Below are 114,255 nucleotides of genomic sequence, written 5' to 3'. Positions count from 1 at the left end.
CCCTGAAATGATCTCGAACGTCAGCCTCGCGTTGTCAAGTGGACTTAGAACTTGAGCCTCTTCGCGGAAACGTGCCATTTGCTTGCGAATTGCCTTAAGTCGAGCCTCCGATCGAGCGACTGACTCCTCCGCATTTTTCAAACTCTGTCGCCTGTTTGCGGCAGACAGCTGATTGACCAGCAATTCCGAACGTTCAAGGATCGCTTCAGCGACCTTCACGGAATCATCAGGACGAAACGTCCGAACCTCGACATTGATTACCCCTGACGTAGCGTCAAAAGCTACGCTGACCATATTGTTCCAATAGTCGAGCTTATCCTCAATCGGAAGGTCACTGCCCAATCGGAAAAACCAGTCTGCACCTTCCCTGTTGAATATCTCATCAAGACCCAGATCTTCCGGCAACTCCTCAAGGACTGCCTGGCTGGTCAGATAGTCACTAACAATGTAGCTATTCGAAGTCACAGAATCAGAACCGCTGTTCAGTACCATTCCCAGCACTTCGGTTGCAGGCGTCGTTGTGGAACTTCGAACAGCAAATGCCGTTACGCTGTGGTACTGGTCGCTTGCAATGAAGAACATGTAGCCGCCAATAATGGAACTAGGCACCACCACCATCAGGAAGAAGCCGACCGCGATCAAGACATGCCTGAGTTTGGAAACGGCTTTGCCAGCGGTCGCAGGCAAAGCCAGATCAAGAAGTTTTTGCGGATCCAGACCTGACTTCTTGAGTTTGTCCACCAAGTTCTGGTTCTTTCTTGGTGTCGGTCTCAACTCCTTTACACTATCCGCCGAAAGGGCGACAATTTCGCCCTTTTCAGTCCTCGTGCGAAGCTTCTTCGAGCTGTTTTTTTCAGCTGCTGACATGTCAGATGTGACCTTAGTTTCTTGCCGCTTACCGCCGCGCCATATTCTCGTCATGCATCACAATCGCATCATTGATATTCGGAAAATACGTCAAATTTCCATCCTCAAGTACAATCCCCGTCGTACAGAAATCCTTAAGTGACTTTGTGGAATGAGAAACCATGATGATGTCTGACTTTTCCAGCTTTTCGGCAAAAACCTTCTGACACTTCTTTTTGAAATTAGTGTCGCCAACTGCCGTGAGTTCGTCGACAAGATAGTAGTCGAAATCAATGCCCATGCTTACACCGAATGCGAGTCTCGCACGCATGCCTGACGAATAGGTTTTGACTGGCATACTAAAAGCGTTTCCCAACTCCGCAAAGTCCTTGACGTATTCCACCAAATGGTCGGTGTCATGTCCGTAAATTCTCGCGACGAAACGAACATTTTGCTCGCCAGTCAAGGAGCCGTTGAAGCTTCCCTGGAAACCCAACGGAAAAGACACATTCGCGAATCTGAGGATCCTACCGGACGTAGGCTTGATTGTACCCGCAATCATTTTCAGCAATGTCGACTTGCCTGCACCGTTTCGCCCCAGCAGTCCGATGCTTTCTCCCCGCGGAATCGTAAACGACACATCTTTCGCCACGTACCGGTACTCCCCCTTGTGCTTGAAGGACTTTGTAAGGCGGTCCAGACGGATCATTTTGGCTCTCTCAGTTTTCCATCAAAAAGCCACACGAGGCACAAGCCGAACACCACGGAAAAAATTGCCAAGCCTCCCACATAGGATAAGTCAACGTAGCTGGCTTTGTAGTTAGGATAGATGCCTCTTCTAAAAAGACCAACTATGTGAACGAGCGGGTTCCACATAATGAGGTCCCTAAACGGTGGTGGCAGGGTCTCCGGCAGGTAGAAAACACCTGATACGATAAACGCGGGTCTATTAACGACCCCCCAAATTGATTTGTACACGCTGCTGAAGTGGAACCAGACAATGTTCGAAATACCAACGCCGGCGCCCAGCGGCAGAGCGACCGCAGCAGCGAGAAAGATGGGTCCAAGGTCAATGCGCTGGATTGGAACAGTGATATACAAGAACCCGAAGATCACGATGTTAATAACAAACAACGTGGCTGTCTGCAAAATCACGCGTGCGATGATCGTATCGTATGGTCGCACGATCGGGTAATTCAGAAGAGCACGATTTGCTTCCACTGACGAACAAATCTGGTCCGACATTGAGCGGTACAGATAGAACGCCGCGTAACCGGATGCAAAAAAGAGAGTGAAACTGCGTCCAAGTGCAGGGACTCGAGCCAAGGCCGAAAACACTAGCGTCAAGATCGTAATCGTAAGAACCGGGTCCAGAATAGCCCACATGTAGCCGCCGAACTTACTTCCGTACCGCGTGGTCATTTCCCGGATCACGAGCGCGAACGTGATGGAGACCTGCCGTTTCAAGCTTTGTGCTAATGTTCCAGACTGCATTGCTGCTTCATTCCTTCGAGACCATCCACTTTTGGCCCAAGCGTGTATGTCACCGCATATTTAGCGCACGGATCCTAAGCAACCCAAGTTCGGTATTAAGGACAATATGTCCCATAATACGAACATGCTTCTATTGCACATTTCGGTCAGAAATTTGTTTGACAATTTAGAAATAGAAATTCAGTTTTCCGGAATTTTTTCCTTCGTAGACACCTAATAAAATCTTTTTCCCAGACCTGATGTCGGCCTCACCCAAAAATATCTTCTCTGACTTCTGATAAATTGTTTTTCCGATCTTCTTACCAAGAAGCGATATTTTTCTTCTTCGTATATCGTCCTCGAAGAGGGGATACGACAAACCTAGCTTAGAACTTAACAAAAATTCTGAACTATTACTTGGTGCTTCCGCTAGTTGACCCTCCTGGCTTGAGACAACAGGACTACCAAGGCCTGGTTTTCCTAGATTGAAACACCTGATGGAAGCCATATCCAGGAACGGGAAGCTGACCTGATTTCCTCTGAAGGACTTCAAGAAACCGACGTGAACGCACACGAGTTCGGGTGTCTCTTTTGATCCAACAAGCATGAAAGCAGTCTTGTCCGATGGAATCGCGACTTGCCCACTGAATTCACCCTCAAGTCCGCTCGCAGTGACAACCCTCTGGTCACCAGGTTTATACGCGGCAATCGAAAATCCGGCTGAGGGATTTCCATCGTGTGCTGAAGTAAAGGTGGTGGATTTGTGTAGCGTAATCAATTGAAGAGAGCAGTCCACATTCTTGTTGCATTGGAAAAAGACCGTTACAACAGATTCCCGAGTGGCATTCACATCGATCTCAAGAGCCAATTGACCGAACTCGTTCAACGATTTTACGTTACTCTCAACGTCGAATGCTGCAGTTACCTCAACAAAATCGGAACTATTCTTCTTGTTTACTAAACGGAATTTAAACCCGTATCTCTCCTCGGCTCTAATCCTGAACATGTGACAGTGAAGGCCCTTGGCCTTTCGCGAGGAGACGTCACCGATGACAATTCGATGAATTTTCGGCAATTTTGTCTCTGCAATCCTCAGCCACTCACCTTCTTCGCCGACGACCTCAGCGCCACGCAACGTCTTGAATGGCATACGTGGTTCCATTTCCCCCATCGGAACTCGGGCCAGATGCGATGACAAGGTCGGGACTTTGGAATTCAGCCACGTGTGAACACCGTTACAAAATGCAGGAATGGCCTGAACGCATTCATTTTTTCGAATATTGTCAACAATTATGTTTCTGACATGCTGCGACCTGACAGACTTCGTAAAATAGTTATCGCTTGGCACAGCAACAATTACAGTATTCAAAGGTGAAAAAATTCGACTAAGCGTATCAGCCACCGTCGATCCGAATACGAAAACCTTGAACGGTCGGCGTTTATGTTCTTGCACATATTCTTCTAGGCCGTACTTGTAGCTTGAAATCTCGGCTCCCATAATTTTCCTGACAAGTTCTACCTTCTCCTTGTCTTCTCGCCTATGCGGAAAGTAGATAATCTTCTTGCCTTTCGCCCACCCTGCGACGCGAGAACATAGTTCCAAAAATTCATTTTGCTTGGCGATCTGGGCCTCACAATGATTGACGCCGCAGACCCAGACCTCGCCTTCGCGGTATTCAAAATCTTCCGGCGAGAAAGAGGTAAACTGTTCGTTCAGAAGCAGATTGTCCGCCTGAGGGATGGTTTCATTGTAAATCGTGAAATAGGTCAGAGACGCTGGCTCCATAACCCTGAAAGGGTCATGTTCACCAAGCGGTACCAAAAGCCCCCTGGTCACCTCTTCACTCTTTCGGCCTGTATCTCTGTATTCCATTACGTAGCGCGAAACAGAACCATCATCGAGAAGGACGATTTCGGGTTTACGTACTTCGGTAAATTGGAAAAACTGCCTGAAAGACATGGGCCTGTAGTCGCCCAATAACACTACATCGAAATCAGTGCCAACTTTTCCAAAATACTCCCCAATCAATTCAATGTAGGATTTTCGATTGTTCAGTTCTTCCGCTCGCCAAGTTTCTACATCTTCAAAATTTTTTGCAAGTAAACTGCGAAAAGGTGGAAAGCTGTCAAAACTTGCCCAGTCGCATCTTTCGGAAATTGATTTCGTGCGGTTGTTGTCTTCATTTTTGCCCGATTCAACATGCGCAATGAAGACATTATTGTAGGCAGTTTCAGTTTGCTTGACATATTGGATTGTATTCTGCATTTGCAGAGGTGAAGTCAAAATTGAAAGCACTTTCATGACGATATTCCTAAGCACTTCTCATAGATACTTGAGTACTTTTCAGCAATTGCCTTCACGCTGTATTGCTCTGCTTGCGCAAGACAGCCTTGCCTCATTTGTTGGTAACCATCGTCACCTAAGCCAAATGCTGAAATCATCGCGTCTCTCAATTGCTCTGGATGAATTGGATCGAAAAGCCATCCAGTGGAATCGTCTAGTATTTCCGCTCCTCCGCCTCGCTTGGAGCCGATGACGGGAACTCCGTGATGCAGGGATTCGGCAAAGACTCTGCCAAATGGCTCATACCAAATCGAAGGAACTACACAAATCCTGACCAGTGCAAAAAACTGCGTCGGACTCAAATACCCTGCAAATTCGACGCCGTCAGAAGGTGCTAGTTGGCGCAAGCGATTCACATAGTCCGGATTTCCGTCGCCCGCGATCAATAGCTTGAGGTCTTTGTCTATCTCTTTTCGAAGGCGGGAAAATTGTTCAATTAACAATTCCAAACCTTTGGTCTCATGGAGCCTCCCTATGTAACCAAAGTCATACTTCTTTTCACCACCGCTTTCTTCGAATAACACATCAGATACTTCGTAACTATTTCCTATGACATGCCTATGTTCAACATCGGCAAACCAGCCAGATTTGCGGAACACGTCCATTACGTGTTGGCTGATGGCCACGACACTGGTCACTTTATTCGATTCTATCCGGCTTTTTTCTCGAGATGGATTTAAACACGCAGAGCAAACACGTTTGCAGGGGACATGTCCTCGCAGCATTCGTCGGTGACAAAGCAGAGAATAAGATCGGAGTGTGTGAACGACCGGGATTCCCATTTCCCTGGCGAGATTCCAAAAACCGACAGTTCCACCAATCACGTTTGTATGTATTATGTTGGGGCGAAACTCAGAGATATGCTTCTCGAATCTTGCGAGAATAGATGAACTTTCCTCGCTTTCATTGCGCCAATACTCGCGCTCTAACCTGGGTGTGGCAAAAATATTAGGTCCATAGCCCAATGGGGCGCCTATTCTTAGAACGTCGATGTCTCTGTATTTCTCCCAAACAGTCGATTCGCTGTCATTCTCACTGAAGACATGGACGGTATGGCCCAGTTGCTTAAGACCTTTGGCCAAGTAAAATGTTGACATCTCGGAGCCGCCAATGCCTAGCTCCGGAAACAAAGAATTTAGCAAAGCTATGCGCATTTGAAATAGCCCAGAAAATGAAGATATCGCCTGATAGCCAATACGCCAATCCATTTCAATAGACCGACGCGACAAATCCCGGCAGAATTCTCCTTAGCGATCAAGACAGATTTCGATCAGATAATTATTGAAATTTCGCTTTATTCTGTTCGCATATCAAGAAAACAGAATACCATTGAATGTATATTCAGGATTTTTTCACCAAATTTTCAAAACCGCTATTTTCTTTTCCAGTTTTTTACATGAACAAGCGCTTCGTATCATCGTAACTACAATACAATTTATGCGGCCCGCTTCGTGATTGCTCGAAGCACACCAAGAGCCCGTAGTTTTCGACTTCAATGCAGGTACCCCATACTCAGCTGCAGATTATTTGTCTCCACCGGTAACCAGCACTTGGGAAATCCTACCCTCCCGCACGACGATCACAATGCAGCTTCTGCATTCCTCACACCGGCACAAAAGCTGCCTCGCCACAGTTCTAAGCATGCGCGCAGAATAGTTGACGATCGGCGTAGAGCTACGTTCGCATCTAATAGAAATGTCAAATCGCTCTATCTGATCAATTAGCCTACTAAATAGTACGCCCCTTCATCAGGATTTAAGACGAGACCAGAACTTTTGTATTTCTTTTTTCTTCAAAGAGACCGACTTTCGCCTGACCTTCTTCCACTTGGGCTTGATACTCTTAGTATGTTTCAACCATTCTGCCGCCGCTATTAAGTCGCCCGCAGCTTCGTAGCACTCAACTGCCAGGAAAGACGCGGCCGCATCTTTCTTGAAAATATTTTCATTTTTTTCGATAATCTTTTTGCATGCTTCATACTCTTTGCGCCCGAGCAATGTCTCTGCTTTGCAAACGAGCATAATCTCGTTTGGCGCTTGACGAGCCGCAATACGGCCTCTTCGCGTCGTGTTGAGGATCTCCTCTGGAAAGGCCGGAGGCAACGGCCGTGGAGTCCAAGTTTCAATATCTGTCTGCAGCAGTGAATATCCGTTGAGGTTGAACCCTGTTCGTGAAAGCCATTGCGTACAAACGTTCTTCTCGAGAAGAGCTTCAATCGATTCACAGTGCCGCAGCGCAAATTCTGTACCGCAACCAACAAAATAATGCGTGCCATGTGAGGCATCCACACCGAAGTCCATAATACAAAGCGGCGTGATTCCAGTGGCGATGGCATCAAAGTAGGCTGTACTCGACACCGACAACAACGCTTGTGCTTCCCTCATCAAGTCAGGCAATGGTTCGTGGGAAAAACGAACGTTCTTCGGCCAGCCCCTGAATTTTTCGGGATGCAGAATGTGGTCGTGAAATGTCTTGCTGCCGGCGGGCACGCGCGGCCTGATGACGATTTCCCAGGATTCGTTCGCACGCGCAAAGTTGCCAAGCGCTTCGAATAACCTTTTCCGCTCTCCAATGGTCCCCGGAACGATCACTTGCTCGGCAAAAACGACGTTCTTCCGCTTGACGTCATCGTTACCATCCCGCACTGGTTTGTTCAGTCCCAGTGGGATCATTCTCTGGTCGCGCGCCACCGACCCAGCCAAGATTGCGGTGAACAAATCCACGTCTCGTTGGCCGTTTACGCAAATGCTGTCAAAGCCGCAGCGCCAGTAAATGCCCTCTTCATACTTTTCGTAAACAACACCGTTGTAGCCAGAAAATATGTAGGGGCGGCCACCCGTTTGCTCTTGAACAAAGGAAATATTGCGCTGGAACCGCCTGATCTGGCTACCACTGGAATAGCAGCCCACCGCTGAATACGAGTCCAGCCCTTCCGAAAAACAGAACTGGTCCAAATTGGCACGAACCACAGAATAATTGGCTTTAAGATCCGAAATCAAAGCCATTGGAAAGGCCGCTAGGTCTGGAACAATGTAGTCAACCTGCCATCCGGCTCCCAGAAAATAGTCGGCGATGCTTTTGGTGCCAAAGTACTGGCTATCGCTATCGATCAAGAGTCCCAGTTTGCGCATATCAGCCCCGTATCTTTTTTAGGAGCGACTCGAAAAAACCTTTCCTGGCCTGAAACTTCCTCGCAGCTATTGAGCGAAGACTCTCTGACTTCTTCAGATGGTCCAGAAATGCTCTAGAGTGCAAAGCATGCAAGTTGTTTGGTCCCGCTGACGTTGCTCCGCTTTTTGCAGCCGCAAGAGCCTCAACCACTAGAGCATCAATCGTATCCGTGGGATCGTGGGTAAATTCCTCGAGCCAACTTCGTTCGACAACCGGCAAGTTGTTCAGGTCGATTTGATCAAAGCTCTTCAGAAGACCTGAGCCATAGAAATACTGCAGTCCGTAATCGTCATGAGCGCCGAAGTCATTGATGATTACAGTCGGTATGCCTGCGTGCAAGGCTTCAACCGCGACGGTCGATGAGACTGTCAGGCAAAGTGAAGCTCTTGCCAGCAAGTGAGATGTGCTCTCCTCGGTCAGATTAAGATTAGGAGGAGCAGACTGTCCAGAATCCGACGCAACCTCCCGGAAAAGACTATCGATTGCGTACCACGTGCGATGCAAAGTCGCTCTGCCGCCGTTTACACGAGCTTTGATCAATATCTCTGTTGAAGGATGCCGTCTCGCCATCGTGAATAACTGTTCGACGAGAAATCGCCGTTCATGATAGTGGCGAGGTATCACCGCCTGTTCAAAAAAGACAATCGGGCCATTGTCGGAAGCTTGCGATTCCCGTTGGATTTTGTCCAGGACTGAGCCGTTTCCGAACAAACGAGCATTAGATGCATCGATGCCGTAGCCATCACACATCCGCTCATACTCACGCATGTCACGTTTGCAATTCAACCACAGGAAGTCGGCGGGAGCCCGTGTGGAAAGACCGTCAAACAGATACCGCAAAACAAGGCCGGGATAGACGCTGATAATGACCGGGCGGCGAGCGCCGTACTCTGGCAAAAATTGAAACAGCCGTCGCGAGGACAATCCTTCCAAACAAGCCAGAACGATATCGTATTGAGCGATCGCGCCACTTTCACAGAAGTCAATAAGGTCAATCTCGCCAATCGTCCTGCCAATCCCGAGTTCGGCAACCTGCTCAGGAGTGATCTGCTTTGTCTTTCTTGCCCTCACCAAGGCATACTCGACTTCTGCGCCCTGCCTTTGAAAGGTCGGCGCAATGAGCCTGGCCGTATTCAGAAACGAGTCATAACCAGCAAGTGCAAGCACCTTCATCGTGTTTACCCGACAAGCCCCTCTGAAATAAGGTAGTCGCACATTTCCCGGATGGCCCCTTTTCCACCATCAGCCTTCAGGACCTGGTCGGCCACGTCCAGCGCGGAAGGGTGCGCGTCGGCCGGCGCGAAGGACAAGCCGCACGTCCGCATGCAGTCGATATCGTTCACGTCATTGCCGATATAGACGATGTCCTGCCACTCGAGCCCCTGCTCCTGACGCCAGCTGTCCAGAACGGAAAGCTTGTCCTCGATCTGGTTCATCACCGGCATCTGCAACTTGGCAGCCCTCGCCCGGACGACCGGATTGGCCTCCTTGGACAGGATCATCATCTTCACGTTCCGCTTGCGCAGGAGTTCCAGGCCGAGGCCATCCCTCCGGCTGCAAGTGACCGACTCCCGGCCGTCCTGGTCCACGATCACCCGGTCATCGGTATGTACACCGTCGAAATCCGTGATGACGGCCTTGACCTTGTGTTGCCCCGCCGCCGGTTTGGGGGACCGTTCGCGCGCGTTCAGGAAGGCCTCGACCACGTCCCAGTCTTCCTGGCTGTCGATCTCCACGGTCGGCCCCTCGAAGGGCACCATGACCGCCGGTCCGCAGAACCGTTCCTTTTTTTCAAGAAAGGACGGCACATGCATCGCGTAAACCGCGCCGTTTTCACGGTATCGCGGCTTCATGTCCTGACGGCGCTGACGCGGCTTGCTGTGGTCGTGTGTGATGCCTTCAGCAAAACCGTCGTCGCCTTCCTGCCAGATGAAACCGTGGTCCTCGACGACGGAGAGAGCTGCCCGCGCGCCCTTGCCGACCATGGTCTCCAGGACGAGGTCGATGTCTTCGGGACGGGTGAAGGCTGACGTGCATTGCAGGAACACCAGATAGTCCGGCAGGGCACGCCCCTGTTCCTGGATCCACTCGAGCGCATGCAGAAGTGCGGCTTCCGAACTCGCCGTGCTGTTGCTCAGCGCCTCCGGACGCCGAATGACGGTCGCACCTGCCGCCGCGGAGATCCGCAGGATGTCTTCGTCATTGCTGGTGACGAAGACCTCTTTCAGCGACTTGGCCTGCAATGCCGTCTGGACAGTGCGGGCCACGAGGGGAACGCCAAGAAGAGGGCGAATATTTTTGCCGGGGAGGCCGACAGAGCCTCCCCGCGCCGGAATTACCGCAATGACGTCCATGGGACTTAAGACACCTGGCGGATATTCGCCCCGTGCTTTTCCTCGCGCCATTTCAGCTTGTCGCGTTGAACCTTCTCGACATCCAGAAGATCGGACTTCTTGAATTCGAGTGCCTTGGCCACGTTGCGCAGGTCGCGGCACATGCGGCGGAGCCCGTCCGGCTCGAGGCTGGCTGCGTGGTCGGTGCCTTTCCAGGTGCGGTCAAGCGTGAAGTGGCGCTCGATATATTCGAACTTGCCCTTGCCGTAGCGCTCATAGCCGGCAGCGCCGAGAGCCATGGCCGCGACGTCGGCCGCGATCCCCAGGTGGTGACCGGAGAAACCGATCGACTTGACGCGGTCGCCGTATTTTTCCTGAAGGGTGTTGATTTCCATCAGGCAGAGGTCTTCGAAGGCAACCGGGTAACCGGACGTGCAGGCATAGACCACGAGGTCCTTGGCGCGGCCGTGCTTCTCGTAGAAGGCAATGACCTTCTCGATCTCGTCGCGCGTGGTCATCCCGGTCGAGACGTGGATTTCACCGTCATAGTTCTTGCAGAGAAACTCCTGCAGGACGAAATGCTGGTTGGTTGCCGACGGCAACTTGATCAGGTTCGGCTTCAGCGAGGCGATTTCCTGGGCGGAGGTCAGGTCCCAGACCGAGGTCGAATAGTCGATGCCGGCAAGACGGCACTCTTCCTGGAGTTCCTTGTGCTGACCGACAGAAAACTCGAGATACTCGCGGTGCGCACCATAGGTGGGGCCGTATGAGTTTTCCGGCACGGGGTGCGGAGTGTCATATTCTTCGGCCGTCAGAAGCTCGCGATTGTGCCGTTTCTGAAATTTGGCAACATCTGCGCCGCAGACCTTGCTCGCAACCTGTATAAGTTCCTTGGCGATATCCATGTCGCCTTTGTGGTTGCAGCCGATCTCGGCAATAACCTTTACATCAACCATCTTCCTACCTTCTCGGCAAAACCTGACGTTCTGTCAGCATCCAAAATCAAGGAGTGTTCCCTGTTTCAGGCCCTAAACCTGTTGCCGCTCTATTCCCATATCCCTCAGTTGAGGACAAGGGCAGAGCCATATTTTTCTTCTCACGATTAACCCGACGCGGTCCACCCGATCACTCGCCGCCGCCCCGCGCGGTATCCATATTCAGGCTTCTGCGTCTTTGCGACAGAAATTCGATGGCCTCATGTATGTTCAAAAGCGACCTACTGGCGTGATCAACGTAATAACTATAATCGATATAGGCACCTGCAAATACCGCTTCAGGCGATGCCGCTCCTCGCCGTGACGGCGGAGGAACTAATCTATCCCGGGTGATGCCCCAACCGCCATAAAAGGGCATGCCGAAGCAGTGAACCTCGCACCCGGCCAGCACGGCTTCGAAACCCAATTGGCTCGAAACGCAATAAACCTTGGCACATCCGTCGAGAAGCGCCCAGGGGTTGACCGGTTCAGGCGTCAGCCTCAACCGACCTTCGGATTGGCAGCGCCCGAGTATTCCATCTCTCTGCGCGAGACTTTCCAGGCGGCCGGCACTGAAATTCCCCGCCTTGCGGCCGAGCATGGTTTCCGGATGAACCCGCAACAGGAATTCCGCATGGGGATTTTCTGCTACGGCAGTTCGCAGCATCGTATCGAACGTGTCGCTTCCCGCGCCGGCGCCCACAATGGACGCATCGCCGGCGGTCTGGTCGATAACCAACACACGGTCCTGCCTGTCTGCAGACTGGAGTCCGAGCCCGGTCAAATCGTCGATCACAGCATGATTATACTTCGACAGCCGGCTCGCGCGCAGATCATCCATCGCCCGCAGTGCTTCGGCGTCTCCGCCGACTGTGCGACGACGGTTGATACAGGCCTCCATATCGCTCGGCTGGGAAGCATCATAATAAATGCCGGTGCGATCCATGACCATGCCAACTGGCAATTCGCTATCACCAGGTTGAACGGAGCGCAGGAACCCGTCTTCAAAGGCGATATATGGAATGCCAATCTGACGAGCAGCATCCCTAGCCTTGGCAGCAGTCGGCTTGTGTCCCCACCCAGCGATTGCGTCGACGCGCCAGCCCAGGGGCGCGCGGCGCAACGCCGTTGCATCGCTCATCAGTGCCACGGCATGACGCAAACGCCAAAGGCCGGATGTCGCAAGACCGATCTTCATAGCTCTGTTGCTTATACTAGTCGGATGGTATTGTCTCCAGTGCAGCCTAGCCAAATGGGACTCCTCCGATAAAGGCTAGGCGTCTGCACCACCGCCCCTTGCGTTTCCCTCCATTCCCGCGTATTCACCCCGACCATTCCAATTCCAGAGCTTGTTCCCCTGTTCCGACGGTGCCTTGCGGCTATTTGTCCCGTGGCCTGCGGCATTTTGAGAGGTATTGCCATGAAACAGACCATCGGCCTCGATTTCGGCACCTCCAACACCGTCGCGGTGCTCGCGGACGGACCGGCGACGACGCCGGTTACCTTCGCGGACGGCAATGACAGCTTCACATCCCTGCCGACCGTGCTGAGTTTCCTGGATCGGGGCGCCGCGCGGGCGCTCAACGCGGAGGTTGGCCCCTGGGCGATCCGGCAGTTCCTGGAAAGTCTGGGAGATGTCCGCTTCATCCAGTCGCTGAAGACCTTTGCCGCGAGCCGGGCCTTCAAGGGCACGGGCGTGTTCGGTGTCCGGTTCGAGTTCGAGGACCTGATGGCCACGTTCCTGTCGCTCGCCTTCGAACGGTCAGGCGGTCACTTCGACCCGGCCTCCACGCGTCTCGTGGTCGGCCGTCCGGTGGAATTCGCCGGCCACAATCCTGACGAGGCGCTGGCGATGGAACGGTATCGCAAGGCCTTTTACAAGGTCGGGTTTGAAGACATTCTTTTCGTGATGGAGCCGGTCGGCGCCGCCTTCTCCTTCGCCCAGTCGCTGGACAGGGATACCACCATCCTGGTCGCCGATCTCGGCGGCGGCACCACCGACTATTCGCTGATGCGCTTCGAGACCAGTGCCGGACACCTGACGGCAACACCCCTGGGGCGCGGCGGCATCGGCGTTGCCGGCGACACGCTCGACTACCGCATCATCGACAATGTCATCCTGCCGAAACTCGGCAAGGGTTCAAGCTACAAGAGCATGGGCAAGGTGCTCGACATGCCGCCCAATCTGTTTTCCAACTTCGCCCGCTGGCACATGTTGTCGATCTTCAAGACCTCGGACGACTTCAAGGAAATGAAGAAGCTTCTGCGCTACTGCCTGGAACCGGACAAGATCGAGCTGTTCATTGACCTGGTGGAAGAAGACCAGGGTTATCCGCTCTACAAATCCGTCTCCGAAACCAAGGCGCTCTTGTCATCCGAAGACGAAGCGGAGCTGACTTTTACCCCACTCGGCAAGGACTTCAGGGCCGATGTCAGGCGCGCCGATTTCGAACGCTGGATCGCGCCAGATCTGCAGAAAATGAACAAGGCGCTCGACGCAACCCTTGAGAAGGCCGGCCTTCCGGAAACGGACATCGACCGGGTGTTCATGACCGGCGGCACCTCGTTCGTGCCGGCCGTCCGGCATATGTTCGGTGAGCGGTTCGGCACGGAGAAGGTCTCCGGGGGCAACGAGCTGACCTCGGTCGCCAACGGCCTGGCGCTCATCGGCGCCCGAGAGGATGCCAGCGACTGGGCGCTGGCAGCCTAGAGCCGCGTCATTGAGACCAGCTCTGACCGATAAAACGCGGCCCGGCCTGTCACGACACTTGCCGAGACACATGGATGAGGGACACGTCACCGTCAGCATCAAAGTCGAAGGCAATCTGCCGATCTGCCCCGTGAAAATACACATACCCGGCTTCAACCGAACCAATCAGCGGCGACTCGGTTGCCTGCCTGCAGACATCGGGGGAACCAAACAGTCTTTCAATGTCCTTCCGGTCGGCATGCCGGCTGATGCCGAAAGGAAGCCGCCCTCGAAACACCGCTGAAAAAGCCCCGTTCCCCCTGCCTGTGTCCGGCTTGCTTTTCATCGTGATCTGTATGCCCGATACCCTGTGCGGTTCGACGCGCGACAGGATCAAGGCCAGTCCGAGCGCCGGGTTTGTAAGAAAAATCTCGTCAGAACCATAGTCTTCCGGCTCACATCCCTGAAAGAAATCGGTCAGTCCAGTTTCCGCAATGCGCTGCCCGATCATGAGCAGTGCGTCGGTGAGGTCCAGGTGCTGCACATTCCCCCCATTTGGTCGTGTCTCGCGACAGTCGGCACATTCGTCACCCAAGGCCATACACCCTCTGGGATCTCGGCAGGAAGGTGCAGCCAGGATTGCAACGCCCCGTTTGCCCTCATCCGCAAAGGCCTTCCATCAGATCAATTCTGTCATTTCCCGTCTATCACGAGCCTGGGCGCACGCAGCCAGCGAGCGGTGTCACAGTTCTTCAAATGCGCGGCCTCGCAGATCAGCCCGTGATCATTGTCGATCACGGCTGCCGCATGTTGAGAAAGCGCGCCCGTTGGAGGCAAGGCATTGTAACCGTCTGCTATGCGAGCACACCGTCTTCGCGCAGCCGAGCTTCATAGGCCACAAGTTTCCCCGATTCGAATTCTCTTCTGACAAACTCCCGAAGGCTGGAAACCTCCGCACTGTGAAATGCAAGAATGTCGATCGCGAGCCTTGCGGTCTCATCCTGGTTCTGGTCGGCAATCGCAACGAGGTGCGATTTGATCGACAGGATCTCTTCAAGGCAGAGCGCCGCGATGTCGCCCGTTTCCTCGTGCCCTGCAGCCAATTCAAATAGAAGATCCAGTGCCTCCGCGGTCGCCTGCATCGGACTGGGTCTGATCGCCGCACACAGAACAGACATGATCTCTCTCGACGCCGGGTAGAGGTAGCCCTGAACCACGATATTGTTTTCCAGCTTGCCATGCCCGGCTTTCCGCAAAGCCGGGTCCGGAGAAAAGAGGTTCAGGAATGCGGCTCGAAGATCATGAGGTTCTTCTCGCGGAGCGTATTTCGTCTGACACGTCTCAAGTGACCACCAGTTGACAGAGTCCAAATGCGTTTCGATGAATGACCTCTCGAACATCTACTTCAAAACCCCGGCGGCACGAGCAGCCGCAAAGACACCGACGCCGTGTCTCCGGCGGCTATTTTTTCCCTCTTGCGCACGGCCGCCTTGACCGGCAGCAGAAAGGAACCGGAGGTCTTGTCGGGCCAGATTGTGGTCTGCCAGGTGGAGGCACCGATGCGCGCGCTGACCTTGATCATGCCCCAGGCGCGACCTTTCTGACTGCCGGTGTAGAACCGGATCTGATCGGCGCAGTCCTGCGGCAGGGTGACGAAGGTCCAGCCTCCGGGCCCTGCATGCAGCCACAGCTTTCCGTCAAACTCCATCTGGTCCAGCAACAGGCAACTCCGGTCATATAACGGCTCTGGCCGAAAGATCGGCGAGAGCTGCTATGACCGTGAGAGACCGGTCAGTCAACCAGATTGACGTCCGCCATCAGGTCTCCTGCCGTTTCCTGCAGCGCTTCGGACAGGTCAGACGGATCGAGGTCAACCGGCAGACGCAGATCGGCCCTTGCCTTGAACATGGCTTCGCCCTGCATGGAGCCCGCCGCGACCTCGGTTTCGAGATGTTCGATGCTGACGCCCTTTTCGCTGAGCACATGCGTGATATCACGCAGGATGCCCGGATGGTCCTGCGACACGAGATCGAGACGGGCCGATGCCCCGACAGGAGTCTCGTCGCCGTCCTTGTCGGAGCGCAGGGTGATGTCGATGCCGTCGGCAGAAAGCGCCTCCAGCTGGCCGACCAGTTCCTTCGATTTATCCGCGGCAATGGCAACCCGGACAATGCCGGCGAACTCGCCGCCGAGCCGCGCCATGGAGCTTTCAATCCAGTTGCCGCCCAGGCCGGCGATCACTTCCGCCATGCGTTCCACAAGACCGGGCCGGTCCTTGGCAATCACCGTGAATACAAGATGCGTTTGCATGCCGCCTCACTCTCTGGTCAAACCGAATGGGATCACTAGACAATTTCCACGTGTTCAACACAAGACAGGATTTTGTCGCTTCCGTCTGTGGCCGAAGCGTCGTACATCCGACATAATAGCGACACTCATCCGGTCTCAAATAAGTTCCGGTGACGGCTCAAGGGCTTGGTCGGTCAGGTTTTGACTTTCAGGATATCGAATGCAGCAGATTGAACGGCGCCGTGTGGACAGGTTCTGGCTCAAACTCATCGAACGCCCAGCGGTTTTTCTACTCCTGGTCGTAATCGGCCTCGGCATGCTGCCCGTTGCCGTGTGGATGGACCTGCGGACCATTTCCGACGCCTCCTTGAAATCGCAGGCCATCGATCTCGACGTCGCCATCAGCCGGATCCGGACATATTATTCGCAAAATGTCGTCGGCCGCGTTCTGGACTCGGACGGCGACATCACGCCGACCCACGAATACCACCAGATGCCGGGCGGCATTCCCATCCCCGCGACCCTGTCGATCGAGCTTGGTGAAGTGATTGGTGGCGATACGCGCAACTTGAGCTATCGCTTTGTCTCGGACCTGCCCTTCGAGGAACGCGCTGATCACCAACTGACCGATTTCGAAAAGACCGCGCTTGCCGATTTCCGTGTGACGCGTGATCCGAAGGACATTGTCATCGGTTATGAGGGCTCGATCTTCGACCGCCGGATCCAGATTGCCTCGCCGGTCATGCTGGGCGCATCTTGCGTTTCCTGTCACAACTCCCATCCGGAAAGTCCCAAAAAGGACTGGAGTGAGGGCGATGTGCGCGGCATCCAGGCCATCACCATCAGCCAGCCGATTGCGGCAAACCTCTGGTCCTTCAAGTATCTGCTGCTCTATTTCGCCGGTGCCGGGGCCATCGGCGCGGCCGTGACCGCGCTGCAGTGGCACCAGGCGACCCGCTATCACAAGATGAACATCGACCTTGGACAGGCCAATACCGAGATCGCACATCTGAATGAGCAGCTGAAGTCGGAGAACCTGCGCCTGGGAGCCGAGATCGAGGTTGCCCGGCAGATCCAGATGATGGTGTTGCCGACCAAGGATGAACTGGGTGGCATTCACCAGCTGGAAATCGCCGCCTTCATGGAGCCCGCCGACGAGGTCGGCGGCGACTATTACGACGTCCTGCAGCTGGATGACAGGGTCAAGGTCGGCATCGGTGACGTGACCGGTCACGGGCTGGAAAGCGGTGTCCTGATGCTGATGGTACAATCCGTCGCCGTCGCGCTGCAGGAACGCGGACCGACCGATCCGCGCCAGTTCCTGGCAGCGCTCAACAGCGCAATCTGCCGCAATATCAAGCGCACCAAGACCGACAAGCACCTGACCCTCTCGTTCCTCGATTTCGAACCGGACAAGGTGACCCTCTCGGGCCAGCACGAGGAACTGATTGTCCTGAAAGCGGACGGCACCTGCGAGGTTATCGACACGGTCGATCTGGGCTTCCCGATCGGTCTCGACGACGATATCGCGCCATTTATCGAAACCAGGGAACTGGCCTTCGCCCAGGGCGACATCATCGTGCTCTATACGGATGGGGTGACGGAAGCCGAAAGCCCGGACGGGGACCTTTTCGGACTGGACCGCCTGATCAAGAGCGCCTGCAGCCACAACACGCCCAGCGCCACCCGCGTGCTCGAAGGCATCCTTGCCGACCTGAAATCCCATATCGGTACGCAGGTTGTCCATGACGACATCACGCTGCTGGTCATCCGGCATACGTGAGGCCTTAGTAGCAGATGCTTGTGGCCACCGGTTCATGTGGCCTCTTTAGCAAAATGCGTGTCACCCGGGACAAGCCGAGCGCAGACCCGCGGCCTACTCGCAAGGCCACTTGCTGACGCTGCCGGCACCCAATTCAAAGACTGCTGCAATACACAGCCACTATGGACGTGCGTGGTGCCCGGCTCTCCGCTGCGCTGCGGCCACGGTAACACCGGAGGCCTGTCCAGGCCTTCAAGAGACGCTGCCGTGTTGGCCCTTGCTGTGAATTCCAGCCAGCTTCCAGCCAAATCGAGAGAGTCTCCACGGGTGTCACCCCGGGCAAGCGGAGCGAGACCCGGGGCCTACTCGTTTCCAGAGAGCTTGGTCACATCGCAGGGAGCGTCCTCAGCGTTTTGGACGTCTTGTGCTTCAGCAAGCGGGCCTGCGAGTAGGCCCCGGCTCTCCGCTGCGCTGCGGCCGGGGTGACACAGAGGAAGAACGCCCGCCATTTATGACAGAACCAAACCGCTGTCCCTACGCTGCCGGTCCCGCCTCGCCACGCCGCTTCATTCTGTCAGTGTCATCAACGCAATGAGTTGATGACACTGGTGTTTGCTGCACACCTGGCGACCAGGACGGGCGTTCGAAGGATCCGGGCGCCGTATCAGCGCCCGGAAAGTGCCTCCTACCCCAGAGCCCGGCGCAGCACGGGGACGCGCTTGACGATCAGATAGTCCAGCGCCAGCACGGTAAGAAGCGTGATCCCGACCAGCGGAAAGGCCAGCGACAGGAACAGCATCAGGATCATGGCCCCGCGCCAGTGCGGAAGGTCGTCCGGTGACTTCGGAGCAAAGATGCGCAAGGCCGCGCCCTTCGGACGGCGCAGCCACCACATCACCAGTCCGCTGACACACAGGAAGATCACCGACAGGCAAAACACGGTGTTCAGCACGATGTTCCAGAGACCCATGTCGCCTTCGTGAAAGGCGATGCCCACAGCCATGCCCTTGGCGGCAAGGGAATAGTCGGCAAAACCGACATCCGCCAGGATCTTGCCGGTATACTGGTCGAGATGCACGGTGCGGTCGACCATCGGGTTTTCAGAATCGTTGCTCATGGAATCCTGGTTGATGGTCCAGACCCCCGCGTCACCGTTCGGAAAACTCACCCGGAAACGGCCTTGATAGCCGATGGCCCGGCCGAAGGCGGCAACGCTGTCGAGATTGACCGCGATGCCCTCCGGGATCGCATCCAGACCGGCATCGGACCCGGAGGCCGGCATCAGGGTCTGTTCAAGTCCCCAGGGCACATCCTTGATGGCACCGTGGTTCATGGACGCATGGGTTTCATCGGACAGCGGAACGTTGAACCATTTTTCTGCCGGGAACGTGCTCCAGGCCTGGACGAATTTTTCCCCCCAGATACCTGCCCAGGCCAGCCCGCTGACCAGAAACACCAGCAGGATCAGAGCCACATAGGCACCGACCACCTTGTGCAGGCTCTTCCAGAGATCACGGCCCCGCGCCTTGAGTTCCGGCACGAAGGAGGATCGGTTGCCGGCGCGCGGCCACCACAGATAGAGCCCGGTGACGATCAGAACGATGCTCAACCCGGCCGCAACCTCGATGAGCCGGTCGCCTGTTGTCCCGATCAGCAAGGTCCCGTGAATGTCGTTGAAAAGATCGTACCAGCCGTCGCGGCGGTTCCAGGTTTCAATGACAGCCCCGGCGTAAGGGTCGACGGCCACCATGGTGTTGGTGCCGGCCTCGTTGACGCGAAAGACGTTTGCGCCTTCGGCGCTTTTCGCTCCGATCCACTCGACCAACCTGGCCTCGTCACCAAAGCCGGCAAGGGCCGCCTCCGACTGCGCCGACAGGCTGACCGGATCACCGCTGGCGGTCACGGTGATCTTTTCACCGTCACGGCCATCAAAGACGGCGATATACATCATGCCAAGGCCGGTGACGGCCAGCATGATAAGGAAGGGAACGACATAGATGCCGGCGTAGAAGTGCCAGCGCCAGGCCGCAAGATAAAAGCGGCTTTTGCCGGACGCAGCTTCGACGTCTGAGGGAAGTGTGCTCATGGGATCTCCAGACCGGCGCAGCACCGTGCCAGTCAGGCTGGTGTGCTTTCCGGTTCAAACTGAATTCGAAATAGGGATGACGGAATTCAGATGACGGCCGGTGGCGCTCTTGCGCCGAGCCGGCTGGAGAAGGCCTGAAGACGCAGGCCGGGTGCCTGAATGGTCGAAAGCCGTGTCGCCGCGGTGGCAATCGGGCAGATCCGGACCGGACTGCAGCAGCGCAAGGACCGAGGAACTGGCGAAGAGACAATGCCCGGCACGCGGATCATCCTCGTCTGCCGGGGCGTCCGGAACTTCATTGCCGTTGGCGTCCAGCGTGACGGTGCGCAGGCCATCGGTTGTACAGAGCGTGACGGTGAAAGTGCCGTCTTCTGCGACGGAGGGCATATAGCCCTGGGGCAAGAGGGCGGCCAGAAGCAACGGCAACAGCAGCAGTGTTGCCACCACCTGTCTCATGTCCGTCTTTGCCTTTTGAATACGCCGCACGCCCCTGCCCTCGTTGTGCTAATCGCTCTCTAGTCCAGTTCTTCGGGAAACACAATTTGGTTTGCCCGGAAAATCGGGAAAATTGACGATGCATTGCCGAATGTGAATAGCGGTCATGTGGGCAAATGGACTAATGCATGTCGCTTTCCTGCTTGATCCGGCAAAGGGCCTCTCATAAGGTTGCCGCCACCTGACGGCGTCCCCTTTCATGGGACTGAAAGCGATTCCGGATGCGGTTGACCCAAACAGGGGACCTAGGCCGGAGCTGTCCACGGCATAAACGGACGTGCGGTTGTCGAACCGCATGCCGCATGTGTTTGCTTTCACCCCTGGTCGCCGACGCCACCGTTTGCCGTTTCCGGCACCTGCCACCTGGGGGAGAGACATGACCCGATATCTGACATTTGCCGGCCTGGGCGCCGTTCTGCTGCCGACTTCCGCCTATGCCCATGCCGGGCACCTGGGCGAACTTGCCGGTCATGCCCATTGGGTCGGCGCTGCCGCGCTCGCCGGCGCGGCCCTGGTTGCGGGTGTTATCGCCCTGAAGGACCGGAAGAAAAAACAGGACGAAGCTGACACCGAAGCGAAGGCCGACGATGCGGAACCCGCCGGAGAAGCAGCACAATGAGTGAAAAACTCGGACTGATGATCTGCGGCCATGGCAGCCGCAACAAGGGTGCTGTCAAACAGTTTGCACAGCTGGCGGAAGGCCTGAAGGCCCGGTTCCCGGACTGGCCGGTGGAATACGGCTACCTGGAATTCGCCAATCCGGTGATCCATGACGGCCTGAACAAGCTGCGGGAGGCCGGCTGTACGCGCGTGCTTGCCGTGCCCGGCATGCTGTTTGCCGCCGGCCATGCCAAGAATGACATCCCCTCGGTGCTCAACACCTATCAGGCGATGCATCCTGAAATGACCATTTCCTACGGCCGGGAACTGGCCGTCGACACGCGCATGGTCAAGGCCGCCGCAGCGCGCATCCAGGAAGCGATCGACGCCGCCGACAGCGACGTGCCGCTGCACGAAACCCTGCTGATGGTGGTCGGGCGCGGCGCTTCCGATCCGGATGCCAATTCCAACGTCACCAAGATCACCCGCCTTTTGTGGGAAGGCTTCGGCTTCGGCTGGGCCGAGACCTGCTACTCCGGCGTGACTTTCCCGCTGGTCGGACCCGGCCTCGAACACGCGGCCAAGCTTGGCTACAAGCGCGTCATCGTGTTCCCGTATTTCCTTTTCACTGGCGTGCTGGTGCAGCGAATCTACGGCACGACGGATGAGGTCGCCGCCAATCATCCGGATATCGAGTTCCTGAAGGCCGGTTACCTGAACGATCATCCGCAGGTGATCGACACCATGGCCGACCGGGTGCAGGAGATCCTGCAGGGCGCCAACCTGATGAACTGCCAGATGTGCAAGTACCGGGAACAGGTGCTCGGCTTCGAGGCGGAAGTCGGACTCGCCCAGGAAAGCCACCACCACCATGTGGAAGGTCTCGGAGCGGAAGCCGAGTGCCAGCTTTGCGAGGAGTTCTGCACCGGCGCCTGCGAGAAGCAGGTCCGCGCAGGTGGTCATCATCACCATGACCATTCCCATGATCACAGTCACGGACATGGGCATCACCATCATGACCACGGGCATGAACATGATCACGGGCATGCCCATGATCATCACCATCACCCCTATCCGCATGCGGACCATCCGCACGGACCGAAATCGCTGAACCGGGAAGGTTAGGCGCGCCGTGAGCACCGACCCGATGCCGTCCTACGACTATGAAAAGGACCCGGCGGCGATCTACCGCCAGTCCTTTTCGATCGTGCGGTCGGAAGCACAGCTGTCGCATCTGCCGGACGGGCTCAAACCCGTTGCAGTGCGGTTGATCCATGCCTGCGGCATGACAGATCTGCCGCACGATCTCATGTGGTCGGACGATGTTGTCGAGGCGGCTCAAGCCGCGTTTGCCGGTGGTGCCGCAGTGTTGTGCGACGTTGAGATGGTGGCCCATGGCATCATCCGCTCCCGACTGCCCGAAGACAGCGACGTGATCTGCACGCTGAACGACCCGCAGGTGCCGGTGCTTGCCGAAAAACTCGGCACAACACGCTCGGCAGCGGCCATCGAACTCTGGCGGGATCGGCTGGACGGTGCGGTTGTTGCTGTCGGAAATGCCCCGACTGCGCTCTATCATCTCCTGGAAATGGTCGCGGCAGGCGGCCCGAGACCGGCTGTCGTACTCGGTTTTCCGGTCGGCTTTGTCGGCGCTGCGGAATCCAAGGACGCACTGGCCGACAACCCGTTCAGCCTCCCCTATCTTGCCGTAAGCGGTCGCCGGGGCGGCTCCGCCATGGCAGCCGCTGCGGTCAACGCCCTTGCCGCCGGCCTTCCGGAGGAGCGCTGAGGTGGCAGACAGGAGCCCGAAAAAGCCGCTCAAGTCGGTTGCCGGCAGCAGACCCATGCGCTCGCGCGGATTTCTCTCCGCGCCCGGTGGGCAAGTTTCGGTCTCGAACGCGGAGGCCGGCGACATGGATGAGCCCCAGAAGCACCACCGCTCCAGAGGCGCACGCCAGGTGTCGGTCTCAACCGACGGCAAGCCCAGGGACCTTTCGGTGAAGCCAGTGATCCGGCCCTACACGCTGGAGGACACATGAGCGCGCCCTGGCTGACCCTTGTCGGCATCGGCGAGGATGGCGTTCTTGCACCCGGCGGTGCAGACGCGCTGGCCCATGCCGAGATCGTTTATGGTGGCACGCGTCACCTGGAACTGGCCGATGAATTCACCGCTGAAAAACGCACATGGCCGAGCCCGTTTGCCACGGTCTTTGCCGATCTCGCGGCTCTCAAGGGCAGACGGGTTGCGGTTCTGGCAACGGGCGATCCGATGTGGTTCGGGATCGGTGCTTCCCTGCTGAAACACTTCCCAGCCGCGGACTTGCGTGTTCTGCCCTCGCCATCTGCCTTCCAGCTGGCGGCCGGTCGCATGGGCTGGGCCTTGCAGGACACGGAGTGCCTGTCCGTTCACGGCCGTCCGGTCGACCTGCTGCGCGCAGCGCTTTACCCCGGTGCGCGCCTGCTGGTGCTGACCAGCAATGGCGAAACGCCGCGTCAGGTGGCTGACCTGCTGGCTGACGAAGGTTATGGGCGAACGCGCATGACGGCCCTTGAGCATCTCGGCGGTTCGCGCGAGCGATGCATTGACGGCACGGCCGAAGACTGGTCGCAGGACGTTGCCGACTTTCATACGCTGGCGCTGGATGTCCTTGGCGATCCGGGTACACGCTTCCGGGGACGCACCCCGGGCCTTGCCGACGAGGCCTTTCGCCATGACGGCAAGATGACCAAGCAGGATATCCGCGCCGTGACGCTTGCCGAGCTGAACCCCTATCCGGGCGCGCTTCTGTGGGACGTCGGTGCAGGCTGTGGATCGGTTGCCATTGAATGGCTGCGCGCTGCCCCGCGCACGCGAGCTGTTGGCCTTGAGCCTCACGCGGAGCGCCGCCAGATGGCCGCGGAAAACGCCGTCGCGCTCGGCGTGCCGCATCTGGAGCTGAAGGACACAACGGCCCCGGCCGGCCTTGAGGGCTTGCCGACCCCGGACGCGATTTTCATCGGCGGCGGCCTGACCGCTGACGGTCTTGTTGATGGCTGCCTGAAGGCGCTCAAATCCGGTGGCCGCCTCGTCGCCAATGCCGTAACGCTGGAAAGCGAAGCCGTCCTGCTCGCTGCCTATCAGCACCTTGGCGGTGATTTGAAAAAACTATCCGTCCACCGGGCCAGTGCTGTCGGTGGACTGACCGGCTGGCGGCCGCTGATGCCTGTCACCCAATGGAGCTATACCAAGCCATGAGCGGCACCCTTTTTGGCATCGGTCTCGGCCCCGGCGACCCGGAGCTGATGACCCTGAAGGCCCATCGCCTGATTTCCTCTGCCAGGGTCATCGCCTATCCGGCGCCCGACAGCGGCGAGAGTTTCGCCCGTTCGATCGCCGCAGATGTGATCCCGGCCGGCGCCAGGGAAATCCCGATTGTCGTGCCGATGCGCGTCGACCGGTTTCCGGCACAGGAGATCTACGACAAGGCGGCAAGCGAGATTGCTGCCGTTCTGGAGACCGGTCAGGACGTCATCACGCTGTGTGAAGGCGACCCGTTTTTCTTCGGCTCCTTCATGTATCTGTTCGAGCGCCTGTCCGACCGTTTTTCCATCGAGATCGTGCCGGGCGTGACGTCGCTCACCGCCTGTGCCGCCCAGTTGCGGCGGCCGCTGACGGCGCGCAACGATGTTCTGACCGTCATTCCCGGCCCGCTGCCGGATGTCGACATCTCGCAAAAGATCGAAGAAGCCCAGGCAGTTGCCATCATGAAGGTCGGCCGTCACCTGACGCGTCTGAAGGCCCTTCTGGACCGGATGGGCCTCCTGGAACGGGCTGGTTATGTCGAACGGGCCAGCCTGCCCGAACAAAAGGTTCATCGCCTCATTGACGTTGAGGCAGACACCGCTCCTTACTTTTCCATGATCCTCATCTACAAGGGAGACGAAGCGTGGACGCTTCCCCCATCCTACTCGTCCTGAACGAGGCCGGCCTCGGCGCCGCAGAAGAAATCGCCAAACGCTTTTCCACCGCCCGCATCCACGGGCTGGCGGGGCGCGTGCCGACGGCGGACACGCAGTTCAACGAGACCATCGACCATATCCAGCTCCTGTTCCAGGCGGGGCACCCGATCGTCGGCTTCTGCGCCAGCGGCATCCTGATCCGTGCGCTTGCCCCGCTGCTGTCCGACAAGACCACCGAACCGCCGGTGATCGCGGTCTCAGAAGACGGCTCCAGCATTGTGCCGCTGCTCGGCGGCCATCGCGGTGCCAACGAACTGGCAAGGCTTCTGGCCAAGGCGCTTGGCGGCCACGCTGCGGTGACTACCGCCGGCGACACCAAGCTTGGCATCGCGCTGGACGAACCGCCCAAGGGCTGGCGTCTTGCCAATAACGAGGATGCCAAGCCGGTCATGGCCGAACTGCTGTCCGGCGCTTCCGTGCGCATCGAAGGCCGGGCCGACTGGCTGCGCGAGGCGAAGCTGAAGGAAGAAGACGAGGCCGCGATTTCCCTTGTCGCGACCGAAGAACCGGACGAGGGCGGCCCGACCCGGCTTGTCTACCATCCACAGCGCTATGCTGTCGGTGTCGGCAGTGCCCGTGGCTGCGAGCCACAGGAACTGATCGATCTGGTCGAAGCTCAACTGGCCGAAGCGGACATCGCGCCTGGGGCCGTTGCCGTGGTCGCCACCATCGATCTGAAGGCCGACGAAGCAGCCGTCAATGCGCTGGCGGACCATCTGGATGTGCCCTTGCGGGTCTTCACCGCCGAGGAATTGCAGCGCGAAACGCCGCGCCTGAAAAATCCCTCTCCCGTCGTCTTCAAGGAAGTCGGCTGCTACGGTGTCTCGGAAGGGGCCGCGCTTGCCGCGGCCGGGCCTTTCGCGACGCTGAAGGTGGAAAAGCAGAAGACCGAAAACGCCACCTGCGCCATCACCCGCTCACCGAAGACCATCGATGTCTCGATGGCAGGCCGACCGCGCGGCCATCTTTCCGTCATCGGCATCGGGCCGGGCAAGGACGACTGGCGCACACCGGAGGCAACGAAGCTTCTTGCCGAGGCGACCGATGTGGTCGGCTATTCGCTTTATCTGGACCTGGTCGAAAACCACATCACCGGCAAGAAGCACCACAATTTTCCGCTCGGTGCAGAAGAGGACCGGGTGCGTTTTGCCCTGGAAGAGGCCGGAAAGGGCAAGAATGTCGCTCTGATTTCTTCCGGCGATGCCGGCATCTACGCCATGGGTGCGCTGGTCTATGAACTTCTGCACCGGAACGAGGAATATGGCGGTGTGTCCGATGCCGCCAAAAGGGTCAGCGTCACCAATGCACCGGGCATTTCCGCGCTGCAGGCCTGTTCGGCCCGCATCGGTGCACCGCTCGGCCATGACTTCTGCGCCATTTCGCTCTCCGACCTTTTGACCCCCTGGGAAGTCATCGAGAAACGTCTGAAGGCTGCGGCTGAAGGCGACTTCGTGATTGCCTTCTACAATCCGGTCTCCAAACGGCGCCGGACCCAATTGGCAGCTGCCAAGGAAATCCTGCTGGAACACAGGTCCGCAGCGACGCCCGTCATTCTCGGGGTCAATCTGGGCCGGCCGGAAGAAACCATCCGGGTGACCAACCTGCATGCTCTCAGCGTCGATGATGTCGACATGCTGACCACAGTGCTGATCGGTTCGACCAACACCCGCACCGTGATGCGCGGCGACGGACAGCCCTTCGTCTACACCCCGCGCGGGTATGCCAAGCGGATCGATGCGCCGCGGCCGGAAAGCCCGGAGCCTGAAACAGCCCCGGCTGAGACCACGGAAGACACTGCCCCGGAAGACGCCCCCAAAACGGAAGAAACAACATGACCGTCCATTTCATCGGCGCCGGACCGGGTGATCCGGATCTCATCACCGTGCGCGGCCTGAAGCTGATCCAGTCCTGTCCGGTCTGCCTCTATGCCGGATCGCTGGTGCCTGAACAGATTGTTGCCGCGGCGCCGGACGACGCCCGTGTCATCGACACGGCGCCCATGACGCTCGATGAGATCATCGAGGAGATCAAGGCGGCCCATGCCAAGGGCCAGGATGTGGCCCGCGTGCACTCCGGCGACCCGTCCATCTATGGCGCGACAGCAGAACAGATGCGCCGGCTCAACGAACTCGGCATCGATTATGATGTCACCCCCGGCGTGCCGGCTTTTGCCGCGGCGGCGGCCGCGCTTAAGAAAGAGCTGACGATCCCGGAAGTCGCGCAGAGCATCATTGTCACCCGCACGGCGATGAAATCCTCCGCAATGCCGAACAACGAGGACCTTGACACGTTCGGCAAGAGCGGCGCCACGCTTGCCATTCACCTTTCGATCCGCAATCTGCGCGAAGTTGAACGCCAGCTGACGCCGCATTACGGCGCGGACTGTCCTGTGATTGTCGCCTATCGGGTCGGCTGGCCGGACGAGGCGTTCATTCACGGCACCCTGTCAACGATTGCCGACAAGGTGCGCGCCTCGAAGATCACCCGCACCGCGCTGATCTTTGTCGGCCATGCCCTGGAACCTGACGCCGATTTCCGCGACAGCGCGCTATACGACGCGGACCATGTGCACGTGCTCAGACCGAAGAAGAAGGCGAAGGCGTAAGCAGGCGGTGTCCCGTTGACAGGCTGCCGGTTCATTCGGCAGCACCATTTCATCTGCGGGCATATCCGTCCCGGTCGCGTGACGGTTGCTGCGATCAGTGATGACCGCCGTGGTCATGACCGTTTCCCGTGTCGTAGCCGCGCAGCCTCGCATAAAGCATCTTCTGGTGCCGTGTCAGCAGTGGCGCGGTTTCCAGATGCGCTTCAAGATGTGTCTGCCGCAGCTGGGCACGCAAGGCTTCGGCATCGGCCAGCAACCGCTTCAGGACCTCAGGCTCGGCGGACTTGTCCGAGAACGCATTTTCAAGCTGCAGTTCTGCCTCGATGTAGAGCGCGCCCAATCGGCGGGCTTCGGCGTTCATGTCAGCGTAGATGGCCTCCACCCGGGCCCTTGTTTCCGGCGACAGCTGAAGGTCTTCGGCCGCTTCCAGCACATGGGCGGGCCCCGGATATCCATTCAGTTCGGCTGGTTTGGCCAGCCCCCAGCCGCGACCGGCCTGCAGATCCTCGACATCCTTTTCGGACAGGGACTTGATCTGGCGGGTTTCTTCCCCGGCATAGGGTTGAAGGAGGGCGGCGCCCTGAGCGTAAGAAAAGTGCGGGAAACAGAGGCACATGCCAATTATGGCGAAAGCCTTTTGTGGGATTATCGGCGCCATGCATGCTTCCCGCAGGTCGATAGGGCTTTGTAGGACAAGTGTGGCAAAGTTCGATGCTATCTCATATGATCCGGATCATATGTTTGAGGTTCGATCCACAGCTGGTGCCCATGGAGACCTTCACGGACATTCTGAAACAGGCCGGGCTGGAGGCGCAGCCCCTGTCCCTCTCTTCGGGCGAGCATCTCTTCTGGACCGGTGACCGCATCACCCGCCTGTATTTTGTCCTGGGCGGTTCGATTACGATGGTGCGCACCCTCGAAACCGGCCAGGAAGTTGTCGTTCAGCGTGCCAGTTCCGGAGAGTTGCTGGCCGAAGCCTCCCTCTTCGCCGAGCGCTATCATTGCGACGCCATCTGTGAGACAGATGTCGACTGTGCCGTTTATGACAAGCAGGCCCTGCTCGCGACGCTGGCCCGTCCAGACGTGTCTCTGGCCATCCTGAAGATCTATTCCCGATCAATCCGGGACCTCAGATCCCAGATCGAGCTGCGCAACATCAAGCGTGCCGACGACCGGGTCCTTGCCTATTTGTCGCTGTTGCCGGCCAGCGAGGATGGGTGGCGAGACCCGGAACTGGCCTGGAAGGATATCGGCCGAACGCTCGGCCTCACCCATGAGGCCATCTACCGTGCTCTTGCGTCACTGGCGAAGTCTGGCCGGATCGAGCGGGTGGACAACCGGTTCCGATTGCGGCGAGAAGTTTGATTGCTGCAAGCCGCTCGCCTAATCTGCCATCCGGACCACCGCAATCGGAGACCTTCATGCCTGACGAAAACCCTCTCTTGAAACAGGCAACCCTGCTGGGTGGTGACCCGGATGCGATCCGGGAATTCTACGAGAACTGGTCGGAGCATTACGACACGGATCTGCTTCTGAGCATGGGCTATGTCGGGCCGGAAATCGCCGCTGAGGCCCTGGTCCAGCACGTCTCCGACACGGCCCTGATCCTGGATGCCGGCTGCGGCACCGGTCTGGTCGGCATTGAGCTCATCAAGCGCAAATGGGACCTGACGATCGACGGCATCGATCTGACCCCTGCGATGCTGGCGCAGTCCCGGTCCAAGGGCGCCTACCGCAAGCTGAACCTCGCCGACATGGCCGGGCCGCTGTTCGAGATCGACGACGATATCTATGACGGCGTCGTCTGTGCAGGTGTCTTCACCGCCGGACATGTCGGCCCCGCCGGCATTGACGAACTCATCCGCGTTGCCAAGCCGGGCGCGCCCATCGTGCTGACCGTGCGTGACATTGCCTGGGAAGCGGACGGCTTCAAGGACAAGATCGAAACGCTGGAACAAGAGGGCAAGACCCGCGTGGTTTCAGTGACCGAGAGCCCCTACCACACCAAGGAAAACATCTTCTGCCAGCTGGTGGTGCTGGAGGTGGTTTAGGTCGCGTAGTTTGTTCCGGGTCACTCCAATCGGCTCCGTTGAGCAGGACGGACAGGATTTCGAAACCAAAAATCAGTTTCCGAGCTGCCAGGGCTCAAGTACCGGTTTCCAACTCATCAGCGAGTTTCCTCAAGAACCCGGACAAGTTTGGGTTTTGAGTGTCCAGACGATCTGCAAATTTCAGGGCAATCCCCGCTTCACCTGAAGTTGCTCCAGATTGCGCGACGATGTCCGGGAGCGCCAAACCGTCCGCCCACATTTCCGCAGCCCAGGCTACATTCTCACCGCCGTCCAGGGCGATTGCCCCTCCCGCCAGTGCGACGCTATCACAGTCGTCAGCCGGTCCGATGGCCGACAGACAGATCTCTGCAATGCAAGGTGCTGCTTCATCGAACCAGGTCTCGAGTTTCTTCAAGATGATCATGTCGTTTTCAGTCAGTCTCCGACCCGCGGGCACCCAGGAGTGAGCGTGGTCGGAGACCTCTAGCGCCAGACCTCTGTATTTTCCTCTTGGCCCCTTGCCGTCGCACCCTGTGCCATGCGGCGCCACCGCACATCTCAGGACCAGAGAAAAAAAGCACAAGGCTTCCCTGGGCATGCTCGGCAAACGCTGAACGATGTCCAACAACCAGGGCAAGGCCGCATATGTGACGGGATAGACATCATCCTGATGGTGGAGTTCTTCCCAGAACAACTCTCTTGCCAGATCGTCGTCCCAGCGGGTCTTCAGGCTTTCCAGAATGCCAGGAACATTCCGGACACCATAGGGGCCATACAGTCTGCTCCAGACAGGATCATTCAAAGATAGTTTCACTGGCTTCCGGGCTCACCTGCCGTTTCGAGACTGATGTTTACTAAACATCCTCTGGAGACTATCCAACAAGGCATTCGTATTTTTGACAGTTCGGATGACGACTTGCCCCTGTTCCGTCGACAATATCGGGGGCGTCAACAAGGTCTTCAGTTGCAGACGGCTAACCGGACCTGGCAATCACATGGGCATAGGAGCCCATGACGGACCCGGCGCGCAATCCCATATCGGCCAGCCGATTGCCTTCAGCGTCTTCCGCCTCGAACAGGCGCTCCGCCGCGCCTTCCGAGACGATCGAGGCATAGTGGAACTCATGCGCCGAAAGTGCGCCTGACCAGGGCAGTTCGGTGAGCGGCCGAAGCTTCCGATAGCCGAGATGACGCTTGCGGGCCTGGAACGAGGTCTCCAGCGGCAGCAGGCCGAGCATCTCGTGCCGGTGTCCGTCCGCATCGATAAGACCGGTGCCAAGCGTCATGTAACCTCCGCACTCGCCATAGATCAGCGTCCCCGCCCCTGCCGCACGTTTCAGACCGGCCTTGAAGCGCTCCGCCCGGGCGAGGCGCCCTGCATGAAGTTCCGGATAGCCGCCCGGCAGATAAATCGCGTCTGCATTCGCTGCTGGCGCCTCGTCGGCAAGCGGAGAAAAGAAAGAGATCTCGGCCCCGTCTTGCCGCCAGGTTTCCAGAAGATGCGGATAGGAGAAGGCAAAGGCAGTGTCCCTGGCAACGGCGACCTTCTGCCCGAGCGTGGCAGGCAGTTGCTTCTTGCCGGTTCCTTGCGGACCAAGGCTTGCAGCCATCTTGTGCAGGCGCGCCAGGTCGACATGATCGCGGCAAAGGCGGGCCGCTCCGTCCAGAAACCTCTCCAGATCCGGATGTTCGCCGGCCTGAACAAGCCCCAGATGGCGCTCTGGCAAGACCAGGTCCTTTGAACGCGGCAGGGCGCCCAGCACCTCGATGTCCTGCGGCGCCAGGGCCTGCCGCAACATGGCCTCATGCCGGGCGCTGCCGACCCGGTTCAAAAGGACACCGGCCACAGAAACATCGTCCCGGAAGGTCCGAAAGCCCTGAACCAGTGCGGCAACGGACTGGGCCTGCTTGCCACAATCCACCACAAGGACGACCGGCAGGCCCAATATTGAAGCCAGATCGGCCGCCGAGCCCTTGCCATTCGCTGCCCCGTCAAAAAGCCCCATGGCGCCCTCGACCAGAAGCAGGTCCTGCCCTGCCGCGTGATCGCGCGCCAAGGACCTGAGTGTTTCCGGTGTCATCGCCCAGGCATCCAGATTGACGCTGGCGGTGCCACTTGCGGCTTCATGAAAGCGGGGATCGATGTAATCGGGGCCGGATTTTCCCGAGGCGACCCTGAGGCCCATGTGCTTCAAGGCTCGAAGCAGTGCCAGGGTCAGTGTTGTCTTGCCCGCACCGGACGACGGCGCGGCAATCAGGAAACCGCCGGGAGTAAACGCGGTTGGATCAGCCGGCATCGACCGAGCGGCGGTCCTGCCGCAGTCCCAGCGGATCGCTTTCCAGAACCCTGCCCGACAGCGCCCCAAGCCAGTCCAGCCCGCTGCGCAGGCGCACCACCTCGCCGACACAGACGATGGCCGGCGGCTCGATATTCGCAGCTCTGGCATCGGCGAAACACCGGCCGAGCGTTGTTTCCAGAACCTCTTGCCCGGCTAAGGAAGCGTTGCACACGATGCCCACAGGCTCGTCCACAGACCGTCCACCGGCTATCAGTTTGCCGGCTATCGTCTCAAGATGCTTCATCGCCATGTACATGACGATCACGGGAGAGCCCTTGGCGATCCCGTCCCAATTGACCGCGTCCGGCGTCAGGCCGGTCTGGTCATGGCCGGTCAGGAAGGTGACCGCCTGGTTGCAGTCGCGGTGCGTTGCGGGAATGCCGGCATAGGCCAGACCGCCGATCCCGGCAGTGATGCCCGGAATGATCCGGAAGGGCACGCCGGCTTCCACCAGACCGAGTGCCTCTTCCCCACCGCGGCCAAAGACAAACGGATCTCCGCCTTTCAACCGCAGAACCCTTTTGCCCGCGCGGGCATAATCGATCAGTTTCAGCGTGATGTCGCGCTGCTTCGGGCTCGGCTTGCCGCCACGTTTTCCGGCATAGTCCGTTATGGCACCCGGTTTCACCCAGTCCAGAATGCTCTGGTCGACCAGGGCGTCGTAAACAACCGCGTCCGCCTGGCGCAGGCCGTTCAGCGCATGCAACGTCAACAGGCCCGGATCGCCCGGTCCCGCACCTGCAAGCCATACCCAGCCCGGTTCAAACACCGGCAACCCCTTCGGCAGACTGTTGTTCTCTGTAGTGCCCGTCATATGTCCTGTTTACCTGCGCAAACAAAGGCAGCCAAGCAAAACCGCGATCAAAAACAAAAGGATTACGACATTTTATCGCGCAGGTGCTGCCAGGGGCAGAAAAGCGGAAATGCATCGGATATAGAAACCTGATGTCGAAGAATGAGCCAAAAGAACTGCGACGCGGCTGGACGACCGGCGCCTGTGCGACGGCGGCGGCCAAGGCCGCCTATTCGGCTCTTCTGAGCGGGACGTTTCCCGACCCGGTCGACATCACCCTGCCGCGCGGCGGAACCGCCGCCTTTGCCCTGACCCGGCACGATCTGTCAGACGGCAGGGCGCAGGCAACCATCACCAAGGATGCCGGCGACGACCCGGATGTCACACACGGGGCGCTGGTCACGTCCACCGTGCGGCTGTTGCCGGAAGGGTCCGGTGTGCGTTTCAAGGCCGGAGACGGCGTCGGCACGGTCACGAGACCCGGCCTGCCGATCCCGCCGGGAGAACCGGCGATCAACCCGGTGCCGCGCCAGATGATGGAAACGGCCATTTCCGAAATCGCGTCCCGGCATGGCGCACCGGGCGATGTGGAAATCGAGGTTTCGATCGGCGGTGGCGCAGAGCTTGCCCTGAAGACCATGAACCCCAGGCTCGGCATTGTCGGCGGCTTGTCCGTTCTGGGCACCACGGGCATCGTACGCCCGTTTTCCTGCGCGGCCTGGATCGCCTCCATCCACCGGGGCATCGATGTCGCGCGCGCCGTCGGTCTCACCCACGTGGTCGGCGCTACCGGCAGCGCCTCGGAAGACGCGGTCAGGCACCGTTATGAACTCGACGAGACCGCCTTTCTCGACATGGGAGACTTTGCGGGCGGGCTCCTGAAATATCTGCGCAGTCATCCGGTGGAGAAACTCACACTGTCCGGCGGATTTGCCAAGTTCACCAAGCTGGCCCAGGGGGCGCTTGATCTGCATTCTGCCCGAAGCTCCGTCGACTTCGGATATTTGCAGGATCTGCTGGTGGAAACCGGCGCGCCTGACGATCAGGTCGCGGATGCCCTTGAGGCCAACACGGCCAAGGAAGTGCTCGACCGCGCGCTCACCGCCGGTGTCGACCTGAGCACGCCGCTGGCACGGCGCGCGAAGGCCGCTGTGCGCGACATCCTGAGAGATGCGCCAATCGCTGTTGAAGTCCTGATCACCGACAGATCCGGCAAGGTGATCGGCGAATGCGGATTTGACGATGACGCATGACCATATCCTGCTTCTGGCCGGCACCCATGAAGCACGCCAGCTGGCGCGCGCGCTTTCCAAGACCTTTCCCGAGACCCGGCTGACAGCCTCGTTTGCCGGCGCAGTCTCGGATCTGCCGGACCTGGGCGTACCGACCCGGGTCGGTGGCTTTGGCGGGGTCGACGGCTTGCGCGCCTATCTGGCAGCCGAGGCTGTCACGATCATCGTGGATGCGACACATCCTTTTGCGGCACAGATGAGCCGCAATGCAGCCGCAGCCGCCGACCTCCCCCTGGCGACCTTGTTGCGCCTCGACCGGCCCGGCTGGACAGCGGAATCCGGCGACACCTGGCAGTCGTTTGGTACTCTCAAGGAGGCTGCGGCTGCCTTGCCAACAGGGGCGAGGGTATTCCTGTCGGTCGGGCGGACGGACATCGGACTTTTCACACATCGCACGGACCTTTTCGGCCTGGCGCGCATGATCGAGCCGCCCTCCGAGCCATTGCCGCCTCATTGGCAGCTGATCCTGGCTCGCCCGCCACAGGCGGTTGAAGAAGAGCTCTCGTTGATGGAAACACACCGGATCACGCATCTGGTGACCAAGAACAGCGGCGGCACCCGTGCCTTTGCCAAGATCGCAGCCGCCCGCAGACTGTCGCTGCCCGTCTTCATGATCAGCAGGCCGGATTTGCCCGAGGCCGAAACGGCGGGCTCCGTTGACGAAATGATCGCGCTGGTAAAGGGCCATTTAGGCCCGGTTGCAGATTAGGCGCTTTTTTCGGACCGGCCGTATTTGAACCTGGCCACCGCGAAGAGGAAACGCGGAATTCCGATCACATAACGATGAAACAGCCGGCGCGGTTCCTGCAGCAAGCGGAACAGCCATTCCAGCCCGGCCTTGCGGACAAAGCCGGGTGCCCGGACGACCGCCCCAGACATGAAATCAAACAGAGCACCGACGCCGATCGCAACCGGTACCGTCAACTGATCCCTGTTTTGCGTGATGAAGAATTCCTGACGCGGATTTCCCATGGCCACCAGCAGCAGATCCGGCCTGGCCGCATTGATCTCCGCGCAAATGTCCGAGATCTCCTGCTCCTGGAAAAACCCGTTTCGGCAGCCGACCACCAGATGGTCCGGGAAACACGATTCGATATGCTGCTTGGCGCCGCGCACCTGATCTTCCCTGGCTCCAAGAAGATATATCCGCAACGGAATACCGATATGCGCCAGGACAAAGGGAAGAAGATCAGTACCGTTCAGGTTTGCCGGAAACGGGCGTCCATTGAGAAACCGGCTTGCCAGATTCAGACCGATCCCGTCATTCAGGAGCGTCATCTTCTTCAAGGTGTCTGCATAGTCGGGATTGTCCAAAGCCGTCAGAACGGTGTGAGCATTGCAGATGGCAATGTCGAGCGGTCCCCGGTGCTGGACCGCTTCGCAAATCAGTGCGACAGCTTCCTCTGAGGTGAGACCCTCCATTGCAAAAGGTCCCAACATCAGTTGGCTGTTGGCCGGTCTTCCCGAGTTGACGTTCTTGTCTGTCTGCAGCATTCCGATCCCGAAAATCTCTTGTGCCCGATCCTCTTCCAGAAACTGGTGATTTCGGAACCTACCTTGTAGACCATGACAATTGCTAAATGTGAGCTAACGTCTGTTCCCTGTTCAAGGAAAGGTGAGCTGGCAGCAATTTCACACAGAGGCGGCCAAAGAAACCCCTCTCCAGAACTGCCGAATGCGACAGGGAGGCCAGGGTATCAGCTCCCAGCATCCTTGCCGCAAATGCATTGGGCAGACGTTTTTGTTTCCAGGTTCCAATACCTAGGCAATGTCGCCGCGCGAGAGGCAACTCTCGTAGAGCGCGGAATAGGTTTTCGCCGTTTGCGCCCAGGAATAGGTTTGCACCGCGTCCATCAACGCTATTTGACTATCGGCAAGATTTTCGTCCATGCGCGCATGCAGGGACTGAAGCTTCCGGGCTACTGCATCTGCGTCCGAAAAATCGCATAGTTCCACATCGCCATGTTCCTCTGCAAAGGCCCTGTAGGCTTCATTCGGTTGAACCAGCGGTATCAGCCCTGCGCTCATAGCCTCTATGAGTGCCAGTCCGAAGCCTTCATACTCAGATGCACTCAGAAAGAAGCTGGCCCGTTCCAGGGCCTGACGAATTTCGTCGACCGGCAGACCGACACTGATCTTGACTGCCTGCGTCAGATTGCGCGCGGCGACCATGCTCTCCAGCTCCTCGCCGGTGATGTCGAACGGCACCCCGAAGATCTCCAGTCGCCACTCCGGATCTTGCGCAGCCAGTTTGGCGAACATGTCGAGGAGCAGGTCAAGGCGCTTGTTGTTCGAAAAGCGTCCAATTGTGACAGCCCGCCTGCTCAGGGTTTTCGACGCCGCGCCAGAGAACTTTTCGATGTCTACGCCGTTGAAAATCAGGCGCACACGTTTGCCGGCAATTTTCGAGAAGGTCTCCCGATCGCTTTCACTGCAGCAAACGACAGCCCGATATCCGGTCGCGGACGCACGCGTCAGTGTCTGAAACCAGATCTTCTTGAGCGTCGCATAGGCTTGCGTGTGAAAGAAACCGCCATGTGTTGTGACAAACAAAGGCTTCTTGTGCAGGATCCTTGTCGCGGCGAGCGCATCAAACGCAAAGTCTATTCCGTGCACATGTACAATGTCTGCAGAGCGGATAGCGCGCCACAGTCCGGGCATGACCGGATATCTGGTCGATCCAAGGAACGGTATGCGTTCGACTTCAACGCCGTCGATAACCTCATGGGCCGCGAGCTTTGTCTCGAGATCGGAAAAAACCCGGTCGCATGTCACAACACGGACCTTCGCGAACATGCCGCGTTGCTGAGCAGCGAGACTGGCGACGAATTCCTCCAGGCCGCCAATGCCGGGTGCATATTGGCGGACGACATGGACGATCTCCTGCCGGGCAAGGAACGGCGACGTGTGCATAGAACCTCGTTATAGTCGGATGGACGAACCCTGGTGCGCGACGACAGGCTCGTCCGGAGCACGGAAAAGCACCACAAAACCAGTAACAAATCCTTCACGGCGTCAAGCTATCAAGAGGACCAGAGCCAGGGACGCTGGAACAATAACACCGAGGCGCAAGAGGTGTATAAACAGGTTCAGGCGTCGCGCCTGCTTGCCCAACCGAGCTTCAAGAGCTGGAACCCGAATTGAAAACCGGACTTCATTCTCAGATCGCAGCGTCCCCCAAAACGTTGAGCGGCCACTTATCCTGCACCTGAGCGCGGACTACCCGAGCCCGCATAGAGGCCCGACGACAACCGCCGTCAAACGCCTTGTTGAAGGCATCCCCGAAGCCGACCATCTTGTTGTCTCGCTCTTCAGAACCTCAGACCCGCGCAAAGTCAGATTCATTGACTGCGGGACGCAAAACGGCGTCCGGCTGATTGCTTACCGGTATTTCGCCCCGCCCATGGGCATGCTGCTGGCGCACTGCATGCGTGCTGTCGCACGAAGGGTTCTGCGCTTTCTGGAAACGGAGAAACTTCGCCCATCCACGGTCCATGCCCACAAGTTCGCCTTTGAAGGCATTGCGGCGCTCTGGCTCGTCGACAATTGCGGCTATGAGCTGCGGATGCTGGTATCGGTGCGCGGCGAAGCCGACCAGAAGGTCCTTCTTTACAAGCGAACCTACAGACGGTTGTTGCAGCGCATCGCAGATCGCGCCGATCTCATCTATCACGTTTCGGCCTGGTTCAGGCCGACAATGAACCGATATCTCGATATTTCGCCGTCGAAACAAACGCTTTTGCCGAACATCGTCGCAAACACGACGACCCCACCGGCTTCTCACCCAGCAGAGCCGCGGTTTGTTTGTGTTCTCAATTTGGACATTCGCAAGCGGAAAGGTCTGCGTGATGTGCTGGTCGCATATGCCGAGTTTCAGAAGACGCATCCGAATATCGGCCTTGATATAATCGGCCATGGACGCCCGGAAAGCGTCGACGACGTCACGAGACAGGTCCGGGATCTCGACCTGGAGCAAAATGTCAGGCTGATCGGGCGCCTGTCCGGTGAAGAGCTCTTCGTCCGGTTGCCCTCCTACCTGGCCCTCGTTCTTCCAAGTTTCAACGAGACTTTCGGAATGGTGTATGTCGAAGCGCTGTTTGCCGGTATTCCGATCCTTTACGGACGCGGCACGGGCATTGACGGATATCTTGAGGACTTGCTGGTTGGCGTCGCCGTAACGCCGGGCAAGACTTCCGAAATCCTGCAAGCGCTAGGCGAGCTATCCGGGAACAACACGGCCTATCGCGAGGCCATCAGCAACGCACGGGGCATCTTGTTCGAGCGGTTTGCTCAAGTCAACATACTGAACAGATATCGGGCGGACCTGTTGGATAGCCACGCACATTCGACCCAAGCGGCGCAAACGCCATGAGTTGGAAACCCGCTTACAGGCTGACAACATTTGCCACAGGCATTCTTGCACTTGTTCTCTGCGTCATTCTGCTCGCGCAGCTTTTGACGCGGCCACACTCCGCTCTTCCCACGCAAATACCAAAGGCGCAGAACCAACCGACCGCCCAGAGCGACCAGAGCGCCCAGAGCGCCACGGTCGAGATGCCACACTTCAGGCGGGGCGTGAATCTCTCGCGCTTGCAAAGTTTCTCAGCGCGCGACCTTGACAGGCCCGGACATTACCTCTGGCCACCATTCCAGGGACCTTTGTCTCAGATGTCCGACCTCGAACTTGAGCGCCTGACGGCACTGGGCTTTGACTTTGTTCGGCTGCCGGTTGACGCTGGCCCTTTCCTTGCGGCCACGCCCGTCGAACAAAGGCTTCTGATCGACGCGTTGAGAAACGTGGTTGTCAGGCTGCTGGACCACGAGCTCGCCGTTCTGGTCGATATGCATCCTGCAAACTATCAGTCGAACTGGCGTCCGCGAGACATCCTCGGCAAAAACAACGAAACCGCCTTTGCAGCTTACGAGGCTTTGCTGGTCACAATAGCCCAACGACTTGGGGACCTGCCGCCAGCAGACATCGCCCTGGAGCTTATGAATGAGCCGCAACCGGAGTGCTGGAAAGGCGCCGAAGACGACTGGACGACGCAACAGGTTGAGCTCTACACCGCGGTGCGCAACAGCTCTCCGACTTTGCCTATCGTGCTGACGGGTGGCTGCTGGTCATCGGTAAGCGGTCTGGACACGCTGGATCCGCGCGTTTTCGATGACGCGACGCTCTATGATATCCACTTTTATGATCCCCACGGCTTCACACACCAGTCGATACCGTGGTCGCGCGTGCCGACCCGATACATAGCCGGCTTGAGTTATCCGGCCGCAAACGGCAGCATCGAGAGAACGGAACAACTGACGCGCAAGCGAATAGAAATCCTGAAAAGCGAGGGAGTTGACGTTCCTGCAAGTGCTTTCGACGATGCGCGTCAGGAGATCAGATCATACTACCATCGAAAGAAACCCGACCTGCGGTATATTGAAGAGCGGTTTTCCAGGATAACAGCGTGGTCTGAAAAGTATGGGATTGCCCCGCGGCGTATCGTGATCGGAGAATTCAGTGCGATACGCCCGCCCGAAGGCATCCCGGAAGACGAAAGCCGGCTGGCTTGGTTAAAGGATGTGCGCGTGACCGCTGAAGCCAACGGGTTCGCATGGGCGCTCTGGGACTATTTCGCAGGTTTCGGATTGTTGTTGGACAATGAGACCCGCGCCATTGACGAGCAAATGGCAGCCGCGCTTGGTTTGAACACGCGTGCCCTGAAACCCCGGACGGATCAGCGCTGACCGAAGACCAAAAAGGCCAGGACCTTCGAGGAACAAGTTTGAACAACAGCCATATAGAACAGCCTGTATTGCCTGCCCGGACACGAAACACTTCCGTGTTTTTCGGCCTGTTCAACTGGATTCCTGTTTTTCTGCTTGCCTATCCGATGCTGTTCTCGCCTTTTATCGCGCAATTTTCGTCTGGAGACGGATCCGACAACAACATCGTTGCCTCACAATCGAATACATTCAATCAGCTTTTCTGGATCGGAATCTTCGCACTAACCATGATCTCTGCAGGTCGACGTCTCCTGCACATAGGGGTCATTTTCAGAAATCCTGTCGTCTGGGTCCTTCTCGGCTACCTCACGCTCGCCTTGCTCAGTGTGACCTGGTCTCCCGTTCCGGCAATCGGCTTCCGTCGGTTTGTTCTTCAAAGCATTATCGTTCTTTGCCTTGTTATCTCGGTTTCTCTGACAGACGACCCCCGACTGCTGGTGTCCAGGTTTTTGAAGTTGATTGTTGTTATTGTGCTCAGCAACACGCTGGCCGTTGCCGTTTTGCCTCCGACGCCTTTGGGCCATGCCGGTCTCTATGCCCAGAAGAACGGGCTGGGCGCCGTTATGGCGCTTGCGTTCCTGTTCACCGTTTACGGCGTCGTTGCCCATCGCGGCTGGCGCCGCGCCTTCATGGCCGCCATATCCTTTCTGGCCTTCGCGCTGCTGCTCCTGAGCCAGTCCAAAACGTCCATCGGCCTTTCTTTTCTGATGCCCTTTGTCGCCTTCACGGTTGTCGGCCTGGCATATTATTTTCGGGCAAATGCTGCACTGCTACTCATATTCAGCGCGATTACCGTGGTCGTGGCCTGGCTCTTTTTCTCCGCCGTGACGCGTTTCGACTTCACAGACCTCTCGATCCTGCTTTTCAACGACGAGACCTACACCGGCCGAACCGTGATCTGGGCGTTTATCCTGGACGTTATTTCCAGGGCCCCCTTTTTCGGGCAGGGCTATTCGTCTTTCTGGGCAATCGGAACGGATTCCATCGTTTATCGGGAGGCGCCCGGTTTTGTGGTGTCTCTTCTTCAGGCGCATAACGGATATCTCGACGTCATGGTCGAAACAGGCCTTGCCGGATTCGCACTTCTGGTCGCCCTGATTTTGGCGGCACTGATTTCAACCGCTCGGGCCGTGCCCCTCAACCCTCAACTTGCTTTCTTGTGCTACTCGCTGATGCTGTTTGTGATCTGTCACAACATGCTGGAGAGCAGCTGGTTTCGAGGCTATTCGCTCAATTGGCTTGTCTTTCTCATTATCGCCTGCGTCCCCGGGGCCCTATCACGATCGCTTTCCAGAACAGCCGCATAAAATTGCCAATTTTGTAGCGAATTAGCAGTTCAATAACCATAATTGAATAATGCTGCTGGCAAGTGTGTAGGCTGGCCAAGCCTGATATTCCTCGAGCGCAAGTAACCGTCGTGAAGACCAATTCCGAAATGCCATCCCAAGATGCAAATAACCTTGCGCTCGATGTGCTTGGGATCGTAGGCGTCCTACGTCAGCGAATTCTCTTCGTTTTTCTGATTGCATTTGTGTTTGTGATTGGCACCGTTTCGTGGTCATTGACCCTGACGCCGATCTATCAAGCGACCTCTCAGGTTCTTTACGACCCAACCGTTCGCCAGCCCTTCGACGAACCGAACCGGCCGAGCCGCTTCGCCCAGGGGGCGGAAGTTATCGACAGCCAGATCTCTGTCATAAACTCCGACACGGTGCTGCGTCCCGTCGTGCGCAGGAACAACCTGACCACCGATCCGGTGTTCAATACTGAAGCATCCCCCGGTCTGATCAGCCAGATCCTCGGTATGGTCCGGGGCAGAACGGCGCCCAGTGACGAAACCATGGAAGCGGCCGAGACTGCGGCGCTCGAAAAACTCTCTGACGCCCTCGTCGTGAAACGCGTCGGCCAAACCTATGTCATCAATGTCTCCGTCGAATCTCCCAGTCCGACCCAGGCCGCTGTCCTTTCCAATGCGATTGCCGAAAGTTATCTCAGCGACCAAAGCCGGCAGGTGGGAAAGGCCTCAAAGGAGGCCACCTATCAGATCGACGACCGGCTGGTGAGCCTGCGGGAGCGGCTGCGCCAGGCGGAATCCGATATCCAGAGATTTCGCGCCGAGAACAAACTTCAAAGCGCCGATCAGGGCCTACTGCTCAACGAGCAGGAGCTTTCCGGCCTGAACTCCCAGCTTGTGGAAGCGCGGGCCGCTCTCGCTGAAGCGACAGCGAAGAACGACGAAATCCAGCGCGTGCTTCAAAACGGGGTCGACGCAGAAGCCATCGGCGACGTCGTCAATTCCGGTACGATTACGCGGCTCCGCGAACAATTTGCCCAGGCGGCCAGAAACGAAGCGGAACTGTTGGCGGACCTGCTGCCCTCCCACCCGTCCGTCATCCGGGCCAGGTCACAGTTGCAACGCATACGCGGCCTCATTCGCGAGGAAGTCAACCGGATCGCTGAATCCACCCAGATCGACCTGAAGGTCAACCAGGAGCGCGTCGGCAAGCTGGAAGAACAGATCGATGCATCCCGCAATCTGAACAATGCGGACAGTGCTGCCTCGATCAAACTGCGTGAACTGGAAACCGAGGCCCAGGCGACCCGCTCGCTCTACGAGATCGCACTCGCTCGCGCGAAACAGATCAGCGAACTCGATCAGGTCGTCCTGCCGTTTGCACGGATCATCACACCTGCGGTGGTCCCTGACAGTCCTGTCTGGCCCAAAAAGAAGATCATGGTGGTCCTTGCAGGCATTCTCGGCGTCCTGGTCGGCACGGCCCTCGCGGTCGGAGCAGAAGCTTTCCGGATCATAAAAAAACACCTTATGGCTGCAATCGAGCCGGCGCCCGCCCAGGCTGCGATGCAAGCACCCGCTGTTGCGACCCCCGCAGCTCCTGTGACCCGGGATCCGGATTGGCAAGCGGACAATGCTCGCGCGCCGTCCGTCGGATCTCTGCAGTCAGCCGTCAAGGCGATCCGCCGTGTACCGCAGCAACGCGCCCGAGGCCTGAAAGTCGTCAGCGATCTTCCCTGGCTGACCGGATCGGATGAACGCGGCACACTGCGTCTACTGGATGCAGATATCGTCACCGCAGTTCAGGATGCTGTGGATCAGTTTTACGCCAACCATAATGGCCCGGGCCGTGAATTCGGCCGGAGCGCCGACAGGATCGTGACCGAGATCGAACGTACGCCGCGTGTCGGTCAGAGTCAGATCGTCTTTCTGACCTCGCCGGCACTCGGCCACGGCCAGACGGTCAGCGCCCTGGCGCTGGCACTGGCGGCCGCCCAACGCGGCATGGATGTTCTTCTTGCAGACGGAGAACCGAAGCAACGCATGCTGAGCCACGACCTCAGTCTGGATGAAGACGCTCTCGGCGCCACCATGCGCGACCGTGTTGTCGGCTACGATGAGCTCGACATCTCCTTCCTGTCGCTTGTTTCAGGCCTGCCAAAATACAAACATCACCGGATGAATATCCGCGAGGCCTTCGAATTTGCCGATGTTGCGCGTGACTACGACCTGGTGATTATTGACGGTGTGGCATTGCCCCAGCTGGTAGAAGACGACCCGCTGGCCGGCCTCGCGACGAGTTTTCTGGTCACGGTTGCCGAGCGGGAAGAACCCCAGATTTCCATGCCGATTCTCTCACGGGATCTGTTGACGGTCGCCGATGGGAGGCCTGCCGGACTCGTGCGAACCATGACTGGCAGCAACGTTGCCCCCAGCCGGAAATACGCGCGATAACGCTCCGGGACGTGCCGGTTGTTCAGCCTGCCTGATCAGAAACGAATTCCAGCAAAAGGGCCTGTGTTTCCTGTCTTGCCGGCAGCGGTGTCACATTGTGGTCTGCGTCAGACAGAAAACGGACTGACAGGTTCGGATAGTCAGCCAACCTCTTTCGGTTGGTACCGAACCAGGTATCAAGTTCGCTCAGGCCACGGTCGTTTTCGCTGTAGAGAAGGCAAACCGGGACGCCCCGGTTTTTAAGATTCGCAAGGCGCCTGTGTAAGACCGAGGAAAGACGATGATGAGTGGAGAAGCGTCGCAGAACAGGTGCGAAGGCTTCATCGGACTTTCGGTGGAACGCGGTCGCGACCTTTCGAAGGGCGGAGGAGAGTTTGATGTCGCCGCTTAAAACGCGCCGCACGGTTTGTCTGTCAAAGGCCTTGCGGCCATAGGATTCCAGGGTCTGGATCGGTTCCTGGATCGCCAGGTCGACGTCTTCGTCCGGGTTCCAGACAAGCCGGCGCGGGTTGATCAGAAACGCCGCCGACACACGCTCATCTTCCGCTGTCGCCAGCAGTGCAAGGTAGGCGCCGCTGCAACGACCGCTCAGAACGATGGTTTCAACATCCAGATTGTCTTTCACGAAATCGATGGCGGCACGCACGTCATCGACCTGCTTGTCGGAATAAAGCACCTGCCGGTTCTGGCCGGGCCAATATCGGCTTTCTCCGATGCCGGCGAGATCCATGCGCAGCACCGCCACCCCCTGGCTCGCAAGCGCGCGCGCAAATCCAACATTCATGCGCGCCCAGCCGATGGAGTGATCATAGCCCGAGTTCAGGATCACAACCGCCGTCTTGGGGGCGCCGTCTTGTGGTTTCGTCACCGCGCCGAAAAACATGTCCTGCGGACCGAAACGCACGAGTCCTTCCTGCAAGCCGGGCTCAGGTGCAAGGCTTGTGTCCGATTGCAGCTCCAAGGGCGCCGCGGCCGCTACCTCGATCGGAAAGGTGCTTTTGACCCAATCGACGACGGCTTCCAGCGTCTTTACGGGTGCAATGGAAAGCGTCGGGTCTGAGACGTAATCGACATAACCGTCAAACTCCAACCGGTCCGCCTGTACACCGCACGCCGCATAGTGTTCTGCCAGCTTGTCGTCGCCGGGATGCTCCTTGCGGGTGACCAGAAGTGTCGGGATGGACACTGGTGCTTCCATCTTGAAAAGGTTGAGAGTTTTGACTTCCTCGGCGCTTTCCGGCGACAGGACAAAGCCGCCAGCCATCAGACCACCTGCGGGCCCATCGGACGCGCTGACCAGAAAGGTTGGCCGGGTCATGGCGGTCCAGGCGGCCAGTTCACGCAAGTAGGCGCGCCCCTGCGCCACGGGAGCCATCAGCAGCAGGCCCGATACGGCTTCATTTTGCACCAGGTCGGCAGCAAGACTTGCGCCGATGCCCTGCCCCGCGACCAGAATCCGCTCCGCGCCGGAATGGTGTCTTAACGCGGCCAGAGCTTTCCGCGCTGCGGTGCGCCAGGCGTGATTATCGTGGAGAGCCGATGCCTCACCGTTTGAGTGACCGGTCGCCGGGTAGTCAAAGCGAAGGCACGGGTAACCGGCTTCGGCCAGTTTTTCGCCCAGCATCCGGTAGCTTTTGCGAGAACAGAGTTCCTCGTATCCCCACGGACTGAGCAGCAAAACGGCAGTGGAACCGCCTGCTGCGTGAAAATAGCCCGCCAGTCCATCAAAGAAAAAAGGCTGTGCAGGTGCCTGGCTTTCGCCCTGCGCGGCGTCGGTCTGACTGGTGGTCACGTGCTGGTCCATGGAGGGATGACGTCCCGGTTGCCCTAGTGTTCTTGTTTGCCTAGATCGAAACACATGTAAAGTGCCCGAAGTGTCTGGGCCATTTTTAATAATGCCGCAGGGATCTTTGGTGCATACCAAAACACAAAGCGTCTCAAGACACTCTTAATCCAAACCGGAGTTCTCTCAACATGTTCAAAGCGTCCGTGGCCATTGCCAGCATCGGTCGTGCGACCCTGATCGATACACTGACATCGATCGCACAGGTCAAGCGGCCGGACGGGGTGGTCCTGGATGTTCTGATCGCCGACGATTCGCGCGACGGCGCCGCCACGAAGCTGGTTGCAAGCCATCCGGTGAAAGGTCTCGACGTTACCTGTCTCTCGGTCGCCAGCGGCAATATATCCACGGCACGCAACGCATTGCTGGATGCAGCAACGGGTGACTGGCTTGTTTTTGTCGACGACGACGAATGGGTGGAAGCCGATTGGCTGGAAAGGTTGTTTGCCTGCCAGAGGGACTTCCAGGCCGATGTCGTGGTCGGTCCGGTGCATCCGGTTTACCCGGAAAAGACGCCGGCCTGGTTCAAGACGGCCAACCCGCTTTACATGGACTGGGGAATTCGCGGGAAACGGATCTACACGGGTCGCGGGGGCAACACGCTTGTCAATATGGAGCTCATCCGCGCACTGGAACTCAGGTTCGACGAAACTTACGGACGGACAGGCGGCGAAGACACGATCTTCTTCGGACAGGCCGCCGAACGAGGAGCACGCATCTTCGTCACGGATGACGCGATTGCCCGCGAGCATGTGCCGGCCGAGCGTCTGTCGGAAAGCTACGTACTGAGCCGGGCAGTGCGCGCCGGACAGTCCTATGGCCAGATGCGGCTGACGCGCCATCCGGACCCGCTCTGGCATATCATCTTTGCATTGGCAGCCTTTGCCAAATGGCTTGCCGCAGGACTTCTGGCAGCAGCATTGCGGCTCTTTGACAGGCCGAAGTCGTTCCGCCTGCGGCAGAAGTCGTGCCTGAACAAAGGCAAGCTTCGCGCTGTCTTCAATTTGCCGCTTGCAGAACTCTACAGCGCTCCGAAGTAGGGAGGTAGTGTCCCCCAGGGCGATCATTCCGGAACGCGGGCAGCTTCTTCCGCCCTGTCAGAACCGGTAACGCATCCGCCGCGCCACGGCGTAGGCAGAGCTTATGAATTTCTGCTTGAGGCTTAGTCTTGGCGCAATATCTCGATCTGGATCAAAGGTGTCGACCACCGACCAGCGCGGACAGAACCAGGCGGCGTCATGTGCAAGACCGTGGTTGCTGGTGTAGATGCGACGGTATCCGGCTTCCTTCAGCTTCCCCAGAACCTGACGATTGAACGCCCCGAACGGGATCGCCGCTTCCGTCACCGGGGCGCCCAGCGCATCCTCGATTTTGCGACGGGCATCGAACAGTTCTTTTTGAAATCCAGCCTTGTCCAGTTTGCGCCAGTCGACATGGTCATGACCGTGGCAGCCGATCCTGGATCCGGCAGCCTGAATTTCCCGGATCTGCCCAACAGTCAGATAGCCAGTCTCGCCAATGCGTCCGGCAAGCACGAAGAACCGGCCTGACCGGCCAGCCTCGACCAAGGCAGGCAGTCCAACTGTGAAGTCAGACAGATTGCCGTCATCAAAAGTGACCTCCATGCGGACATCGTGACTTTGCTCCAGATCGGTCAAAGCGGCAATGGTCCTGCGGTAGACGTCCTTCGAAACAAAGTAGCGCTGAGCGTCGGCGGAGATTGGCACCGCAGGCTCGCCAATGCCATGAAATGTAAGAACCTGTGTTCTGGCCAACATATGCGCGTTGCCTTTTTCCCGGTGCTGGACCCACATTCAATCCAACGGCCAGCCGGAGAATGCGATACTGGATCAATAAAACCAACTTCTTGAAAAAACTGTCACCGGGTCAGAATGTTAACCGGTGCAGTGATATGCCTCGCCGAACCCGGACACCGCGCCTGACCTTCGTCAACATCACAGAGCCTTGTTGAGCCAATGCCGAATCCGCCCTTCCTATTATCCGACCTCAACCACGGGGACCGACGGTGAGCGAACATGAGCAGCAACGGCCCGCAGGTACGATCGGGAGACTTCGCGAGATCGGCAGCCGCCCGGTCGTGCGCAATACGATCTATTACGGCATTAATTTCAGTCTCCAGATTGTCACCCAGTTCGGCTATTTCGCTCTGATCAGCCGCGCTCTCGGTCCGGGTGGCTACGGCATCTTCGCGAGCGTTTCGGCGATTGCCTTGATGGTCAGCGTGTTTGTCGGGCTTGGCAGCGACCACCTGCTGATCCAGCGCCTGGCAGTCAACCGTGACGTTTTCGCACAATATTTCGGCCGGGCGCTGGCCATGATGCTGATGACTTTCGCTCCGGCCATCGCCTTCGCCTTCGCCATATTCTATTTTCTCGACACAGGCACGTTCAGTGTCTTCGGCCTGTTCTACATCCTGGCCGCGGAATGCATTTTCCGGAAAGTCTCGTTCCTGTGTTCAGCGACCTATATGGCTCATGACAGGGCCGGCAAACAATTTGCTGTCGACAATGCCATCATGATCTTGCGCTTTCTGGCCGTCGCACTGCTGACCCTGACCGCCGAGACCGTGGATCTGGACACCTGGGCCCTGTGGTATGTCGGCGCCAGTCTTGCCGCATCCGGCGTGTCCCTGATGATGGTGCTCAAGGACTACGGTCTGCCGTGCCCGGTTTTTTCAGGTTTCGAATTTCGGCAGGGGTTCCTGCTGAGCCTGGAATTCACCTCCGTCTCCGGCATGCGCGACCTCGACAAACCGGTGGTGGTGCAGCTGCTGGGCCCGGCTCAGGCCGGTATCTACACGGCCGCTTTCCGCATCATCGATGCCGCTACAACTCCGGTCAAGGCGGCGCTCTATGCCACCTACACCCGCTATTTCCGTCATGCCGACAAGGGCGCTGAACATGGCATCGCGTTCGGCATGCGTGTGCTGCCGGTGATTTCCGGACTAGGCCTTCTCGTCGCGATCTTTGTCTTCCTGATTGCCGATTATGTTCCGCTCCTGCTGGGCACGGAATACGTGGAGGCCGTCGGGCTGATCAAGCTGCTGGCAGTCTATCCGCTTCTTTTGGGGGCGGCCGGTATCGGTGCCGACATCATGCGTTCCATCGGCATGCAGGGCACACGCGTGGTACTGGTGTTTCTGTCGAATTTCGTGATTGTCGGCGTTGTCTGGGTCGGCTGCGATCTGGGCGGTCTGGAAGGTGCCGTTCTTTCCCGCATGGCGCTGCAGGCCGGGATTGTTGCCCTGACCTGGGGGCTGGTCGCTCGCAAGAACACAAAGGTCAGGAACGCCGATGCGTCGGATGCTCGCTAATAGGGCTGGGAACCGTTTCAGGAAGCCTTCAGGCGGGCACTCCAATAGGTCACGAAGTCCATCAGGCGGCGTGTGACGCGCTTGTGGCGTGCGTGATTCTGGCGCATCTCCGAAAAGTCAAACAAGCTGTCATTGATGTCGTAGTCGCCGCGTTGGCCATCGGGGATATCGCCGCGTTCCACCCGGTCGATCAGCCCGGGAAGGGCCGCATGAAACGCGGGATAGTGGAACGGCGGGTGCAGCGAATAGAGCCCATCGCCTGCCCCGGCGAAACACATGTTGCCGAGCCCGTGTTTCTGCAGGGTCAGGCTGAGCACCTGTTCCGCACTCAGCGCCTTGATCGGATTTCCAAGAAGCAGGCCGCGCAGACGGTAGCTCAACCGTGGCGTATCGAGATCCAGCGTGCCGACGCGTTCCTTGAAGCGTTTCATGTCCATCAGGAAGATGCGCGTCGAGACAAAGTGGAAGCGGTAGGCGACACGGCCATCGACCTCGTCCTCGTCAAAGGCATGGTCGGCGCCGTCGTGCTTGCCCTTGAGCCCGCCCGGATGGGGCGGCCCGGGCAGTGGGCTGGCAAAGAGCAGGTCGTCCCGCTCCTGCAGGAGCGCGATGGCCTCGTCGACCCAGGTCTGGCTCATGCCGCCATAGAGCATGTCTGCATCCATGTGCAGAACATAGTCGCTGTCGGCTTCAAGAATGCCCTGGAAGTAGCAGTAGAACGGGCCACCGTCCCAGGCCTTGTCCGGCATTTCTTCGGAACCGAGGAAGTAGTCCGAGACGACTCGCTTTTCCGCGGCGCTGTAATCGACCTCGTGAAAGGAGAGATTGTCGTACTGGCTTTCCAGAACGGGATAGAGCGCGCGGAACGTTTCCAGGCTCTGCATGTAGCGATTGGCCTTCGGATCGCCCTTGTAGCGGCCCGACTGCGGCGGCCGGACGTCAACGGTCACGATGGTGCGGTCCACCTGCGAGCCGAAAGCCCGCATCTTGTGGGCCAGTGTGGCTTCGAAATGCGGCAGATCGAGCGGATAGGTGTTGATCTGCATGGTGACCCGATGGGGCGCCTTGGACGAAGAGGTCATTCTGTCGTGGTTCCCGGTCACTCGGTGTCTGTGGGTTTGAGAGCCAACTGCCGGCCCAGGTTGATCGCCCGGAGCGTACCCGTCGGGCTTAGCGCTTCCTCGGACGGAACACAACATTTCAGCCTGATACGCTTTATGGCGCCGGGGGCCAGGTGAAACCAGTTGTCCTCCGGCAGGTATCCCGGCACCGACAGCGACACCGATTGCAGGAAGCGCCGGGCGGTCAGATCGAGCTGCCAGCTGCCATCCGGCTCGCGCCGCAATTCGCAGTCCGGCAGATCAAAATGGGGTGGTGCAAGCTCACCCCCGGTCCGATGAAAGGCGTCGGCCAACAGCTCCCCGCTCGCGGTGTCTGTCAGCTGCACCACCGTCACGTCGTGCGACAGCGGTCCGAAGCGATAGGCGTAGGTCACGTCGAAAAACGCTCCGATCAGGTCAACTGCGTTCAGGGTCTGCGCGCTCTGCGGGGCCAGCGTCAGATCGGTCCTGCCGGAGACCACCGGCAGCTGACCGTCGCGCAGGCAGCTGAGCGACAGGGTCACGCCCACCTTTTCCGGTCCGTCATTGATCGCGTGGACCGCAAGGCCGTTGGTGCCTTCATCGGTCACGCTCACCTGGAGCGGACGGAAGGCGCGCTTCAAGGCAAAATAGGCCGGTTTTGGCTGTCCGGCAGCGTCGACCACACCCCAACCGGCGCCGAGCGCCAGATCCTGAAAGGTCCAGACCAGCGCACCCTGACAGGGAGACCCGGGGCGGCGCCATTCGGCAAAGGTCCGTTCCATGACCTCGCCTGTCACCAGACGGCCGAAATCCAGATACCGGTCAGGATCGCCATACCGCAGCTCGGCCGGGTCAACCCCGTAAAGGGTCTTCAGATAGTTGTCGCGCACATCCTCAAAATCCCAGCCGGCGCCGCGGTCGCGTGGCACGCGCGCTTTCCAGCGCGGATCGTGGCCGGGTTTGACGGGCAAGCCGTCAGCAAGGCTTTCCGGGGAAGGAATGTTGGAAAAGGCCAGGCATTCACCGGCAAAGCGGACCTCTGCCCGCCGGGCATCCTCCAGCGGCCGCAGATAGGCGCCGACGCCGTAATAATGCGCAACGCCTTCATTCGGCGAAAAGGGCAAGGTGCCGCCACAAGGCGAATTCGGAACATAAGGCACATCAGGCCGCAAGCCGATGGTGAATGACGGCAGGATGTCCTCGCAGAGCGGTCCTTTCCAGCGGCTTTCCGGCAGCCCCATCATGGCGCCCTGCTGGTAGATCTCGCTGCCACCGCACAAAACGGCGAGCGACGGACACCCCATGCTGACAGCAAGCTGGTCCCGGACCTCCGCCTGGACTTCCTCGACAAAGGCGTCGTCCTTTACCGGGTAATCGTAATTGGCAAACTGGAAGTCCTGCCAGACCAGAAGACCGAGCTCATCACACAGCTCAAAGAATGCCCTGGTCTCGTAAAGCATGGTGCCGCCAATGCGCAGCATGTTCATGCCGGCATCCCGGGCCTGCTCCAGAAGCGGACGATAGGTTTCCTCATCCCCGGCAAGGCTCAGGAGATCGGCACTGGTCCAGACTGCACCGCGGCAGAAAACCGGAACACCGTTGATCTTGAGTCCAAAGCCCTTGCCGTCGGCACCATGATCTGCCTCCACGCGCCGGAAGCCGGTTTTTCCGAGCGTAAATGTCTGATCGGCCGCGTGAACCGTAATATCGTAAAGCGCCGGTGTGCCATGGGTGTGCGGCATCCAAGGCGTTATGGTTTCAGGGCGCAGCGTTGCCACGTAGGAGCCGTCCTCCTGAAGATCCATTTCCGCCGTGCTGCCCGCACAGCTCAGAACCGGGACCGCGTCGGAGTTTTCCAACCGCAGGGCAACCGTGAGGGCCGCGCTGCCGTCTGGCGCCAGGTCCGCCAGGACATGCTGATTGCTGATCCTGGGCCTATCGGCCGGTTCGATCCTGATCGGCCGGTAGGGGCCAACGGCATGGATTTCGGGACACCAGCCGGGCATGTGTCCCAGGAGAGTTGTGCGGATCAGGCGCAATCCCTGGGACGTGGCCAGCTGCGGCTTCCAGCGCGCCCGCGGCCCCTTGGCCTCCAGATGTGGTGTCAGCGCGCGAAAACACAGCTTCAGAACATTGCGCGTGTCCAGCGTGACCGGAACCTCGTGACGGCGGAACATGTTCCGGCTGTCCAGCACCAGCGTGTCGTTGAGATAGACTTCGGCGATGGTCGCCAGACCGTCGAAGCAGAGGCGATAGTCACCGGGCTCGGCATCAAACCAGCCCTCGTACCAGACGTCCTTGTCGTGCAGCGGCGCCGGGTTGTCCGGGTCATAGCGCCCCACCTCGGCAAGAGCCGCTGCGACGGTTCCCGGGACTTTCGCAGGGACGATATCCCACTGATGGCCCGTCACGAGCGGCGAGGTAAAGGCCCCGGCTTCGGTCACCGACAGAGTCCAGCTTATTCCGGACAGATCGATCATCCGGGTCCTTTCAGTCTGCTCAGGCACGTCTCGGTCCAGTCTCCGGCCATTCAGCCGTTCATGTCACTTTTTGGATCTCGCCCCGACCCGAAACGTCTCCTCAGGATAACGCTGCGGTTGAAGCGCGTCCGTTTTGATCCCGACAAACGCGGCTCACGCTCCGGCGGCGCTGCTGACGGGTTCGAAACGAGAGCTCTCTGCAGCGCCATATTGCGCGTCGAGCAGCGTCATCAGGCTGTCCCAGGCGTCGATTGCGGGCGCCAGTCCCTCTTCCAGACCCTGGAATTTCTTGCGCATTACGGCGCGGGCCAGTTTGAACTGCACCATCTTGGCCGTCGAGGAGATGGACTTCGCCAGCGCAATACCATCGGCCACTTGCGGGCGATCCTGCGCAACCAGCCACTCCAGATAGGAGGAAAGCAGCTCGAAATTCGCCCCGACCTGGCGAAGGGTGTTGAAGGCGTAGAGATGGAAGAAGTCGAATTCGCGTTCGCTGACCTTTTCCACCTGCGCCGGGAACACCTTTGCAAAGGCTGCAATCGGGTTTGTCGCCGGACGCCGCTTGAGGTGGTGCCGCAGGAGCGCCTCCGACACTGCCAGAATGTGCTCCGGGGTCGGCGCCACTTTTGGAAATTTCACGAACTCGGTATAAGGCAGAAACGGTGTTGGCTTGGCATGATCACCGCGCTGGAAGATGCCGTCGAAATCATCGCCCTCGAGCCGGTGCAGGCCGAGACCGTGGAAATACTCCATGGTCCGCGTGTCGAAATCCATCCAGTTGGCGACAATCGTGGTCTTGCCGTGCGCCTGGTGATAGCCGATGCCGTGGGTGTCGGGCAGGAAATAGCTGTCGACTTCAACCAGCGATGCCCGGCCGCGCTCGATCTGCTGCTGAATGTGGTACTCGACCCGGTCATAGATGGCCAGTTCGGTGACTTTCAGCCCGTAGAGCGCTTCCAGATCTTCCAGCGGAACCTTGAAGAACGTGAACTGGTCACCTTCAAAATCCTGGGTCACCGAGTAGGCAAGGCAGGCCTCGGGCGGCAGTCCGAGCGAGGGCAGCAGCTCGATCCAGATGTCCAGATAACAGTTGGTCTCTGGCCAGTCCCGGTCCTGGGCATGGAGCGGGCTACGCTGATAGGTGGCCGCGCTGAGACGGTCAAAGACAGCTTCGGTCATTGATGCCGTTTCCCTTCAGATCGACAAGGCAGTGCCAGAGCCGACTTGACCGCCGGCCCTGATAGGGCAGCTTCCACGTCCAGTATCATCCAAGCAGGCTGGTGTCTTGCTTGTTGACCAGAAGCATGGTCGACGTGTTGCCGAGAATGCGGTCGTTGGAAATCATCAGCTGTGCCGAATGGGCATCGCGCAGATGGCGGCCCAGGCTGAACGGCGTGCCGTTCTTGTAGCCGGCAATTCCGCAGATCAGCATGCAGTGATTGATGATCTCCAGGATCGTCTGGGACGTGCCGATCTTGATGTTGTTCATAGCCACGGAAAAGCTCATGGCATTGAGCGCATCGCTGTCGCCCTTGCAGCCTTCGAACTGCTTCAGGCCGGCGACCACGTTGGCCTTGACCAGCTGCAACAGGCTGGACGCCTCGGCAAGACGCAGGGCACCCGGAGGCACCTGTCCGGGCGACTTGCGCGCAGCCGCCTTGACGAAGCTCTGCCCGCGGGCAACGGCGTCGGCGGCAATGCCGTACCAGAGCGATCCCCACAGAAGATGCGACACGGCCAGCATGGACTGCGCCGCGATCTCGGCGAAGGGCCGCGGCAGGATCTGCTCGGCAGGCGCTTCGGCCTTGAAGATGTAGCCGTCGGAGCAGGTGCCGCGCATACCGAGCGTGTCCCATTTACTGGTCTGCTCGAGCGTGTACTGGTCCTTGGAAAAGATCGTCGCGACCTGATCGGAATGCGCGGCGTCCGGATGACGGCGCGAGGTGACCATGATGGCATCCGCGTCGGCGCCATAGGAAATCACGGTCGCGTCTTTCGTCAGGCGCGCCGTGTCGCCGTCGACCTCGATCGCACACAGGGAATTGCGCAGATTGCCGCCGATGCCGGCTTCACTGGTCGCAGAGGCGATCAGCAGCTGTTCGGCACAGATGCGGCGCTGGAACGCCTCATGCCAGGCACTGCCGACGGCATAATCGGCCAGGCTGGCAATCTGGATCTGGTGCATGGCATAGGTCATGGCTGTCGCCGAGCAGGCCTGGCCAAGAATGGCGCAGATGTCGGCAACCTCTGTAAGGGTGGCCCCTTCGCCGCCGAGCTCCGGCCGGATCATGATCCCCATCAGCCGCTCGGCTTTCAGGGCATTCATGCCTTCGGCGGGAAACCGGCCTTCAATATCCACCTGATCGGCAAATTCGGCGGCCACCTTGGCGGCACGCTTCGCACGGTCGGCCAGTGCCATGGCCGTGATCTTGGCTGCTGCGGTCATGGGTCAGGCTGCCTGGTCTTCGAGAATTTCGGTCAGGGCCGCATTGATTTCGTCCACGGAGGAGAAGGACTTGCGGTTCAACAGGTGTTCCGGGAACTCGATATCGAATTCTTCTTCCAACGCCAGCATCACCTGAACGGACGCAAAGGAGGACAGGCCCGCGTCGTAAAGATCTGCTGCGTCGGCGATCTCTTCGACGGCGACCGGCAGGTTGCCGTGCTTTGCCAGGAGGGTCCGGATGGTCTGTTTCATGATTGTCCTTGCCGTGTCTGTCGGTTCATCGCGAACCTGTGCCTGTGTACCGATGCGTCATTTAGGGCAAAAAAGAATAAACTGCACTTAAAGCGCATGGTAAAAAATTACAAAACAGCACTGATAAAATTTTCTTAAGTTAATCCTTCTTTAATACTCTCAATCGCGATCAAAGAGCAATAAACTTAAGGTATGCGCGACCTCATCGGCTTACACCATACGGCTCAACACACCATCCCGGCGGATGAAACCATGATATAACGCTGCGGCAATGTGCATCAGGACAGCCAGAGTGAACAGCAAACCGAGGATCAGGTGGATCTGGAACAGCTGTTCGGACAATGCCCTGTCCTTGGCGACAATCGCCGGCATCGTGAACAGGCCGAACACCGAGATTTTCGCACCGTAGGCCGACGTCGCCACCCAGCCGAGGAACGGGTTGATCAGCAGGAAGCCGTAGAGGAAAACGTGGGTCGCGGAGGCCGCCAGCTTCTGCCAACCCGGCATGCTGTCGGGCAACGGTGCCGGTTTGTGCGTCAGCCTGTAGGCCAACCGGAACACCGTCAGGATCATCAGAACGATGCCGACCGAGCGATGGAAGTCGAACAACTGGTTCTGCAGGGCACCGCCGTCGATCCGGATCATGACGAGACCTGCCGGCACCATGGTCAGCACCATCAGGGCTGTCAGCCAGTGGATCGCCCGCGCAACCAGGCTGTAACGTTCCTCTGACCTTGCCATCGCGAAAGCTCCTCTCCCGTTTCGATCATCGTAGGCACGCTCGGCAATTTGGACAAGAACTGCTGTGCCTTCACGAGAACCTCAGGGGAGCGCGACAAAATCGATATGGCCCACGGTCATGAAGAGTTTTGACGCCTCGATCCTTGTTCTTCGGTCCTGCCACCAGGCCTCCAGCAGGTCTTCCGGCAAGTTCAGCTCCTTGCCGACGCGGAGCCAGCCTCCGAGGAACTCCAGGAGAAACGCCGACGCCTTTGGCGTGATCTGCCAATCGGAGAAGCCCGAAACAACCTGAAAACCCCGGTCCTCAAACAGCGAAATGGCCGTCTTGGCCGAATCTGGCCCAAGAGCCGGACCAAAGCCCTTGTCCGACTTCTGGTGCCGGTTGAGCGCCTCCAGCAGCTCCGCGTCCTTAGGGTAACCCGGATCAAAATCCGAGCGGCCATCATAGGTCAGGCTGGCAAGAAAGGGTTTGCCGGCCGCAGCGACCTTATCGGCAAGACGCTCCAGAAAGTCTTGTGACGCCAGATCCAGAAAGGCGGATGTCGTCACTGCATCCACTTCGTCAAACGGCAATTGTTCCAGATCGGCCTGAAGATCGATCTGGCGGATACGGGTGTTTTCCGGCCAGCGCTCCCGGGCCACCTGCAGCAGTCGCGGGTCATAGTCGGTCAGCTGCCAGGTCACCGGTCGATCCAGCCACGGCGAGAGGGCCTCGACGGTGGAACCGGTTCCGCTGGCAAGATCCAGAAGGTGCAACGCACCTTTCGGCAACGCTTCGATAAACGCCGCTTCAACGGCCCGGTTTCGCGCCGCCAGGTCGAGTGGTGCGCGCAAGGCCAGCCATTCAGATGAAAACCCGCTCATGATCCGATCTCGCTCAAGGTTCTGGCAAACAGGCCTGCCATGTCCGACCAGTCCGGCAGGTCCCGCGCGGCAATGCGCGCTGCCTGTTCCAGTCTGCCCCGCTCGGAGGCATCAAAAATCAACCGCTCAAGGGCCTCGCCGAGAGCCGCAACATCCTCTGTGCCACAATAGATCGATGCCCCGTCGGGCAGCGTGTCGCGCACAGCGCCGCCGCCACTGCCGATCACGGGCAGGCCATGGGAAAGCGCTTCGGTATACGCCATGCCGTATCCTTCGTAGCGGCTGGCCAGAACGAAGACATTGGCCGCACGGTAAAAGGCTTCAAGATCATCGCCCGGAACGGCTCCGTGGAAGGTAATGCGGTCGGCCAGCCCCAGGTCGGTTGCCTGCCTTTTCAGATCCGCATGGCACGCCGGGTCCGAGGTCAGTCCGCCGACGATATCTAGATGCCACCGCGCTTCCTTGCGGTCTTTCAGCGGTGCGAGAGCTGAAAACAACAGGTCATAGCCCTTGCGCGGCACGACGGTGCCGACCGACAGCAGCTTGACCACGTCACCTTCCGGGCGCGGATAAGGCAGCGGCTTTTCGGTTCCGGGCAGCACCGTCGTCACGCGGCTGCCGTCAACTCCGAAAAGCTTCTGCACCTGAACCGACGTTGCCGGGCTGGTGACGATCACATGCCGCGCATGCTGCAAGGCCACCCTTTCCCCCTCAAGCAAGACGTGTTTCTGCGCAGTGTCGAGCCCGTTTTCCTGGCACAACGGGTGGTGCACCAGTGCGACCAGGGTCAAATGATCGGCAATCCTTGCGGCCACCTCGCCCAGGGCGCCGAAGGCGAGACCATCAGCCACGACAAGAGTTCCGTCGGGCAACGTCGCCAGCTTGTCGGATGCTTTGTTGATCGTTTCCTGCGACGGAAAGGGAAAACCGTCGCCGAGCGGCAGAAGCGTGACCTGCCAGCCCAGCGGCCGCAGACCGGCAAGGATCTGCCGGTCATACCCATAACCGCCGGTCGGCGTATTGAGGTCACCTGGATAGGCAAAAACGAGATCGGGCATTTGAGGCCTAGATCGACGCTTCGTACCAGGCGCGCGCGACGTGGCTTTCGGAAATTGTCACCCGGATCGCGGCAAGTTCGCCCCCCGGCCGGCCCAACCGATTGTCGCGCGCGGCACGGGCGAGATGATCGTGAACATGCTTGGTCAGGAATTCCGTGGTCGTGTTGATGCCGGCAAATTCCGGAACCTCGTCCAGGTTCTTGTAATTGAGCGGTTCCAGCACTTCTTTCAGGGCCTCGTGCGCGCGGCCGATATCGATCACCACGCCGTTTGCATCAAGGCTTTCGGCCAGAAAGGCCGCATCAATGACAAAGGTGGCTCCATGAAGCGCCTGGGCCGGGCCGAACAGCTCGCCCCTGAAGGAATGGGCAATCATCACGTGGTCGCGTACTTCGACTGCAAACATGTCTATCGTCCTGAAAAATCGTGTTTATCGGTCTTGGGATGGGAAACTCGGTTGATGCCGCCGTCATACTGGACAACGGCCGCCAGAACATCTGACGTCTTGTTCAACACTTCGGGAACACGGTCGGCAAGGCTTTGAAACGGCAGCCGGTGGCTGATCAGCCGATCAAGCACCGGATCGTCGAGCAGGGTCAACGCGGTTTCCAGGCGGCGCCGATAGGTCCAGCGCGCCTGCCGTTCCAGCGGAATGGTACCGACCTGGCTGGATACCAGTTTCAGGCGGCGGCAGTGAAAATCTGCCCCCAGGGGCGCCTGTACCTGGTTGGCGCCATACCAGCTCAATTCCACCACCGAAGTCCCGTCGCCTGCGGCGGCCAGGGCCGTTGCCAGGCCTGCGGATGTTGCACTGGTGTGAAAAACGAGATCCTGGTCGCGGGGGGCATCTTCCGGCAAGGCAAAGTCGAGGCCGAACGCGTCGGCGATGCCGGCCCGCGCCTGATTCGTGTCGACCAGTGTCACCCGTGATCCGGGCAGCCGCGCGGCAACGTATGCGGTCAGGAGGCCGACAACACCACCACCAACCACGCAGATGTGATCCCCAGGTGATGGTTTTCCGTCCCATAAAGCATTAAGTGCCGTTTCCATATTCGCTGCCAAAACAGCGCGTTCGGCTGGAATGCCGTCCGGGACCGGAACGCAGGACGCTGACGGGAGAGCAAAGACGCTTTGATGCGGAAAGAGCGAAAAGACAACACGCCCTTCAAGATCCGGGTCCCCTTCGAGGACGCGGCCGACATTGGCGTAACCGTATTTTACCGGGAAGGGAAAACTGCCCTCCTGAAAAGGCGCGCGCATGCGCTGCCATTCGCTCATCGGAACCTCACCGCGAAACACAAGACCTTCCGTGCCGCGGCTGATACCGCTGAAAACAGACTGGACGACAACATCGCCGGCCCCGCTCACAACAGCCGCAGGCTCGAGGCGGCACTCCTGCTTTCCCGTGTACCACAGCGCCTGCGCATTGCCTGTGTCGCGCGTCACCGGTCCGTCGGCGGCCATGTTTTACCCTCTCCGGTCATCAACCCTGGTTCTGTCAAGTTTAGGACATTTTGACATGCGCACTATTGCGATGATTGCCGTGAATGGAAGTCAAAAAAATGTTTCGGGTCTTTGACATGTCACTTTTAAAACACTCCAGGACTGCCATGACTGCACGTCGCCTCCTCTTCGTCACCCTGCTCGCGATCAGTTTCGCAGGACTGTCCGCCCTGATGGCGGTGACGCTGTCGCCTGGGGGCTATTCGGCGCTCGACCTCTTCATTCTGTTCTGTTTCATGGTGACACTGCCGTGGACCATCATCGGCTTCTGGAATGCGGTGATCGGTCTCCTGATCATGCGGCTCACACGAAACCCGGTGGAAGCTGTCTGCCCGATCGACCACGACATTACCGACCGCCCGCTGACCAGCAGCACGGCGCTTCTTTCCTGCGTACGCAACGAAGACACGGAGAGCCTGGAAACCAACCTGAACGCCATGGTGTCGCATCTTGTGCGGGCCGGCGATGCCGAACACTTCAAGCTCTATGTGCTCAGCGACACCGATATGGACGACGTTGCGCTCAACGAGCAGCAGATGACGGCCCGGCTGCAGGACCGGTTCGCAGGGCAGCTGGAGATTGTCTATCGCCGGCGCACCGACAATCACGGCTTCAAGGCCGGCAATGTCGAGGATTTCTGCGACCGCTGGGGCGACCAGCACGACTTCATGCTGGTGCTCGACGCGGACAGCTACATGTCCACCGAGGCCATCACCGGTCTTGTCCGGCGCATGGAAGCCAATCCCCAGGTTGGCATCCTACAAAGCCTGGTTGTCGGCCTGCCCACGGACAGCGCCTTTGCCCGTGTTTTCCAGTTCGGCATGCGACTCGGCATGCGCTCCTACACGATTGGCAGCGCCTGGTGGCAGGGCGATTGCGGCCCTTACTGGGGGCACAACGCCATTATTCGCATCGCCCCGTTCAAGGACCATTGCCGGCTGCCGGAACTGCCGGGCAAGGGCCCGCTCTCTGGCACGATCCTGTCACATGACCAGGTGGAAGCCGTTCTGATGCGCCGGGCCGGCTACGAAGTCCGTGTGCTGCCTTTGGAAACGGGCAGCTACGAGGCCAATCCGCCCCATCTTCTGGAATTCATCCGCCGGGATCTGCGCTGGTGCCAGGGCAACCTGCAATACCGCCGCCTGCTCGCCATGCCGGACCTGAAACCCGTCAGCCGCGCCCAGCTTTTCCTGGCGATTCTCATGTTCCTCGGGTCTCCCGCCTGGATCGGCTTCATGACCGCTGCCGCCGTGCTCGGCGCCGTCTCCGACCAGATGCCTTACCGGCCGGATACGGGTGCTGTCCTGTTCTTCACCGTCCTGACCATGGTGTTTGCCCCCAAGCTGGCGACCGTCGCGGACGTTCTTGCCCGCAAGGACCTGCGCCGCGCCTTTGGCGGACCGATCCGTGTGGTCCTGAGTGTGGGGGCGGAAATACTCTACTCGGCCATGCTGGCACCGATCATGGCCGTTGCGCACACCTTGTTCATGGGCGGGCTGATCTTCGGCAAAACCATCGGCTGGGGTGCACAGGCCCGCGGCGTTCAGCGGCTGCCCGTCAAGCTGGCCCTTCAGAAACTCTGGCCGCAAACCCTGTTCGGGCTGGCCGGCCTCGTCTGGTTGACGGGCCAGCCGATCGGACTGGTCTGGCCGGTCATTCCTGTGGCCGTCGGGCCGCTGGTGGCCGCGATCATTGCAGTGACCACCTCCACCCGGACGCTCGGCGAGATTGCCATCCGCTCGACCCTGTGGCGCATACCGGAGGAAAGCGCACCGCCGGAAGAGCTTCTGGACCTGCACCTGCCGGCGCTGACAAAGGGCCGCCTGCCCGCTGCAGACCAGCCGGACCTGGTCCAGGGCGACGCCAAACCGGCCGAAGCCTGACCAAGCGCGGCGGTGTTGCTAAATCCCGCCGCTGAACCGCCAAGACACAAGACCGGCCAGATGGCCGGTCTTGTGTCTTGGCGGGGATTTTGAACCGATTAAGCGGCGTTGGACGACGCGAGCGGCTGGGTCAGGAGCTCGTAGATCTCCTGCGTGTCCGACGAAGCGCGCAGTTCCTCGGTGACGGACGCGTCGCGCAATTGACGCGCGATCCGGGCCAGTGCCTTCAGGTGATCGGCTCCGGCACCCTCCGGAGCAAGCAGCAGAAACACCAGATCCACCGGCTGGTCATCGAGGGAATCAAAGTCGACGGGTTTGTCCAGCTTGGCAAACAGGCCGATGAGCTTGTCCAGACGGGTCAGTTTGCCGTGCGGGATGGCGATGCCGTGTCCGACGCCTGTCGATCCCAGGCGCTCTCTCTGAAGCAGCGTATCGAAGATTTCCCGCTCCGACAGGCCGGTCAGTTCAGCCGCCTTGCCCGCAAGTTCCTGGATTGCCTGTTTTTTGCTTTTGGCCTTGAGGCCGGCAATCACTGCGTCTTTACCCAGAAGATCACTAAGATCCATTCGTTTGCCTACTAATTTCAGAAGCCGGCTTCCAGGGGGAAGCCGGCCCCATCCGCATCATTACTCGGCAGCTTCGATAGCCGCCAATGCTGGGTCTATCCAGCCTATATTGCCATCGGCCCTGCGATAAACAACATTGACACCGCCATTTGCCGCATTTTTGAACATGACGACAGGCGCTTCGGTCAGATCCAGCTCCATGACCGCCATACCGACCGTCATCGTTTTAACCTTGGCGGAAGTCTCGGCAATGACCAGCGGGTTGAAATCCGCCGGCACTTCCTCGTCTTCCTCTGGTGAGGCGAGCACATAGGACGCCGCCTCGAAGGCCTCGCGGTCGGAACCGTTGTGGCCGTGATGATCCTTCAGTTTGCGCTTATAGCGCCGCAACCGCTTTTCGATCTTGTCAGCAGCCTTATCGAAGCTGTTGCGCGGGTCCTGGTCCTGCGATGACACCTGGAGCACAATTCCGGTGTTCAAATGCAGGCTGCACTCCGACTTGAAGCCAGTGCCCTCCCTGCTGAGCGTAACGTGGCCTGTGAAGCCGCCTGTGAAATATTTTTCCAGAGCGTCTTCGATTCGGTCTGTGATGTGTTCGCGCAGAGCGTCGCCTACATCGACATTCTTACCCGAAATCCGCAAAGCCATGGGGACCTCTTCTTTTTCTATTGACCGACGGGTCACCGGCGTTCAACCGGTGCTGAAACGCGAAACGTTTCAAGCCTACAGAATGGACCAGTCAGCGCCGAAGCGCCATCCCCTCATTACGTCACGAGGGCGGTGCTATAATTGCGCCGGATCAAAGAGTCAATTGATTATGAAATATCGTAACAATCTTCAGAAAGCTTCGTGTAATTCCAAGGTATTGTTTCAGTGGAAATCTCGGAAACTTTAATAAAATTGCGCAAGCGGCCGTACATGCGCCTTGTCTGCTCGGGCCTATAACCGGGCGTTTTTCTCCCGGCGCCTCTGAACCGAAGAGCCGATTTTCATGGCTTCACGGTATTTTGCGACCGTTCTGCGGGCGATATCCACCCCATCATCCTTCAGAATTTTGACAATCGTGTCATCTGACAGAATGGCCTTCGGATCTTCTGCATCGATCATCTGCTTGATCCTGTGGCGAACGGACTCTGCGGAATGTGCATCTCCCCCCACGGTCGCCGAAATGGCGGAGGAGAAGAAATACTTCAATTCATAGATCCCGCGCGGCGTCGCCATGAACTTGTTCGACGTCACCCGGCTCACGGTCGATTCGTGCATGCCGATGGCTTCGGCAACCGTTTTCAGATTGAGCGGCCTGAGATGGGCAATGCCGTATGTCAGGAAGCCGTCCTGCTGGCGCACGATCTCCGTCGAGACTTTCAGGATCGTCTTGGCGCGCTGGTCGAGGCTCTTGGCCAGCCAGTTGGCGGTCTGCAGGGAATCGGTGAGATATTCCTTTTCCGTCTCGTTGCGCGCCGTCTTGATGACCTTGGCAAAATAGGTCTGGTTGACCAGCACTTTCGGCAGGGTGTCCGAATTCAGTTCCACCGCCCAGGTGCCGTCATTGGCCGGCCGGACAAACACGTCGGGAACCACCGGCTGCACCAGCGACGAGCCAAAAACACTGCCGGGCTTGGGGTCGAGCGCCCGGATTTCGGCGATCATCTCGACCAGGTCTTCCTCGTCCACGCCGCAGACCTTTCTGAGGGCGGACAGGTCCCGTTTTGCCAGAAGCTCGATATTGTCGATCAGCGCTTCCATGGCCGGGTCGAACCGGTTCTTGTCGATCAACTGCAGTTTCAGACACTCTGCCAGGCCCCTTGCGAAGACGCCCGCCGGCTCGAAGGTCTGCAGCACGGCCAGCACGCCTTCGACACGTTCCAGCTCGACGCCGAGCTGTTCGGCGGCCTCGCCGAGATCGGCATAAAGATAGCCGTTCTCATCCAGGGAGTTGATCAGATGGCCGGCGATGAGCTTGTCGGCCGGATGTTCCAGCGCAAGATGCATCTGCTCCTCTAGGGACGCGCCCAGAGAGGTCTCATCGGCCACGAACGCTTCCAGATTGTAGTCCTCGGAGGCGCCCCCGCTGGAGATATTCTTGTAGCTGTCTCCCGCCTTGAGGATTGCAGGATCCGGCGATGCCGGAACGCCGGGCTCATCGGGAAAGACGTTGCCGAGGTCCGTGTCCATTCGGGAGGCGATGGCCTCCGACCCGGTTTCCAGGTCGTTCTGCATCCAGTCGCCCGACCCGGGTTCGTCGGCACCGGATGCAGACGGCGCCTCGGACGCCTCCGGCGCCTGTTCTGCCTGCGCTTCTGAACCGGCGCCATTTTCCGGTGCGGTGTCTGCCGCGTCGCTCTTTTCCAGAAGCGGGTTGCGCTCCAGCTCGGCCTCGACATAGGACACCAGGTCAAGATTGGACATCTGCAGGAGTTTGATCGCCTGCATCAATTGCGGCGTCATCACCAGCGACTGGCTCTGCCGCATCTCCAGCTTTGTTGAAATGGCCATCTGTTTCTAAGGCGCCCGATCTACCCAGTTGGTCTGCTTCTTGCTTATTCGTTGCAGACCGAGTGTATAGCCTAGCACGGCACCTGTCATCAGAGGGTAAACTGTTCACCCAGATATAGCCGGCGCACGTCCGGGTTGGTGACGATTTCCTGCGGCAGGCCTTCGGTGAGCACTTCCCCGGCCGCAATGATGTAGGCGCGGTCGATCAGCCCAAGGGTCTCGCGCACATTGTGGTCGGTGATGAGAACACCGATGCCGCGCTGGGTCAGATGGCGTACAAGCTGCTGAATATCGCCGACAGCGATCGGGTCGATGCCGGCAAAGGGTTCGTCGAGCAGCATGAAGGACGGCCGGCTGGCGAGCGCCCGCGCAATTTCCACACGCCGGCGTTCCCCCCCTGAGAGCGCGATGCTCGGCGACTTGCGCAAGTGGGTCAGACCGAATTCGGCCAGGAGCGAATCGAGCTCCTCGCGGCGCTTCTGCCGGTTCGGTTCGATCACCTCGAGCACGGCACGGATGTTCTCTTCCACGGTGAGCCCGCGAAAGATCGACGCTTCCTGCGGCAGATAACCGATGCCGAGCCGGGCGCGGCGATACATCGGCATGCGGGTGATGTTGAAGCCTTCCAGCGTGATCTGGCCCTGATCCGGACGGATCAGACCGGTGATCATGTAGAAAGTGGTGGTCTTGCCGGCCCCGTTCGGGCCCAGCAGACCGACGGCTTCCCCCGGTTTCACGGACAGGCTGACATATTTCACAACCTGACGGCGGCCGTAGGTCTTGCCGATCCCTTCGACAACCAGTGCCTGGGACAGGTCTTCGGCCTCGGTGGCTGCGCCCGGGAAAGTTCCCTGCAAACTGTTATAGTCAGGCGGAATTCTGTTCACTGATGCCAAGTCCATGCATTCGTTGCCGCGGCTTCACATAAGGTCTGCGGACCCGGCTGTCGAGTCAGTCAGGCAAAACTAAAGTACACCAACCGGAGTTAATTAGTTTCCGTTTTGAACGCTGTTGGGCTGAATGCGGACTTTCACGCGGCCACCGCCATTGCCCTGGCCGGAGACTTTGCCGCTGCCTGCGGTCAGGTTGGCCTGCCCGGTCTTCAGGTTCACCGTGAGCTTGTTGCCGACCACGACGTTCGGCCCCTGGCTCAGGACAACTTCCTTGCCGGTCATCACCATGACTTCACGGTTCATGTCGAAACTGGCCGCATCGCCGCGTGCGGTCTGGTCCTTGGAGGAGATATAGACGCCACCTGCCGCCTCGAGCCTGGAAATCCGCTGCTGCACAGCACTTTCCTGAGCCTGCTGGCTGGCACCGGAACCGACATAAAAGACCTTGAGGCGCTGCGTCTTCAGGCTGGTTTCCCCCTGGGTGACGACAACATCACCAACAAAGGTCGCCGTATTGTTGCCGTCCTCGACGCGCAATTCGCTGGCCTCGATATCGATCGGCTCACCGTCATTCGATCCGAACCCGGCAAAGGCATCGGAGAAGGTCTGCGCCTGCGCGGTTCCAGCGATGAGAAGTGCCGCTGCCGCGATCATCAAGCGTTTGAAAGAAGTCATTGCCTATTGTCCTTGCACAGCCGGGTTCAGTGTCATCTTGACGCCGTCGGAGAACCGCACGACACCCTTTGCCTGATCATAATCGAGTTTGCCGGCACGCACATGCCCCTGGTCCGACCTGATGGAAACCGGTTCGGATGTGGACAAGGCGCCGTTGTTCAGATCGACTTCCACTTCCACGAGATCCACCTTGTAGCCTTCGCTCCATTCAAGCTGGATGCCATCGTAAAGTCTCAGGGTTTCGGCCGCATTGTTGTAGATGCCCTTCAGCGCAATGATCTCGGCGCCCTGGTCCTCGCTCAAAACGATGTCGGCCCGGATGGTTTCCAGGTCGATGATGCGCGGATCGCTAAGCCGCTGGATCGCGCGGGTGGCCGTGACCTTGTAGGACCGTTCGCCGTCATGACCGGAAAGCTCCGGCTGATCCATGACCAGACCCTCGCTGGTCAGCATCATGTTGGAGGCCCCGAAGCCGCTCAGGACATTGAACAGCGCAACAAGGCCGATCATGCCGGCCAGGATCAGCAGGCCGATGCCCGGAAACAGCCAGCGCATGACGCGCACCAGCACACTGTGCCGGCGCGCGGTTCGCTGCGCCCGGCTCAGGGGCCGCCTGGAGGCTGTCCCTCCGGAAAAATCAGTCGCTGCGCTCAACAGGGTCTCCGATATGCCTTACCGCGTCAGGCCGGCCGTCCATCCGCAGATGTCACGAATGGGCAAAAATGTCGTTTTCTTCCCAGCCCTTCAGATCGAGCTCGGCGCGCGTGGGAAGAAACGCGAAACATGCGTCGGCAATATGGCCACGTTCTTCACGCGCAAGCATGAATTCCAGTTTTTCCTTCAGCGCGTGCAGATGAAGCACGTCTGACGCCGCATAGGCCAGTTGCGCATCGCTCAGGGTTTCCGCTGCCCAGTCGGAGCTCTGCTGCTGCTTGGACAGCTCGACACCGAGCAACTCGCGCGTGATATCCTTCAGTCCGTGCCGGTCGGTGTAGGTGCGCACCAGCTTGGAGGCGATCTTCGTGCACCAGACCGGCGTGACCTGAATGCCCAGATAGTGCCTGAGCACGGCAACATCAAACCGGGCGAAGTGGAAAATCTTCGGCTTTGACGGATCTTCGAACAGCGCCTTCAGGTTCGGCGCGTCGCCCTGTCCCTTGGCAATCTGCACCACATCGGCCGTTCCGTCACCGGAAGAGAGCTGCACCACGCAGAGCCGGTCGCGATGCGGATTGAGGCCAAGCGTCTCGCTGTCGACCGCCACCGCCTGCGCATTCTCGTAACTGGCAAGATCCGGCAGATCGCCCTTGTGGTAGCGGATGGTCATGACGTCTGGTCTCCTTGGGCCGCCCTGGCCCGGTCAGCACTCAAATGGAATTGACCGTGAGGTAAATCATGCTGACCGATGAGGCAAGCGTCATGCGCAAGCGAAACAACCGGAATGCCACCACAAATAAGTCGCTATTTTTTCACCCGGAAGGATTCATGGCAATCCTTGCAGGTCCCGGCCAGCGTGCCGAAGGCGGCGGATAGCTCCTGCGTGCCCGCACCATCATCCGCGAGGTCCTTCAGTGTCAGGGCGGAGGCCTGGAGATCGCCGGCATAGGCTTCGAATTTCGTCCAGTCCGTCCAGATCGCCGGCGTTGCTTCCGTCGGCTTGTCGAGGCTGCCTTCCGGGAAAAGCTTGATCAGCGCGTCACCGCCGTGTCCCGCTATGACACCGGCTGCGGCAGAAAGCCTTGCTTCGTCGACACTCCCCCCTTTCAACATCTGACCGATGATCTTCATCTGGTCGCCGATCGCCGACATGGCGTCCATGCGCTCCTTGACGATGCCGGTGGCACCGCCATGCGCCAGAGCGCCGCCCGCGACCAACACACCTGCAAACAGCGCGGCTGCTCCCCGTTTCGTGATCATGCTGCTATCCCTCCTTCAGAAAATCCCGTTAGCGCGTTGCAATTCCCGCACATACAAAATGACGCTTTCCATATCGTTCATGGAAACCGTTGCCACCGGCGGCATGTTCCCGAACGGCCAGTGGTGCGCACGAACACCCTGTTGCGCCGCCAGATAGAAGGCGCCGTCGGCGTGATGTCCGGGCTCATAGATCTTGTGCACCAGCGGCGGCCCGATGCCGTCACGACCGGCGGCATTGCCGCCGTGGCAGGCAACGCAGTTTTCTTCAAACAGCCGCTCTCCCCGGCGTGCCTTGGCCGACAGGTCCGGTACGATCACCTGAACCAGCGGCTGCCCGGCCGCGGATTGCGAAGGCGTATCCTTGCGGGTCAGGCCCCAGAGCAGCACGATCAGAACCGTCAGCGACAGGGCCGCCGTGAGAGCCAGAAATCCCCTGCGCATCACGGCTTTGCCTTCGACTGTTCTCGCGTTTCATGACAACCGGCCAGATCGTCGATGATCGGACAATCCGGCCGGTTGTCGCCGTGACAGGCCGTTGATAGATCCGTGAGCACCTTTTTCAAGGATTTCAACTCCGCGATCTTGCGGTCTATTTCCGTGATCTTCGCCCGGGTGATCTCTTTCACATCCGCACTGGCGCGGTTGCGATCCTCATAGAGCGACAGGAGTTCCCGGCATTCTTCAATCGAGAACCCCAGACTGCGCGAGCGCTGCAGGAATTTCAGGCGCTGCAGGTCCTGATCCAGGAATTCGCGGTAGCCGTTTTCACTGCGTGCCGGACGGACGAGACCGATTTCCTCGTAATAACGGATGGTCTTGACCGGCAGCCCTGATCGTTCGGAAGCCTGGCCGATATTCATGAGGTCCTGTCCTTTCCGGGGCCGGTCGGCGCGGATGCGGGTGCGGGTGCGAGCCTATGTCGATCACCGGCACCGATGGCAGGGCAATGGCCGCCGCGCCGTTGCTGATGTTGCGGCCTGGTTCCCTGCCTGGTCGCGCTGTCTCTGCCCATCTTGTTGTCTTTCTCGTGAAACCCCAGTTAGGGCTTCCAGTCGCTGGAAGGTCAAGCCGGAAATCTCACCTGCCGGCGAACTCTGCGCGCATCACCGGCCTTGCGGCACAATGGCGCCATCCATTGCCGGCCGATCTGCGTACTAGAACCGACGGATGAGCGCGCCAGGCCAGAAGCCTGGCAGCGGCCAGTCAACGACAAGACACGCAGAGGCGCCATGACAGCCCGCATTGGTATCGTTGGAGCCGGCATGGCCGGATTGAGTTGCGCACGAGCACTGGCAGGTGCAGGCCGGGCCGTCACGGTTCTCGAGAAGAGCCGCGGCCTGGGCGGTCGGCTGGCAACGCGCCGCGCGGAAAACGGTCTGCAGTTCGATCACGGCGCGCAATATGTGACGGCAAGAGAGCGGGGCTTTCAAGACCTCCTGGCGAGCGCGGGCACCGCGGGGGCGGCGGCCAGCTGGTCGATGGGCGAACGGACCGGCTTTGTCGGCATACCCGCCATGAACGGGCTGGCCAAACACCTTGCCGGCGGACTGCAGATTCGGTGCAGCTTTCAGGTCGACGAAATCCAACAGCACGCTGGCGGCTGGGCCGTGTCCAGCCAGGGCGAGGTCCTGGAATTTGACATTCTGATCCTGACGGCCCCGGCGCCCCAATCCGCCGCCCTTTTGGGCACGAAGCATCCGCAGGCCCGAATGATCCGGCACGTCAAGATGCTGCCGTGCTGGACCCTCATGGCTGCCTTTGCCGAGCCTGCAACGGTTTCCTTTCGAGCGCAGCGCACACCCGACGCTCCCCTTGCCTGGATCGCACTGGACAGTTCCAAACCGGGCCGCACATCCCGTTCCTGCTGGGTTGCACAGGCAGGCCCGGAATGGAGCGCGCAGCATCTTGAAGATGAGAAAACAGTAGTGCGCGAAAATCTGCTTTCCCTTCTGTGCGACGCTCTGGACCGTTCACCGGAGGATGCGCTGCATAGTGATGTCCACCGTTGGCGGTATGCACGCGTCGACGTGGCTTATGGCAGTGCCTTCCTTAAGGATGAAACCGGCAGTCTCTATCTCGGCGGCGACTGGTGTCTCGGGGCGCGGGTCGAAGCCGCCTGGCAGAGCGGGACGGCCATTGCACGGGATCTTCTGGAGCTGCAGACATGCTGAACGATCCGCGCGTTGACGGTATGCTCACATTGCTGAGGGGCCTGACCCGCCCGCCTTGCGGTCTGGGGCGTATCGCACTTGCTCTCGGCACAGGCGTCCTGTGTCACCTTGTGTTCGCGGCAGCTGTTCTCGCGATGATCACAGCCATGTTCTTTGGCATGAGCCGAAGCCTTGGAACGGTGCCCTGGCCAGCAGCCTGGATTGTGAACGCCTTGTTGGTGCTGCAGTTTCCGCTGGTGCATTCGTTTCTTCTCACCAAAACCGGCCGCAAGCTGCTGGTCCATCTCGTGCCCGGCCGATACGGGGCGACGCTCGGATCGACCACATACGCAATCATTGCGTCGTTCCAGTTGCTGGCGCTGTTCGCGCTCTGGACCCCGTCCGGCATCATCTGGTGGCAGGCGCAAGGGAGTGCGTTCTGGGCCTTGTGCCTCGCCTATGGATGCGCCTGGCTCTTGCTGATGAAGGCGGGTTTTGACGCCGGTGTCGAAGTCCAGTCCGGAGCGCTCGGCTGGATGTCCCTGATGGCGAACATCCGGCCGGTATTCCCGGACATGCCGACCAGGGGGCTCTTTCGTGTCATTCGTCAGCCGATCTATGTCGCCTTCGCGCTGACGCTCTGGACCGTGCCGGTCTGGACCCCGGACCAGTTGGCGCTGGCAGTATGCCTCAGCGCCTATTGCCTGCTGGCACCCCGCCTGAAAGAGCGCCGCTTTGCAAGAAGCATTGGTGACCGGTTCGCGTGGTACCGCCAGGAAGTGCCTTATTGTTTGCCGCGCCTGCCGGGCAGGGTTCCCAGCGGCCATGCGCGGCTTTCATCTGCTGTCCCGGTCAAAGCCGGCGAGCCCCAGACAGAAAGGCAGGACTGAAATGCAAAGCGCTGCCCTGCTCGTGTCCGCCTGTCTTTTCGGGGGCATGGTTCTATACGCATTCGGCTTTGCCCCGTTCCTGTTCTCAGCGCTCCCGGCTGATCAGGCCGGCCCTTTGATCCGCAGAGCCTTTCCCTGGTTCTATCTTCTGGTGATGGTGTGCTCGGCGCTGGCCGCAGCGTTGCTGCTTGCTGTCGACCCTCTTTCCGCCAGCCTCATGGCAGCGATCCTGCTGACAACCGTGCCGACCCGGCAGGTCCTGATGCCTGCCATCAACGCTGCCACCGACGCGGGCCAGAGCGGCCGCTTCAAGCTGCATCACACGCTGTCGGTGGTCATCACGCTCGCGCATATCATCGCGGTGGCCTATGTGCTGACGCGCTTCCTGTGAGGTTTCCCATGGACCTGCCGACCGAAAATGTTCAGACCTATCCGCGTCCGCCGGCGCTCGAGCCGGTTCCGCAAAGGATCCGCATCCTCTTCGCCGACCGGATGATTGTCGACACGACGCGGGCCTTCCGCGTTCTGGAGACACATCATCCGCCGACCTATTACATCCCGCCCGAAGACTGCGACTGCGACTTGCTCCCCGTCGCCGGCCAGACGATGTGCGAATGGAAGGGTGCCGCATCGTATTTTGACGTCCTTGCAGGCGGGCGGACCGCGCACCGCGCCGCCTGGTGCTACAACAATCCGACCTCCGGCTTCCGCGAGATAACCGGATTTCTCGCCTTTTATGCCGCGTATATGGACGCCTGTGATGTCGCAGGTGTGCCCGTTTTGCCTCAAGACGGTCCGTTCTATGGCGGCTGGCTGACGCCCAACCTCACCGGCATCGCCAAGGGGGCTCCGGGAACCGAGCACTGGTAGGCTTCTGTTCCGTATCGACTGCTGCCGCGAACCGCTGTCGCCCATCTCAACTGTCGGGCGCCTGCCAGCCGGCCTGGCTCAAAGCACTCGTCAGCTGCTCTGCATGCAACGGATCGTCAAAGAGTTTCAGGAAAAGCCGATCAAGCGGCAGATCCGACCATGTCGCCATCAGTTGTTCGGCCTTGCGTGCCGCCTTGCCGCCTATGCCGAGTTGTTCATAGCCCGCGGCCTGATAGGCAAGGGTCAACGGGCCAGCCGGACCGCCTGCAGCCACTACCGCTTCGAAGGTGTCAACGCTGCGCCGGGGATCACCTTCATGAAAATAGGCGGCGCCGAGCGCATTGCCGAAGACTGTGCCCACCGGAAAGCGCTCCTGGGCTTGAAGCGCAGTGACGGTTTCGATGACCTCCTCGAATGCCCCCGCATAAAGGGCTATCAAGGCATGAAACTCGAGCAGGTGTATATCGTCTGGTGCCAGCGACAGCGCGACCGTAGACGTGGCAACGGCTTCATCGAAACGGCGATTGGCCCAGTCAACGGAGGCTCGGGCGGAGTGGGTCCAGGCCGCATCCGGTCCCAGTCTCTCCGCGTCCAGAAGGTTGTTTTCCGCATCGACAAGAAGACTCCCTGCACGGTCTTTGTCCATGGCCAGCAGGGACTGGATCACCAGAACCTGCGCGGCGCCCGCATGACCGCCAAAATAGCCTTCATCCGCCTCGATTGCCGCTTCGAAAATGGCAAGCGCCGCGCGGAGGCGATGAGGATCCACCGCCGGGAAGATCACGTCCCGCCCCGTCGCGGCAAGATTGACAGCCAGCAAACGCGCCGGCGAAGCCTCATACGTCGCTACTCGTTTCCGTGCCTGCTCCGTAGCACCTGGCTGTGCGCCTTGCGGCACAGGAAGCTGCGCGTTCCAAACTGCAAATCCTGTGACGCACAACAGGGAAAGCGCGAACGCGGATACCAGAACACCTCGTCGTCGTCGCCCTGCCGGCGTTTTGGATGCGGCTGGAAACCCGTCCAGGCCCACAGTCGGCTCGACTGACGGTCGTACAGCCTTAAAAGACGGCGCATAGGATCCCTTCGGCAGGCTGATCACGACTGGGTCTGCGCAGCCTTCGCCCGCATAATATCCCTCCAGGCGGCGACGCAGTCTGCCCGCGTCCACCCTGACCGCCGTCTCTCGATCGGCAATTTCGTCAACCGAATAGCCGTAGACGTCAAGCGCAATCGACTTGGCCCGGATGCTGTCCGCATTCCCCCGGAGACTCTGCTCGACCACATACTGCAAGATTTGGCGAGGACGGCCAGCCGCTTGAAAACCCTGCGAAGCCAGAATGCGGGTCAAGGCCTCGCGAATATCGTGACTGTCCGGTTCAGGTCGCTCGCTCAAACCAACCTCCCATGGGCCAAGTTCTTGTTTTACATACTCCTGGCCCGACTACGCTACCGTAGCATACGCCTTGATACGATCCTAGGACCCGTGCGGATGACCTAGTCTTTCCGCAACGGGAGATACCGCGGCAAGGCGCCAACAGCTTCCCCAAGCTCTTGAAGCCCGGCAGAGCCGCCTGTCCGTGTCAAACGCGAGGGATCAGATGAAAAAGCTATTTGGGTTGGCTGCGGCCCTGTCATTTCTCATTGGCGAGAGCGTTGCGCAGGACCAGATCGTTCATGATGGCGAATTTGCCTTTCTTCTCGCACAGAAGGGCGAGGCCTGGGCGCAGCAGGATTCCCGCCTGGATGCAAGACTTGCCGAGCTTCAGGACGCCAATAACGGCAAACCGCCCAACATTCTCTACATCCTGATCGACGACGTCAGCTTCGGGCAGATGGGCAGCCGGAAGATGAACTACGTCATGGGCATCGACACGCCGAACATCAACCAACTCGCCGCAGACGGCCTGTCGCTCATGCGCATGTATACCGAGCCGTCCTGCACACCGACACGCACAGCGTTTCTGACCGGCCGGCATCCGATCCGGGCAGGTGTCGAGGAAGTCAAAGTTGCTCTTGTCGGCGAGGGCTTGTCCAAGGACGAGGTCACGCTTCCCGAAGTCCTGAAGCAGGAAGGCTACAACACCGCTCATGTCGGCAAGTGGCACCAGGGAGACATCGAGGAAGCATACCCCCACAATCAGGGCTTTGACTGGGCTGCCTTTCCTCTTCATCAGCAGGTGCAGCTTAGCCTGATGACCCGCGAAGCCATGCAGGCCAACAACATGCTCGGTTACCACCCTTCCGGTCAGAGCAGCTCATTCGCGATCGATCAGCGCTTCAAACCCTATGGCCTGGTGACGGGCGTGGAGGCAACCGCCGGCGGAACCGCTCGGGAGGTCGACATGGCTCCCGGCGAAGAATGGACCCAGGCGAAATACGAAGACATGAACGAGCGCTACCAGCGCCAGATCCTTGAGCAACTGGAACGTCTCGCGGGCGAGGGCCAGCCATTTTTCCTGCAGTACTGGCCGCTTTATCCGCTCAACTTTGTCTATCCCGACGAGGCGCTTTCCAGAAACGGCGGTTTTCATGCGGATAAATTGCAGCTGCTGGACGGCTGGATCGGGGAGCTGCTGGCAAAGGTCGACGCGCTGGGGCTCCGCGACAACACCATTGTCGTTCTGATGGCTGACAACGGCCTCATGTATCACTACGAAGGCACATCTGGCCTCAATCAGCTTATCTATCGGGGCGGCAAGACCCAGCACCTGGAAGGTGGCGTGCGCACGGATGCCTTTATCCGCTGGCCGGGCGTGATCGAAGCCGGCAGTGCAGCCGGCGACATCGTGCATGTCTCGGATCTCTTCACCACGCTTGCGCGGATAGCCGGAGCGACGGCACACATCCCCCGTGACCGGGTGATTGACGGTGTCGACCAAACCGCCCTGCTGCTGGAAGGCGAGGGCAATTCCAGGCGCGATTACGTTTATGTCTACGAGGGCCCGGTGCTGCGCTCCGTCGTAAAACAGGAATTCAAGATGCATCTGCCCGCCCCGGGCCAGCCAGGCGCAGCCGCAAATGTCTTCAACATCTACAGAGACCCGCGGGAAGAGTTTCCTCTGGTCGGCTATTCGCTCTGGTCCGGCGCGTCCTTCCAGGACATGGTCAAGCGGCATCAGAAGACCATTGCCAGATACCCTCATCTGCCGCTCGGCAAGGACACGCCCTATGAGGGAATTGAAAACCTGAGGCCGGAAACCGAACTCACCCGGGATATGTTCATGAGCTGGCAGTGACGCTGGTGATCGGCTCGGAAGCCCTGAACAAGGCCGCGGGGGCGCTGCGTCGCAGCAAAAGCATGTGCGACCTTGGCGCACCTCTATTGGGCCAGCGTATGAGACGGCAACTCGCCGAACAGGCTGCGATACTCCTGTGCGAAGCGGCCGACATGGGTGAGACCAACCTTGTCCATGACATCACCAACAGTGCGGTCGATACTGCTTGCCACCGTCAGGTCGCGATAGGCCTGGCAGAGACGCATGCGTTTGAGAAAGGCGGATGGCGAAACTCCGAACCGTTCCCGAAAGGTCAGCTCCAGGGCCCGCCTGGAGATGTTTCCGGCAACGCACAGGTCCGAGATCCGAAGGTCCCTGACGTCCCCCTCCGACACACGCTCCAGAAAGGCATCGACAACGCGTCCGGATGCGCTGGGATCCGTTCTGCGCGGGCGGAGACCGGCCTGGCTCAGCCAGCTGCACACCAGGTCCTCCGCCAGGATATCGAGATCACAGAACGCGAAGGGGCTAGGACCGGCGCCAAGTCCTGCCAGCACCCCTCGCGCCCGCCGCAGATGAGCAACCGGCAGTTTGAAAACGCTTGGAAGCCGGGCCTTTGCAGGCACCTCGAGACCACGCCGCTCCGCATAGGCTGCAAGGTCTTCCGGTGTGACCGAAATCAGATGAACCTCAAAATCCGGGCCGGAGAAAGAAGCCAGCTCCGAGGACGGCGAGAAGACCAGGATATCCTGGGCACCGGTCGTCTGTCCGCGCCACCAGAGCTGGCCCAGCGACGATCCTGGAATGGTGAACGTGTATTTGCCGGCCGGTGGCGCCCCGCGCTGGTCGAGCCCAACCAGAAAGCGGGCATAGGAATAATCGATCCGCCGCGCCCGGCCCTGCAACATCCTGGCAAGGGCGCCGGACCCGGCCGGCGCCGCCAGGGGCCGGAAACTGAGATCCCAGTGCCGGGCGTTCTCGCACAGCTGATCAACGTCCGTAAATTCGGCCGCAATCAATGTCTGGAACCTGCTGCCTTCCAAATCAGCGCCCTCGTTTCGCAATTTGGATCATGCCATCACGCTGGGGCCGGTATTGTCAATTTGCTTTTCGGAGAAAGTCATGACGTATCCGTACCTTACCCTGTGCGATCCAAAATCGGTTTCCTGTTCCAAACGTTGCTTGCCCCTCCGCAGCCACATCATCCGCCAGGCGGCAATTGACGTTGAGACAACTTTGAGCACACTGTTGGATACCACGCTTTCCAGCGGTGCATCCGGGACCGCACGGGTCGAGGTCCTGCAAGGGCCGCCACTGCATTAGTCCAGCCGAAACAAGTTTGGAGAACCGGAAGTCATGTCCCTCGTTGCCAATCTGCTGTTCTATGCCGGACTTGTCGTAGCCCTGGGCATTGGCGGCCTTTATTTCCGTGATCTCGGCGACGTGACCCAGATGTTCCTGAAGGTGAAGCGGGAGAACATGGCCCGGTTCATCCGCAATGAGTACCGGCTGGTTGCGCTTGGCGTGACCGGACTGGTGATCATGACCGCGGCGCATTTCCTGCTCGGGGGCGGGCTCTTCTGGCTGTGGCTGATTGCGTTTCTCCTTGGCGCCGTTCTGCTGGTCTTTCCCTATGTCTGGGTGCATGTCGGCCTGCGCAATCAGAAAACCAGCGCGCAATACTTTCCCATCAGCGAAGCGTCGGAATGGGTCAGTCCGTCCAGCCCGGTCATTGTCATTGAAAACAACGGCATCGCCCGTGCTCACCCGGATGCCCAGATCATGCGGCCGCATCTGGCCGGCAACAAGGACGGCCTCGATGGCGAGAATGTCATCATGACCTACTGCGCCATGGCCAATCTGGGGGTCGGTTATACACCGACCGTGGCCGGCGAAGCGCTGGATCTTGAAGTCCTGGCCCAGCACAGCAACAACCTGATCCTGCGTGACAACAGGACCGGCGAACCCATCCAGCAGATCTTCGGCTTTCGCGACCGGGATGCCAGTGCCACTGCGGAAGGCACCAGCTGTCCGGTCAAACCGGAACTGGCGATGAAACCATGGCCGACCTTCCGCATGACCATGCGCGGGTTTTCCAAGGCCTATCCGGACGGCACGGTGTTCATCAACAAACCCGCGTCCAATCCGCTTTTGCGCCTGTTCGATCTGGCCATTGAAACCATCTTCTCTTCCGAGATCGCCCGACAGCACCGGGTCAGGGAGCCGATCATCCAGAACATGTCCCGCAGCGATGACCGGCTGCACAACAAGACCTATGTCTGGGGTGTCGTGATCAACGGCGACGTGGTGTGCTGGACCGATGATTTCGTGGTCGAACAGGGAAATGTCGTCAATGCGAGCGTGGGCGGTCGCGACCTTGTTGTTGCCTGGGACCCGAAATTCGAAAGCCTTGGCATCTGGTACAATGATACCGGCGCTCCGGTCACGGACGTGGATGTCTTCGGCAAGACGCCGGCTGGACAGCTGACCCGGGTCGAGACTGTGCGCCCGGGCATGTTCTGGCATGTCTGGGCCGATTTTTTCCCGCACACGGACATCAATCGCATCGGTAGTGCCGTCCGGTCGGAAAGCCCTGAGACGACTGGAACTGCGGCGTCGGAGGCGGCCCAGTGAGCGTAGATGTGTGCACGTATCGCACCTTTCCGGACTTGCAAGACCAATCAGATTTTTGAGGTGGAGTACGGCATGAAGAGACTTCTGACGGCCCTGGCATCCCTGGTGATCACACTTCCGGCGCAAGCTCAGGACAGCATCGTGCATGACGCGGAGTACTATATTCTTCAGGCACAACATGCTGAAAAATGGGCGGCCGAGGACGAAAGCCTGAACGCCGCGCTGGCCGAATTCAGGGCGCAGAACGGCGGCAAGCCCCCCAATATTTTCTACATCCTGATTGATGACATCGGCTTTGGAGATCTCGGCAGCGAGACCTTGAATGCCATTCGCGGATACAGGACCCCGGCGATCAACGAAATCGCCAGCGAAGGCATGCGCCTGGCGCGCATGTACACCGAACCCTCCTGCACACCGACCCGCGTCGCCTTCATGACCGGCCGGCAGCCGCACCGCAACGGCATGGGCAATACGCAGGTCGAGCTCTCCGGCTACGGTCTGGCCGACAAGGAAGTGACCCTGGCCGAAGTCCTGTCGGAGGCCGGCTACAACACGTCCCATGTCGGCAAGTGGCATATGGGCGACGTGCAGCAGTCCTGGCCCAATTTCCAGGGCTTCGACTACGCAGCCTTCCCGATCCACCAGCAAGGCCAGCTGACCATCTATCACGACGACGCCGCCGATGAAGAGGTGTCGATCGGCATCGGGTCCAACAATTACGACGACCGCTTTACCCTGGACACCTGGTTCCGGACGGATGCCTCGCGTCTGGTAACCGGCGTCGAAGGGCTCCGCAACGAGCCTGTTCGTGAAGTCGACATGGAACCGGGCGAGCGCTGGACGGAAGCCAAATACCACGAGATGAATGTCCGGTATCAAACCCAGGCCATGGAGCAGCTGCGCGAGCTGGCTGCGGCGGACAAGCCGTTCTTTCTGCAATACTGGCCGCTTTATCCGCTGACAGGACCGCGAACCACGACGGACACCTACACAACACCGAATGGTGGAAACTACGTGGAAAAGATGAAGCTGGTGGACAGCTGGATCGGTGAGCTGATGACGGAGATGGAGACGCTCGGGGTGAGTGACAACACTATTGTCATCGTCATGGGCGACAACGGTCACTTCACCAAATACTCCTCGCAGTCAGGCTACACGCCGATGATCTTCCGCGGCGGCAAGGGGGACACCACGGAAGGCGGCGTGCGCGTCGATGCGTTTGTCCGCTGGCCAGGCGTGATCAAACCAAGCTCCGTCGTCGGCGACATGGTCCATGTCAGCGACCTTTTCACGACCCTGGCCCGGCTCGGCGGCGCGCTCGACAAGGTGCCGACGGACCGGATCATTGATGGTATCGACCAGACTTCCCTGCTGCTCAACGGAGAGACATTCGGTCGGCGCGACTACGTTTTCCTTTACAACATCAACAAGCTGGAAGCGGTGATCAAGGAACAGTTCAAGCTGTCGATCCCGGGCGGCGGTATCGAAAACGCCATCCTGGCCGATTTCTACGACCTCTTCCGCGACCCGCAGGAGCGCTACCCCGTGTCGACGGAGATCGGTGCCTGGGGAAGTGCGAAATTTGTCAATATGCTTCAGCGCCACATGATGCGAAAAAAGAAATACCCTGACGAGCAGCCGGGCTTCGGCATGCCTTATGAGGGTATCGAAAACCTGAGACCCGAGACCAGGGCAATGGTCGAGGAATATCTGTTCATGCGCCAGGTGCCGGAGCGCTAGGCTTTGCGCGCAGAATTGGGATTGAAAAGGGGAACACACCGCATGAACACGTGCCTCAAACCATCATTGCAGCGCGGCGCTGCCGTTCTGGTGAGCCTACTCTTGCCGTCCCTGGCCGGCGCAGCGGACCTGGCCTATGACCCGGCCCCGGTGACAGAGCCGGTCAATCAGCGCATCGACAAGACCTGGGAATTCCTCGTGGCACCCTATTTTGTCGCCGCCAACATCACCGGCACATCCCAGGTCGGCCGGCTGCCCAACACCGACATCGACATCGGCACGGATGACATTCTGGAAAACCTGCGCTTTGGCGGCATGATCCGCACGGAGCTGATCTACCAGCAGAAAGTCGGCGCCATGCTGGATGTTGCCTACATGAACCTGGGCAGTGCCACCGACACCCCGCGCGGAGGCGGCCGGATCCGCGTCGGCGTCAGCCAGCTGATCCTGGAGGGGATGGGCTTTTACCGGGCCTATGCGACGCCGCAGACTTCCATCGATATCTATGCTGGCGGGCGTTACTGGGACATTGATCTTGATCTGAACGCCACCGGTACGTTTGCCGGCAATTTCACCATCAGCCGAGGCGACAACTGGATCGATCCGGTCATCGGTGTGCGCGCCTTTCACATGATCAACGACAAATGGTCGGTCAATGCGCGCGGCGATATCGGCGGCTTCGGGGCTGCCTCCGACTTTACCTGGAACGTTCAGGCCGGTGCCGGCTACCACTTCAACAAGACCTGGTCCGCCCACCTGCAATACAAGGCGCTCGGCGTCGATTACGACAATGGCAAATCGGGAACGGCCAGCTTTGCCTATGACACCATCACTCATGGCCCGCTCCTGGGAATAGCGGCGCGGTTCTAGAGCTCCGCCGGCGGACCGGCTTCCGATTTCCTGATCGAACCGGCCCTGGCCGGCTCAGGTTTTCGCGGCGATTGATTGCCCCTGTCGTCACAAGTGTTTTTGACAGGTGCATCTTCACCTATCATTAACCATAAGTGGCAATAAGCTGATACACCTTTAACGCGAAACTGCATTTCTTTCCAAAGACGGTGTTTCAGTGATGAAAAGAGATTTTCTGTCGCTGCCGGTGGGTCTGTGCCTGCTGGCCTGCGTGACAATTCCGGCCGTTGCGGCCGATCCCTATCCGGCGAGCGGCCAGCTCTACCAGACGTCGGCTCTGCGCGGCAGCATCGGCTTGCGTTACTGGTACAGCCAGTCGCGCTCCGATCTCGACAATTCGAGTTTTCTCGGGTCCGGTTTCGACCTGTCTTCCACCGACAATGTCAGGTCTCACACGGCCGAGCTGGTCGGCACGCTGGAGGACACCAGCGAAGGCGCCTTCATGCGGGCCTATGTCGGCCTTGGCCGCAATGTCAGCGGTAGCGCGGAGCTGCTCGGTGTCGAGATGGACCAGAAGGACCAGACCACGCTCAGTTATGTGGTGGTCGACGGCGGCTGGCAAATTGCGCAGCTGGCCGGCAATCAGGCCCGGCTGAAAGGTTTTGTCGGTTATCAGTATCTCTCCGACGACCTGTCCATGCGCCGCAATTCCAGAACCTATGAACAGTCGCGCGACTGGCACGCGATCCGCGTCGGCGTCAGCGCCGAGGGCGACTTCAACCAGCGCTTCGGCTGGACCGTGGATGTTGCCGGTGTGCCCTGGGCCCACAACAAGATCCAGAGCTGGGAAAGCAACTGGTCCTATGGTGTGGAAGCCGACGCCATGCTGACGGCCAGCCTGACGCCGAACTGGCAACTTGGCGTCGGCGGCCGGTACTGGTGGCTGAAATCCAACTTTGACCGGCGCTACATTCCGACGGGCGAAAAAGTGGTTTTCGACCAGAACTATCACCGCTATGGCCTGCTTTTGGAAAGCTCCTACAAGTTCTGATGCCAGAGCACCTGGGAAAAAGCTGATCCTGCGTCCCGCGTGTGCCGCGCCTCATCGCCAACGTCGGTGACATATGGGCCGGGCATTGATCGACAGGCTGTCCTGGAGTCTCACAGAAGCTTCTTCTGCTCCAGCAGCACGCGGGCATCGATCGCGTCGATATGAAGCGTGCGGTAGCCTTCCGGTGACGGCGCCGCGGCGGCGTCCTCATCGGCAATCAATCGAAACACCCAGGTATAGGCCCGGCCCTCCTGGTCCCTGAAGACAGCCGGGCAGTCATAGAGGCGTTCGCGGGCCCCGCGCCAGCCGAACTCCAGACGCGCCGCGGCAGAGCGGGCGCAGGAAAACGTCGTGACGTCGCCAAACGCTGCATCCGCCGGCAGGCGGCCAAAGGCGCCGCTTTCATCGAACACGCGTTGACGCCGCTCGAATGCCTGGCTGACATAAAACTCGGCGTCATGCGGCGGCTCCGCCTGCCAGGACGTGAGATATCCCGGCAACAGCAGGATCAGCGTCGTGATGGCAAAGGCAGCGACAGCGAAGCGCGTCACGCCCTTGGAAAGTCCTTTTCTGCCCGTCATGCGCCCTCCCGACAGCGGATCTGAGCTTTTCCGGCTGGATATCTCTTGCCTTTCGGTGAAAGCCCGGTCAGAGCTCATCCGATCATGTTTTGCCGGATCCCCGCAAGAGAGCCCGAAATGCCCGCTAGCCCGCTGTTCAGCCCCGCCGCCACCTATCTGTTTCTGGCCGCCGCCATTGTCGCCGAGGTGATCGCCACATCGGCCCTGGCGAAAACGGAAAACTTCACCCGGCTGGTGCCATCCGCGATCACGATCGTCGGTTACGCCCTGTCCTTCTGGCTCTTGTCCTACCCGATCCGCGTCCTGCCCACCGGCATCGTCTATGCCGTCTGGTCCGGCGCCGGCATCGTCCTGATCACCCTGGTCGCCTGGCTGGTCTTCAAACAGACCCTCGACTGGCCGGCCATTCTCGGCCTCGGCCTGATCATCGCCGGAGTGGTGGTGATCAACGTGTTTTCCAAGGCGGTGGGGCATTGAGGGAGGAGGTTTCCCCAAACACAAAAAAAGCCCCGGCGAACCGGAGCTTTTTTGCGAGTGTTTCGGTCGATGGTAGTCGATCCGAAACCGGAATTTGGTGCCCAGGAGAGGACTCGAACCTCCACGCCCTTGCGAGCACTAGCACCTGAAGCTAGCGCGTCTACCAATTCCGCCACCTGGGCTGTGAGGGGGGCTTGTAAGGGTGGTCAGGGGGCTTGTCAATCACTCTGTGCGACTTTTTTTCTTCATTCACAGCCCGCCCTTCACAGACCCTCGCCAAGGGGGTAAGAAACTCCCTGACAGAGTCGGCCAAAATCTTGGGCCGCCTCCCCTTTTGGACGCGACAGAAGGCATTTCGACAATGTCCACAGCACTCAACGGCAAACTCGTCACGATCTTTGGCGGATCGGGCTTTCTCGGCCGCCACATCGTTCAGGCGCTGGCAAGGCGCGGCTACCGGGTGCGCGCTGCCGTGCGCCGGCCGGATCTCGCCACGCACCTGCAGCCGCTCGGCGCGCCGGGACAGATCATGCCGGTGCAGGCGAACCTGCGCTACCGCTGGTCCGTCGACCGTGCCGTGATCGGTGCCGATGCCGTGGTCAATTGCGTCGGCATCCTGGCGCCCACCGGCAAGCAGAGCTTCGATGCCGTGCAGGCCTTCGGCCCGCGCGCCATCGCCGAAGCCGCACGCGGGGCCGGTCTTGCCCGCGTGACCCATATCTCGGCCATCGGCGCAGATGCCGACAGCACTTCCGCCTATGCCCGGTCAAAGGCGGCGGGAGAAGCCGGCGTCCTGGAAACCCTGCCCGACAGTGTCATCCTGCGCCCGTCGATTGTGTTTGGTCCGGAAGACGAGTTCTTCAACAAGTTTGCCGACATGGCCCGCTTTGCCCCGGCCCTGCCGCTGCTCGGCGGCGGCGACAGCAAGTTCCAGCCGGTCTATGTCTGCGATGTTGCTGAAGCCGTTGCCCGGGCCGTCGACGGTGAATTGAACCCCGGCGTCTATGAACTCGGAGGACCGGAGGTCAAAAGCTTCCGCGACTGCCTTGGCGACATGCTGGAGATCACCCGCCGCTCGCGCGTCTTGCTGCCGATCCCGTTCCCGGTCGCGTCCGCCATGGGCAAGGTGTTCCAGATGTTCCCGATGGCGCCGTTCACCGCCGACCAGGTCGAGCTGCTCAAGACCGACAATGTCGTCTCGGACAGCGCCCAAAAAGACGGCCGCACGCTGGAAGGCATCGGCATTTCGCCGGCGACCCTGGCAGCGGTCCTGCCGACCTATCTGGACCGGTACCGCGAGCACGGCCAGTACGACGCCCACCGGCCGGCGTAAGGTCTCCGGAGCCTCTGTGTTTTAGCGCGCGTCTTCGGGTCCGCCTCAGACTGCTGACTAAGTTGCTCCGTCATTCCGGACGGTCTGCAGCGCAGCTGCATGGCCAGATCCGGAATCCAGCGAGCATTTCGCGCCGAAGGCGCGTCCTTATTCGCAAGATCAGAGACTTGATTGGTTTGGTGCTCGCTATCGCTCGCGCTGACACGCTAGGTTCCGGATCGGCGCGCAGCCAAGCTGCACTTGTCCGGAATGACATGCTGAGGCTTTGTCTGCAATCTGAGGCGGGCCTTGAGCCCGGCTTTAACACCTTTTGATTGCCGCCCTCTGCCTCTTCGCCTACCGTTGGGAGATCGACACGGGATCGGGAGGGGCTTCATGTCGTTTACTGCCAAGGTCACGCTGCTGTTCGTGGTGTTTGTCGACCTGCTCGGCCAGGGGCTCGTGTTTCCGATCCTCAACAGCCTGATCATGGAGCCCGGCACCGGGCTTTTGCCCAGGGACACGTCCGAGGCCGCCCGTCATTTCGACTATGGCCTGATCATCGGCGTCTTTTTCCTGTGCTGGTTTTTCGGCGCGCCCTATATCTCCAAACTCTCCGATGTGATCGGGCGCAAGAAGGCGATCCTGATCTGCCTCGCCGGCGCGCTGGTCGGCTACGGCCTGACCATTGTCGCGCTTTATCTCAACAGCTTCCTCCTGATGATCCTCGGCCGCGCCATCACCGGCCTGACGGCCGGCAACCAGCCGATCGCCCAGGCGGCGATGATCGACGGCAGCGTCGACGACGAGGACCGCAACCGCAACATGGGCTACATCATCACGGGCGTCAGCTTCGGCCTGGTCGGCGGACCGCTGATCGGCGGGCTGTTGTCCGATCCCGTGCTGATCGGCAGCATCGCTAGCGTCAAGCTGCCGTTTTATGCCTGTTTCGTGCTGGTGCTGATTGCAATCGTGCTCGTCATCACGTCGTTCAAGGACCAGCACGATGCGGAAGAGAGCGGCACATTCGTGTTCCGCCCGGCGGAGATCTTCGAGCTGCTCCTGCGCATCGGCAAGTACCCGCTGGTGCTGCGGCTGACGGTCGTGTTCTTCTTCTTCCACATCGCCAATCTGTCGTTCTACATCTTCGTCGACAATTACCTGACCAGCCGCTTCGGCTACGGCACGCTTGGCGGGTCCATGGTGATGCTGACGATCGGCGCAGCGCTTGCCTTTTCCAGCACGTTTCTGGTGGTGCCGGCGCAAAAGCGTTTCAGCAAGGAAGCTATCCTGGGCATCACCTTCACGGTCTGGGCGATTTCAGCGGCCGCCTTTGTCGCCGCGCCGGCCGCCTGGATGACCTATATCCCGATCTTCTGCTTCTATTTTGTCTTCGGCATCGCCTATCCCACGTTCCTCGGCCTTTATTCGGCCGCGGTCAGCGACGAGGAGCAGGGCTGGGTGATGGGCGTCACCATTGCCGTTTTCACGCTGGTGGCCGGTGTGATTTCGCTGCTGGGCGGAGAGCTGATCGGGCTCGATCTGGATCTGCCGTTCTACGGCGTCATCATCGCGGCGGTGGTTGCACTGGTGGTGATGTTCCTGGCCTGGAACAAACCGGAGATCAAGGCGCTGACGCGTCGCAACGCCGGCTAAGGGCAAACCGCCCGTCCCAGGGGCAGGACGGGCGGTTTTGTTCCGGTGCGGGGCGGGGCAAATGAAAGGCTGCCACTTGGCGGCGGGGATCAGCCCTTCCAGCACCCCGGACCGAAACGGTCACTGCGCAGTTCGCGATAGCCATCCGGCGTGCGCATCAGGCCGATGTCGCGCAGATCATCGTCGTTCAGGTAAGACAAGGCCCGGTCAGTTGCCCGGCGATTGAAATAAGCGCGGAGGCCTTCGGCACATGCACGAAGGGCAGATAGCAGAAGGCTGCGGCTATGGGCACGGCTGCGAAAAATGGTGTCGATCTCAAGGCTCATCTCACTTCTCCAAGGGACATTGACGCGTCCGGTTCGCGGGGACGTGCGCATCCGGTTCGCTGGGGACAGGGAGAGAATGACAAAGCAATCCTGACAGCTGTGAGTCATGTTTGATCCCGTTCTGTTCACGGGGTATGATTTTTTTTGAATCAACCGCCTTCGAGATCCATTTCATGAACCCGATCGAACGCGCCCTCGGTATCCTGCTGCTGCTGACCGGGGGCAAACTGGTGCCGGCAACGACCCTTGCCGAGCGCTTCAAGGTGTCGCTCAGAACCATCTACCGGGACATTGACCGGCTGATCGCGCTTGGTGTTCCTGTCGATGCCGAGCGCGGTGCGGAAGGCGGCTATCGGCTGGCCAGCGGCTATCTGCAACCGCCTGTGGCGCTGACCCGCAACGAGACGGCTGCCCTGCTGGCGGCCATGGCACTGGTGCGCTCCAGCCGCACGGTGCCGCTGGCTGCCGAACTGGACGCGGCCGAAAAGAAGCTGCTTGCCTCCCTGCCGAAGACGGTGCACGGACTGCTGAAGGACGCCGACCGCATTGTCGGTATCGAGCCGATCCCGCCGGACATCTTTCATTCCGGCACCAAGGCCCAGCCGACCGAAGACTGGCAGGCGGCTCTGGACGGGTTCATGGCCGGTATCCTGGATGGCAAGCGGGTGCGCTTCGACCATGTCAATCCGGTACGGCAGACCGTCAAGGCCCATGATGTCGAACCCTATGGCGTCATGTTCGACCGGGACCTGTGGTATCTTGCCGGCCGCTGCGTCGACACGAATGTCCTGAAGGTCTACCGGGCCGACCGGGTGCGGGACCTGGAAATCAGCGGCATGTTCTTTCGCCCCAACAGGGAATTCTCGATCCAGAGCCTCCTGGGCGGTGCCTGGCTGTCCAGCGCCATGCGCCGCTGGGAACAGGAGGAGGCCATCGCCGAAATCCTGATCACGCCGGCCCAGGCCAGGAAACTCAGCGCCGACTGGTACTACCGCCACGCGGTGTTCACACCGGCGAAGGACGGGCGGGTGCTGATCAGCATTCCCTCCACCGAACGCGCCCGCATCCTGCCGCTGGTCAGATGGCTTGGCCCGGGCGCGGAGCTGGTCGGACCGAGCCATCTGAGAGAGGAACTGGCAGCGGAACTGGAAGAGCTGGCGGTGCTCTATCAGGTGACGAACAAGACAGATCCGTTGTCGTAAGTAGGCACTGCCCTTCACAGCCGCCCTTCCGGACAAGTTCAGCGGTAGCGGCACGCCGATCCGGAAAGACGGCGGAGCGGGAAGCAGTTAGGTGTTTGCCCTCAGCCCAGAAAATAGAGCCCGGCAAACCCCGCCAGACCGACAAAGATCCGCCACCAGGCAAAGGGTGCGAAGCCATGTTTGGAGACGAAATCCAGAAGCCCCTTGACCACGAAGACACCGGCGATGAAGGAGGCCACAAAACCGATTGTGATGATCACGATGTCATCGGCGGAGAGCACATTGCGGTTCTTGAAAAGATCATAGGCAAAGGCGCCGGCCATGGTCGGCATGGCCAGGAAGAACGAAAACTCCGCCGCGGAGCGCTTGTCCGTGCCCATCAGAAGCGCGCCGGCGATGGTGGCGCCGGAGCGCGAGACCCCCGGCACCATGGCCAGACACTGGCAGAAGCCGATCTTCAAGCAGAGCGACAGGGGATAGTCCATCACATTTGTATAACGCGGTTTCAGCGGCAGCCGGTCGATCCAGAGCAGGATGACGCCACCGACCAGCAGCGTGGTGCAGATCAGCGCCGGTGTTTCAAACAAGACTTCCTTGATGAAGCTGTGCAGCATCACACCGATGAAGGCGGCCGGCAGGAACGCGATCAGAATGCCGAAGACGAAGCGCCGGCTGGTGGGGTCATTCGGCAGCGCCATTGCCAACTGCCAGAGACGGCCGAAATAGACCGACAGGATCGCCAGAATGGCGCCCAGCTGAATCAGAACTTCGAAGGTCTTTCCCGTGCTTTCAAAGCCCAGAAAGTGACCGAGCAGCAGAATATGGCCGGTGGAGGAGACGGGTATGAATTCGGTCAGCCCTTCGACGATCCCCAAAATCAGAGCATTTACAATCGTTTGGCCGTCCATTGTGTATCTTGTCTCCAAATCGCTTGATGCGGGTAAGCCTGACCAAGTATCTGTCGCGCGTCGGGGCACGACCGGAACCGCCGCTTATTTGACGGAGCGAAGGGGCGCCGTCAAACCCTTGATAACCATATTCAGGGCAAACTCGCGTTAACGCGTCTTTTCAGAAGGCCACTGCCGCTGACGTCGTCTTGCCACAATTCAGGCTCTTAACCGCTCAATGCTGACCCTCTACCACCATCCGTTTTCCCCCTCCTCGCGCTTCATCCGCCTTATCCTGAGCGAGTATGGCGCTGCCTTCGAGGAGCAGCACGTCAATCCCTGGGAGCGGCCGCAGGAGCTCTTGATGCTGAATGCCGCCGGCACCGTTCCGGTGATCGTGGAAAATGAGGGACCCGCCATTTGCGGCCCGGGTCCGATCATGGAGTATCTGGACGAGACCCGTGGCTACGCGGTTGCCGACAAGCGGCTGATGCCGGACCATCCGGACGCCCGCGCCGAAACGCGTCGCCTTGTCGACTGGTGCCTCGACAAGTTCGACCGGGAAGTGACAGGCCATCTCGTCCGCGAGCGTATCTACAAGCAGATCATGCCAAAATCCGTGGGCGGCGGTGAACCGGATTCGGCGGCGCTCAGGGTCGCACGCGCCAACATTCATCATCACCTGAAATATTTCGGCTATCTGGTCGCCTCGCGCCGCTGGCTGGCGGGCGACCGGCTGACTTTTGCCGACTTCGCCCTGGCCGCAGGTCTTTCCTGTGCCGACTATCTCGGCGAAGTGCCCTGGAGCGGCGAAGACGACATCAAGAACTGGTATGCGCGTGTCAAATCGCGGCCGTCCATGCGCCCGCTCCTCAGCGAAAAGGTGCTTGGCATGCCGCCGGCACCCACTTACACCGATCTTGATTTTTGAAACGGCTCACGTTCGGATAGATCGAACGCGAAGAGGGAGCCGGTTGGCTGAGGGCGTTGCATACGAAACCGGAAAAACTGCTGAAAGCCTTTCAGGAGAAGGCCGCGGCGCTTGGCTTTGACGGCGTTCGCGTGGCTGCGGCCGACAGTATCCCGCAGGCAGGGGCGCGCCTGAAGGAATTCCTGGACAAGGGCCGTCACGGCACAATGGGCTGGATGGCAGAGACCGCGGAGCGCCGTGCCGCGCCCTCATCCCTGTGGCCGGATGTGCGCTCCGTCATCATGCTGGCAATGAATTACGGGCCCGACGATGCGCCCGAGCATCATCCCCTTGCGCATCTCGATGACCCGGGCTCCGGAGGCATTTCTGTCTATGCCCGTCACCGGGACTATCACGACATCATCAAGGGGCGGCTGAAGGAACTGGCGAGCCTCTTGGTGTCGCGCGGCGGCGGTGACGTGAAGGTGTTCGTCGACACCGCACCGGTGATGGAAAAGCCGCTCGGGGAAGCTGCCGGCCTTGGCTGGCAGGGCAAACACACCAACCTGGTCTCGCGCGAGCTCGGCTCCTGGTTCTTTCTCGGTGCCATCTTCACGACACTGGAGTTGCCCCCGAGCGGAGCGGAGCGCGATCATTGTGGTTCGTGCAGAGCCTGCCTCGACGCCTGCCCGACCGATGCCTTCCCGGCGCCCTACCAGCTGGATGCCAGACGTTGCATTTCGTATCTCACGATCGAACACCCGGGGCCGATCCCGGCGGAATTCCGCGAGGCCATCGGCAATCGCATCTATGGTTGCGACGACTGCCTGGCCGTTTGCCCCTGGAACAAGTTCGCTGAAACCGCAAGAGAGGCCAAGCTGATCGCGCGCAAGGATCTCGACTTACCGCGCCTTCTCGATCTGCTCCAGCTGGACGACGCAGCCTTCCGAAAATTCTTTTCCGGCTCTCCGATCAAACGGATCGGCCGCAACCGCTTTTTGCGCAACGTTCTGATTGCCGCCGGCAACAGCGGCGACACGGCTTTGCTTGACGAGGTGCGAGGCCACCTTGCAGACCCGGATGAAACTGTCAGGAGCACCGCTGTCTGGGCCTTCGGAAAACTGGCTTCAGAAGCGCAGTTCCAGGCCGAAAAAGCCAAGGTATTTCCTGGTGAAAACAACGAGCAGGTGCGCTGTGAATGGCTGGCGGTGACTTCCTGAAGCTGCCGCTGTGAGTCGACCTTGTCATGAGAATGGGCCATAGTCATGGAATGGCCTGAGACATACCCCCATATCGGGTCCGACCCTTGTCGTTTCCGATCATATCATTGGAGCCAAAACATTGATTTTCCAGACAACACCCGCTCCCTTTCCGACATCAGCCAAGGCACGCGCCAGGCTTTTGAGCCTCAGCACCGCACTGGCACTGGTGTCCGCTCCCGCTTTGGCGCAGGACAGCGGCACGGCCGCGTTCGATGCCTATGTCGATGGCCTCAAGGCCCTTGGCATCGAGGTTGAAAACGGCAATGTCAGCTACGATGCCGGCAGCGACACGCTCACTATCACCGACAGCACGCTGGCGCTGGGGGGAACAATCAACGATCTGCCTGCCGAGGACGGGGATGCGGACGGCAAGACCGATCTCACCTACGAGATTTCGTTTTCCAGCGGAACGGTCACCATCAACGGCCTCACGCACGAAAATGGTGCGTTTCAGGCGGCAAGTTGGGTCTATTCCGACGACAGCGAATTTACCTTTTCCGGCTCCGCCGAAGGGAAGGGCCGGCTTGAACTTGACGGCCGGCTGACGGGCGTGTCCGCAACCGATTACAGCTTCACCATGCCAGAGCTTCCGGCCGAAGACCCGGAGCGTCAGGTCAGCCGTTGGCTGCCGTTCCTGAAGGCGTCCCTGCTGGCGTCCTATGAGGAAATCAAGGTCGACAGCACCGCCATGACCATCGAAGCGTTTGCGATGGAGGACGGCAAGGAAGTGCAGGTTGTCACCGGCACCACGCAGCTGGACGGCTATCGGCTGAGCGACGCTGCGAATGGACGTATTGGCGAATACTCGATCGACAGCATGACACAGACATTCCGGACGGCAGCGCCGGACGGCAGCACGCTGACGCAGTCCACCAGCCAGGGCAAGACCATCTATTCCGACATGGATGTCGCAGCCTTTATCGACCTGCTCGACCCAGCTGTTCCCGAGAGCGACACGGAAATTGTGATGATCCGGGAAGGCTCCGCCGTCGATTACAAGTCGCAGCAGGAACTTGTTGAGGGCATGTCCATTGACATGACAATCGACCGGGCTGCCATTGGTGAGGTCACCTTCATCAAACGGGAGAACAATCTCCTTGACCTCCTTGATGACCTGCTTGCCAAGAAGGAACCTGTTCCGGAAGAGCTGATCACCGGAGTGTTCCAGTTCTACCGCTCCTTCGGCATCACGGACGCCCGCATCAGCGGCATCAATGTCCAGGTACCGCCGCTGGCATCCGGAGAAAAGGCCTCTGTCGCCATCAAGGAAATGGCGATGACCAACGTCAACTCCGACGGCATCGGCGAGATGATGCTGGTCGGCCTCGATGCACCGTCCTTACCGGACGGCGCCTCCGTTAAGCTCGACTGGGCCGCCATCGGCGATATCGAATTTGCCGACTACACGCCGATGCGTGCCATGATCAGCACGCTGATGGCCGATCCCGATTTTGGCGAAGACCACCCGCTGGACGTCGCCCGGGCCTTCATGCCGCTGTCCTTCGGCTACGAGATCAAGGGACTGGACGTCGTCACGCCGGACAAGGAACAGGTGAAGATCGGCGCTGCGGAAATGACCGTCTCGACAACGGTGTCTCCGATCCCGACCAACGTCTTCGTACGCAACGAAGGCATCCAGGTTCCGGTCAGGGCCATCGACGATCCCGAGGCGGAGGCCCTCTTCACAGCGCTTGGCCTGGAAAATGTTGTCTGGTCGGACGAAACCCGTCTCTACTGGGACGAGACGACCCTTGAACTCCGCCTTGAAAAATTCATGGTCGAGATCGAGGGCCTTGGCCGCGCCGAACTGTCGGCCCGCTTTGCCAATGTGCCCAAATCCCTGTTCGAGGACCCGGAAGGCCAGGGTCAGATGGCCCTGATTGTCGCGCAGTTCGTCGATGCCTCGTTGACCTTCCGCGACGACGGCCTTGCGTCCAAGGGCATTGCCCATATCGCTGAGGAACAAGGCATCCCGGAGAATGTCTTCCGCGAGGCGCTGGTTGCCCAGGCGGCCCAGGCCACCGCACCGGTCCAGAACGAGGCCTTCACCAAGATGGTAAGCGACGCGATCTCCAAGTTCCTGGAAAACCCGGGTGAGCTGAAAGTGACCCTGACACCAGAGGCCGCAGTGCCGCTGGCGCAGATCCTCGGCAGCATGGCGGCCCCGCAAACCCTGCCGGACCTGCTGGCGGTGAAGATCGAAGCGAACTGAGCTTTTTGAAACGACACGATAAAAGGGCGGCCAGTGGCCGCCCTTTCTTTTTCGGCGGCGCGCTTCCTGCTGGATATTCATTGATAAAAATTACAGTAATTCGTATGGGAGACCGTACGGATCCGCAGGTTTTGGTCTGTCCCAGTTTTTCTGAACACCATTTTGGAGTTTGCAATTGAAAGCCTTTGTCGAGCCTGGCCGGATCTTCCTTACCACAGTCCGTCAGTCTGCCATGGCCAGCGTGATCACGCTGCTGTCCTGGTCAACGTCGCAGGCGCAAAGCACCGGCGAGGCCGCCTTTGATGCCTATCTCGATACACTCACGGACCTTGGGCTGACCCATGCCGTCGAAGCAATCGACTATGACCGTGACGCAGACGTCCTGACAGTCAAGGACCTTGTCGTGTCCGGCGGTGGACAGCTTCTCAACGATTTTCGCCAAGACGACGGCGAGACGCCTTCCCCGGCTGCATTCACTTTCAAGATCCGGGCGGACCTTTGCAAACTGGAAGGCTTCACGCAGGAGGACAGGACGTTCAGCGCAAGCCTCTACAGCTGCACCGGTTCCAACGGCTTGTCCGGCAGCGTGACATTTGACGAGGCCTTGCGCGCGCAACTCTGGCATTTCACGGATAACATCGAGGCGCAGAACTATCGCGTGTCGCTTCCGGTGATCGACAACAAAGCCGAAGCGCGCCCGTTTCGGGAATGGCGCCCCCTTCTCCACGCGCTGCTGCTGCCTTCGTTCGATTTGATTACGGCCGACAGGGAGCAGTCGGACCTGTTCGTCAACCGTCTGGATGGCGAGGATGAAGAACTGATTTTCAGTCAGCGTGTGATGCGCAAGCAGCTGCGCATTCAGAATTCGCGCGACGGCTACTGGGAGCGGATGGAATTCGAGGAAGGCAGCACCGAAGTTCTCGCCGCTGTTGACGAAGGCGTGTCCGAGGGCGGCTACAGTCAGGGGCGCTCGGAGCTGCTGGGGGTCAATTTCAGCGCCTACCTGGATGTGCTGGCCGGTGACCGGATACCGGCTGGACAAGACGTGCAACTGGTTGAAGCAGCCGTCGAGCGGAACGTCAGAACGACGCTGCCGATTGACGAAGGCCTCGAGATGGACATTTCCATCGACAAGGCCGAAACCCGTGAAGTCTCTCTTCGCGCACGAAGCTTTGACCTCTTCAAACTGGCGACCGGCATGATGGTTCCGCGGAACTGGCAGACCGAGACGGCGTTGTTCGACTACATGCTGTCAGAATCGTTCCAGTTTGCGAGAATATTTTCCTATGGCGGGCTTGATTGTTCGGGACTGAAACTGGACATCGCCGATACTTCCAGACGCGACGAATTCTCCATTTTTGTCGATTCGGTGACCCTGTCTGATCTGAGTTCGCGCGGCGTTGATGACCTGACGGTTTCGGGGATCCGTATTCCCGACATTCCGGGAGGTGGCAGTGCAAGGGTCGACCGGGCAAGCCTGTTCGACATCGAATTTGCGGAATACGAGCCAATGATACCGGTGCTCCAGGCATTGCTATCCGACATCGACTCCGCTGGTGCAGATCCCGTTGGGATGTTCCGGGCCCTGTTGCCCCGGTCGCTCGCCTACACCGTGGAAGGTGCTGATCTTGACCTTCCAGGTGCCGATGACATGTCGATCGGCAAGGCGCATTTCAGCGCAGCGACGTCGGTTCCGCCGCTTCCGACCCGGATTGATATAGATTACCGGGACATCAGGCACCCCCTTGAGGGGGTGTCCGAAGGTCAGATCAAAACCCTGCTGAAGACGCTTGGCTTTTCCGAAATCGTCTGGTCCAGCCAGACCCGGCTCCACTGGGACGAAGAGACCCTTGATCTGCAGCTTGAGAAGCTGAAGGTGTCCATCGAAGGTCTCGGCGCTCTGGAAATCGATGCCCGGTTTGCAAATGTGTCCCGGGCACTGTTCGAGGATCCGCTGGGACAGGGCGAGCTCGCCTTGGCGATGGCCCAGTTCGTCGACGCGTCGGTCAGCCTTCGAGATGCCGGACTGGTCGCCGATGGCCTCGGCAAGATCGCGGCGACCCAGGGCATGCCGGAGGCCGACTTCCGAGAAGTGCTGCTCAAGCAGATTGATGGCGCAGCAACTCAGGTCCAGAACGAAATCTTCTCCGACATGGTGAATGACGCAGCCTCCAGGTTCCTGGAAAACCCGGGTGAACTGAAGGTGATGCTGACACCCAAGGCGCCTGTGCCGCTGACCCAGATCCTCGGCAGCTTGGCTGCGCCGCAAACCCTGCCGGATCTGCTGGCGGTCAAGATCGAAGCCAACTGAACGTCCTAAAACGACACGACAAAGGGGCGGCCACTGGCCGCCCCTTTTCATGACCCTCAATCTTCTCGATCTTTATTACTCGGCCGCTTCCCGCTGCTGCGCAGCGCCGACCCGCGCCGCGCAGAACTTGAATTCCGGAATCTTGCCGAACGGGTCAAGTTGCGGGTTGGTCAGGAAGTTCGCCGGCGCTTCGAAGAAGCAGAACGGGATGAACATCATGCCGGTCGAAACGTCCCGGTCGGCGCGCAGGGTCAGGGTGATCGCGCCGCGGCGGGTTTCGACCGTGACCTGCTGACCGATCTCCAGACCCTGGAGCTTGATGTCGCGCGGGTTCATGGAGACAACCGGTTCCGGCTCGATGGCATTGAGCACCTCGGCACGCCGGGTCATTGCGCCTGTGTGCCAGTGTTCCAGCATGCGGCCGGTGGTCAGCACCATCGGGTAATCCTCGTCCGGCACCTCGTTCGGCGGCACCAGTTCGGTGGGCACGATCTTGCCGCGGCCATCGGCCGTCGGGAAGGACTGGCCGAACAGGATCTCGTTGCCCGGCTCGTCCGGCGCGTCGGCCGGATAGGTGACCGTGCCATCGCGTTCCAGCCGCTCCCAGGAGATATTCTGGAGCGAAGCCATGTGCGAGCGCATTTCCTCGTAGATTGCCGGAACGCCGTCATAGGACCAGCCTAGCCCCAGCCGGTTGGCCAGCTCGATCAGGATTTCCCAATCGGCGCGGGCCTCGCCCGGCATTGGCACACACGGCCGGCCGATCTGGACCTGGCGGTTGGTATTGGTGAAGGTGCCAAGCTTTTCCGCATGGGCAGAGGCCGGCAGGATGACATCCGCGTGCCAGGCCGTTTCGGTCAGGAAAATGTCCTGCACCACCAGGTGCTTCAGGCTCGCCAGCGCCTTGCGGGCATGGTTCTGGTCCGGGTCGGACATGGCCGGGTTCTCACCCTGGATGAACATCGCCTCAATGCCACCTGCCAGAATGTCGTCCATGATCTCAACGACGGTCAGGCCCCGCACCGGGTCGAGCGTGCGACCCCAGGCATCTTCATATTCGGAGCGGATGTCAGGGTTTTCCACGGAGCGATAGTCCGGGAAGACCATCGGGATCAGGCCGGCGTCCGACGCCCCCTGAACGTTGTTCTGCCCGCGCAGCGGATGCAGACCCGTGCCCGGCCGGCCGATCTGGCCGGTGGTCAGTGCCATGGCAATCAGGCAGCGGACATTGTCCGTGCCGTGCACATGCTGGGAAACGCCCATGCCCCAGAAGATGATCGACCGGGCGCTGGTGGCGTAAAGGCGGGCAACGTCCCGAAGGGTCTGAGCGTCGATACCGCAGACCGGTTCCATGGCTTCCGGCGTGAAGTCCTGGATCTTCTCCTTCAGCGCTTCGAAGCCGTCGACATGGGCCGCGATATACTGGCTGTCATAGAGCTCCTCGGTGATGATCACGTTGAGGATCGCGTTCAGCATGGCGACATCGGTGCCCGGCTTGAATTTCAGGCCGTATTCCGCGTAGCGCATCAGATCCTGACCGCGCGGGTCCATCACGATCAGCTTGGTGCCCTTCTTGGCCGCCTGCTTGATATAGGTGGCGGCGACCGGATGGTTCTGTGCCGGACGTGCACCGATGACGATCATGCAATCGGCATCCTCGGCGGCGTTGAACGGCGCGGTCACCGCACCGGAGCCGATGCCTTCCATGAGCGCTGCCACGGACGAGGCATGGCACAGACGTGTGCAGTGATCGACATTGTTGGTCTGGAAGCCCTGGCGGATCAGCTTCTGGAAAAGATAAGCCTCTTCGTTGGAGCCCTTGGCAGACCCGAAGCCGGCTATGCCCGCGCCGCCCTTGGCCTCGAACGAGGCCTTCAGGCCGCTTGCCGCCCTGTCCAGCGCTTCGTCCCAGGTCGCCTCGCGGAAATAGTCGAGATGGTTCTCCAGGGTCATGGAGATATCACGGCCTTTCGGGGCATCGTCCCGGCGGATCAGAGGTTTGGTCAGGCGCTGCGGGCTGGAGACATAATCAAAGCCGAAGCGGCCCTTGACGCAGAGCCGGTTCTCGTTGGCCGGGCCATTGCGCCCCTCGACGCTGACAATCTTGCCGTCCTTCGCGGAAACGGACGTCAGGCAGCCGACGCCGCAGAACGGGCAGACGCTGTCGACGGTTTCTTCGGCAAAGACTTCCCGCTTCGTGGCCGTCGCATCAAGAAGGCTCTTTTCCATGAGCGCGCCGGTCGGACAGGCAGAAACACATTCACCGCAGGCAACGCAGGTGGACAGACCCATCGGGTCGGCCAGATCGAAGACCGGTACCGTGTGCGCGCCGCGGTCGGCCATGCCGATGACGTCATTGACCTGAACTTCACGGCAGGCGCGTTCGCACAGGTTACAGGCGATACAGGCATCGAGATTGACAGCGATTGCCGGGTGCGAAATGTCCTGTGCCGGCTTTTCGCACGGTGCATAGCGGCTGGAGGTCACCCCGATCGCATCGGACCATTTCCAGAAGTCACTTTCCGGATCCGGGTGATGGTCGCGGGACGGCTGGTCGGCGGCCAGCAGTTCGAAGACCATCTCACGAGCCTTTTCGGCGCGTTCGGTCGCGGTCTTGACGACCATGCCTTCGGACGGTGCGCGGATACAGGAGGCGGCGAGCACACGCTCACCTTCAATATCGACCATGCAGGCACGGCAATTGCCGTCGGAGCGGTAACCGGGCGCGTCCTTGTGGCAAAGGTGCGGAATGGCGACGCCTTCGCGTTTGGCCACCTGCCAGATGGTTTCGCCGTCCTCGGCGGTGACGTTCTTGCCATCAAGAGAGAAGGTGATCTGGCTCATTTGCCGAACTCCTCAGGAAAGAATTTCAGAACTGAAGCCACCGGGTTGCTGGCCGCCTGGCCGAGACCGCAAATGGACGAGGACCGCATCACCTCATCGAGATCGGCGATCTTTGCCTCGTCCCAGTCACCTTCGGCCAGAAGATGTTCCATCTTTTCCGTACCCGACCGGCACGGCGTGCACTGGCCGCAGCTTTCGTGCTTGAAGAAACGCATCAAGTTGAGGGCCACATCGCGCATGTCGTCCTGGTCGGAAAAGACCACGATGGCGTGACTGCCAATGAAACAGCCGTGTTTGTCGAGCGTGCCGAAATCGAGCGGCTCATCGGCGAGCGAGGCCGGCAGAATACCGCCGGACGCGCCACCCGGCAGGTAGCCCTTGAAGCTGTGGCCGTCTTCCATGCCGCCGCAGAATTCGGTCAGCAGCTCATTCATTGTGACGCCGGCCGGTGCCAGCTTGACCCCCGGCTCCTTGACCCGGCCGGAAACCGAAAAGGACCGGAAACCTTTTTTGTCCCGCCGGCCTTGGGCAGCAAACCATTCCGGCCCCTTTTCGACGATGTCGCGGATCCAGAACAGGGTCTCGACATTGTGATTGAGGGTCGGGCGGCCGAACAGACCAACCTGGGCGATGAAGGGCGGACGGTGGCGCGGCAGGCCGCGCTTGCCTTCGATCGACTCGATCATCGCGCTTTCCTCGCCGCAGATATAGGCCCCGGCGCCACGGCGCAGTTCGATGTCGATGGAGGTGATGATGCCTGCCGTCCGCAGGGCTTCGATTTCCGTCTTCAGGATCTCCAGCACCGCCGGATATTCGTCGCGCATATAAAGGTAGATGCGGTCCGCGGAGATAGCATGGGCGGCGATCAGGGCCCCTTCCAGAAGCCGGTGCGGATCGCGCTCCAGATGATAGCGGTCCTTGAAGGTGCCGGGCTCACCTTCGTCGCCGTTGATGGTCAGATATTTCGGGCCGGGCAGATCGTTGACGATTTTCCACTTGGTACCGGTCGGAAAGCCGGCCCCGCCCAGACCGCGCAAGCCGGCCTCAAGGGCCATGTCGGCAATCGCCGCTGCGTCCAGCTCGCCTGCCCGGACACGGTCCAGCAGCCTGTAACCGCCGCCCGCACGATAGGCGTCGAGTTTGACGTGATCCGGGATCTCTGCCGCGGTTTCCCCTTCAAAGAGAACGGCGCGTACGGAGAGTTCAGAGGCATTGTCGACGGCACGTTTTCCGACCTGAACGGCCGGCGCTCCGGCACAGCGGCCAATGCAGGGCACTTTCTGGATGCGAACCTTGGCAGGGTCAACACCGCCTTCCAGAGCAGCTGCCAGCGCATCTGCCCCTTTTTGGGCGCAAGCAACACTGTCACAAACGCGAATCGTCAAAGGCGCCGGTTTGGCGTCCCCTTCGCGCACGATGTCGAAATGGTGGTAGAAGCTGGCGACCTCGTAAATCTCGGCCTGCGACAGCTTCATTTCGTCTGCCAGCGCCTTGAGGTGGCGTGCTTCCAGGCATCCAAAAGCATCCTGGATCTTGTGCAGGTGTTCGATCAACAGATCGCGGCGACGCGGCTCATCGCCCAGAAGCGCCTGCACCTCGGCCAGTGCCGCATCTTCCAATTGACGCCCTTTCGTCTGGGACGGCTTGCGTGAAAGCCCCTTGCCGAAAGACATTGGCGTTCCTCCCAATTCCTCATGAGCGCGCGTTGGATGTCGCGTCCGCGCTCGCATCGTGCCTGTCGGGGCCCCGCGGCCGATCCTGTGTTCCAGGTGACCGGTGAGCCCTTGAATTGGCGCGATGTTAGCGATGCGGATGCGGTCTGTCTGTTTGAAAAACGACAAACGGCCTTCAAATGCTGACGCTTTAACGATGGCGTCCTCGGCCGCCGGATCAGGCCGTCAGGTGTGAAAAGGCGGCAATCACCCGCTCATAGACCGGCCGTTTGAACGGAACGATCAGCTCCGGCAGCCGGTTTGCCTCTTCCCAGCGCCACTGCGAGAATTCCGCCGAATGGCCGTCCGGCGGTGTCAGGATGTTGATTTCGTCGTCGGACCCGTCGAATCGATAGGCGATCCAGCGCTGCGCCTGTCCCCGGTGCTTGCCCTTGCGCGATTTTTTGACGACATCGGGCGGATAGTCGTAGGCGAACCACTCAGGCGCCTCTTCCAGCAGGGTCACGGAGCTGATCGAGGTTTCCTCGTAAAGTTCCCTTCGAGCCGCGGGCTCTGGAGCCTCGCCCTTGTCGATGCCGCCCTGCGGCATCTGCCAGCTGTATTCGTAATTCGAGGAACTGCCACCATCGTCGCGGCTGCCGATCCAGACCAGACCGTCCCTGTTGATCAGCATGATGCCGACACACGGGCGATAGGGAAGCCCCTCAGAAGGGACCGGAAATCCCGGTCCGAGTTCAAGCTTCGTCACGATGTCACCTGTTTCAAAAGATCAAAAACTACCGGTCGATGGTGGCGCTGATCGGCACCAGCTGGAGACCGCGCTCTTCCAGATCCTGTACCCATTCCTGCAGCTGGCGTACAGTCACGGGAAGTGCCGAACCGGCGGCCACGGCAATCCCGCGAGACCGGGCGATGCCTTCCAGCTGCAACAGCTTGGCGTCGATATTGTCGTCCCTTGGTACCTCGTCCAAAACCACATCCACACCGCTGAACGGCAGGCGCTTGTCCGTGGCCATCTGGGCCGCGATGGACCGCGACGACGTGCCGTTGTCGACAAACATCAGGCCACGGGACTTCAGCTTCTCGAAGAGATACTCCACGGACGGCTTGGTCGACGTGAACCGCGCGCCCATTTCAGGAATCGTGCCGACGTAGTTGGTCACGCGTGTCAGGAGATAAGCCAGCCGGTCGAGCATTTCCGCGGGCCTGAGACTGACCAGAAGTGTGTGTGGCCCCGGGTCGTTGTCCGGAAAATCAAAAGGTTCGAGCGGCAGCTGCAGCAACAGTTCGTGGCCCTTGGTGCGGGCCTGCTGCATCCACAGATCCAGGTCTTCGCCATAGGGCGCCAGCGCGAAAGTAACTTCCGGTGGCAGGCTGGAGATGGCGTTCTGGGTGCCGGTCTCGCTGAGGCCCAGCCCGGTGATGACGACGGCAATTTTCGGGATCGACTTGAACTCGTTCACGACCGGGCGGGAATAGGCATCCAGCGGGCGCACGCCTGCCTCGCTCACCTTGGGCAGGAAGCCATAATCGGACCGTTCGCTGACACGGCTGTCCGGATTGATCGACAGGCTGGTGACGGGTGCCTCGGGGCCCAGACCGTCCGGCCGCAGGATCATGTCATAACGCGGACCCATCAGGTCCTTGGCACTTTCCGGACGCAGATTGGGGCCGAGATCGTCGCCAATACCCGGACGGATTTCGACGACTTCAATGTCCTGGGACGTGACGCCTTCCACAACGGCATCCAGAGGCAGGACGGCTACCGGTTCTCCGCCCAACGGGTCATCCACGACCGCGATCCAGATCAGCGTTGTCGTGAAGATGACGCTCAAGATGCCGACGCCGATCAGACCGAACGGCAGCCTGACGAGCCGCCGTTTGCCCATACCTAGGGGAGCTGTGAGATCTTCGCTCGACATTACCGTCCTGAGTCAATTGTCCGGCCGCCGGCCGGAGACGTGTTGTTGTTGGAATACGCAGAACGAAAACGAAAGAGACCGGCGCGCCGCCTATTGGCGACGCGCCTCGTTGGCATCAGTTCTTGACGGCAGCGCTGTCGGAGACAGGCGGGAAGGCACTGTTGACCTGTACGCCGCGGAGAAGATCGAGCGCGAGCTTGAGCTGGGTGTCCTCGTCCGGGTCGGACGGCACATAGGCCTGGCTGCCGGACTGCTCTTCGCCATCAGCTTCAAGGTGGCCACGCAGGCCCGCTTCGCCCTTGGTGTCGACGCGGCCGACCAGCTCTTCAGGAAGATCCTGCAGCGCCTCGATGTCCGGGACGATGCCCTTGGCCTGGATGGAGGTTCCCGACGGTGTGTAATACCGCGCCGTGGTCAGGCGGATGGCACCGTTTGCACCCAGCGGGATAATCGTCTGAACGGAGCCCTTGCCGAAGGACCGTGTGCCCAGGATGGTTGCGCGGCGGTGGTCCTGCAGGGCGCCGGCAACGATCTCGGACGCAGAGGCCGATCCGCCGTTCACCAAGATGATGACCGGCTTGCCATCGGTCAAATCGCCCGCACGGGCATTGTAGCGCTGGGTCTCGTCGGCTTCACGACCACGGGTCGAGACGATCTCGCCGCGGTCCAGGAAGGCATCGGAAACGGCAATCGCCTGGTCGAGCAGACCGCCCGGGTTGTTGCGCAAATCGACAATGAAGCCCTTCAGCTTGTCGTCGCCAATCTTCTCCGACATTTCCTCAATGCCCTTCTTGAGGCCATCGAAAGTCTGTTCGTTGAACTGGGTGACGCGGACATAGCCGACATCGTCCTCTTCGCGCCAGCGCACGGACCGGATGCGAATGATGTCGCGGGTGATGGTGATGTCGAACGGCTCGGCACGGCCCTTGCGGCGCACGGTCACGACAATGTCGGTGTTGACCGGGCCACGCATCTTTTCAACCGCTTCGTTCAGGGTGAGGCCCTGAACCTGCTCGCCGTCGATATAGGTGATCAGGTCGCCCGCCAGGACACCGGCCTTGGCTGCCGGCGTGTCATCGATCGGAGACACGACCTTGACGAGGCCTTCTTCCATGGTGACCTCGATGCCGAGGCCGCCGAACTCACCGCGGGTCTGCACCTGCATGTCGCGGAAGCTTTTCGGGGACATGTAGCTGGAATGGGGATCCAGCGAGGTCAGCATGCCGTTGATGGCGCTTTCGATCAGCTGAGCATCGTCCGGCACTTCCACATAGTCGGAGCGGACCCGCTCGAACACGTCGCCGAAGAGGTTCAGTTGCCGGTACGTGTCGGTGGCCGCGGCGTTGGCGGCTCCCGAAACATTGAGCGGCATCTGGGACAGTGTCGTAACCGCTGCCGCTCCCATCAGGGCACCCACCAGCAGCAAGGAAGTTTTCCGTATCATCCGCGAGCCTTTTCTTCTTCTGTGCGTTCCCACCAAGGCGTGGGATCGATCGCACGGCCGTCCTTCCGAAATTCAACATATAGGATCGGTTGGGTCGAGCCCAAGCCGAATGTCGAAGCGCTCGCCCATTGGGTCGCGCCCATCACACCAACCGGTTCCCCGGTCAAAACAAACTGCCCCAATTCCGCATCGATCCGATCCATGCCGGCCAGGAGCACATGGTAGCCGTCGCCCGTGTTCAGGATCAAGAGCTGACCGAAAGAACGGAAAGGTCCTGAATAAACCACCCAGCCGTCAGCCGGCGCCGTGACATTAGAGCCCGGCCTTGTGGCAATAGATTGACCTTCCGTCACACCGCCAAAATCATCTTCCTGGCCGAAATCCTTCAACAGGGTGCCAGACACGGGCTGCGGCAATTTTCCGCGCGTTTCCTGGAACGGCACCGCCGGTGCGAGCCGGCCCGGATCGCTGAACGGATCGAAACTGCGTTTGCCTTGCCGTTTCGCGTCCAGGGCCGCCTGGCGGGATTTTTCCGCTGCTTCGCGCGCGCTCTCGATTTCCTGCTCGAGGCTCGCGATCAGTTCCTGCAGCGATCCCGCCTTGTTCGCAAGTTCAGCCGCGCGTTCCTTTTCCTCTCTCAGGACTCGAACCGACTTCTGATGTTCCTGCCTTTTGGCGCTGAGCAGAAGCTCCAGCCGCGACTTTTCCTCAGCCAATCGCATGGCACCACCGCGCAGACGGTTCTTTTCCTCCGCTATCACCGCTTTCAGGCGGTGAAGTTCCTCCAGATCGGCTGCCAGCGCCTCCGTCTCGACCTTCAGTTCCGGCATCACGGCGTTCAACAGAATCGCACTGCGGACCGCTGAAAGGGCATCGCTCGGACGCACGGCCAGCGCCGGTGGCGGCCGCTTGCCGATCCGCTGTAGCGCCGCCAGCACCTCGGCCAGGATGTCCCGCCGCGCAATCAGCGACAGCCGGACCGCATCCTCGTTTTCGCCAAGCGCGCGCAGGCGCCGCTCGGTGTCGCTCAGCCTGGTTTCCAGCCCCCTGATCGTGTCGGACGTGCCGATGATCTTGGCGTTGAGCGTTTCGCGATCCCTGTCGAGCGCCCGGATCTCGCGGGCAATTGCCGCCTGCCGGTCCGTCGATACATCAATATCGCGTGAGAGGGCTGCCAATTCCTGTTCACGCGCCTTCTTGCGCTCCAGGGCAGCGCTGACTTCAGGAGCAACCGCAGGCTTCTCGACTGTCGTCTCATCCACGCTTTCGGAAGCAAGGACCGGCGTCGCCGGCAAAAGCATGCTCAGAACAAGGCCGCTCAAGAACGGTCGCCACTGCCACCGCTTCTCAAGATCTGGACGCATATGCGTGATGCGATCCGGTTTCAACCTGCCTCAGCTCCCAAAGGTTATCCTTCTCTTGCGATACACAGTCTGCGTTAACGAAGCGTTTACCCTGATGACCGGCCTGTTAACAAACTCTCCACGCGTGCACCGCTTTTCGACCTAACCTTGTCTTTCCGGTAATCGAAAAGCGATACGGCCCGAATGCGGCGAGATACGGGCAGAGTGCCCATTTCCGGCCATTTTCAAAGTTAAACTTCCTTCATCTGACGCAGAGGAACAGATTTCGGTCGTCTTCGGACTGCCAGTTCCCCTGTCAGGGGCCGAAATGACGGTAGACAAGGTCGCGCGGATCCGTCCTTGGAGCGCCCGGGTCAATTACAGCCCCCAGTCGTTCCGCAAGCCGCGCCGACCGGATGTTGTCAGGATCCATGTAGCTCACCAGCGCCGGCAGTTTTCGCGTGTCGGCCGCCCAGTCCCGAAAGGCCTTTGCCGCCTCGAACGCGTAGCCCCGTCCTTCGGCATGCTCATAGACATACCAGCCGAGCTCATGCTCGGGAAAAAGCGGCCCGTGATTGATGCCGACCTGGCCGAGACAGCGCCCTGTCTCCCGGTGGTCCATCATCAAGGCGCCATGACCCATCAGCGACCATTGCGCCACGTCGTGACAGAACATGCCCCAGGCCGCAAATTCGGAGAGCGGCCCGCCCATGAAGCGGGACCGCTCGGACCGCATCAACTGCCAGTAGTCCGGCCAGTCTTCCATGTTCATGGGGCGCAGGACGAGGCGCTCGGTTTCCAGGGTCGGTGCCAACAGGTTTCTCTCTTCTGTCCCGGACAATCACACCCGGTGATAGGGGTGGCCGGATTGAATGGTCATCGCCCGGTAGATCTGCTCCGCCAGGAGAATGCGCGCGATCTGGTGCGGCCAGGTCATGGCGCCAAGCGCCAGTTTCAGATCCGCCCTGGCAAGGGCTTCCTGGCCATGGCCATCGGCTCCGCCGATCGCAAACACGACCTCCGGAACTCCTTCATCTTTCCAGGCTTCCAGTTTCTGAGTGAAGGCCGGGCTGGTCAGGTTCTTGCCGTTTTCATCCAGGACCACCAGACGCGCGCCGGTGCCCAGCCCCTGAAGCAGGGTCCTGGCTTCGTCCGCCTTGCGGTCGTCCGGCCGCTGCGCGCGGCTTTCCGGTGTTTCCTGAAGAGCGACCTCTGTGACACCCAGCCCGCGTCCGGTCTTTCGCGCACGGTCCAGATAGCGGTCGAAAAGTTCTTTGTCCGCACCGGCCTTCATCTTGCCAATGCAGAAAAGCGTGAAGCGCATAAAGTCCTCGCCGGATGTTGATCCGGTCCAAAATATCAGACGGTGATCCAGGCCCCTTTCGGGACCCCAGATCTCCTCAGCCGATAAACTGCGGCGCGTCGTCCGTCTCGGGCGCCCACATCTTTTCCAGATTGTAGAAGCCGCGGACTTCAGGACGGAAAATGTGAATGATCACATCGCCAGCGTCGATCAGTACCCAATCACAGGTGTTCAGGCCCTCAACCGTTGCCTTGCCGGCGCCGGCCGCTTTCAGGTCCTTCAGCAAGTGATCCGCAATTGCGCCCACATGACGATGGGAGCGCCCGGACGCGATCACCATGTGATCGGCCAGCGAACTCTTGCCTGCGATGTCGAGAGTTACCAGGTCCTCGGCTTTCGAGTCGTCAAGACTGGAGAGGACCGTATCGAGGAGGTCTGCCGCAAGATCTGCGCTTACGGAAGCCGTCATAGGAGTGGACATGTCAGCCCGCTCGCTTTCAAAGGTCATGGTCAGGTGTTGTGCCTTTCGCCGTTTGTGCCGTCCTGAGCCCAACGTCGTCACGAACAGAAACGTTCGTCTTCATACGTCACCCGTTTTGGGAACAGGACCGGTTGACCGTACCTCGGCCGCGCTCGTCGCGACCGTCCCTATAATACCGCTTCCCGTTTGGCATTTTCAAGACAGCCCGGAATTCTCGGTAAATCTGCTGATCATTTTGGTGCGCCGCGCCGCAGGTCCGTCGATGACGTCTGGTCGAGCGGTGTATGCAAAAACGTCCATATCGGTGCCTGCATATTCGGCAGCAATGCCGCGTCTTCCTCCGGAAGCCTATATTTTTCATAAGCTTTTGCCATTGGAGACGACAACACGGACAAGGAGGCCCCGGGGCGGTCGACAATCGCAATCGGCACCGAACCGACGATGTCGCGCCAATCCTGCCAATAATGAAAGCCGGCTAAATTGTCAGCACCCATGACCCAAACGAATCGCACGGCCGGACGCATCGCCTGCAGGGCCACCAGTGTCCTTGCGGTATAGGGCGTGCCCAGAACCTGCTCGAAGGCGGTGACCTTCATGCGCGGGTGGTCCGCCAGGTCGCTGGTCAGACGCAGGCGCCTTTCCAGGGGCGCCAGGTCGGAATGGCTCTTCAGCGGATTGCCCGGCGTCACCAGCCACCAGACCTGATCGAGCCCCAGCCGCTTCAACACGGTCGCGGCGACCAGCCTGTGCCCCGAATGCGGCGGATTGAACGAACCGCCAAAGATGCCGATGCGGTTGCCCGCTTCGGCATGCGGCAGTTTCAGCCAGTCCCTGTCAAGCTCCGCCCCCAGACTAAGCGGGCTCATGCCGGTTGCCTCTTGCCATTGAATTCACGAATGCAGGGAAAGGTCACGGACGGGTCTGACCCGTGCCATGCACCTTGTATTTGAAACTGGTCAGCTGCTCGACGCCCACGGGACCACGCGCATGCATGCGACCGGTGGCAATGCCGATTTCCGCACCCATGCCAAATTCGCCGCCGTCGGCGAACTGGGTCGAGGCATTGTGCAGCACGATGGCCGAATCCACTTCGGCCTGAAACCGGTCCGCAATCGCCTGGTCTTCGGTCAGGATGCAATCGGTGTGGTTGGAACCGTATGTGGCGATATGGTCCATCGCCGCGTCCAGATCCGCAACGACCTTTACCGACAGGATCGTGTCGAGATATTCGGTCGACCAGTCGTCCTCGCTGGCAGGAACGATGTTTTCGCAGATATCGCGCACCACAGCGTCGCCGCGCACTTCGCAGTCCCTGTCCTGCAGCGCCTTGACGATCACCGGCAGATGGCTGTGCGCCACTGCCTCGTGCACCAGCAGTGTCTCCAGGGCGCCGCAGATGCCCGTACGGCGCAGCTTGGAGTTGACGACCACGTCCACGGCCGCGGCAAGGTCGGCTGCCTCGTCGACAAAGATATGCACCAGGCCTTCCAGATGGGCGAAGACCGGCACGCGGGCTTCCGTCTGCACCCGTTCGACCAGGCTGCGGCCGCCGCGCGGCACGATGACATCGAGATTGCCGTTCAGGCCACGCAGCATTTCGCCGACCGCAGCGCGATCCGTTACCGGCACGATCTGGATGGCGTCTTCCGGCAAACCGGCAGCCGCCAGGCCTTTTTGCAGGGCGGCATGGATCGCCCGGTTGGACTGGATGGTGTCGGAGCCGCCACGCAGGACCACCGCATTGCCGGCTTTCAGACAGAGAGCACCGGCATCGGCCGTCACATTCGGGCGGCTTTCATAGATCACACCGATCACGCCAAGCGGCGTGCGCACCCGCTGGATCTTGAGGCCGTTGGGGCGCTCCCAGGCCGCCATGACGCTGCCGACCGGATCATCCAGCGCGACGATGTCCTCAAGAGCCCCGGCAATCGCCTCGATCCGCTCCTCGTTGAGCGTGCCGCGATCCAGAAAGGCGGCCGTCTGGCCATTGGCCGTCATCGTCTCAACGTCGATACGGTTGCCGGCCAGGATTTCCGGGGTCGCCGCTCTGACAGCTGCCGCCATTTCCTTCAGGGCCCGGTCTTTCTGCTCTGCTGGGGCCGTGGCAAGGACCCGGCCGGCGGCACGGGCGCGCTGCCCGATCTCCGCCATCAGTTCCTCGGTCGACTGTGCCTCGACGACTTCCAGCATCTTCTCCAACTCCCATACACGCGGCCGCACCGGCAAGCCGCTCAGTCAAACGCGTTTTAGCGCGTTCCAGATAAAAAGGCATCCTCCAGGACAAGATCGTCCCGGTGGATCATTTCCGCGCGCCCCGGATAGCCGACGATGGCCTCGATTTCCTTGCTGTTGCGCCCGGCAATCAGCTGTGCCTCGTCCGCGTCATAGGCGATCAGGCCCCGGCCAATCGTGCGGCCGGCCTTGTCTGTCAGAATGACGGCATCTCCCCGGCCGAAACTGCCGGAAACATCCGCAACGCCTGCCGGCAGCAGGCTTTTGCCGGAGGTCATGGCCTTTACCGCGCCATCGTCCAGCGTGATCCGGCCACGTGGTTCCAGATGACCGCCGATCCAGGCCTTGCGGGCACTCGCCGGAGAGCTGAGCGCCGGGAACCAGGTGCCGCGCGCGCCCTCTTCCAGGCGCTGCAGCGGATTGAGTTCCTTGCCGGAGGTGATCACCATCGAGGTTCCGGCGGCCGTGGCAATCTTGCCGGCATCGATCTTTGTCTTCATGCCACCGCGCGACAGTTCCGAGCCGGCGCTGCCCGCCATCGCCTCGATCTCGGCGGTGATCCGCGGGACTTCGGGCAGGAACACCGCATCCGGGTCCTGCGCGGGCGGGGCCGTATAAAGCCCGTCGATATCGGACAGGAGCACAAGACAGTCGGCGCTCGCCATGGTCGCCACACGCGCGGCAAGACGGTCGTTGTCGCCGTAGCGGATCTCGGAGGTGGCGACAGAGTCGTTTTCATTGATGATCGGCACGGCGCCGAGCTTGAGCAGCGTGCCGATGGTTGCCCGGGCATTGAGATAGCGCCGGCGCTCTTCCGTGTCGCCGAGGGTCAGGAGGATCTGACCCGCCTTCTTGCCATGGGCACCGAGCGCATCCGCATAGGCCTGGGCAAGCGCGATCTGACCGGCAGCGGCGGCCGCCTGGCTTTCCTCAAGTTTCAGCGGCCCCTTGGGCAGACCCAGGATACCGCGTCCGAGCGCGATCGAACCGGAGGAGACGATCAGCACGTCCGCGCCGCTCTTGGCGAGGCCTGCCAGATCCGAAATCAGCGCGTCCAGCCAGGCGCGTTTCAGTTCGCCGCGCTCGACCAGAAGAGCGGATCCGATCTTGACGACGATCCGGCTGAAACTTTTCAGGCTGCGGGTCATTACGGGTGCCAGCCCTCCTGCTCGGGAGCAGGCACCTGGTTGGCAGCGTCTTCCTTGTCCTTGTCGATGGCCCGCACGATCATGCGCAGCGCCCGGTCGACATTCAGCCCGCTGGCCGAGGACAGGATCAGCGGTTTCTGGCCGCAGGCAGCCTCCAGGCTCGCGGCCTGTTCGGCAATCAGTTCCTCGTTGAGCGCATCGCATTTCGACAGCGCCACGATTTCGGGCTTCTCCGTCAGGCCCGCGCCATAAGCTTCGAGTTCACCGCGAACCACACGATAAGCTTCGCCAGGATCTTCCTCGCCGGACCCGTCGACCAGATGCAGCAGCACGCGTGTGCGTTCCACATGGCCCAGGAACCGGTCGCCAAGACCGGTGCCCTCGTGTGCGCCCTCGATCAGACCCGGAATATCGGCCATGGCAAAGCTGTTGCCGTCGATCTGGACGATGCCGAGATTGGGGTGGAGCGTCGTGAAGGGATAGTCCGCGATTTTCGGCTTGGCGGCGGAGACCGTTGCCAGGAAGGTTGATTTACCGGCATTGGGCAGACCAACAAGACCGGCATCGGCGATCAGCTTCAGGCGCAGCCAGATCCATTTTTCCTCGCCTTCCAGGCCCGGGTTGGCCCGGCGCGGCGCCTGATTGACCGAGGATTTGAAATGCGCGTTGCCGAAGCCGCCATTGCCGCCCTTCAAAAGCAGAACCTTCTGGCCCAGCTCGGTCAGATCGGCAATCAGGGTCTCGTTGTCTTCCTCGAAGATCTGCGTGCCGACCGGCACCTGAAGGACGACATCATCGCCATGGGCCCCGGTGCGGTTACGGCCCATGCCGTGAATGCCGGTGGCCGCCTTGAAGTGCTGCTTGTAGCGATAGTCGATCAACGTGTTGAGGCCGTCGACGCATTCGACGATGACGTCGCCGCCCTTGCCGCCGTCGCCGCCATCCGGACCGCCATATTCGATGTATTTTTCGCGCCGGAACGACACGCAGCCCGCGCCGCCATTGCCGGAGCGCACATAGATCTTGGCCTGATCGAGGAATTTCATTGTTGTTCTCTTTATCTTGTCCTGCTGTCAGGCCTTGATCCGCTTCCCGGTCAGTGGCCGTTCAGAAATTCGGTTCGTGTAACTTCCATGCGAAGGGCGGGGATTGTGGTCCCGCGCGAAACGCTTTTGCAACCGACCTCGCCCACCAGCCGGAAGCCGAGTTTTTCGAGCACTTTCAGAGAACCGGAATTCTCTGTCATGGCCTCGCCGGCCAGTCGCTCGTGCCCGGTGTTCTGGAACAGCCAGGTCACGGCGGCCTCGACCGCTTCGCTCATAAACCCCTTGCCCCAATAGGGGCGCCCCAGCCAATAGCCGATCTCGGGGGTTTCCTGCAACTTTTTGAAGCCCATGCCGCCGATCATTCGGCCATTATGATCAATGTGAAGCCCGAGTTCATCAGCGGTTTCAATATCCCGCCAACGCTCGACGGAGCGGCTGAGATAGGCTTTGCCGGCGTCCAGATCATATGGATAGGGAACGCGCGAGAGCATCTTGGCCACTTCGTAGTCACCAAGCAGCTCCGCGCAGCTTTGAAGATCCTCCGGGCAGGGTGCACGCAATTGCAAGCGGTCCGTTTTCAGATGGATCGTACTCATGACAAGACAGGTTCCTCTGCCTGGAAGGCATCAAGGGTCAACCGGAATTTCGTCGCCGGCAAATCCTCCCCCCGAGCCCGGATCGACAAGAGAATTGCGTGAGGATCGTCAAACCCGAGTTTGCGCAAGACGTTGAGCGAGGCCGGGTTTTCGTTGAGGGCGCCGCTCGTGACCGTCGTTTCAGGGCTTTCGCCGAAATGCCAGGTCAGCACCGCGTGCGCCGCCTCGCTCATCAGACCCCTGCCCCAGTAGGGCTTGCCGAGCCAATAACCGAAATCCGGCTCCGGACCTGCCCGCCCCACCGAAACCGCGCCAATCAGGCCGCTGCCATCGTCGATCGCGAAGGCACGTTCTCCGTCATCGTCAAAGGCGGCGGTCTGGTTGATCCACCAGACCGCATCTTCCCGGCTGTAAGGATGCGGCACGACGGAGAGCATCTTTGAGACGTCATAGTCGCCCACCAGCGCCCGCACCCGGTCCGCATCCTCTAGCGTGAGCGGACGGAGCGTCAGCCGCTCGGTCTTGAGCACAGGAAGGCTCATGCCGCTTTCCGCCCGGCTTCGAAATCGGCCCGAGACAAGCGTACGACAACGTTCGACACCCGCCGGTCCAGTGCCTTGGAAAAGCGCTCGGTCATGGAATAGGGCTTGAAACCCAGCTTGCGCAGAAGGCCCCGCGAGCGGAAGTTTTCCTCAAAGGCGCGCGCCGCGATAGCCTCGGTGTGAAACGCCTCGAAGGCCCAGGCCAGGGCAGCCTCCACGGCCTCACTGGCATAGCCGTGTCCCTGAAAGGCGCGGCCAAGCCAATAGCCAAGCGTCGGCAGGTCGGCGAGATCTTCCAGGTCGCCCGGCGGCTCGATGGCAACGACGCCAATGAACACGCCGCCCAGCGTGATCGCGAACAGGGCCTCGGTCTCGAACGGGTCCTTGCCGACCACCGTCTTCAGGAAATCTTCCGCCGATCCGTCCTCATAGGGCCAGGTAAAGGACGTCAGCCAGCGGGCAACTTCAAAATCCTTGCCCGCAAGCGCCACCATGGCCTCGGCGTCGCTCATGGCGATCGGCCGCAGAACCAGACGTCGGGTTTTCAGTTCCGGCAACATGCTCATCGTCCTTGCCCCCATCCTTTCAACGACTTCCAGACAGCGCGTTCCAGCGTGTAACGTTCGATCGGCACCGAGCCACCCGCCCCAACGGAGCGGATCATGGCCTGGTCCCGGAACTGGAACCCTGATTTCACCAGAACCCTGCGCGAAGCCGGATTGGTGACGCGGCAGGAGCCCTGCAGTTCTTCAATGTCGTGATAGGTAAAGGCGTGGTCGACCAGCGCATGCACCGCTTCGGTTGCAAAGCCCTGACCCCAGAAGGGTTCGCCCAGCCAGTAGCCGACATGGATCGGACCGCCCGGTTCGACATTGGCATAGCGGGCCACGCCGATCAGCCGGCCGGTGCTCTTCAGCCGGATGGCAAAAGTCGCGGATTGGGGTTTCGCCTGATGCGCCTTGGCAATCAGCGCCCGGCCATCTTCCAGCGAGAACGGGTGGGGCATGGTGGCGAGATTCGCCGCCACGGTCTTGTTGTTGGCCAAAAACACCAGATCGGCCAGATCGTCCGCCCGCGGCTGGTCGAGCCGCACACGAACCGCGTCCTGCGGCAACGGGGCCGCGACCAAACTGCTCTCGTCTAACAGACCATCACTTTCAACAACCATCATTTCCTCCAGCCAAAACAAATCAAGGGAGAGATGGCGCCCCATCTCCCCCTTGGAATTCTGACTGGCCGGTTGTTGGCCTCATCTCGAATTGCCGGGGTCTAATGGGACGCCGGCGTTTCGAAACTTCACGTCGGCTTTACTCCGCTGCTTCCGCTACCGGGAGCACGTTAATGTAGGTTCGCTTGTTGGCTTTCGCCTGGAACTCTACCTTGCCTTCCACGGTCGCGAAGATGGTATGGTCCTTGCCCATACCAACGCCGGTGCCCGGGTGCCAGGTGGTGCCGCGCTGACGCGCGATGATGTTGCCGGGAATCACTGCTTCCCCGCCATATTTCTTGATGCCGAGACGGCGGCCAGCTGAGTCGCGGCCGTTGCGGGATGAACCGCCTGCCTTTTTATGTGCCATCGTGAGAACTCCTCGTTCTTCGAATTCTTAAATCTAACGGGCCTGAAACGGCGGCTTAGTTGCCTGCAAGTTCCTTGGCCTGTTCAACCCAGTTGCCGCGCTCGAACTTGCCTTTCAGGCCGGTTTCTTCTTCAACGCGGGCGATGTCGTCAGCGGTCAGGGCTGCGATCTGAGCGAAGGTGGTGATACCTGCCTCATTCAGTTTTTTCACAGCTGCCGGACCGGCGCCGTCCAGTTTTTTCAAGTCGTCTGCAGCAGCCGGTGCGGCTTCTGCAGCGGCCGGAGCCGCTTCAGCGGTTTCTTCAGCCTTCGGCGCAGCCTTTTTCGGCGCTGCCTTCTTGGCCGGCTTTGCACCACCGGTCAGGATGTCGGTCACCTTGACGAGGGTGAAGGACTGACGGTGACCGTTGCGGCGGCGGGAATTCTGACGCCGGCGCTTCTTGAAAATGATGACCTTGCGGTTACGGCCCTGTTCGACCACTTCCGCAACAACGCTGGCACCTTCAACGGTCGGTGCGCCAACGGTGGTATCGGTGCCGTTGCCAACCATCAGAACTTCGTCAAAGGTGACGGAGCTGCCGGCTTCGGCGTCCAGTTTTTCGACCTTCAGGAGGTCGTCTGCGGCGACGGTGTACTGCTTGCCGCCGGTCTTGATCACTGCGAACATGTCTCGCACGTCCTTCTTTTCGTTTTTGACATACCAGCGGCGAGCGGGTAGCACCGCAACTGGCTGTTTTCTCGGTCGAACGCGAGGCGCCTGTCTCTCCGGCAAATCCGGCTGACAGGTCTTTGTGACGGGGTTGAGCGTGAAGCTTTGAAAGCCCGGCAGGCCTGGAACGACAAACAAAACCCGAAAAAGCGAACCTTTTCGAGCCCGCGCAATATAGTCGGCCAGCTCCCGATGTCAAACGGAAATATACCTCCTGATCCAGGAAAGTCCTTGTATTTGAATCCATTGGCCGAATGGTTTGAGCTGACACCCGCTTGTCTGCAACGTGGCATTACACACGAGAGATATGTGCCTGTAATGGCATGGCTGACGCTGCCGGTGTGTTTCGTTTCAAGCTGCCGCCGTTCAAGTTGCTGCCGTACGAGCACGGTTCCGCCGTCGGTGAAGGCCACGATCCGGGCAAGATCACGTTCAGGATGCAATCGCCCTTGCACTGCCTTCAACCGCTCGGCTGACATGGCGGTTTCGGTCAAATCCACACCCTGAAAAATTCCTCAATTCCGGTCTTGCGATAGCGGCGCACTCTGTCTATGTTCCGCGCCACTTGAGACCCGTTTGTCTCATAGTGCCGCGGAGAGGTGCCGGAGTGGTCGAACGGGGCGGTCTCGAAAACCGTTGAGCGCGCAAGCGTTCCGAGGGTTCGAATCCCTCTCTCTCCGCCATTTTTCCCAGCAAGATATTGATTTTAAATCGGCAATGGCCGGGCTGATTCTTCAGACCATCATTCAGCCCATCAGACTTCAGGTTTATTCACAGCCCTGACGTTCAATCAGGTTTTTCGCCTCAGGCTCTTGCACGACATCGCAACTGGGCCTACCCAATATGTAACTCGGCTCATTCATCTCATCCGGGTTCATCACCAGCTTGCGCAGGACGTGCTCGCCAACCGAAACCGCTCGTTTACCCGAGGGCGACTTTGGAGGCTTGCATGTGCGCGGCACGGCAGACTGATCTCTTTCCAGCCACTGATCCTTCCATCCCGGAAGCGCCATCCGAACAGACACCCAGAGCTTCCCGTCCGGAAAGGCTGGCGCCTGCTCGGCTGAAAACAAAATCAAAGCAGTCCGGCGCGACCCAGAGACGCGGCTCGAAGAAGGCTGAAGTCCTTTCTCCCTGGATGACAGTCGGCGACGTTGCGG

Annotated in this window: 106 protein-coding genes, 2 tRNA genes and 2 pseudogenes (1 of these 110 running past the window's edge); 41 read left to right on the top strand and 69 right to left on the bottom strand. The window is 59.8% G+C overall.

Annotated elements, in window-relative coordinates:
- From CHH27_RS23645 to CHH27_RS23600, 10 genes are all read right to left on the bottom strand, one after another.
- A protein-coding gene (locus tag CHH27_RS23645) for an RkpR, polysaccharide export protein (protein ID WP_157739077.1) crosses the window boundary here: on the bottom strand, positions 1-867 show its 5' portion. The gene continues 468 nt to the left of window position 1, outside the view; 867 of the gene's 1,335 nt are visible here — the first part of the coding sequence; its start codon is at positions 865-867; its stop codon lies off the left edge, out of view.
- Between the two features lie 28 nt (positions 868-895).
- The gene (locus CHH27_RS23640) at positions 896-1,555 is read right to left on the bottom strand and encodes an ABC transporter ATP-binding protein (RefSeq protein WP_094073777.1); all 660 of its coding nucleotides are present in this window, start codon (positions 1,553-1,555) and stop codon (positions 896-898) included.
- Positions 1,552-2,340: an ABC transporter permease gene (locus CHH27_RS23635; RefSeq protein ID WP_094073776.1), complete on the bottom strand. Its 789-nt coding sequence runs from the start codon at positions 2,338-2,340 to the stop codon at positions 1,552-1,554. Before CHH27_RS23635 ends, CHH27_RS23640 begins: the two co-directional genes overlap by 4 nt.
- 166 nt (positions 2,341-2,506) lie before the next feature.
- On the bottom strand, positions 2,507-4,621 hold the full coding sequence (locus tag CHH27_RS23630) for a hypothetical protein (RefSeq protein WP_157739076.1): 2,115 nt from the start codon (positions 4,619-4,621) through the stop codon (positions 2,507-2,509).
- Positions 4,618-5,871: a glycosyltransferase family 4 protein gene (locus CHH27_RS23625; protein ID WP_094073774.1), complete on the bottom strand. Its 1,254-nt coding sequence runs from the start codon at positions 5,869-5,871 to the stop codon at positions 4,618-4,620. The genes CHH27_RS23630 and CHH27_RS23625 overlap by 4 nt, the downstream gene beginning before the upstream one ends.
- A 540-nt stretch (positions 5,872-6,411) precedes the next feature.
- Complete coding sequence (locus CHH27_RS23620; protein ID WP_094073773.1) at positions 6,412-7,794, bottom strand: DUF6716 putative glycosyltransferase; 1,383 nt, start codon at positions 7,792-7,794, stop codon at positions 6,412-6,414.
- A gap of 1 nt (position 7,795) precedes the next feature.
- Entirely contained in the window at positions 7,796-9,007 is a 1,212-nt protein-coding gene (locus CHH27_RS23615) for a DUF6716 putative glycosyltransferase (protein WP_094073772.1), read from the bottom strand.
- A gap of 5 nt (positions 9,008-9,012) precedes the next feature.
- Positions 9,013-10,188, bottom strand: a complete 1,176-nt coding sequence (locus CHH27_RS23610; RefSeq protein ID WP_094073771.1) for an acylneuraminate cytidylyltransferase — start codon at positions 10,186-10,188, stop codon at positions 9,013-9,015.
- A 5-nt stretch (positions 10,189-10,193) separates the two neighbouring features.
- Complete coding sequence (locus CHH27_RS23605; protein WP_094073770.1) at positions 10,194-11,123, bottom strand: N-acetylneuraminate synthase family protein; 930 nt, start codon at positions 11,121-11,123, stop codon at positions 10,194-10,196.
- A 169-nt stretch (positions 11,124-11,292) separates the two neighbouring features.
- On the bottom strand, positions 11,293-12,339 hold the full coding sequence (locus CHH27_RS23600) for a hypothetical protein (RefSeq protein ID WP_094073769.1): 1,047 nt from the start codon (positions 12,337-12,339) through the stop codon (positions 11,293-11,295).
- A gap of 222 nt (positions 12,340-12,561) precedes the next feature.
- Here CHH27_RS23600 and CHH27_RS23595 point away from each other — a divergent pair, with 222 nt between their 5' ends.
- Positions 12,562-13,851 carry an Hsp70 family protein gene (locus tag CHH27_RS23595; RefSeq protein WP_094073768.1) on the top strand — a complete coding sequence of 430 codons (1,290 nt, stop codon included), beginning with the start codon at positions 12,562-12,564 and terminating at the stop codon, positions 13,849-13,851.
- Positions 13,852-13,900: 49 nt separating this feature from the next.
- Here the strand turns inward: CHH27_RS23595 and CHH27_RS23590 are convergent, their stop codons facing one another.
- The 4 genes from CHH27_RS23590 to CHH27_RS23575 all read right to left on the bottom strand — a co-directional run bounded on the left by CHH27_RS23590 (position 13,901) and on the right by CHH27_RS23575 (position 16,140).
- Positions 13,901-14,431: a hypothetical protein gene (locus tag CHH27_RS23590; RefSeq protein WP_157739075.1), complete on the bottom strand. Its 531-nt coding sequence runs from the start codon at positions 14,429-14,431 to the stop codon at positions 13,901-13,903.
- 253 nt (positions 14,432-14,684) lie between these two features.
- Positions 14,685-15,086 carry a hypothetical protein gene (locus CHH27_RS23585; RefSeq protein WP_157739074.1) on the bottom strand — a complete coding sequence of 134 codons (402 nt, stop codon included), beginning with the start codon at positions 15,084-15,086 and terminating at the stop codon, positions 14,685-14,687.
- 149 nt (positions 15,087-15,235) lie between these two features.
- Entirely contained in the window at positions 15,236-15,550 is a 315-nt protein-coding gene (locus CHH27_RS23580) for a DUF1905 domain-containing protein (protein ID WP_247646151.1), read from the bottom strand.
- 71 nt (positions 15,551-15,621) lie between these two features.
- Positions 15,622-16,140, bottom strand: coding sequence for a glycine cleavage system protein R (locus CHH27_RS23575; protein ID WP_094073765.1), 519 nt, complete (start codon positions 16,138-16,140; stop codon positions 15,622-15,624).
- A 199-nt stretch (positions 16,141-16,339) separates the two neighbouring features.
- Here CHH27_RS23575 and CHH27_RS28385 point away from each other — a divergent pair.
- Both CHH27_RS28385 and CHH27_RS23570 read left to right on the top strand, forming a co-directional pair.
- Positions 16,340-16,954 (top strand): annotated as a pseudogene (locus CHH27_RS28385) (DUF3365 domain-containing protein); the annotation flags it as partial.
- A gap of 141 nt (positions 16,955-17,095) precedes the next feature.
- Positions 17,096-17,902, top strand: a pseudogene (locus CHH27_RS23570) (PP2C family protein-serine/threonine phosphatase); the annotation flags it as partial.
- 664 nt (positions 17,903-18,566) lie between these two features.
- Here the strand turns inward: CHH27_RS23570 and CHH27_RS23565 are convergent.
- Together CHH27_RS23565 and CHH27_RS23560 are read right to left on the bottom strand one after the other, a co-directional pair.
- Positions 18,567-19,967, bottom strand: coding sequence for a PepSY domain-containing protein (locus CHH27_RS23565; RefSeq protein WP_094073764.1), 1,401 nt, complete (start codon positions 19,965-19,967; stop codon positions 18,567-18,569).
- 54 nt (positions 19,968-20,021) lie between these two features.
- On the bottom strand, positions 20,022-20,411 hold the full coding sequence (locus tag CHH27_RS23560; protein ID WP_198338282.1) for a hypothetical protein: 390 nt from the start codon (positions 20,409-20,411) through the stop codon (positions 20,022-20,024).
- A gap of 427 nt (positions 20,412-20,838) precedes the next feature.
- Between CHH27_RS23560 and CHH27_RS23555 the strand changes: the two genes are divergently transcribed.
- Genes CHH27_RS23555 through cobM form a run of 8 tightly spaced genes read left to right on the top strand, consistent with a single transcriptional unit; the run spans position 20,839 to position 27,666 of the window.
- Positions 20,839-21,081, top strand: a complete 243-nt coding sequence (locus CHH27_RS23555) for a DUF6732 family protein (RefSeq protein WP_094073762.1) — start codon at positions 20,839-20,841, stop codon at positions 21,079-21,081.
- The gene (locus CHH27_RS23550; RefSeq protein ID WP_094073761.1) at positions 21,078-22,187 is read left to right on the top strand and encodes a sirohydrochlorin chelatase; all 1,110 of its coding nucleotides are present in this window, start codon (positions 21,078-21,080) and stop codon (positions 22,185-22,187) included. The genes CHH27_RS23555 and CHH27_RS23550 overlap by 4 nt, the downstream gene beginning before the upstream one ends.
- A gap of 22 nt (positions 22,188-22,209) precedes the next feature.
- A complete protein-coding gene (locus CHH27_RS23545; protein ID WP_094074964.1) occupies positions 22,210-22,851 on the top strand; it encodes a precorrin-8X methylmutase in 642 nt (213 codons plus the stop codon).
- Position 22,852: 1 nt separating this feature from the next.
- Complete coding sequence (locus tag CHH27_RS23540; RefSeq protein ID WP_094073760.1) at positions 22,853-23,101, top strand: hypothetical protein; 249 nt, start codon at positions 22,853-22,855, stop codon at positions 23,099-23,101.
- The gene (cbiE, locus tag CHH27_RS23535) at positions 23,098-24,297 is read left to right on the top strand and encodes a precorrin-6y C5,15-methyltransferase (decarboxylating) subunit CbiE (protein WP_094073759.1); all 1,200 of its coding nucleotides are present in this window, start codon (positions 23,098-23,100) and stop codon (positions 24,295-24,297) included. Before CHH27_RS23540 ends, cbiE begins: the two co-directional genes overlap by 4 nt.
- The gene (gene cobI, locus CHH27_RS23530) at positions 24,294-25,019 is read left to right on the top strand and encodes a precorrin-2 C(20)-methyltransferase (RefSeq protein ID WP_198338281.1); all 726 of its coding nucleotides are present in this window, start codon (positions 24,294-24,296) and stop codon (positions 25,017-25,019) included. Before cbiE ends, cobI begins: the two co-directional genes overlap by 4 nt.
- Positions 24,989-26,896 carry a precorrin-3B C(17)-methyltransferase gene (gene cobJ / locus CHH27_RS23525; RefSeq protein WP_094073757.1) on the top strand — a complete coding sequence of 636 codons (1,908 nt, stop codon included), beginning with the start codon at positions 24,989-24,991 and terminating at the stop codon, positions 26,894-26,896. Before cobI ends, cobJ begins: the two co-directional genes overlap by 31 nt.
- On the top strand, positions 26,893-27,666 hold the full coding sequence (gene cobM / locus CHH27_RS23520) for a precorrin-4 C(11)-methyltransferase (RefSeq protein WP_094073756.1): 774 nt from the start codon (positions 26,893-26,895) through the stop codon (positions 27,664-27,666). The genes cobJ and cobM overlap by 4 nt, the downstream gene beginning before the upstream one ends.
- 94 nt (positions 27,667-27,760) lie before the next feature.
- Here the strand turns inward: cobM and CHH27_RS23515 are convergent, their stop codons facing one another.
- Positions 27,761-28,324, bottom strand: coding sequence for a hypothetical protein (locus CHH27_RS23515; RefSeq protein WP_208988348.1), 564 nt, complete (start codon positions 28,322-28,324; stop codon positions 27,761-27,763).
- An 83-nt stretch (positions 28,325-28,407) separates the two neighbouring features.
- On the opposite strand from CHH27_RS23515, the gene CHH27_RS23510 reads away from it, so the two are divergent.
- Together CHH27_RS23510 and CHH27_RS23505 are read left to right on the top strand one after the other, a co-directional pair.
- Complete coding sequence (locus CHH27_RS23510) at positions 28,408-29,031, top strand: Crp/Fnr family transcriptional regulator (protein WP_157739073.1); 624 nt, start codon at positions 28,408-28,410, stop codon at positions 29,029-29,031.
- A 56-nt stretch (positions 29,032-29,087) separates the two neighbouring features.
- On the top strand, positions 29,088-29,717 hold the full coding sequence (locus tag CHH27_RS23505) for a class I SAM-dependent methyltransferase (protein WP_094073753.1): 630 nt from the start codon (positions 29,088-29,090) through the stop codon (positions 29,715-29,717).
- 94 nt (positions 29,718-29,811) lie between these two features.
- On the opposite strand, the gene CHH27_RS23500 is transcribed toward CHH27_RS23505, so the two are convergent.
- The 3 genes from CHH27_RS23500 to cobA all read right to left on the bottom strand — a co-directional run bounded on the left by CHH27_RS23500 (position 29,812) and on the right by cobA (position 32,870).
- On the bottom strand, positions 29,812-30,141 hold the full coding sequence (locus CHH27_RS23500; protein WP_094073752.1) for a hypothetical protein: 330 nt from the start codon (positions 30,139-30,141) through the stop codon (positions 29,812-29,814).
- A gap of 550 nt (positions 30,142-30,691) precedes the next feature.
- Positions 30,692-32,014 (bottom strand): cobyrinate a,c-diamide synthase, encoded by a 1,323-nt coding sequence (locus CHH27_RS23490; RefSeq protein WP_094073750.1) that lies wholly within the window; start codon positions 32,012-32,014, stop codon positions 30,692-30,694.
- Entirely contained in the window at positions 32,004-32,870 is an 867-nt protein-coding gene (gene cobA, locus CHH27_RS23485; protein WP_094073749.1) for a uroporphyrinogen-III C-methyltransferase, read from the bottom strand. Before cobA ends, CHH27_RS23490 begins: the two co-directional genes overlap by 11 nt.
- Positions 32,871-33,001: 131 nt before the next feature.
- Between cobA and CHH27_RS23480 the strand changes: the two genes are divergently transcribed.
- Positions 33,002-34,102 (top strand): cobalt-precorrin-5B (C(1))-methyltransferase, encoded by a 1,101-nt coding sequence (locus CHH27_RS23480; RefSeq protein WP_094073748.1) that lies wholly within the window; start codon positions 33,002-33,004, stop codon positions 34,100-34,102.
- Entirely contained in the window at positions 34,092-34,850 is a 759-nt protein-coding gene (locus CHH27_RS23475; RefSeq protein WP_198338280.1) for a cobalt-precorrin-6A reductase, read from the top strand. Before CHH27_RS23480 ends, CHH27_RS23475 begins: the two co-directional genes overlap by 11 nt.
- Here CHH27_RS23475 and CHH27_RS23470 read toward each other — a convergent pair.
- Positions 34,847-35,563 carry a WecB/TagA/CpsF family glycosyltransferase gene (locus tag CHH27_RS23470; RefSeq protein WP_208988347.1) on the bottom strand — a complete coding sequence of 239 codons (717 nt, stop codon included), beginning with the start codon at positions 35,561-35,563 and terminating at the stop codon, positions 34,847-34,849. The two genes, CHH27_RS23475 and CHH27_RS23470, sit on opposite strands and share 4 nt — an antisense overlap.
- Before the next feature lie 339 nt (positions 35,564-35,902).
- Entirely contained in the window at positions 35,903-37,054 is a 1,152-nt protein-coding gene (locus tag CHH27_RS23465) for a glycosyltransferase family 4 protein (protein WP_094073745.1), read from the bottom strand.
- Here CHH27_RS23465 and CHH27_RS23460 point away from each other — a divergent pair.
- The 4 genes from CHH27_RS23460 to CHH27_RS23445 all read left to right on the top strand — a co-directional run bounded on the left by CHH27_RS23460 (position 36,987) and on the right by CHH27_RS23445 (position 43,667).
- Entirely contained in the window at positions 36,987-38,513 is a 1,527-nt protein-coding gene (locus CHH27_RS23460) for a glycosyltransferase family 4 protein (RefSeq protein WP_094073744.1), read from the top strand. The genes CHH27_RS23465 and CHH27_RS23460 overlap by 68 nt on opposite strands.
- A 296-nt stretch (positions 38,514-38,809) precedes the next feature.
- Positions 38,810-39,880: a glycoside hydrolase family 5 protein gene (locus tag CHH27_RS23455; RefSeq protein WP_157739072.1), complete on the top strand. Its 1,071-nt coding sequence runs from the start codon at positions 38,810-38,812 to the stop codon at positions 39,878-39,880.
- 494 nt (positions 39,881-40,374) lie between these two features.
- Entirely contained in the window at positions 40,375-41,226 is an 852-nt protein-coding gene (locus tag CHH27_RS23450) for an O-antigen ligase (protein ID WP_157739071.1), read from the top strand.
- 128 nt (positions 41,227-41,354) lie between these two features.
- Positions 41,355-43,667: a GumC family protein gene (locus CHH27_RS23445; protein WP_157739070.1), complete on the top strand. Its 2,313-nt coding sequence runs from the start codon at positions 41,355-41,357 to the stop codon at positions 43,665-43,667.
- Between the two features lie 22 nt (positions 43,668-43,689).
- On the opposite strand, the gene CHH27_RS23440 is transcribed toward CHH27_RS23445, so the two are convergent.
- A complete protein-coding gene (locus CHH27_RS23440; protein ID WP_094073740.1) occupies positions 43,690-45,471 on the bottom strand; it encodes an alpha/beta fold hydrolase in 1,782 nt (593 codons plus the stop codon).
- A 170-nt stretch (positions 45,472-45,641) separates the two neighbouring features.
- Between CHH27_RS23440 and CHH27_RS23435 the strand changes: the two genes are divergently transcribed.
- Positions 45,642-46,550 (top strand): glycosyltransferase, encoded by a 909-nt coding sequence (locus CHH27_RS23435; protein ID WP_094073739.1) that lies wholly within the window; start codon positions 45,642-45,644, stop codon positions 46,548-46,550.
- A 57-nt stretch (positions 46,551-46,607) separates the two neighbouring features.
- On the opposite strand, the gene CHH27_RS23430 is transcribed toward CHH27_RS23435, so the two are convergent.
- Complete coding sequence (locus tag CHH27_RS23430; RefSeq protein WP_157739069.1) at positions 46,608-47,288, bottom strand: polysaccharide deacetylase family protein; 681 nt, start codon at positions 47,286-47,288, stop codon at positions 46,608-46,610.
- Between the two features lie 248 nt (positions 47,289-47,536).
- Between CHH27_RS23430 and CHH27_RS23425 the strand changes: the two genes are divergently transcribed.
- Positions 47,537-48,844 carry a lipopolysaccharide biosynthesis protein gene (locus tag CHH27_RS23425; RefSeq protein WP_094073737.1) on the top strand — a complete coding sequence of 436 codons (1,308 nt, stop codon included), beginning with the start codon at positions 47,537-47,539 and terminating at the stop codon, positions 48,842-48,844.
- A gap of 17 nt (positions 48,845-48,861) precedes the next feature.
- Here the strand turns inward: CHH27_RS23425 and CHH27_RS23420 are convergent, their stop codons facing one another.
- The 10 genes from CHH27_RS23420 to CHH27_RS23375 all read right to left on the bottom strand — a co-directional run bounded on the left by CHH27_RS23420 (position 48,862) and on the right by CHH27_RS23375 (position 59,231).
- On the bottom strand, positions 48,862-49,926 hold the full coding sequence (locus CHH27_RS23420) for a hypothetical protein (protein WP_157739068.1): 1,065 nt from the start codon (positions 49,924-49,926) through the stop codon (positions 48,862-48,864).
- A gap of 17 nt (positions 49,927-49,943) precedes the next feature.
- Positions 49,944-52,433, bottom strand: coding sequence for a glycoside hydrolase family 2 protein (locus CHH27_RS23415; protein ID WP_198338278.1), 2,490 nt, complete (start codon positions 52,431-52,433; stop codon positions 49,944-49,946).
- Positions 52,434-52,559: 126 nt separating this feature from the next.
- Complete coding sequence (locus CHH27_RS23410) at positions 52,560-53,585, bottom strand: DUF1839 family protein (protein ID WP_094073735.1); 1,026 nt, start codon at positions 53,583-53,585, stop codon at positions 52,560-52,562.
- A gap of 85 nt (positions 53,586-53,670) precedes the next feature.
- Positions 53,671-54,852, bottom strand: a complete 1,182-nt coding sequence (locus tag CHH27_RS23405; protein ID WP_094073734.1) for an acyl-CoA dehydrogenase family protein — start codon at positions 54,850-54,852, stop codon at positions 53,671-53,673.
- A gap of 3 nt (positions 54,853-54,855) precedes the next feature.
- Positions 54,856-55,104, bottom strand: coding sequence for an acyl carrier protein (locus CHH27_RS23400; RefSeq protein WP_094073733.1), 249 nt, complete (start codon positions 55,102-55,104; stop codon positions 54,856-54,858).
- A 210-nt stretch (positions 55,105-55,314) separates the two neighbouring features.
- Positions 55,315-55,845, bottom strand: a complete 531-nt coding sequence (locus CHH27_RS23395; RefSeq protein ID WP_094073732.1) for a cytochrome b — start codon at positions 55,843-55,845, stop codon at positions 55,315-55,317.
- Positions 55,846-55,926: 81 nt separating this feature from the next.
- Positions 55,927-56,709, bottom strand: coding sequence for a class I SAM-dependent methyltransferase (locus CHH27_RS23390; protein WP_094073731.1), 783 nt, complete (start codon positions 56,707-56,709; stop codon positions 55,927-55,929).
- Entirely contained in the window at positions 56,706-57,767 is a 1,062-nt protein-coding gene (locus tag CHH27_RS23385) for a glycosyltransferase family 4 protein (protein ID WP_094073730.1), read from the bottom strand. Before CHH27_RS23385 ends, CHH27_RS23390 begins: the two co-directional genes overlap by 4 nt.
- 7 nt (positions 57,768-57,774) lie before the next feature.
- On the bottom strand, positions 57,775-58,173 hold the full coding sequence (locus CHH27_RS23380; protein ID WP_094073729.1) for a 6-carboxytetrahydropterin synthase: 399 nt from the start codon (positions 58,171-58,173) through the stop codon (positions 57,775-57,777).
- A 2-nt stretch (positions 58,174-58,175) separates the two neighbouring features.
- On the bottom strand, positions 58,176-59,231 hold the full coding sequence (locus CHH27_RS23375) for a zinc-binding alcohol dehydrogenase (RefSeq protein ID WP_094073728.1): 1,056 nt from the start codon (positions 59,229-59,231) through the stop codon (positions 58,176-58,178).
- 83 nt (positions 59,232-59,314) lie between these two features.
- On the opposite strand from CHH27_RS23375, the gene mdoH reads away from it, so the two are divergent.
- A complete protein-coding gene (mdoH, locus tag CHH27_RS23370) occupies positions 59,315-61,153 on the top strand; it encodes a glucans biosynthesis glucosyltransferase MdoH (protein WP_094073727.1) in 1,839 nt (612 codons plus the stop codon).
- 98 nt (positions 61,154-61,251) lie between these two features.
- Here mdoH and ptsN read toward each other — a convergent pair whose 3' ends face one another.
- The 10 genes from ptsN to cueR form a co-directional block, all read right to left on the bottom strand.
- Positions 61,252-61,719: a PTS IIA-like nitrogen regulatory protein PtsN gene (gene ptsN / locus CHH27_RS23365; protein WP_094073726.1), complete on the bottom strand. Its 468-nt coding sequence runs from the start codon at positions 61,717-61,719 to the stop codon at positions 61,252-61,254.
- A gap of 60 nt (positions 61,720-61,779) precedes the next feature.
- Positions 61,780-62,367, bottom strand: a complete 588-nt coding sequence (gene hpf / locus CHH27_RS23360) for a ribosome hibernation-promoting factor, HPF/YfiA family (RefSeq protein WP_094073725.1) — start codon at positions 62,365-62,367, stop codon at positions 61,780-61,782.
- 291 nt (positions 62,368-62,658) lie between these two features.
- On the bottom strand, positions 62,659-64,215 hold the full coding sequence (gene rpoN / locus CHH27_RS23355) for an RNA polymerase factor sigma-54 (protein ID WP_094073724.1): 1,557 nt from the start codon (positions 64,213-64,215) through the stop codon (positions 62,659-62,661).
- Positions 64,216-64,304: 89 nt separating this feature from the next.
- A complete protein-coding gene (gene lptB / locus CHH27_RS23350; protein WP_094073723.1) occupies positions 64,305-65,117 on the bottom strand; it encodes an LPS export ABC transporter ATP-binding protein in 813 nt (270 codons plus the stop codon).
- An 87-nt stretch (positions 65,118-65,204) separates the two neighbouring features.
- Entirely contained in the window at positions 65,205-65,783 is a 579-nt protein-coding gene (locus tag CHH27_RS23345; protein WP_094073722.1) for an LptA/OstA family protein, read from the bottom strand.
- A gap of 3 nt (positions 65,784-65,786) precedes the next feature.
- The gene (gene lptC / locus CHH27_RS23340; RefSeq protein ID WP_208988345.1) at positions 65,787-66,437 is read right to left on the bottom strand and encodes an LPS export ABC transporter periplasmic protein LptC; all 651 of its coding nucleotides are present in this window, start codon (positions 66,435-66,437) and stop codon (positions 65,787-65,789) included.
- Positions 66,438-66,489: 52 nt separating this feature from the next.
- Entirely contained in the window at positions 66,490-67,110 is a 621-nt protein-coding gene (locus CHH27_RS23335) for a ribonuclease D (RefSeq protein ID WP_094073721.1), read from the bottom strand.
- A gap of 134 nt (positions 67,111-67,244) precedes the next feature.
- On the bottom strand, positions 67,245-67,700 hold the full coding sequence (locus tag CHH27_RS23330) for a cytochrome c (protein ID WP_094073720.1): 456 nt from the start codon (positions 67,698-67,700) through the stop codon (positions 67,245-67,247).
- Positions 67,701-67,715: 15 nt separating this feature from the next.
- Positions 67,716-68,141, bottom strand: a complete 426-nt coding sequence (locus tag CHH27_RS23325) for a c-type cytochrome (RefSeq protein WP_094073719.1) — start codon at positions 68,139-68,141, stop codon at positions 67,716-67,718.
- Positions 68,141-68,560 carry a Cu(I)-responsive transcriptional regulator gene (gene cueR, locus CHH27_RS23320; RefSeq protein WP_094073718.1) on the bottom strand — a complete coding sequence of 140 codons (420 nt, stop codon included), beginning with the start codon at positions 68,558-68,560 and terminating at the stop codon, positions 68,141-68,143. Before cueR ends, CHH27_RS23325 begins: the two co-directional genes overlap by 1 nt.
- A 369-nt stretch (positions 68,561-68,929) precedes the next feature.
- Here cueR and CHH27_RS23315 point away from each other — a divergent pair, with 369 nt between their 5' ends.
- Genes CHH27_RS23315 through CHH27_RS23300 form a run of 4 tightly spaced genes read left to right on the top strand, consistent with a single transcriptional unit; the run spans position 68,930 to position 71,610 of the window.
- Complete coding sequence (locus CHH27_RS23315; protein ID WP_094074962.1) at positions 68,930-69,871, top strand: NAD(P)/FAD-dependent oxidoreductase; 942 nt, start codon at positions 68,930-68,932, stop codon at positions 69,869-69,871.
- Positions 69,865-70,740, top strand: a complete 876-nt coding sequence (locus tag CHH27_RS23310) for an isoprenylcysteine carboxylmethyltransferase family protein (RefSeq protein ID WP_208988344.1) — start codon at positions 69,865-69,867, stop codon at positions 70,738-70,740. Before CHH27_RS23315 ends, CHH27_RS23310 begins: the two co-directional genes overlap by 7 nt.
- A 1-nt stretch (position 70,741) precedes the next feature.
- Positions 70,742-71,131, top strand: coding sequence for a DUF4149 domain-containing protein (locus tag CHH27_RS23305; protein WP_094073717.1), 390 nt, complete (start codon positions 70,742-70,744; stop codon positions 71,129-71,131).
- 8 nt (positions 71,132-71,139) lie between these two features.
- The gene (locus CHH27_RS23300; RefSeq protein WP_094073716.1) at positions 71,140-71,610 is read left to right on the top strand and encodes a DUF427 domain-containing protein; all 471 of its coding nucleotides are present in this window, start codon (positions 71,140-71,142) and stop codon (positions 71,608-71,610) included.
- A 46-nt stretch (positions 71,611-71,656) separates the two neighbouring features.
- Here the strand turns inward: CHH27_RS23300 and CHH27_RS23295 are convergent, their stop codons facing one another.
- A complete protein-coding gene (locus CHH27_RS23295; protein WP_157739067.1) occupies positions 71,657-73,003 on the bottom strand; it encodes an adenylate cyclase in 1,347 nt (448 codons plus the stop codon).
- Between the two features lie 205 nt (positions 73,004-73,208).
- On the opposite strand from CHH27_RS23295, the gene CHH27_RS23290 reads away from it, so the two are divergent.
- On the top strand, positions 73,209-74,846 hold the full coding sequence (locus CHH27_RS23290; protein WP_094073714.1) for a sulfatase-like hydrolase/transferase: 1,638 nt from the start codon (positions 73,209-73,211) through the stop codon (positions 74,844-74,846).
- Between the two features lie 83 nt (positions 74,847-74,929).
- Here the strand turns inward: CHH27_RS23290 and CHH27_RS23285 are convergent, their stop codons facing one another.
- Positions 74,930-75,844: a helix-turn-helix domain-containing protein gene (locus tag CHH27_RS23285; protein WP_157739066.1), complete on the bottom strand. Its 915-nt coding sequence runs from the start codon at positions 75,842-75,844 to the stop codon at positions 74,930-74,932.
- 337 nt (positions 75,845-76,181) lie between these two features.
- On the opposite strand from CHH27_RS23285, the gene CHH27_RS23280 reads away from it, so the two are divergent.
- The 4 genes from CHH27_RS23280 to CHH27_RS23265 all read left to right on the top strand — a co-directional run bounded on the left by CHH27_RS23280 (position 76,182) and on the right by CHH27_RS23265 (position 81,099).
- Positions 76,182-77,459, top strand: coding sequence for a DUF3179 domain-containing (seleno)protein (locus CHH27_RS23280; RefSeq protein ID WP_094073712.1), 1,278 nt, complete (start codon positions 76,182-76,184; stop codon positions 77,457-77,459).
- Between the two features lie 72 nt (positions 77,460-77,531).
- Positions 77,532-79,199, top strand: a complete 1,668-nt coding sequence (locus CHH27_RS23275; RefSeq protein WP_094073711.1) for a sulfatase-like hydrolase/transferase — start codon at positions 77,532-77,534, stop codon at positions 79,197-79,199.
- Positions 79,200-79,241: 42 nt separating this feature from the next.
- Positions 79,242-80,069 (top strand): hypothetical protein, encoded by an 828-nt coding sequence (locus CHH27_RS23270; protein WP_157739065.1) that lies wholly within the window; start codon positions 79,242-79,244, stop codon positions 80,067-80,069.
- A 199-nt stretch (positions 80,070-80,268) separates the two neighbouring features.
- On the top strand, positions 80,269-81,099 hold the full coding sequence (locus tag CHH27_RS23265; RefSeq protein WP_094073709.1) for a hypothetical protein: 831 nt from the start codon (positions 80,269-80,271) through the stop codon (positions 81,097-81,099).
- A gap of 110 nt (positions 81,100-81,209) precedes the next feature.
- On the opposite strand, the gene CHH27_RS23260 is transcribed toward CHH27_RS23265, so the two are convergent.
- Positions 81,210-81,680 (bottom strand): hypothetical protein, encoded by a 471-nt coding sequence (locus CHH27_RS23260; RefSeq protein ID WP_157739064.1) that lies wholly within the window; start codon positions 81,678-81,680, stop codon positions 81,210-81,212.
- 117 nt (positions 81,681-81,797) lie between these two features.
- Between CHH27_RS23260 and CHH27_RS23255 the strand changes: the two genes are divergently transcribed.
- Positions 81,798-82,157, top strand: coding sequence for an SMR family transporter (locus tag CHH27_RS23255; protein ID WP_094073707.1), 360 nt, complete (start codon positions 81,798-81,800; stop codon positions 82,155-82,157).
- Positions 82,158-82,252: 95 nt separating this feature from the next.
- Here CHH27_RS23255 and CHH27_RS23250 read toward each other — a convergent pair.
- Positions 82,253-82,339, bottom strand: a tRNA-Leu gene (locus CHH27_RS23250).
- 179 nt (positions 82,340-82,518) lie between these two features.
- Between CHH27_RS23250 and CHH27_RS23245 the strand changes: the two genes are divergently transcribed.
- Positions 82,519-83,490 (top strand): complex I NDUFA9 subunit family protein, encoded by a 972-nt coding sequence (locus tag CHH27_RS23245; protein WP_094073706.1) that lies wholly within the window; start codon positions 82,519-82,521, stop codon positions 83,488-83,490.
- A gap of 375 nt (positions 83,491-83,865) precedes the next feature.
- Complete coding sequence (locus CHH27_RS23240) at positions 83,866-85,125, top strand: MFS transporter (protein WP_094073705.1); 1,260 nt, start codon at positions 83,866-83,868, stop codon at positions 85,123-85,125.
- A gap of 89 nt (positions 85,126-85,214) precedes the next feature.
- Here the strand turns inward: CHH27_RS23240 and CHH27_RS23235 are convergent, their stop codons facing one another.
- Complete coding sequence (locus CHH27_RS23235) at positions 85,215-85,451, bottom strand: hypothetical protein (RefSeq protein WP_094073704.1); 237 nt, start codon at positions 85,449-85,451, stop codon at positions 85,215-85,217.
- Between the two features lie 134 nt (positions 85,452-85,585).
- On the opposite strand from CHH27_RS23235, the gene CHH27_RS23230 reads away from it, so the two are divergent.
- Positions 85,586-86,653, top strand: coding sequence for a YafY family protein (locus CHH27_RS23230; protein WP_208988343.1), 1,068 nt, complete (start codon positions 85,586-85,588; stop codon positions 86,651-86,653).
- A gap of 101 nt (positions 86,654-86,754) precedes the next feature.
- Here CHH27_RS23230 and CHH27_RS23225 read toward each other — a convergent pair whose 3' ends face one another.
- A complete protein-coding gene (locus CHH27_RS23225; RefSeq protein WP_094073703.1) occupies positions 86,755-87,561 on the bottom strand; it encodes an undecaprenyl-diphosphate phosphatase in 807 nt (268 codons plus the stop codon).
- Between the two features lie 217 nt (positions 87,562-87,778).
- Here CHH27_RS23225 and CHH27_RS23220 point away from each other — a divergent pair, with 217 nt between their 5' ends.
- The 4 genes from CHH27_RS23220 (at position 87,779) to CHH27_RS23205 (ending at position 94,235) form a co-directional block, all read left to right on the top strand.
- Positions 87,779-88,471 carry a glutathione S-transferase family protein gene (locus CHH27_RS23220; protein WP_094073702.1) on the top strand — a complete coding sequence of 231 codons (693 nt, stop codon included), beginning with the start codon at positions 87,779-87,781 and terminating at the stop codon, positions 88,469-88,471.
- Between the two features lie 47 nt (positions 88,472-88,518).
- Entirely contained in the window at positions 88,519-89,670 is a 1,152-nt protein-coding gene (gene queG / locus CHH27_RS23215) for a tRNA epoxyqueuosine(34) reductase QueG (protein ID WP_371681863.1), read from the top strand.
- A 121-nt stretch (positions 89,671-89,791) separates the two neighbouring features.
- Complete coding sequence (locus CHH27_RS23210; RefSeq protein WP_094073700.1) at positions 89,792-91,924, top strand: hypothetical protein; 2,133 nt, start codon at positions 89,792-89,794, stop codon at positions 91,922-91,924.
- A gap of 175 nt (positions 91,925-92,099) precedes the next feature.
- A complete protein-coding gene (locus tag CHH27_RS23205) occupies positions 92,100-94,235 on the top strand; it encodes a hypothetical protein (RefSeq protein ID WP_094073699.1) in 2,136 nt (711 codons plus the stop codon).
- 75 nt (positions 94,236-94,310) lie between these two features.
- On the opposite strand, the gene fdhF is transcribed toward CHH27_RS23205, so the two are convergent.
- The 19 genes from fdhF to CHH27_RS23110 all read right to left on the bottom strand — a co-directional run bounded on the left by fdhF (position 94,311) and on the right by CHH27_RS23110 (position 113,053).
- Positions 94,311-97,079, bottom strand: coding sequence for a formate dehydrogenase subunit alpha (gene fdhF, locus CHH27_RS23200; protein WP_094073698.1), 2,769 nt, complete (start codon positions 97,077-97,079; stop codon positions 94,311-94,313).
- Positions 97,076-98,752, bottom strand: a complete 1,677-nt coding sequence (locus CHH27_RS23195; protein ID WP_094073697.1) for an NAD(P)H-dependent oxidoreductase subunit E — start codon at positions 98,750-98,752, stop codon at positions 97,076-97,078. The genes fdhF and CHH27_RS23195 overlap by 4 nt, the downstream gene beginning before the upstream one ends.
- A gap of 217 nt (positions 98,753-98,969) precedes the next feature.
- A complete protein-coding gene (locus CHH27_RS23190; protein WP_094073696.1) occupies positions 98,970-99,500 on the bottom strand; it encodes an RNA pyrophosphohydrolase in 531 nt (176 codons plus the stop codon).
- 28 nt (positions 99,501-99,528) lie between these two features.
- Positions 99,529-100,674: a divergent polysaccharide deacetylase family protein gene (locus CHH27_RS23185; RefSeq protein WP_208988342.1), complete on the bottom strand. Its 1,146-nt coding sequence runs from the start codon at positions 100,672-100,674 to the stop codon at positions 99,529-99,531.
- Positions 100,675-100,789: 115 nt separating this feature from the next.
- Entirely contained in the window at positions 100,790-102,118 is a 1,329-nt protein-coding gene (locus CHH27_RS23180) for a S41 family peptidase (protein ID WP_094073694.1), read from the bottom strand.
- Entirely contained in the window at positions 102,115-103,440 is a 1,326-nt protein-coding gene (locus CHH27_RS23175) for a murein hydrolase activator EnvC (RefSeq protein ID WP_208988341.1), read from the bottom strand. The genes CHH27_RS23180 and CHH27_RS23175 overlap by 4 nt, the downstream gene beginning before the upstream one ends.
- Before the next feature lie 337 nt (positions 103,441-103,777).
- Positions 103,778-104,275 carry a GNAT family N-acetyltransferase gene (locus CHH27_RS23170; protein WP_094073692.1) on the bottom strand — a complete coding sequence of 166 codons (498 nt, stop codon included), beginning with the start codon at positions 104,273-104,275 and terminating at the stop codon, positions 103,778-103,780.
- Between the two features lie 27 nt (positions 104,276-104,302).
- Positions 104,303-104,785: a 23S rRNA (pseudouridine(1915)-N(3))-methyltransferase RlmH gene (gene rlmH, locus CHH27_RS23165; protein ID WP_094073691.1), complete on the bottom strand. Its 483-nt coding sequence runs from the start codon at positions 104,783-104,785 to the stop codon at positions 104,303-104,305.
- A 76-nt stretch (positions 104,786-104,861) separates the two neighbouring features.
- On the bottom strand, positions 104,862-105,245 hold the full coding sequence (gene rsfS / locus CHH27_RS23160) for a ribosome silencing factor (protein WP_094074960.1): 384 nt from the start codon (positions 105,243-105,245) through the stop codon (positions 104,862-104,864).
- Between the two features lie 230 nt (positions 105,246-105,475).
- Entirely contained in the window at positions 105,476-106,111 is a 636-nt protein-coding gene (locus tag CHH27_RS23155) for a nicotinate-nucleotide adenylyltransferase (RefSeq protein WP_094073690.1), read from the bottom strand.
- Between the two features lie 43 nt (positions 106,112-106,154).
- The gene (locus tag CHH27_RS23150; protein ID WP_094074959.1) at positions 106,155-107,435 is read right to left on the bottom strand and encodes a glutamate-5-semialdehyde dehydrogenase; all 1,281 of its coding nucleotides are present in this window, start codon (positions 107,433-107,435) and stop codon (positions 106,155-106,157) included.
- A gap of 56 nt (positions 107,436-107,491) precedes the next feature.
- Positions 107,492-108,625 carry a glutamate 5-kinase gene (gene proB, locus CHH27_RS23145; RefSeq protein WP_094073689.1) on the bottom strand — a complete coding sequence of 378 codons (1,134 nt, stop codon included), beginning with the start codon at positions 108,623-108,625 and terminating at the stop codon, positions 107,492-107,494.
- Complete coding sequence (gene obgE / locus CHH27_RS23140) at positions 108,625-109,671, bottom strand: GTPase ObgE (RefSeq protein ID WP_094073688.1); 1,047 nt, start codon at positions 109,669-109,671, stop codon at positions 108,625-108,627. Before obgE ends, proB begins: the two co-directional genes overlap by 1 nt.
- Positions 109,672-109,721: 50 nt before the next feature.
- Complete coding sequence (locus CHH27_RS23135) at positions 109,722-110,267, bottom strand: GNAT family N-acetyltransferase (RefSeq protein ID WP_094073687.1); 546 nt, start codon at positions 110,265-110,267, stop codon at positions 109,722-109,724.
- Entirely contained in the window at positions 110,264-110,809 is a 546-nt protein-coding gene (locus tag CHH27_RS23130; RefSeq protein ID WP_094073686.1) for a GNAT family N-acetyltransferase, read from the bottom strand. Before CHH27_RS23130 ends, CHH27_RS23135 begins: the two co-directional genes overlap by 4 nt.
- Complete coding sequence (locus CHH27_RS23125; RefSeq protein ID WP_094073685.1) at positions 110,806-111,375, bottom strand: GNAT family N-acetyltransferase; 570 nt, start codon at positions 111,373-111,375, stop codon at positions 110,806-110,808. Before CHH27_RS23125 ends, CHH27_RS23130 begins: the two co-directional genes overlap by 4 nt.
- Positions 111,372-111,977 (bottom strand): GNAT family N-acetyltransferase, encoded by a 606-nt coding sequence (locus CHH27_RS23120; RefSeq protein ID WP_208988339.1) that lies wholly within the window; start codon positions 111,975-111,977, stop codon positions 111,372-111,374. The genes CHH27_RS23125 and CHH27_RS23120 overlap by 4 nt, the downstream gene beginning before the upstream one ends.
- A 139-nt stretch (positions 111,978-112,116) precedes the next feature.
- Complete coding sequence (gene rpmA / locus CHH27_RS23115; protein WP_094073683.1) at positions 112,117-112,386, bottom strand: 50S ribosomal protein L27; 270 nt, start codon at positions 112,384-112,386, stop codon at positions 112,117-112,119.
- A 55-nt stretch (positions 112,387-112,441) separates the two neighbouring features.
- Positions 112,442-113,053 (bottom strand): 50S ribosomal protein L21, encoded by a 612-nt coding sequence (locus CHH27_RS23110; RefSeq protein ID WP_094074958.1) that lies wholly within the window; start codon positions 113,051-113,053, stop codon positions 112,442-112,444.
- A 365-nt stretch (positions 113,054-113,418) separates the two neighbouring features.
- On the opposite strand from CHH27_RS23110, the gene CHH27_RS27800 reads away from it, so the two are divergent.
- Entirely contained in the window at positions 113,419-113,571 is a 153-nt protein-coding gene (locus CHH27_RS27800; protein ID WP_157739063.1) for a hypothetical protein, read from the top strand.
- Between the two features lie 117 nt (positions 113,572-113,688).
- Positions 113,689-113,778: transfer RNA gene (locus CHH27_RS23105), tRNA-Ser, on the top strand.
- Positions 113,779-114,255: the final 477 nt, after the last annotated feature.

It is taken from the genome of Labrenzia sp. VG12 (assembly GCF_002237595.1).
In the GTDB taxonomy this organism is placed as follows: domain Bacteria; phylum Pseudomonadota; class Alphaproteobacteria; order Rhizobiales; family Stappiaceae; genus Roseibium.
The sequence above is the reverse complement of the archived record's forward strand: the minus strand, read 5'-3'. Positions and strand labels throughout refer to the sequence as shown.

Excerpts from the sequence above, each read along its gene's own strand:
- CHH27_RS23595 (WP_094073768.1), top strand. The coding sequence starts at position 12,562 with ATGAAACAGACCATCGGCCTCGATTTCGGCACCTCCAACACCGTCGCG.
- CHH27_RS23575 (WP_094073765.1), bottom strand. The coding sequence starts at position 16,140 with ATGCAAACGCATCTTGTATTCACGGTGATTGCCAAGGACCGGCCCGGT.
- CHH27_RS23110 (WP_094074958.1), bottom strand. The coding sequence starts at position 113,053 with ATGTTCGCAGTGATCAAGACCGGCGGCAAGCAGTACACCGTCGCCGCA.
- CHH27_RS23455 (WP_157739072.1), top strand. The coding sequence starts at position 38,810 with ATGTCCGACCTCGAACTTGAGCGCCTGACGGCACTGGGCTTTGACTTT.
- CHH27_RS23315 (WP_094074962.1), top strand. The coding sequence starts at position 68,930 with ATGACAGCCCGCATTGGTATCGTTGGAGCCGGCATGGCCGGATTGAGT.
- CHH27_RS23265 (WP_094073709.1), top strand. The coding sequence starts at position 80,269 with ATGAAAAGAGATTTTCTGTCGCTGCCGGTGGGTCTGTGCCTGCTGGCC.
- CHH27_RS23150 (WP_094074959.1), bottom strand. The coding sequence starts at position 107,435 with ATGCTGGAAGTCGTCGAGGCACAGTCGACCGAGGAACTGATGGCGGAG.
- CHH27_RS23300 (WP_094073716.1), top strand. The coding sequence starts at position 71,140 with ATGGACCTGCCGACCGAAAATGTTCAGACCTATCCGCGTCCGCCGGCG.
- CHH27_RS23555 (WP_094073762.1), top strand. The coding sequence starts at position 20,839 with ATGACCCGATATCTGACATTTGCCGGCCTGGGCGCCGTTCTGCTGCCG.
- CHH27_RS23180 (WP_094073694.1), bottom strand. The coding sequence starts at position 102,118 with ATGATACGGAAAACTTCCTTGCTGCTGGTGGGTGCCCTGATGGGAGCG.
- CHH27_RS23630 (WP_157739076.1), bottom strand. The coding sequence starts at position 4,621 with ATGAAAGTGCTTTCAATTTTGACTTCACCTCTGCAAATGCAGAATACA.
- CHH27_RS23195 (WP_094073697.1), bottom strand. The coding sequence starts at position 98,752 with ATGTCTTTCGGCAAGGGGCTTTCACGCAAGCCGTCCCAGACGAAAGGG.
- CHH27_RS23550 (WP_094073761.1), top strand. The coding sequence starts at position 21,078 with ATGAGTGAAAAACTCGGACTGATGATCTGCGGCCATGGCAGCCGCAAC.
- cbiE (WP_094073759.1), top strand. The coding sequence starts at position 23,098 with ATGAGCGCGCCCTGGCTGACCCTTGTCGGCATCGGCGAGGATGGCGTT.
- CHH27_RS23505 (WP_094073753.1), top strand. The coding sequence starts at position 29,088 with ATGCCTGACGAAAACCCTCTCTTGAAACAGGCAACCCTGCTGGGTGGT.
- CHH27_RS23405 (WP_094073734.1), bottom strand. The coding sequence starts at position 54,852 with ATGACCGCAGCAGCCAAGATCACGGCCATGGCACTGGCCGACCGTGCG.
- CHH27_RS23460 (WP_094073744.1), top strand. The coding sequence starts at position 36,987 with ATGCCGGGTGCATATTGGCGGACGACATGGACGATCTCCTGCCGGGCA.
- CHH27_RS23440 (WP_094073740.1), bottom strand. The coding sequence starts at position 45,471 with ATGGACCAGCACGTGACCACCAGTCAGACCGACGCCGCGCAGGGCGAA.
- CHH27_RS23345 (WP_094073722.1), bottom strand. The coding sequence starts at position 65,783 with ATGACTTCTTTCAAACGCTTGATGATCGCGGCAGCGGCACTTCTCATC.
- CHH27_RS23385 (WP_094073730.1), bottom strand. The coding sequence starts at position 57,767 with ATGCCCGATCTCGTTTTTGCCTATCCAGGTGACCTCAATACGCCGACC.
- CHH27_RS23435 (WP_094073739.1), top strand. The coding sequence starts at position 45,642 with ATGTTCAAAGCGTCCGTGGCCATTGCCAGCATCGGTCGTGCGACCCTG.
- CHH27_RS23125 (WP_094073685.1), bottom strand. The coding sequence starts at position 111,375 with ATGAGCATGTTGCCGGAACTGAAAACCCGACGTCTGGTTCTGCGGCCG.
- CHH27_RS23400 (WP_094073733.1), bottom strand. The coding sequence starts at position 55,104 with ATGAAACAGACCATCCGGACCCTCCTGGCAAAGCACGGCAACCTGCCG.
- rpmA (WP_094073683.1), bottom strand. The coding sequence starts at position 112,386 with ATGGCACATAAAAAGGCAGGCGGTTCATCCCGCAACGGCCGCGACTCA.
- CHH27_RS23515 (WP_208988348.1), bottom strand. The coding sequence starts at position 28,324 with ATGGCGCCGATAATCCCACAAAAGGCTTTCGCCATAATTGGCATGTGC.
- CHH27_RS23130 (WP_094073686.1), bottom strand. The coding sequence starts at position 110,809 with ATGAGCCTTCCTGTGCTCAAGACCGAGCGGCTGACGCTCCGTCCGCTC.
- CHH27_RS23390 (WP_094073731.1), bottom strand. The coding sequence starts at position 56,709 with ATGAGCGGGTTTTCATCTGAATGGCTGGCCTTGCGCGCACCACTCGAC.
- CHH27_RS23475 (WP_198338280.1), top strand. The coding sequence starts at position 34,092 with ATGACGCATGACCATATCCTGCTTCTGGCCGGCACCCATGAAGCACGC.
- CHH27_RS23305 (WP_094073717.1), top strand. The coding sequence starts at position 70,742 with ATGCAAAGCGCTGCCCTGCTCGTGTCCGCCTGTCTTTTCGGGGGCATG.
- CHH27_RS23615 (WP_094073772.1), bottom strand. The coding sequence starts at position 9,007 with ATGAAGGTGCTTGCACTTGCTGGTTATGACTCGTTTCTGAATACGGCC.
- CHH27_RS23380 (WP_094073729.1), bottom strand. The coding sequence starts at position 58,173 with ATGTTTGCAGTCGAAGTACGCGACCACGTGATGATTGCCCATTCCTTC.
- obgE (WP_094073688.1), bottom strand. The coding sequence starts at position 109,671 with ATGAAATTCCTCGATCAGGCCAAGATCTATGTGCGCTCCGGCAATGGC.
- CHH27_RS23395 (WP_094073732.1), bottom strand. The coding sequence starts at position 55,845 with ATGGCAAGGTCAGAGGAACGTTACAGCCTGGTTGCGCGGGCGATCCAC.
- CHH27_RS23490 (WP_094073750.1), bottom strand. The coding sequence starts at position 32,014 with ATGCCGGCTGATCCAACCGCGTTTACTCCCGGCGGTTTCCTGATTGCC.
- CHH27_RS23330 (WP_094073720.1), bottom strand. The coding sequence starts at position 67,700 with ATGATCACGAAACGGGGAGCAGCCGCGCTGTTTGCAGGTGTGTTGGTC.
- CHH27_RS23275 (WP_094073711.1), top strand. The coding sequence starts at position 77,532 with ATGAAGAGACTTCTGACGGCCCTGGCATCCCTGGTGATCACACTTCCG.
- CHH27_RS23240 (WP_094073705.1), top strand. The coding sequence starts at position 83,866 with ATGTCGTTTACTGCCAAGGTCACGCTGCTGTTCGTGGTGTTTGTCGAC.
- CHH27_RS23120 (WP_208988339.1), bottom strand. The coding sequence starts at position 111,977 with ATGGTTGTTGAAAGTGATGGTCTGTTAGACGAGAGCAGTTTGGTCGCG.
- CHH27_RS23185 (WP_208988342.1), bottom strand. The coding sequence starts at position 100,674 with ATGTCGAGCGAAGATCTCACAGCTCCCCTAGGTATGGGCAAACGGCGG.
- CHH27_RS23220 (WP_094073702.1), top strand. The coding sequence starts at position 87,779 with ATGCTGACCCTCTACCACCATCCGTTTTCCCCCTCCTCGCGCTTCATC.
- CHH27_RS23375 (WP_094073728.1), bottom strand. The coding sequence starts at position 59,231 with ATGGCCGCCGACGGACCGGTGACGCGCGACACAGGCAATGCGCAGGCG.
- CHH27_RS23620 (WP_094073773.1), bottom strand. The coding sequence starts at position 7,794 with ATGCGCAAACTGGGACTCTTGATCGATAGCGATAGCCAGTACTTTGGC.
- CHH27_RS23600 (WP_094073769.1), bottom strand. The coding sequence starts at position 12,339 with ATGAAGATCGGTCTTGCGACATCCGGCCTTTGGCGTTTGCGTCATGCC.
- CHH27_RS23155 (WP_094073690.1), bottom strand. The coding sequence starts at position 106,111 with ATGAGCCCGCTTAGTCTGGGGGCGGAGCTTGACAGGGACTGGCTGAAA.
- cueR (WP_094073718.1), bottom strand. The coding sequence starts at position 68,560 with ATGAATATCGGCCAGGCTTCCGAACGATCAGGGCTGCCGGTCAAGACC.
- CHH27_RS23280 (WP_094073712.1), top strand. The coding sequence starts at position 76,182 with ATGTCCCTCGTTGCCAATCTGCTGTTCTATGCCGGACTTGTCGTAGCC.
- CHH27_RS23410 (WP_094073735.1), bottom strand. The coding sequence starts at position 53,585 with ATGACCGAAGCTGTCTTTGACCGTCTCAGCGCGGCCACCTATCAGCGT.
- ptsN (WP_094073726.1), bottom strand. The coding sequence starts at position 61,719 with ATGGATCTTAGTGATCTTCTGGGTAAAGACGCAGTGATTGCCGGCCTC.
- rsfS (WP_094074960.1), bottom strand. The coding sequence starts at position 105,245 with ATGTCCACTCCTATGACGGCTTCCGTAAGCGCAGATCTTGCGGCAGAC.
- lptB (WP_094073723.1), bottom strand. The coding sequence starts at position 65,117 with ATGGACTTGGCATCAGTGAACAGAATTCCGCCTGACTATAACAGTTTG.
- rpoN (WP_094073724.1), bottom strand. The coding sequence starts at position 64,215 with ATGGCCATTTCAACAAAGCTGGAGATGCGGCAGAGCCAGTCGCTGGTG.
- hpf (WP_094073725.1), bottom strand. The coding sequence starts at position 62,367 with ATGGCTTTGCGGATTTCGGGTAAGAATGTCGATGTAGGCGACGCTCTG.
- CHH27_RS23420 (WP_157739068.1), bottom strand. The coding sequence starts at position 49,926 with ATGACCTCTTCGTCCAAGGCGCCCCATCGGGTCACCATGCAGATCAAC.
- CHH27_RS23325 (WP_094073719.1), bottom strand. The coding sequence starts at position 68,141 with ATGCGCAGGGGATTTCTGGCTCTCACGGCGGCCCTGTCGCTGACGGTT.
- cobA (WP_094073749.1), bottom strand. The coding sequence starts at position 32,870 with ATGACGGGCACTACAGAGAACAACAGTCTGCCGAAGGGGTTGCCGGTG.
- CHH27_RS23625 (WP_094073774.1), bottom strand. The coding sequence starts at position 5,871 with ATGGATTGGCGTATTGGCTATCAGGCGATATCTTCATTTTCTGGGCTA.
- CHH27_RS23610 (WP_094073771.1), bottom strand. The coding sequence starts at position 10,188 with ATGGACGTCATTGCGGTAATTCCGGCGCGGGGAGGCTCTGTCGGCCTC.
- CHH27_RS23335 (WP_094073721.1), bottom strand. The coding sequence starts at position 67,110 with ATGACCATCCGCTACCACAAGGGCGATCTGCCGGATCTTGCCAGTTAC.
- fdhF (WP_094073698.1), bottom strand. The coding sequence starts at position 97,079 with ATGAGCCAGATCACCTTCTCTCTTGATGGCAAGAACGTCACCGCCGAG.
- CHH27_RS23545 (WP_094074964.1), top strand. The coding sequence starts at position 22,210 with ATGCCGTCCTACGACTATGAAAAGGACCCGGCGGCGATCTACCGCCAG.
- CHH27_RS23255 (WP_094073707.1), top strand. The coding sequence starts at position 81,798 with ATGCCCGCTAGCCCGCTGTTCAGCCCCGCCGCCACCTATCTGTTTCTG.
- CHH27_RS23230 (WP_208988343.1), top strand. The coding sequence starts at position 85,586 with ATGATTTTTTTTGAATCAACCGCCTTCGAGATCCATTTCATGAACCCG.
- CHH27_RS23590 (WP_157739075.1), bottom strand. The coding sequence starts at position 14,431 with ATGGCCTTGGGTGACGAATGTGCCGACTGTCGCGAGACACGACCAAAT.
- CHH27_RS23640 (WP_094073777.1), bottom strand. The coding sequence starts at position 1,555 with ATGATCCGTCTGGACCGCCTTACAAAGTCCTTCAAGCACAAGGGGGAG.
- CHH27_RS23270 (WP_157739065.1), top strand. The coding sequence starts at position 79,242 with ATGAACACGTGCCTCAAACCATCATTGCAGCGCGGCGCTGCCGTTCTG.
- proB (WP_094073689.1), bottom strand. The coding sequence starts at position 108,625 with ATGACCCGCAGCCTGAAAAGTTTCAGCCGGATCGTCGTCAAGATCGGA.
- CHH27_RS23480 (WP_094073748.1), top strand. The coding sequence starts at position 33,002 with ATGTCGAAGAATGAGCCAAAAGAACTGCGACGCGGCTGGACGACCGGC.
- CHH27_RS23465 (WP_094073745.1), bottom strand. The coding sequence starts at position 37,054 with ATGCACACGTCGCCGTTCCTTGCCCGGCAGGAGATCGTCCATGTCGTC.
- CHH27_RS23225 (WP_094073703.1), bottom strand. The coding sequence starts at position 87,561 with ATGGACGGCCAAACGATTGTAAATGCTCTGATTTTGGGGATCGTCGAA.
- CHH27_RS23635 (WP_094073776.1), bottom strand. The coding sequence starts at position 2,340 with ATGCAGTCTGGAACATTAGCACAAAGCTTGAAACGGCAGGTCTCCATC.
- CHH27_RS23565 (WP_094073764.1), bottom strand. The coding sequence starts at position 19,967 with ATGAGCACACTTCCCTCAGACGTCGAAGCTGCGTCCGGCAAAAGCCGC.
- CHH27_RS23605 (WP_094073770.1), bottom strand. The coding sequence starts at position 11,123 with ATGGTTGATGTAAAGGTTATTGCCGAGATCGGCTGCAACCACAAAGGC.
- CHH27_RS23445 (WP_157739070.1), top strand. The coding sequence starts at position 41,355 with ATGCCATCCCAAGATGCAAATAACCTTGCGCTCGATGTGCTTGGGATC.
- CHH27_RS23135 (WP_094073687.1), bottom strand. The coding sequence starts at position 110,267 with ATGAGTACGATCCATCTGAAAACGGACCGCTTGCAATTGCGTGCACCC.
- CHH27_RS23235 (WP_094073704.1), bottom strand. The coding sequence starts at position 85,451 with ATGAGCCTTGAGATCGACACCATTTTTCGCAGCCGTGCCCATAGCCGC.
- CHH27_RS23260 (WP_157739064.1), bottom strand. The coding sequence starts at position 81,680 with ATGACGGGCAGAAAAGGACTTTCCAAGGGCGTGACGCGCTTCGCTGTC.
- rlmH (WP_094073691.1), bottom strand. The coding sequence starts at position 104,785 with ATGCGCTTCACGCTTTTCTGCATTGGCAAGATGAAGGCCGGTGCGGAC.
- CHH27_RS23430 (WP_157739069.1), bottom strand. The coding sequence starts at position 47,288 with ATGTTGGCCAGAACACAGGTTCTTACATTTCATGGCATTGGCGAGCCT.
- cobM (WP_094073756.1), top strand. The coding sequence starts at position 26,893 with ATGACCGTCCATTTCATCGGCGCCGGACCGGGTGATCCGGATCTCATC.
- CHH27_RS23310 (WP_208988344.1), top strand. The coding sequence starts at position 69,865 with ATGCTGAACGATCCGCGCGTTGACGGTATGCTCACATTGCTGAGGGGC.
- CHH27_RS23470 (WP_208988347.1), bottom strand. The coding sequence starts at position 35,563 with ATGGAGGGTCTCACCTCAGAGGAAGCTGTCGCACTGATTTGCGAAGCG.
- CHH27_RS23290 (WP_094073714.1), top strand. The coding sequence starts at position 73,209 with ATGAAAAAGCTATTTGGGTTGGCTGCGGCCCTGTCATTTCTCATTGGC.
- CHH27_RS23245 (WP_094073706.1), top strand. The coding sequence starts at position 82,519 with ATGTCCACAGCACTCAACGGCAAACTCGTCACGATCTTTGGCGGATCG.
- cobI (WP_198338281.1), top strand. The coding sequence starts at position 24,294 with ATGAGCGGCACCCTTTTTGGCATCGGTCTCGGCCCCGGCGACCCGGAG.
- mdoH (WP_094073727.1), top strand. The coding sequence starts at position 59,315 with ATGGAAGTCAAAAAAATGTTTCGGGTCTTTGACATGTCACTTTTAAAA.
- CHH27_RS23500 (WP_094073752.1), bottom strand. The coding sequence starts at position 30,141 with ATGATCATCTTGAAGAAACTCGAGACCTGGTTCGATGAAGCAGCACCT.
- CHH27_RS27800 (WP_157739063.1), top strand. The coding sequence starts at position 113,419 with ATGGCTGACGCTGCCGGTGTGTTTCGTTTCAAGCTGCCGCCGTTCAAG.